Genomic DNA, 115,343 nt, shown 5'->3' with positions numbered 1-115,343 from the left:
ATGCCGAGAGAAAACAGATAACCGAACGTATAAGGGAAATTGTAAAACGGCACCCTCGTGATATGAAAGTGGAGCTTCGACGCCCAAAAGAGCGGATGATACTCTCCTAACGCATTGCAGAATGCCTCTTTTTGCGCCTCCTCCATCAGCTCATTCAGACGGTCTGCCGGTACTGCTCCCCGCTTTCGTTCTTCGTGAAACCTCGTTTCGAATAGGAATCTGGCATGGATATTCATGAAGAAAGCAACGCTTCTTTGCACTTTATCCTCGAGAAGGACAAGCTTTTCTTCCTTCGTCTCCGCCTGCTGAACAGTCGCGTCTGCCACAATCATCTCGGCAAACGTTGAAGCCGTTTCCGCGACGTTCATGGCATAGGATCGGTTTAACGGCCTGACGTTGAGCATCGCTTCCTGATGGAACGCGTGCCCGAGCTCATGGGCAAGCGTTGATACATTTGAGGCGCTTCCCGAAAATGTCATGAAAATCCGCGATTCCCCGCTGTCCGGAAAGCTCGTGCAAAAGCCGCCGACTCTTTTTCCGCTTCTGTCTTCCGCTTCTATCCAGCGGTCCCGAAACGCTTTTTCTGTGAAAGCGGACAGTTTTTTGCCAAACGTGGAAAATTGGCTGACAATGACATTTGCGGCTTCATCATATGAATAAACCTTTCCATCAGACCCAATTGGGGCCTCAACATCGTACCAGCTGAGCTTTTCAAGACCGAGCATGGACGCTTTCCGGTTCAGAAACTGAACGAACGGCTGCTTGTTTTCGGTGATGACCTGCCACATCGTATCCAGTGTTTCTTTTTTCATCCTGTTGATTTGCAGCGGCTCCTTCAGGACATCCTCCCAGCCGCGCGCGTGATAGGTTTCAAGCCGGAATCCCGCCAAATGATTCAGCGTGCTGCTAAAAATATCCTGCTTGCTTTTCCACGCTTGATGCAAACGTTCATATATTGTTTTTCTGACAGCACGGTCTTGATGAGCCAGCATATTTTCAGCCTGACCGACAGACAATGGCTTGTTCCCGCCATTTTCCTCATACGGGATCGTCATTTTCCCAACAACCATATTGTATAAGTCACTCCAAGCGTGATATCCGTCCACCGCAAGGTTTCCAATCAGTTTTTCTTTACCGGGGCCGAGCTTTTCGGCAACCCTCTGTCTTCTTTCATTTAATATGTACGATACATCGCATAATCCGGGTTTTGTTAACAATTCATTCCACACGTCTTGTTCAATGTCCACAAGCTTATGATCTAATGTGACGAGAGAGGACTGAAAATCTGCAGAAAGCTGATGCATCAGCGATTTATACTCATTAGCCTTGTGATCACTGATATTTTGAGCCTGAAGACAAGCGACAAAAGCGCCGGCCTGCTGAAGCTTGACGGATACCTGTTCGAATACATCTAGTATTGCCGTCAGCGCTTCAGCCTCTTCAGACGATTCGGGCACCTGGAACGCATCAGTCATGTCTTGAAATGCACGCAGGCTTTGTGACAGTTTTTCGATATATCCCTTGAATTCTTCTGACTGGCTCCCGCCCTTAAAAAATGAATCAAGATCCCATCTTTGGTCTACCCCTTGCAGCGCCATAACATAAAACCCCTTTCCTTCTTTCGTTTTATTATAGAATAATTCTGATTTATTGTATAAAAATTCTTTTATAAGCGTCATTTTCCGTTCATGATTGTACAATAGCTGTAGCAGTTACATGAGGAGGTTTATGATGAATAAAAAAATCGCAATCGTAACAGGAGCGTCAAAAGGCTTTGGCCAGCTGGCAGCCGTAAAGCTCGCCAAGTCATTTTTCGTGATTGCCACAACAAGACAGCCTGAGAAAGCAGAAGAGCTTCGGGAATTGGCCGCAGCACACAATGTGGCTGATTCTATTCATATTACCGCTCTCGATGTCACAGATGAGCAATCCATCGCCTCATTTGGAAAAGCCGTTAGCGCTTACGCCCCCATTGATCTTCTCGTCAACAACGCAGGAACGGCTTACGGGGGATTTGTCGAGGATGTCCCGATGGAACATTTCAAACAACAATTTGAAACGAATGTCTTCGGAGTAATTCATGTGACAAAAACCGTTCTGCCTTACATAAGAAAGCATAGCGGAGCAAAGATTATAAACATGAGCAGCATCAGCGGTCTGACCGGATTCCCCGCGCTGTCGCCTTATGCCTCTTCCAAGCATGCATTGGAGGGTTTTTCTGAGAGCCTGCGTGCGGAGCTGCTTCCGTTCGGTATCCACACCGCATTGGTCGAGCCTGGCTCATACAAGACATCGATCTGGTCAACCTCTTTATCACATTATATGTCGGTGCCTGCTGACGATTCAGCCTATCATCAATACTACAAAAAGATCCTTTCCTACGTTGAAAAAAACGCAGATGAAAGCGGAGATCCTCAAGAGGTTGCCGACCTCATATATCAATTGGCGACAAAACAGCATCTAAAGAAATTGCGATACCCGATCGGAAAAGGCATCAAGCTCACCTTGTTATTCCGATCGCTTTTTCCTTGGTCTGCATGGGAGTCTATCCTAAAGAAAAAACTATTCAGTTCATCTAAATTATAATTATTATAATTTAGTATTGATTTTTAATTAATACGTGGTATAATTAAATTAACAGATCACAAGGAGGACGTTATCTTATGAAAACTGAAAACGCAAAAACAAATCACACGTTAGTTGAGAATTCAATGAACACACAATTATCAAACTGGTTTCTTTTATACTCTAAGCTCCACCGTTTCCATTGGTATGTGAAAGGGCCGCATTTCTTTACATTACATGAAAAATTTGAAGAACTGTATGACCATGCGGCGGAAACACTCGATACCATTGCTGAACGCCTGCTGGCGATCGGCGGCCAGCCTGTTGCCACATTGAAAGAGTACACTGAGCATGCGTCTATCACAGACGGCGGGAACGAAACATCAGCGTCAGACATGGTACAAGCCTTGGTAAAAGACTACAAACAAATCAGCAGCGAATCTAAATTCGTGATCGGCCTGGCTGAAGAGAATCAAGACAATGCGACAGCGGACTTATTTGTCGGATTAATTGATGAAGTTGAAAAACAAGTGTGGATGCTTTCCGCTTACTTAGGATAAAAAAAGCTGAACCCTTTTCGGGTTCAGCTTTTTGATTACTCCTAGCTTGAGCTGCTTTCTGTCTGCTTGGTCAGTGTCACGTTCAAGGTTTTCGTTTTTCCGTTTCGCAGCACTTGAATTGTCGTTTTATCTCCGACTTTCAAGTCTTTGTAAAGGATCTGACGGATATCCGCGCTGCTTTCCACGTCTTTACCGTTTAGTTTGACAATGACATCCTCAGATTTAATACCTGCTTTTGCCGCTGGTGAATTTGCCTGAACTTCTTTTACATAAACACCTTTGCCCAATTGATCTCCAAACAGGCCGAGCGTATTTTCCTGATACGTTTCCGGTACTTGTGACATGTCAATCATTTGCACGCCTAAAAACGGACGATCTACCTTTCCATTTTCCAGCAGACTGTCAACAATCGGCTCGACATCATTGCTCGGGATCGCAAATCCAAGTGACTCTACGCCGCTTTCGCTCACCTTCAAACTGTTGATGCCAATGACCTGGCCGCTTGCATTGATTAATGGGCCTCCGCTGTTCCCCGGATTGATCGCTGCGTCAGTTTGCAGCACGTTCATTTCCACCGTGCCTTGTGTGGTATCCACATCAATCGTCCGGTTCAATCCGCTGATGATGCCTTGTGTCACCGTACCGGAAAACTGCTGTCCGAGCGGATTTCCGATGGCGATTACTTTTTCTCCCGTACGAAGCTGTGAAGAGTCACCGAAGCTCGCCACTTTTTTGATGTTTTTGCCGCTGATTTCCAGAACAGCCAAATCAGTAATGGCGTCGCTGCCGACAAGCTTGGCAGTCTCTGTTTCTCCGTTGTATAACGTGACAGTCAGCTTATTCGCGCCTTCAACGACATGGTTATTTGTAATGATATACGCTTTATTGCTGTCTTTTTTGAAAATAACACCTGACCCGGTTCCGCTTTCACTTTCTGAGCTGGAACCGCCTCCCGTGCCGAAAGTGTTATTTTGCGAGGTTTGGATATTTGAGATTCCGACAATCGTCGGCTCTAAATCCTCTACCATATCCGCGACGTTTGAAGCGTTCGTGATTGGTGTCGTTGTAAAATTATCTGACTGCACCTGTTTATTGGCGGAAGCGGTCTCGGTCGTCTGATCTTGATCCGACGGCAGATAAGGCGCGATCCCGAGCATCAGGCCCCCGCCGATAATCCCGCCTAAAATCGGGCTCAGCCATGCGGCTCTTCGTTTCTTTTCTTTTTTCACAGCCGTTTCTGTCTTTTCCATTTCTAAAGCGGAAGCCGTTTCTTGCCGTCCCGCTTCATACGGAACAGGCGCGTCAAGCAATTCCTGTTCAGGATGGTTAATCTGCTGCCGGTTTTCTGTATCCTGATGTTCTGTATGTGAAGATTCTGTTTGATGTTGATCGTTTTGGTCATCACGTCGATAATCCATGTTCTTACACTCCTTTAACGGTTTTTCATTTATCGTTACATATTCATCGCATGTACAAGTTCAATTGTCCCAATGATGAGGAGAAAAGCAAAGCACCAAAATAGAATATGTTTGATCATCCTGCATCTTCCTCGCTCTTTTTCTTCCTTTCTTCCCTTATACATATCATAAACAAACATTGTGGGATAAAAATGAAAAGAATATGTGAAATTATGAAAATCGCCTGCCGTATGTTAAAACTAGTTTATAATGACGTTGAAAGGATGTGAAGAGCCTTGTCATACACCATTTATCTAGTTGAAGATGAGGATAACCTCAATGAACTGCTGACGAAGTATTTAGAGAATGAGGGCTGGAACATTACATCTTTTACGAAAGGTGAAGACGCCAGAAAGAAAATGACGCCGTCTCCCCATCTGTGGATTCTCGATATCATGCTGCCGGATACCGACGGCTATACATTAATAAAAGAAATCAAAGCGAAAGACCCTGACGTGCCTGTTATTTTTATTTCCGCCCGAGATGCAGATATTGACAGAGTGCTTGGCTTAGAGCTTGGCAGCAACGACTATATTTCAAAGCCATTCCTGCCGCGGGAGCTGATTATACGTGTACAAAAGCTGCTGGAGCTCGTTTATAAGGACGCTCCGCCTATACAAAAACATGAAATCGCCGTCTCCTCGTATCGGGTCTCAGAAGACGCCCGCGAGGTTTATGATGAAAACGGAAATATCATCAATTTGACGGCGAAGGAATTTGATCTGCTGCTGTTATTTATCCATCATAAAGGACACCCATACTCTCGTGAGGATATTCTCGTTAAAGTATGGGGATATGACTACTTTGGAACAGACCGGGTCGTTGATGACCTCGTCCGGAGACTGCGCAAAAAGATGCCTGAATTGAAGGTGGAGACGATTTACGGGTTCGGCTACAGGATGATGACATCATGAAAAACAAGCCGCTCTCGTTTCAAATATGGGTTGTCATATCCGGCATCCTGTTAGCGATATCCATTTTGCTGCTTGTTTTATTTTCAAACACGCTGCGCGATTTCTTCACCAATGAAACGTATACGACGATTGAAAATGAGCAGCATGTTCTGACGGAGTACCGTCTTCCTGGTTCAATTGAAAGACGCTATTACAGCGAGGAAGCCACGGCGCCGACAACCGTCCGCTCCGTGCAGCACGTGCTTTTGCCTGAAAATGAAAAATCTTCTTCAGACAAGGATTTAAGCATTCTGTCGTCTTCGTTTATCCATAAGGTGTACAAGCTGGCCGATAAACAGAAGGACGAAAAGAAACGGTACAGCGCAGACGTCAATGGAGAGAAAGTATTTTTTGTCATCAAAAAGGGGCTTTCCGTCAATGGACAATCAGCTATGATGCTCTCTTACGCGCTTGATTCTTATCGGGACGATTTGGCCTATACCCTATTCAAACAGCTTCTGTTTATTATAGCTGTTGTCATTTTATTAAGCTGGATTCCGGCCATTTGGCTTGCGAAGTATTTATCAAGGCCTCTCGTGTCATTTGAAAAGCACGTCAAACGGATTTCCGAACAGGATTGGGATGACCCAGTGAAAGTGGATCGGAAAGATGAGATCGGCAAATTGGGCCATACCATTGAAGAGATGCGCCAAAAGCTTGTGCAAAAGGACGAAACAGAAAGAACCCTATTGCAAAATATCTCTCACGATTTAAAGACGCCGGTTATGGTCATCAGAGGCTATACGCAATCGATTAAAGATGGGATTTTTCCTAAAGGAGACCTTGAAAATACAGTAGATGTCATTGAAGGCGAAGCCCTTAAGCTGGAGAAAAAAATAAAGGATTTATTATATTTAACGAAGCTGGATTATTTAGCGAAGCAAAAAGTGCAATACGATATGTTCAGTATCGTGGAAGTGACAGAAGAAGTCATTGAAAGACTCAAGTGGGCGCGAAAAGAATTATCGTGGGAAATTAATGTAGCGGAAGACATTCTGATGCCGGGCGATCCGGAGCAATGGAATAAACTTCTCGAGAATATTCTGGAAAATCAAATCCGTTATGCTTCGGCAAAAATAGAAATCAGCATGAAACAAGATGATCGGAATATCGTGATCACCATTAAAAATGACGGTCCGCATATTGAAGATGAGATGCTCTCCAGCCTCTATGAGCCTTTTAATAAGGGGAAGAAAGGCGAATTCGGCATTGGTCTCAGCATCGTAAAACGAATTTTAACTCTTCATCAGGCGTCTATCTCAATTGAAAATGACAAAACGGGTGTAACATACCGAATAGCAGTGCCTAAATAGACTGTAAATGTTTTTTGCAGTCTATTTTTTCATGTGAAAGAATAGCCGTTAAAATCTCTGTACTTTGTTTTGAGCGGCTGTTTACATTGATGAACCCATTTTTTCTCTGACAAAGTTTGCTTTGGATATTTGACTTTTTCCACTTTAATTCCTCTGTTTCGCAAGCGGCTGATCATTTCGTCCAATTCTCTCATTTTAGATTCACCCTTTCGCTTGAGCTTTGACCGTTTGGTCATCTCAATTTATAATATAAATAATACATGATAAAAAAACAAGTTACAATAAGGTTAATTTTATAACAGAAGATGTGACTATATGGTCATATCCTATGCAAGCCTCCGGGCTCCGAAAGGGTGGAACCATTGAAGGAAAAAGAAAAGCTGATTATTGAAACAGCCTTAAAACTATTTGCCCAAAAAGGATACAACTCAACATCAGTTCAGGAAATCGCAAAAGCATGCAAAATATCTAAAGGCGCTTTTTATATTTATTTTCCTTCGAAAGAAGCGCTTCTTCTGTCTATGCTGAATTACTATTACGATAAAACGTTTACCCGAATTTTAAATATACAAACGAAGGGTGACAGCCCCAGAACAGCTTACCGCAAACAGCTGACCGTGCTCTATGAAAACATCCTTGAACACAAGGATTTTATAGGCATGCAGATGAAGGAGGGTTCTCTGCCTTACACAGCAGAAGTGGAGCAATGCGCAAAAAAAGTCCGCCAGTCCTCACTTCAATTTCATATCGACAGCCTGCTGAACATTTACGGAAAAAAGGCAGAACCGTATACTGCAGAGCTTTGTTTCTTAATAGAGGGCATCAGCCAGATTTATCTGGAATGCATGATCCTGCTCGGCCACACTGTGAAGCCTGACCAATTAGCTGATATCATGATGAATAGAATTGATGATATGGTACAAGGCATGTCTGAACGAAACGATAAGCCTTTCGTCACATTGGAAGAGGCAAGCTCTTTATTTGGGCCTCTTACGCACGGACGGCCTGACCCGCTGACTGAATCGATTGTGAAAAGCCTTCGTGACAAAATTAACAGCTTAAACACAAACTCCTCTCTTGAATTATCGGAGAGCTTGGACATACTTGAAGCAGAAATGAAGAAAAAAACACCGAAGCTGGTGATCATAAAAGGGATGATCCATAATCTGACGGAGTCTGAAACCCTCGCCAAAGATGCGGAGCAGCTTAAATATCTATTAAAACAGCAGTATATTTAGAAGAACGGCTGCTTAAACAGCAGCCGTTTTTTTCTTTCTATTACGCCTTTGGTTTTACCATATCTTCCGGCTTAACCATTTCGTTAAATTGCTCCTCTGTCAGCAATTCAAGCTTCAAAGCCGCTTCTTTCAGCGTCAATCCCTCTTTATGGGCGAGCTTGGCGATTTTCGCCGCGTTTTCATATCCGATATGCGGATTCAGCGCCGTAACGAGCATTAATGAATTTGACAGGTTTTCCTGAATGGTTTCTTTGTCAGGCTCAATACCGACAGCACATTTATCATGGAAGGAATTCATGCCGTCACTCAGCAGCTGCACAGACTGCAGGAAGTTGTAAATAATCACAGGCTTAAACACGTTCAGTTCAAAGTTCCCCTGACTCGCCGCAAAGCCGATTGTCGCATCGTTCCCCATGATTTGCGCTGCGATCATTGTCAATGCTTCACTTTGTGTCGGGTTGACTTTACCAGGCATAATGGAGCTGCCCGGTTCATTTTCAGGGATGACAATCTCCCCGATGCCGCAGCGAGGTCCGCTCGCAAGCCATCTGACATCGTTCGCGATTTTCATTAAGTCAGCCGCAAGCGCTTTTAATGCGCCATGTGCATAAGTGATTTCGTCATGGCTTGTCAGCGCGTGGAATTTATTCGGCGAGCTGGTGAACGTTTGGCCGGTCAGTTTTGTGATCTCTTCTGAGACAAGCTCTCCAAACTCTGGGTGAGCGTTGATTCCCGTTCCAACAGCCGTTCCCCCGATTGCAAGCGCACGCATTTTTTCTGTCGCTTCCAACATCATTTCCTTCGAACGATCCAGCATGTAAACCCATCCGCTGATTTCCTGTCCGAGCGTCAGAGGCGTAGCATCCTGAAGGTGCGTGCGCCCGATTTTGACAATATCGTTGTATGCTGTCGCTTTTTCATTCAATGTATTGCGAAGCTGGTCAAGCGCAGGCACAAGCTGCTCGTAAACAGCCAAAACAGCGGCCACATGCATCGCTGTCGGGAATGTGTCGTTGGAGCTTTGGCTGCGGTTCACATCATCATTTGGATGAATCATTTGATCTGAATTCTTTTCTTTTAATAGAGCAGTCGCACGGTTGGCTACCACTTCATTCATGTTCATATTGCTTTGTGTGCCGCTTCCTGTCTGCCATACGACAAGCGGGAAGTTGTCATCATATTTGCCTTTGAGCACATCATCACAAACCGCTGCAATCGCTTCCGCTTTTTCCGCATCCAGATTGCCGAGGCGTTTATTCGCGAGCGCTGTGCTTCGTTTTAATATTGCAAACGCCTTCACAACACGCATCGGCATTTTTTCAAAACCGATCTTGAAGTTCTCCTTGCTTCGCTGTGTTTGGGCGCCCCAGAATTTATCAGCAGGAACTTTTACTTCTCCCATGGTGTCTCGTTCAATTCTGTATTCCATTTATGTATCCCTCCATAACGGTTGCTTCAATAGATGATAATTCGCCAGTGACACAAAAAATCCTTTTTATTTTTCGATCTTGGCTGATTTTAATTTTAATTCAAGATATACACGGGAATCCTTTGAATATTTGTACTTTGGATTCGTCCTGCCGTACTCCTTTGATGTATAGGAGACATCATAATTCTTTTCAAAAGATTTGATGAGCTGTTCGATTTCTTCTTGTTTTCCTGCGAGTCTTACCTGCGCCACTTCGTATCCTCCGCTTTCATAAAAAAACTTCTTCCATGAAATACTGTAACACAGTATATCATTTATTTAACAGGAAAAGATAACCTCTACTAAGGTTTTAGACAAGAGGTGACCTCGTTGGAACAAACAGAGTTTAAGGAATATATACACGATAATTTAGCATTGGTGCTTCCTAAATTAAAAGAAAACGATGATCTCGTAAAAAACAAAAAAATGCTCTCCAACGGGCTTGTTTTTTACTATCTCTATTTTAGTGAACTGAATGATCAGCAGCAGGTTTCAGAATCGATGCAAACCTTAATCAAAGATGAAGAGACCCTCACGCTTGATCAGGTCAAAAAACGTCTTGACCAACTTGACGCAAGACCGGTTAAAACCGCGGAAAAAACGGTCAAGTCTATTCTTAGCGGCAATTGTGCTGTATTTATTAACGGATTGGATCATGTCTATATTCTATCTACAGGAAAGAAAAAAACAAGAAGCCTGGCAGAGCCGACAACTGAAAAAGTGGTTCGCGGACCAAAAGTTGCGTTTGTGGAAGATCTCAATACAAATCTCGCTTTGATCAGACAAAGAACCTCTCATCCGAAATTAACCACTAAAAAAATCATGATCGGCAAAAACGAGATGAAGCCTGCGGCCATTATGTACATTGAAGGCAGAGCAAAAAAGTCCGTCATCAAAGAAGTAAAAGCGCGGCTTAAAAATGTCCAGCTGGAGGATATCCAGGACAGCGGAACGCTTGAGGAGATCATAGAAGATAATAAATATTCGCCGTTTCCGCAGATTCAAAATACGGAAAGACCTGACAAGGTATCGTCTGCCCTATATAACGGCCGGGTGGCCATTTTGGTCGACAGTTCACCATTTGTGCTGCTGGTCCCGGTTTCTCTCGGTGTACTGATGCAATCTCCGGATGACTACTATGAGCGTTGGATCTCAGCATCTCTTATCCGATTGCTGCGTTTCGCTTCTATCTTCATCACCTTGTTTTTGTCATCGATTTATATCGCACTCGTGTCCTTCCACCAAGGGCTGCTGCCGACAGCGCTTGCTGTCACGATTTCGGCAAACAGGGAGAACGTGCCGTTTCCGCCGATATTCGAAGCCCTGCTGATGGAAGTGACGATCGAGCTTCTGAGAGAAGCCGGGCTGCGCCTCCCGAATCCGCTTGGCCAAACGATCGGTCTTGTCGGGGGTGTTGTCATCGGACAGGCGGCTGTAGAGGCGAATCTCGTCAGTTCGATTATGGTCATCGTTGTCAGCGTCATTGCCCTTTCATCATTTACCGTTCCCCAATACGGAATGGGGCTTTCTTTCCGGGTGCTGCGTTTTATTTCGATGTTTTCCGCCGCTATGCTCGGGCTGTACGGGATTATTTTATTTATGCTTGTGATTTATACGCACCTAACGAGACAAACGAGCTTTGGATCTCCGTATTTTTCTCCAAACGGATTCTTCAGTTTGAAAAATACGGATGATTCCATTATCCGTCTCCCAATTAAAAACAAACCAAAAGAGGCGAATAATCCAAATGAGCCAAAAACAGACTCCACTGAAACTTAATACTTTCCAGGGAATTTCAATTATAGCGAATACGATGCTCGGGGCCGGTCTTTTAACATTGCCGCGAGCGCTGACCACTAAGGCGAATACTCCTGACGGCTGGATCGTGCTGATATTAGAAGGTGCCTTTTTTATCTTTTTTATTTATTTAAATACGCTCATTCAAAAAAAACATCATTACCCTTCTCTGTTTGAGTATTTACGGGAAGGATTTGGGAAATGGATTGGCAGCATCATCGGCCTTTTGATTTGCTGTTATTTTATTGGTGTGGCCAGCTTTGAAGCCCGGGCAATGGCCGAAATCGTTAAATTTTTCTTGTTAGAGAGAACGCCGATTCAAATTATTATTATTACGTTTATCTGCTGCGGGGTTTATTTAATGATCGGCGGCCTGAGTGATGTATCACGGCTGTTTCCGTTTTATTTAATGGTTACGATCATTATTTTGCTGATTGTATTCGGTATCAGCTTTAAAATTTTTGATATCAATAATTTGCGTCCTGTACTAGGCGAGGGCTTCGCTCCGATAGCCAATTCACTTACTATCGTTTCCATCTCCTTTTTAGGGGTGGAAATTATGCTTTTTCTTCCTGAGCATATGAAGAAAAGGAAATATACATTCAGATACGCGACGATTGGATTTCTCATTCCGATTACTTTATATATCATTACGTACATCATTGTTGTCGGAGCTTTGACTGTGCCTGAGGTTAAAACGTTAATCTGGCCCACCATTTCTCTCTTTCAGTCCTTTGAGCTAAAAGGCATATTCATTGAACGGTTTGAATCATTTTTACTGATCGTTTGGATCATTCAATTTTTCGCAACCTTCGTCATTTACGGTTATTTCGCTGCAAGCGGGTTAAAAAAGACGTTTGGCTTATCTATCAAAAAAGGATTGATTCTTGTCGGTGCGGTTACCTATTATTTTTCCCTGTGGCCGCGCGACACCAATCAGGTCATGATGTATAGCGATTACCTCGGATACACTTTCGTCTTTCTGTTTTTACTGCCCTTTATACTGTTTTTGATCGTTGCGCTCAAAAGGAGGCTAACAGAAAAATGATAAAAAGCGTTCTAATTGTTTTCGTGTGCACCCTTCTGCTTACCGGCTGCTGGGACAGCAGGAACATTGAGGAATTGAGCCTTATCGTCGGTGAAGGTCTGGACAAACCGAAAGATAAGAATTTGGAGCTGACACAGCAAATTCTTGTTCCTAAAAAAATCAGCACGAAAGAAGGCTCATCCTCAGATCCGACTAAACTCGTATCAACAAAGGGGGAAACCGTTCATCAAATACTGAGGACTTCCGCATTGAAAAACTACCCTACTTTTTCTCAGCATTTGCGTGTTATTCTGCTGTCAAAAGAGTTGCTTGACGGTCATACAGGAATGGACGCGCTCATTAATCAATTTGTCAGAGATAATGGTACAAGAAGGAGCTCGTATATGTTTGTCGCTGACGGCAAAACGAAAGATCTGCTGAAGATGACTGATGAGGGAAATCCAGCATCCAATGTCATTTATGAGCTGACAGAGAATAACAGTGTGACGATCAGAATGATGGATCCCGTTACATTAGGAGAGGTCTCAGCACACTTGACCTCTGACGATACTTTTGCTATTCCTCATGTCGGCAAAGAAAACGGCAAACTTGCGATTACCGGGGCATCCATCATCAAAGATCGATTATGGCATGCGGACCTAACACCGGGCCAGGTGCAAAACATGAACTTATTTACCGGTACAGTCAAAGGCGGTGTCATCGACTTGAAGCATGACGGCTACTTTTTTTCTTACGAGGTCTATTCAAGCAATCGAAAGATCAAGACAGCGTACAAAGATGGAACGTTCAAATTCACTGTCACCCGCAACATCGAAGGCCGGCTGTCTGAAGATTGGAACCCGAAAGAAGATTCATTTAAGGATTCATATATTAAAGAAATTGAAAACATCCTCGCTAAAAGGTTACACAAAACAATCACGGGATTTGTAAACACACTCCAAAAGGATATAAAAGCCGATCCTACCGACTTAGGAAACGAAGTCAGAATCCATTATCCGCACAAGTGGAAAAAGATTTCAACCAAATGGGATGACTATTTTGCAAAGGCTGAAATCGAGTACAAGGTCAATGTGGTGATCAGAGACTTCGGGACAAAAGGAGCGAGCAAATAACAAATGACCTATTTTACGAGGTGATGACGATGCGCGTAAACGGCCGCTTGCGTCCTGTCGCTGACATCGAGCTTTGATAACATATTGGTGATATGGGTTTTGACTGTTTTAATGGTGATAAACAGTTCCTCGCCAATTTCTTTGTTTGTTTTTCCTTCTGCGACCAGGCAGAGAATTTCAAGCTCCCGTTTTGTCAGTGATTCATGCGGGAGCGCGTGTTCACCTGAGTGGCGCAGCCGGGATAATACTTTCCCCGCCACTTTTGATTCCAGCATCGGCTCTCCCTTGTTTGCGGCGCGGATGGCATCGGCGATTTCCGCCGCTTTTGAGGTTTTCAATAGATAGCTGAGCGCGCCCGCTTCAATGACCGGGTACACTTTGTCATCATCAATGAAGCTCGTGAGCACAATAATTTTCGGATCTGGGAGCTCCCGGCAAATTCGCTTTGTGGCTTCAATGCCATCCATGCCCTCCATGACAAGATCCATTAAAATGACATCTGGCGACAGTTCAGCAGCAAGCCGCACGCCTTCGCTGCCATCAGCCGCTTCGCCGATGACTTCAATATCGGGCTGCGCCTCCAAAAAAGCCGCGAGCCCCATTCTGACCATTTCATGATCATCAATCAATAATACTCGAATCACGTTCGTTCTCTCCTTTTTCTTCCGGGAAAATCGGAACCTTCACTTCGATTTGTGTGCCTTTTCCTTCGACTGAGATCACTTCGGCGACCCCGCCGATTTCACTTGCACGTTCTTTCATAGAGTTTAAGCCGTATGAGGATGCTTTCACCTGATTCATTTTAAAGCCTTGTCCATTATCAATGACCTTGAGCCGGAGCTGATTGTTCTTTAAGCCGAGAATCACGGAAACTTTTGAGGCTTTTGAATGCCTAAATACATTTGAAAGAGCCTCCTGCACGATTCTGAACAAATGGTCTTCAACACCCTTGGATATCGGGGTGTCCTGAATATCCCACTCAATATCAAGCGTCTGTTTCTTCCGGAACTCGTCCAAAAGCTCCGTAAGCCCCTCCTTCAGCCCTTTCCCTTCTAAGGTAACAGGCCTTAAATGGAGCAGCAGGGCCCTCATTTCATTTTGGGCTTCCCCCGCCATATGCTCGACCATTTTGATCCGCTTGACTGTTTTACCGTCAGCATCTTTGACGTGTTCCAACACAGCCGATGTCATCATCGATATGGCAAAAAGCTGCTGGCTGACTGCGTCATGAAGATCTCTTGCCAATCGCTGTCGTTCTTCTGAGATGACTGACTTCTTCATTTGCGCCTGCCATTCCGCACGTTCATTGGAAAGTTTCTGCAAGGAAGCGACTTGAAGCTCCACGCGCTTCGCCATTTCATTCAGCTGATCGGCGGCCAGGCCGATTTCATCATCTCCCAGCGGCGGTATTCGATAAGCGAAATTGCCGTTTTCAAAGGTTAAAATCGATTCGACCAAGGTATCAACCCTTGTCTTCATCCGGTTGCCGTACATATACCCTGAGGCAAAGCCAACCGTCACACTGATCAGCAGCAATATCAGGATAAACGGAATTCCAAACCAGCTTGACGACAGTAAAACAAGCGGATCGAGCCGATAATAAACCATCATAAAGGAGATCATGCAGGCAAAAAGGAACAGACTGATACCCGTAGTCATACGGATGGCACGCCACTGGAGACTGGCAAGCAGTTTTTTTCTCATACGTACTTCACATCCACATCACCGATAAATAAGGAAACGGACACTTTGATCCGGCGCTTTGACTCGCTGAAATCGGATGACGCGGCATATACCTTCGTGCTTAATCCGCTTTTCTTCGAGCCGATCAGATTGATATCACCGATAAAAACGACCGAGCTGACAGCCACTTCAAGGTCTGATGGCACATAAATATCAACGTTTCCAATGACTCCGCTAATGACAATTGTACTTTCTCCCTCGGGAATCATCGCTTTAGACAAGTCGATTTTAATATCACCGATAAAACCAGAGATATTGAGATCATTCAGGTCAAACGGCTGCTTCATCATTTGCAGCTCTCCGATAAAAAAGCTGCGCATGTCGGGATGTTTATCATCTTTTGCCGGCTTATGCCGTTCTTTTTTATTGAGATCGACCCGTTTCTCATTCGGTTCGAATATCGGCTTTCCTTTGACAAGCCTGTACCCGGCGTAAATCAGAAATGCGGCAAACGCATAACCGAATAAATTAAAGGTGATGCTAAAGAGGTTTTTCAAAAATAAAAACGCGGCAAAGATGTACATGACGGAGCCGAGCCAATCACGGGAATATTTTTTCAAAAAATAGCCGGCAATCAGAAAAAAGAGCGGCCAAAACAGCAGATCGCCTATTCCGATAATTTGTAAAAACATACTGATGCCGAATAAAGCAATGATCAATCCGAGAAGCTGTTTTTTTGTCATTCCTGGTGTCCGCCTCCTTTCTTCTGCCTGGTGCTACCGTATCACTAGATCCCCGCTGTCCGTTTTGATATCAATTGGATGCCGGCCGCTTCCTTGCGAGCCTGTAATGTGATGATGATCTTTATGTGCTGTATCAGCAAATGAATACGGCGAACTGACGCTCCCGCTCGCTGATTTAGCCTTGACTGTAAAGCTGCCGTTTTCGGGAAGGCTCAGATCAGCATCACCGCTTGTCAGCGTGACAGATACAGGACCTGATACCTTTTTCAGTGCGGCATCTAAGTTTCCTGAAGTCAGCTTCACATCAAGAGAGCCTGATACATCAGCCAGATTCGCGTCTCCTGAAGCTAAATCAATGCCGGCTGTTTTGGAGACCGTATTGGAAATGGTGACATCGCCGGACGATCCATTTACTTTCATGTCTTGAAGGCGGACGTCCGTCACTCTCATATCTCCGCTCGCAGATGCTGCGTTCAGCTCAGTAAGCGCAAGACGCTGATTCCCGTCCACAGATATGTCCCCGCTTGAGGTCCGCACCGTCAGATCACCTTTATAATCATATGGAATCCGGACGACAAGGAAAGAACGGTTAAACCCATTCAAAAATTGAAATTCTTTTTCCTTTGCGGTCAGCTCCAGTTTCCTTTTGCTTTCAGTGACAAATAACTTTCCCGATTTTCCTGAGATACCTGCCGATATGTCATTTCGTTCTTCCGCTATGATCCGGACATTCTTGTGATCCGACTGAATGACCACGCTGTCGATATCCCCCGGCAATGCGCTGGCTGAATCGGCTTCAGTGCCGCTTACGAACCCCAAGCCCGCTGCAAACACGTCTTTTACCACGACGCCGAAAAATATAAGAATACCAGCCATGATCAACAGTTTGCCCAGCATTTTTTTCATTCGATTTCATCCTTCTCATTCATTCTATTATAAAAGAAAAGCCTGTGAATTGATACATGCGGAAGGGAAGGACTTGTCCGCAAATCCTTCCCCGTCACGCTTATTCATTTGCTGCTTGTGATGTCTGATCTTGTTTTTGCAGCGAGAGCGCCCGCATGTTTTCAATCTCCGCTTCCACATCATCTGCGAATTCTTTTCGTGTGAGTTCTGTGCCGGCTTCTGCTGACTTTGAATAATTCGCGCGGATTTCCATTTCCTCAATACGATTTTCAATGCGTAAAAATTCACGATACGCGCTTTCGCTGTCAATCTTGTCAAATGTCGTATTCATATGCTCTTTTGCTTTCGCGGCATTGGCTCGGGCAATCAGCGCTTGTTTTTTATCCTTTACGTCCTGAAGCTTTGTTTCAAGTGCAGCCAGCTGTTCTTTCAGATCCGTCAGCTGACTGTTGGCTTGTTCATAGGACACTTTATGCTCAGCCGCCTTCCCTTCTAAATATTTCATTTCAGTCAGTGCCTTTTTCGCAAGTTCTTCTTCACCTGCGTCAAATGCGAGCTGTGCCTGATTTTTGCGTTTTCCAGCCACCTCAGCTGCTTCTTCATATTTTTTCTTAAATTGATAGGCAATCGTGTGCTGTTTTACAATTGTTTGTTTTGCTTTTGCGATGTCACTTTCCATATCACGGACATATTGATTGAGCATCACCTTTGGGTTCTCCATTTTATCAAGACCTTCATGAACTGACGCAACAAACATGTCTCTGATTCTTTTTAATACCATACCTGATTCCTCCTCATATGCTGATATTATTTTTTCTTCAAAAATTCTTCCCATTCGTCATCAAAGTGAGATTGATAGGCAGCCGAAGCCGGTTCCGGATCAAAAGATGATACACCGTTATCAGCTGATCCGTTTTTCATCAGCTTCCAGCCGTAATACACCATAGCTGCCGCCAGCGCCAGTCCGACGACAAACGGAAGTGAGCAGATGAGCATGATCGCTCCGATACCGCCTACGATCATTCCTGTGATGGTTTTTCCTGCAGCAAACCTTTTGATTCCCGCGTATGTCATCAAGCTCCCGATGGCGAGCGGGATAATAAAGCCGAAGCTTCCTCCTCCAAAAAAGACGGAGATCCCAAATACAATTAATAAGAATCCGCCTATTGTTCTCTTGTTTATCTTCATGCAGATCCTCCTTTCGTTTTCCTTGTCTTCATCTTAAACAAATTAGCATTTGCGCAAAACGAATCAGAGATTGATTTTGATATAAGACCGGAGTCGTATCTCGTGCCAGACCTATGGACACAAAAAAACGCCATGCACGAGGCATGGCGTTTCAAAACCCTTTACAGATGAACACTTGCTTCCCTTTCTTTGACCAGGTCGGCCTGTTCTGCTTTGGCCAGCTTTGTAAAAAGCAAAATGCCGATACCCGCAATAATTTCAACAACCCCTCCAACAGCGATTACAGGTCCTGAACCAAAGGCGTTTGCAGCATACCCGCAAATGACAGCTCCGGCAGGTATGGAAATATTTGAGATCATATGTATAACGGCGTAGACCTGCGGCTGATCCTCACTATCCACAGATGTCTGGATAATCGTGTACTCAGGAACATTTACAGCACTGACTGCGGCGCCAAAGGTAAACGCAGCGAGAAAGACGAGCGGCAAAAAGGTATTCATCCCGGTAATAAAGAAAGCAAATCCTTCAATAATGCCGGCAGTTACGAATAGCAGACCGTACCTGTTTACTTTGACTTTCGCCAGCACAAATCCCAATAAAAACGCGCCTGCGGCGGTAGTGGCCTTTAAAAGCGAGTAAACGATCGGCTGACCGTTTAAATCTTCCGCAACGTAAACGGCTGAGAGCGCTTCCCAAGGGGCAGCCGCGAAATTCATAAAGATACAGTAAATGGCGAGCGGATATAAAATCTGATGTTTTCTGACGAGTGTAAACCCGCGTTTCAGCCTGCCCATATATGTGCCTCTCTGCGTAACGGCAGCAGACTCTGATTGAGATTCAACCGCAGTATATTTAATGAAAAGGACGAGAAAGCCAGAAACCAAATAGAGAACAAGTGCGATAAGCATTGTATAAGAAGGGCTGATAAATGTAAGAAAAGCGCCGCATAACGTGACAGCTCCGAGCCGGACAATTTGAGCCGAGGACTGCAGCACAGCGTTTGCTTTTTGAATGCCCTGTTCATTTACAATTTGGGGAATTAAAGCTATGGAGGCGGGATTGTAGGCAGCCCCTGTAGCAGAATGCACAATCATAAGCGACATGACAAACCACAGCGGAGAAAAGCCCGCAAAATGACAAAGAGGAATAATCAAGACAACCACTGCCCTAGTCAGGTCTGAAAAGTACATCCAAAATTTCAGCGTGTTCTGCTTCATGAAAGGGCCCGTCACAGGCGCCAGCACAGCTTCCGGCAAAAAAGTGACAGCAATCAATAATGCAGTGCCGATCGCGCCTTTGCCGTCATAAATTAAAAACCATAATATCGAATTAAATGCGAACATATCGCCGGATATCTTGACTATTCTTGAGAAAAAAAGATAATTAAAATTTCTCTTCCAGATGCTATCACTTTCAATTAAATTCACCATCTATCAGAGCCCCCTACTGCCTATTTTTTACATCTATTTGTTTCAATATCTCACTTTTCCATTTTTCAGTCAATAATTCATAAGGTTCATTTTTTGTCGTAAAATGGGTAATTGACAGAATGAAAAACAAAAAAGCCGGCATGTATGGAAACACGCCGGCTTTCATTTTCTCTTTTTATGATTCGCTGCTGTTTCGGTCCCGAAACACAATAGCACTTCTTTCATATTCTACATCGGCAATGCCGCTTCTCACATTCACTACCCGTGCGGCGGCAAAAAAATAATCAGACAGACGATTGAGATAACGCAGCACTGTTTCATGGATCTCCTCCGATTTCATCAGCGCCGCCACTCTGCGTTCCGCCCGCCTTGTAATGGTGCGCGCCGCATGGAGAAGCGAAGCGCCCTTCGATCCGCCCGGAAGAATAAATTTCTTCAATTCTGGCGCTTCTGCTGTATAGGCATCAATGCGCGTTTCTAAAAAGGAAACGGATTCTTCCTTTAGTGTATAGTCTTTTCTTTTTGTGACGATTGCCAAATCGCCTCCGCAGTCAAACAGCTCATGCTGGATGGTGAGCAGCTCGGCTGTCACATCTTCAAAGCCGGGCTGCCCGGAAAGCTCTGCCAAAGTAAGACCGACAAAGCTGTTCAGTTCGTCAATCGTGCCGTAGCTTTCGACGCGAAGGCTGTCCTTGTCCGTTCTGCCTCCGACTAGGCTCGTTTGTCCCTTATCGCCTGTTTTTGTATATAGTTTCATGCAATATGTCTCCTTTACAGACTTATTCAAACAGCTCTGCCGCTTCTTTTACACATTCAGCTGTTCCGATCTGTATCAATTGGTCGAGCCGCTTATCTATGTTTTCAGATTGACGAGCTTGTGTCGCAGCGATGAGAATATCCCCCTCTGCCCGTCTGTCCCCTAACACTTTCACCCGTTCTGCTTCGGCAGCCATAAGAGCTTTGACAAAGAATTGATCTGCCGCATAGCCGTTGATCAAAATCCATATCGAAAAGCCGGACATGACGCATATCGTAATGGAAAGTTCTCTATCTTCATACGTTCGATACACGAAACGGTCAAGCCTTCCCGAAGAAGCCATCGCACAAGTTTCCGCCAGCTGAAAACCGCTTTCTGCTAGGTAGGCCGTAAGCCCTTCTATATGGTCTGTCTGAACCGGCAGCAGTTTATGGATCAGCGTCCTGCTCCATGAAAACCCTGCACCGACAGGCGCGGAGGACAGGGTACGAAGCGGAATTTCTGTCTGCAGAAGAATGTCATCGCACCCCGCTTGGAGCAAAGCTTCAAATGGGATAGGTTTATGATTCACGCTGTTTTGTTCAGGCTGAATCGCAATCATCGGTTTAGGTGAGCTGTGATGGACCAATGTGGTGACATCTGTATTGTACACGGCCTTTATGTGATGTTCTGTGACAGCATATTCCGGTTTTTGCTTAGGTACGGCTGTACCGTTTTTCATAAACAAGAGCTCATCACAGTACAGGCTCGCGGTGTTCAGATCATGAAAAACGCTGACAGCCGCCAATCCATTTTCTCTTGTCAGGCGTTTGATGAGATCAAGCAGGTCTTTTTGATAAGCCAGGTCGAGAAAATTTGTCGGCTCGTCCAGAAATAAAATGCGCGGCTGCTGCGCCAAAGCTTGGGCCAAATACACCCGCTGCTGTTCCCCTCCGCTTAGATCACGGATCGATTTTTGTGCAAAAGCGGCCACTCCTGTTTGCTCCATTGCTTCCTGTACAATGGCTTCATCCTTGTCAGTCTGCTGTCTGAACAGCCCTGTTTGAAATGGATATCTGCCGAAGGCTACAGTTTCTTTGACGGTAAAGGTAAAGGCTTGATCCGTTTTTTGCGGCAGGACGGCCATCATTTGCGCCAGTTCCTTCGGTTTATAGTCAGCCAGCGGTTTGCCAGCCAGATAAACGCTGCCCTCCTTGGCCCGCAGCGTACCTGTCAGCAAGTTCAAAAGCGTAGTTTTTCCGCTTCCATTAGGGCCGAGAATACCGAGAAATTCACCCTTCTCCACTGTTAAGCTGACATTGTCGATCAGCTCGGTGTCTCCATAGCCCCCCGACAGCCCTTCTGCTTTTATCATAAGCTCCTCCCCCCGCGGTGCTGCCGAATTAAAATAAGGGCGAAAACAGGCGCCCCCGCCAGGGACGTAATGATCCCAATCGGCAGTTCAACCGGCTCGATGATCGTTCTGGAAAGCAGATCGGCCAAAACGAGAAAACCTGCTCCGAGCAAAGCGGACAGCGGCAGTAAATGCCGATGGTCCGTGCCCCACAAAAGCCTTGTGATATGCGGAATGACAAGACCGACAAAGCCGATCGTGCCGGATACAGCCACAGCGCTTCCCGTCAAAAAAGAGCCCGCTATTAAAATCAGCATTTTTCTCCGCTGAACACTGACCCCGAGAAGCTTTGCTTTGTCTTCTCCATATGTCATCACGTTCAGCTCTCTTCCGTTAATGATCAGTAAAATGGTTCCCAAAAGAAAAAACGGGAGGAACAGAACAACATAGCCCCAGCCTCTCATCGAGACGCTGCCTAGCAGCCAATGCACAATCGGCAGCAGGTTGTCTCCTGTCAGGGCAATGATAAGAGAAATAAACGCGCCCAAAAATGAGTTGATGATGACACCGGTCAAAATGAGGGTGGAGACAGACATCGAAGCATGAACGAGGCGGCTGAAGGAAAGAACCGCCGCAATCGTGGCAAGTGCCGCGGCCACACTCACAACCGGGAGTGTAAACCCTCCGATGACAGGCAGCTGCAGGCCGAAGAACAGGGTCACAACCGCTCCGACTGAAGCACCGGATGAAACACCGAGCGTGTAGGGATCAGCAAGCGGATTTTTCAACAACCCCTGAAAAGCAGCCCCCGCGATAGAAAGAGCCGCCCCCACAAGGGCGGCCAGCACAACTCTCGGCAGTCTGATATTCATCATAATATTTGTGTACATCGGGTCATCAGGGCCGATAGAGCCGCCGAAGCCTTCATGCCAGAAGACACGAAGGATAGCGGGAATAGGGATTTGCAGGCTGCCGCAAGAAATTCCCAAGATGATGCTCAGGGCTAAAAATGAAAAACCGATGACATATGCGGCAAAACGATTATTCCTTAAACGTATCCGGATAAATGCTTTCCGCAAGTTCTTCGACCCCTTCGATCAGACGGGGACCGGAACGTGTCACGAGATCAGGATCCACATCATACACGCGATGATGTTTCACAGCATTGATTTCGCTCCAGCCAGTGCGTTTTTCCACTGCTTTCGCTTTCACTCCGTCTGTTGTAACGATAGCATCAGGATTGAGTTTTACGATCGCCTCGTCTGTCATTTGCACCCAGCCTGTTTGGTCTGCTGCTGCGTTTTTAGCATGGATGACATTGAGCATTTCATTCATAAACGTGTCTTTTCCGGTTGTGTAAATGTCGGGAGCAGGAGAAACCTCGATAAATACGCTTTTCTCCTCGTCTTTTGAAATGGTTTTCGCTTTTTCTTGAATATCCTGCAAATCTGATTTCATGCTTTTCACGAGCTGGTCAGCTTTTTTCTCTGTCCCGGCAGCTTCTCCGATCATTTCAATTGATTTGTAGACCTCGGAAAATGATTGCGCATCATTGACAGTCAGCACGGTTATGCCCGCGTCCTTCAGCTGTTTAATGGCATCCGCTGACGCTGACATGGAAGACTCATGGGCAAGAACGAGATCTGGCTTTAGAGAAATGACTTTCTCAACGTTCACATTCATATCTCCGACCTTCTCAACCTTTTTGACTTCCTTTGGATATGTATCGTTTGTGGTGACACCGACCACTTTTTCACCAAGACCGAGAGCGTATGTGATTTCTGTGTTGCTCGGCATTAATGAAACAATCGTTTCCGGCTCCTTTTTGATGGTCACATCTTGCTTTGACGCATCATCAATGGTGACAGGAAACGCTTCCGTCTTTTGTTTTGCCTTGGAATCCTTCTGATCTGCCGTATTGCCGCAGCCTGCTATCATAACGGCAGCCAGCAGAAGCGCAGTCCATATTCCGGCTAGTTTTTTCATCATCTTTCCTCCTAAGTGAACTAAAAAAAGCATCTCTACGATGGTAAAGATGCTGTAAACAACACAAAAAAGCCTATTGTTTACACATCATCTGTCCTCGCAGATTTCGTGCTGATCAAACAGGCAGGTATCCTGGCTCTTGGCGCTATGGCCAATTACAGTGGCGGGACCGCACCGGCTTTTACCGGTTTCCCTATTAAGCCGGCTGTTGTTCACGGACCGGCACCTATTTGACATTCGTATCCTTTTTTCGGAGTAATTATACTATATGACTGATAGGCTTGTATATGTGTCCTGAATGACTTTTCCCCGCTATGTGTATGGGAGCAAAATCCTCGTAAACACTAAATTTGTTCTTGTATACTTTATACCATCATCAATGAAAAGGAATGATCTTATGGATTTACAGCTAAAAGACAAACTTGTCATCATCACCGGCTCGACGTCCGGCATCGGGAAAGCCGCGGCAAAAAGCTTTCTGCAAGAGGGTGCGGCAGTCATTGTCAACGGACGCAAACAGGAGACTGTCAATCGCACGGTTGAAGAGCTTTCTGGCTACGGAACGGTGCATGGCGCGGCTGCTGATTTGTCAAAAACAGATGAAGCAGCGGCTTTTATTGAAAAAGTAAATGAAATCGGTGATGTCGATATCCTTGTCAACAACCTTGGTTTCTTCGAAGTAAAAGACTTTGCGGATGTGACAGATGAAGAGTGGAATCAATATTTTGAAGTGAACGTGATGAGCGCGGTTCGGACAAGCCGCCACTTCCTTCCAAAAATGCTTGCCAAAAACAGCGGCCGCATTTTAAATATCGCAAGTGAAGCAGGCATCAAACCGCTTCCAACGATGATTCCGTACTCAATGACAAAAACGGCGCTGATCAGCCTTTCAAGAGGAATGGCTGAAATGACCAAAGGCACGAATGTGACGGTCAACTCAGTGCTTCCGGGACCTACTTGGACAGAGGGCGTAGCATCCTACATGGAGGGCGCCGCACAGGCAGCCGGCCAGGATACAGATACATTCATCAAAGACTATTTCAAAGTCAATGAGCCGACTTCTCTTATTCAGCGATACGCGACAGCAGAAGAAGTCGCCAACACGATCGTATTTCTTGCATCTGGCGCCGCATCCGCCATTAACGGTACGGCACAGCGTGTAGAAGGCGGCATTATCCGTTCTCTCTAATATGCAAAAAACGCATCCATGTTTCGGATGCGTTTTTTTATACGTCTCCAGCGAATGGAACGGACTGGTATCCGCCTGTTTCCAGTTTTGCTGAAAACAGTCCTCCCGCGTGAGGCTGCTCGTATCTTTCTGTTTCTGTCATTTGTTCCGTTGCCGTTGTGATGTAAAGGGTTTTTAAGTCTCTGCCGCCGAACGCGCAGCACGTGACATATTTAGCCGGAACGGTGATTGAACCGATTTCTTTCTTCTGAAACGGGTCAATGTGAACAACGCGGCTGCCGCCAAACAGCGCCACCCACAGCATGCCGTTTTGGTCGATTGTCATGCCGTCCGGCAATCCTTCTGATTGATCAAAACGATAGACAGGTTCTGGATTCGAGACATTTCCGCTTTCAGGATCAAACCTGTAGCGAACAATTTCCTGAGTCGGCGTGTCGATGTAATACATTAAATTCCGCTCGCGGTCCCAATCCAAACCGTTCGAGGTGGAGACTTGATCTTTGATTTTGACGAGACTGCCGTCTTGATCCAAACGGTATAGCGAGGCCCGTTTTTGTTCGCCTTCCATGCTCGTCGTCCCCGCCCAAAGCCTTCCGCACGGATCACATTTCGCGTCATTAAAACGCAGGCTCTCATCCATATCGTTCGGCTGTTTGATCTTTTCCAAGCTGTCATCCTGAAGATGATACAGGTAAAATCCATCTTTCATCGTCATCATCAGTTCATCCTTGGAATATTTCGCAAGCGCCGTCACAAAGGACTTGAATTTGATCGACCGGTTGATTTTTTCTTCAGAGTCGAAGATGTGGAGCTCGCTCCCTAAGATATCAACCCAATATAAACGGCCGTTTTCTTCATCCCATAGCGGGCCTTCACCAATGACTGCCCGAGTGTCCGCTTCCAATACTGCATCCATGTGTTACACCTCTTTAGCTTAAGACTATATATTGTTATTCCCGTCAAAGAGGCGGCCAAACCACATGTTTATTGCTTTTTAAAAAGGATGGTAATGACCGTTCCAATGTTCATTCTGCTGTTCACGTGAATCGTCCCGTGATGCAGATGGACAAGCTCCTTGGCAATGGCGAGTCCGAGGCCCGTTCCGGCAGATGAATCTTTTGTGTTCGTCCCTCTGTAGTAACGGTTAAACAAATGGGTGATCGTTTCTTCATCCATTCCCTTCCCGTTGTCCTTAACCTTCAACGAAATATGATTTTTAGTTCGTTCCAGAATGACCTGAATCTCTGTTCCTTTGTCGTTGTGTTTCACCGCATTTCCAAGGAGGTTTTCTAATATACGCCTGAACCACCCTTCATCAAGCGCAAATTCAATATGCTCTTCTTTAGATACAAAGGAGATATCATACCCTTCAGAAAACGGATTTTTCTTAAAATCCTCAATAACGTTTTTAAAAAACGGGATCAGGCTTGTCAGATTTCTCTCAATTGGAAGGGCATCATTTTTCAGCCGATACGTTAAATTTAAGTCTTCAATCAGCTTGGACATGTATTCAGATTTTTCCCTGACAACCTGCCCCATTTCTTTCACTTCCTCCGGCGACCAATCATACTGCTTAGACTCAAGCATCATGCTGTAGCCGTAAATGCTGCTGAGCGGTGTTTTTAAATCGTGCGACAAACCGGCAATCCATTCTTCCCTTGTCGCCTGGATTTTTTCTCTATTTCTCTTATCCCGTCTCAGCGTTTCAGTCAGCTGATCCATGGATTCAAAAATCTCACCGAAGAAGCGATACGGCTGTTTGATTTTCCCCTTTTTGTTTTTGCTGACAGGAAGGCCGCTCCGGTTTTTCGGTTCCTCGAGCTTCCCTTTTGATAGGTTGACCAGCCATTTAATCGTGTGAAAAATCGGCAGCCCGAATCGGAACATATACCAAACTGTCATCCAAATGATATACAGGAACAGAACACCCATGATCAGAAACATCGCCTTTAGAACAACCTTCAGAAATGATTTGTTAAACTCCTGATCGGTGACGTAGACAGGGTTCGGCACCGTAGCGACCATCCATCTGTCTTGATCAAGGATCTTAACGGAAATTTCCCGCTTATAGTTCCAAGGTTTGGAGCTGTATTTGAGCAGCTCCAGCTGGTTCATCGTTTTTCTTTCACTTTTTGTGCTGTTGACGCTGTCAAGGATGTTTCCATTGCTGTCTAATAGGTAAATGGAGCCTTTTTCCTTTTTAATATAGTCGATGGTACTCGGCTTATAATGTGCTGGAACGTCTATTTTTTGTTCACGTTTTCCAATGGAAGCCAGCAGCTGTTCGCTCTTTAATTTCCAGCCTGATAACAAAAGGTATGACTTGTCTTCAATATTGATGGCCCAATAATTCACCTTATACTGATTAAGCTTTTTGGTTTTATAAATAGATAGAAGCTCTTTTTTGGTATGGGTGTTTGGCACGTCTTTAGGCACACTGTAGGAATAAGCGGTTTTCCCTTTGGAATCAATGATTTGCATCCATCCGTCCTGTTTATCGACAGATTTCTTCAGAAAATTATCCACTTCCCATGCCCCGTCTTCGTTTACATCGAGATATGCCTCAAGTGTGTCGGTCGTTGCCTTCGTCAGCCCTGAATTGGATTCCGCATCGCTAAAGCGCGAATCTAAATAGAAAAACGATGCAACCAGCATAACCGTGAGCAGCAGGATCACAATCAGCATCTGCCCGAAAAAATGAAACAAAAATTTCCATCTCAACCTCATGACCGCTTGCCTTCAGGATTCGGGATAAAACGGTATCCTAGACCGCGAACCGTTACAATATACTCCGGATTGCTCGGATCGCGCTCAATTTTTTCCCTGAGCTTGCGAATATGAACCATGACGGTATTGTTGTCGCCATAGGAAGGATAGCCCCACACTTTTTCATAAATTTGATCCTTGGAAAGCACCACATTAGGGTGTTCACAAAAATACTGCAAAAGCTGCAAAAGCTGGGCTGAACAAGCGACGGCACTCCCGCCTACAATCAGCTCGGCATTTTGCGGAGAAAATGTAAAATAATCATATGTATAGGTTTGATTTGAACTTGTTTCTTTCGACTGATATGTGCGCTTGAGGTGGGCTCTGATTCGCGCCGCTAATTCCAGCGGATTAAATGGTTTTGTGATATAGTCATCAGCCCCAACCGCAAAGCCCGACAATTTGTCCGCGTCGGATGATCTTGCCGTCAGGAAAAAAATCGGAGCCTCTGAATACTCTCTGATCAGCGTGCAGGCTTCAAAACCGGACATCCCGCCCATCATGACATCCAGCACGATCAAATCTACCTTATTGGCCTTCACAACCGGAATCGCTGCTTCTGCGCTTGCCGCATCCAGTAAATTTCGATAACCTTCTTTTTCGAGAACGCGTTTGATCATATCCACAATCGCTTTCTCATCGTCTACGATTAAAATTGACGCATTTTCCACTTCTATGTTCCTTTCTGTCACTGTTTTTTCCATCTTATCATTATATCGATTATTTTTGGTGCATTTTTGAATAGGAGTCGTCTTCCCCTGACAGGACAAATAAAAAACGGGAACGTGGCAGTTCCCGTTTCTCGTATTTTCAGATGATAAATGGTTATGAGTTCTCGTCTACCATATACAAAATAAACTCCCAAAACCCCGGAACATCCTGGCACAAAAGCATATCAGCCTTTTCAAACATTTTGATCTTCAGCTCTTGCTCTAAATCTTCTCTTTCTTGAAAGGACGTATTGCTGAGTTTTTTTCTGATCATCGGTGAAAAGCATTCAATCAGATGTTCAATGTCAAATTTATCGTCTTTTTGGTTCTTTTGTTCAAACTCGCCGTTCACAGCTTACTTTCCCCCTTTTTTTGAGCCGCTAGCTGTTTTCTGATATTCTCAAGCCCTTTTTTATGAATGTTGGAGATGTTTTGCCGTGACTCCCCTAATGAATCGGCAATCTCTTGCATCGTGGCACCGTGAAGATAGACTTTCGTCAGCACGCTTTTTTGTTTGTCAGTCAGCTTCTGGATCGCTTGGTAGAGCTGATAATCATGAACATGCTGGCTCAAGTCATCCTGCATATCTAAAAATGCTTCAAACGCATCGCTTCCTGTTTCGGAAGGAAGCCGATCTCCCGTTTCCGGATGATCGACCGTCAGCGGATACCGTTTTTGGTTTTTGCGAACCCGCTTATCAAAATCAATAGAAAAGATGCGAATCATTGAATTCATATACTTGACGATGCGGATTTCCTTATAAAATTGTTTAAATTGCTCGTCCAATGATTTTGCATCTTTTTCGTTCGGGCTTTCCATTACGTTTTTGAACAAACGGTAATGCTGAGGATTGCTCAAAAAATGCTTCACGATGGGATGCTTCATTATCTCCTTACATTTTGATCGCAAAAGACCTTGATAGTCCATCAAACCGCCTCCCTACTAAATTAAATGAAGGAAAGCAAAAAAAAGTAAACTACTACTTTCTGACTGGCGCTTGTCTTAAATACGCCAGCCGCGAGTTTACGTTTTCTTGGATTTCCTTCACTTACATACATGACTTCAAAAAAAGAAGGGAGGTATTTTCCATGGATCAGGTTTTTATAGAGGAAGTCGTAAAACAGATCGGCAATCTGGGATTCCCTGCACTGATTGCAATGTATCTGCTGACCCGATTTGAGAAAAAGTTTGATCAGCTTATCGAACTGATGACAGAACTAAAAGATCAGAAAGCAAAAAATTAATTTTCAATCGAAGTTGACTTTTCACTGGTTTTTTTCACTTAACAAGACAGAAGGGAAAACGAAAGGCCTTTCACCTTCTCTTTCTGCTATCGCATTTAAATTAAGGGAGGAACATTTCATGAAAAAACAAAACGACATTCCGCAGCCAATCAGAGGAGACAAAGGAGCAACAGTAAAAATCCCGCGCAATATTGAAAGAGACCGCCAAAATCCTGATATGCTCGTTCCGCCGGAGACTGATCATGGTACCGTAAGCAATATGAAGTTTTCGTTCTCTGATACTCACAACCGATTAGAAAAAGGCGGATATGCCCGTGAAGTCACCGTACGTGAGCTGCCGATTTCAGAAAACCTCGCATCTGTCAATATGCGGCTGAAACCTGGCGCCATTCGCGAGCTGCATTGGCATAAGGAAGCAGAATGGGCTTATATGATTTACGGACGTGCAAGAGTCACGATTGTGGATGAGCAAGGGCGCAGCTTTATTGATGATATAGGCGAAGGAGATCTTTGGTACTTCCCGTCAGGCCTGCCGCACTCTATTCAAGCGCTGGATGAAGGAGCTGAGTTCCTGCTCGTGTTTGACGATGGATCATTCTCTGAAAACAGCACGTTCCAGCTGACAGATTGGCTTGCCCATACACCTATGGAAGTCATTGCTGCGAACTTTGGCGTAACAAAAGAAGATATTGCCAATTTGCCAGGCGAAGAGAAATATATATTTGAAGAGCCTGTCCCAGGAAATTTGAAAGATGACATTGTAGAAGGGCCGAACGGTGAAGCGCCTTATCCGTTTACCCATCGTCTTCTTGAGCAAGAGCCAATTGAATCAGAGGGAGGAAAAGTATACATTGCAGATTCAACAAACTTCAAAGTGTCTAAAACGATCGCATCCGCTCTCGTAACAGTGGAACCCGGCGCCATGAGAGAGCTGCACTGGCATCCGAATACGCACGAATGGCAATACTACATCTCCGGCCAAGCAAGAATGACCGTTTTTGCATCTGACGGCCATGCGAGAACGTTCGACTACCAAGCCGGTGATGTTGGATATGTTCCGTTTGCAATGGGGCATTACGTTGAAAACACTGGAGATGAACCGCTAGTCTTTTTAGAGATCTTCAAAGACGACCATTATGCCGATATATCTTTAAACCAATGGCTTGCCATGCTTCCTGAGACACTTGTTCAACAGCATCTTGAATTAGGCAAAGACTTTACCGATATCCTTTCAAAAGAAAAACATCCGGTTGTGAAAAAGAAATGCAGTAAATAAAAAACTGCCGGCCTGCAGAGAGCGCTCGTTCTCTGCAGGCCTTTATAAGGAGATGAACCAGTGAAACATCAAATGTCTTCAAATCGATTATTGCGGCTCTCTATAAAATACTTTTTGGCCGCGGCGGCAGTGGTGTTGACCTATTTTGCCGTCATCTATATATTGTTTTCCATAGCAGGAACGAGCTACCGCTCAGCGGCTCACGTCCTGCTTTTTGCCCTGTTATTTCTTGTCCTCGGCCTATTCTTAGAACCATTTGAACGCCTGATGATACATAGCTTTACATTTTTCAAGACAGACAAACACTTATTCATTCTTCTAGCCGGCATCGTACAGCTGCTGTTTTTGTGGATGACTGCTCATACGACAGACGAAATGATCAGCGACATCTGGCTGTCCACCACAGAAGAAATGATTGTCGCAGCCGTTTTTCTGATTTTAGACAAATGCAATTCGGCCCTTCCCACCTAAAAAAAGAACGCATTCCAAATGGATGCGTTCTTTTTATTCATAGCGCAGCGCGTCTACAGGCTGAAGCTTAGATGCCTTGATGGAAGGAAGCAAGCCGAAGATAATGCCGACTGCCATTGAAAAGATGAGTGCCCCGACAACAGCCGGAACGGAGACGATAAAAGGCATTGGAAAAACGACCGTCAGCAGCTTAGCGATGCCGAAGCCCGCCAGCACACCAAGTATTCCGCCAATGCTTGTCAGCACGACCGCCTCAGTTAAAAATTGAAATAAAATCACACGCCGCTTAGCACCGAGCGCTTTCTTAATCCCGATTTCCCTCGTGCGCTCCGTGACGGAAACGAGCATGATGTTCATGACGCCGATACCGCCGACCAAAAGTGAAATACTGGCGATTCCGCCAAGCAGCAATGCAAATGACTGATTAAAGGACTCCACTTCCTGCGCGATCTCCTGAAGATCCATCACACTATACTCTGCTTTTTCCAACTCAGCATCTGACAGTCCTTGGTTTAAAAGATCAGCAGCCATTACGCCGGCTTCTTGGATATGCTCAGAAGAATCAGCCTGCACAGCAATCTGTGTCGGCGCGTCAAATCCTTCAATGAGCGGCCACACTTTTTTCGGAATGTACAAAACCGGGTTCGCATAGTCGCCTTCAAACATGCTTTCCTGCTGTTTTTTTTCTGTGAAAACACCGGCGACCTTAAACGGCACACCATTCATCTCAATGCTTTTATGCAGAGCGTCTCCGTCTGTAAACAGTTCATCTCTGGCAGCTTCATTGATCATCGCCACTTGGTGTGTGCTGTTCAATTCGTTTTCCGCCAGCTTTCTCCCTTCGGTTATACGGATTGGGAACATATCAAAGTAGTCACCGTCAACTCCGTATACCTGAGGGTACGAAACGTTTGTCAAATGAAAGACGCTCGCGCCTTCAGACAAGTAATATAAGGATAATCCTTTGACCATAGGATCAGATTTAATCGCCTTTACTGTTTCGTCAGCTACAGGCGGTGCAGTCGTATACGAAACCTGATAGCCGCCGCCCTCCTCTTCTCCGCCCGACGGCTGGTAGACAACATTGATCGCGTTATTTCCCATGCCGATCATGCTTTGCTTTAATTGTTCGCTTTGCCCCTTCAGCATCGATACAATCGCGATAATTGCCGCTATGCCGATAATGACACCGAGCATTGTCAGAATGGATCTAAGTTTATGAGAGAAAATCGATTGAAAGGAGATTCGAATATGTTCAAGCATGGCTGATATCCCCTCTCTCATCTAATACCAATTCTCCATCTCTGATAAAAACGGTTCTGTCAGCTTTTTTTGCAACGTCCGGGTCATGGGTAATCATAATAATGGTCTTGCCTTCTTGATGCAATTCAGAAAACAGCGACAAAATTTGTTCGCTTGATTTGGTATCAAGCGCCCCGGTCGGTTCATCAGCTAAAATAAACCTCGGCTGATTGACTAGGGCTCTCGCTATCGCCACCCGCTGCTTTTGCCCGCCGGACAGCTTCGGAGGCTTGTAGGAGACCCTGTTTTTCAGCCCGACCTTTTCCAGCGCTTCATAGGCTCTCTGCCTTCTCTCTTTTTTCTTCACTTTATTGTAGATCATCGGCAGCTCGACATTTTGCAGTGCGGTGAGACGCGGCAGCAAATGAAAGGTTTGAAACACAAACCCGATTGACTCGTTGCGGATTTCGGCTAAGGCACCGTCTTTCCCTTTCAATATATCTATCTGATCAAGCGTATAGGTTCCGGAGGTTGGCCTATCCAAACAGCCGATGATATTCATTAGCGTTGACTTTCCAGAACCGGAAGGCCCCATAATAGCTAGAAACTCACCAGCTTGGACCGTCAGATTAATATGTTTTAAGATCGGAACTTCTTCTTTTCCCAGCTTGTACGATTTCGAAATATTATTCAATGTCAGCATTGACTGTAACCTGCTTTCCTTCCTTGACCGCGGGATCAGGATAGATCACATAATCTTCCGGCGTCAAGCCGCTCTTAATTTCCACCATGTCATTTTCATCAGTCTCTCCGATTTCAACAGGCTGCTTGACCGCTTTCTGCTTCTCATCCGCTTTCCACACGTACGGTTCTCCGTCATCCTGAATGACCATGTCGGAAGGCAGCTTAATCGTGTCCGCGTCAGCCTCATCACTCATCACTTCGATGTTGACATGATAGCCGACTTCGAGACCTTTATGGCTGTCTAATAAAACGGTGAAAGGATAGTTAGAGGATTGAGGGTTCATTTCTTCTTCAGCAAAACTTTCTGATTCCTCACCCTCGCCTGTTCCCGCTGGAAGCTTGCCGATCGAAGTGACCTTTCCTTTCCACTCGCCTTCACCGCCTGTTTTCAGCGTGACTCTGACTTTGCTGCCTTTTTTGATTGTGTCCATTAACAGCTCGTTGATTTGGCTTTTGACTAGGTATTTGCCCGTCGAAACAATCTGGATATACGGTCCTGCTGCCTGGTCGCCCGTTGCTCCGGCGGCGATATCCTGATTGACGCTTTGAACGATCCCGTCATGCTTGCTTGTTATGACATTGGAACCTTTGTTTTTCGTCAGGGCAGCCAGCTCTTTTTGATGCTGCTTCAGCTCAAGCTGGCTTGTTTTCAAATCGAAATTGGCCTGATCAAGCTCATCTTGAAGCTGTGATTTCTCTTCTTTTCCAGCCGTTTTCAGCTGTTTTTCCGTTTCCGTTATTGATTTTTGCAAGCGGCTGATTTGCAGGTTTGTCATTTCGATTTGCAAATTGGCTTGTTCAACTTCGTCAGAATGATCCTCGCCCTCATACTCAAAAAGCTTATCGCCCTTTTTGACCTGATCGCCTTCTTTGACGTATGTTTTTTTAATGCTGCCTTTTTCAGAATCGATATATACTTTCTGCTGCTTCTCAGGTTCAACCTTTCCAGAAAACGTTTGGCCTGATTCTGATTCTCCTCCCATGTATACCGCTACCGATTCTGCATAGGGCTCCGACGATACGGCAACTTGGTTGATGTGGGTAAAAAAGTAAACACCGCCGGCGCCGATCCCAGCTAATACAAGCACACCGGCACATATCGCACCGCCAATAAGCCATTTTTTCTTCTTGGACACACCGATCTCCTCTTTCTGTAAACTATGTAATATTTTCGAAACATTATAACCAATATTATCTATTAATTCAAAAAGACTTGCAATCTTTTTATTGAAATGAAGGAATCAAATAGAAAAATTGTATTTTCACGGCCGAAAATAAAAAATCCCGGCTCTGAACCGGGATTTTTCTTACACAGAAATAAGCGCTTTTTCATTTTTAATCAGGTCATAGGTCAAGCATACAGGTTTATTTGTACGGGGATCGGTCACGATTTCGGCATCAATCTGAAATACCTGCTTCAAAATGTCCGGTGTCATGACCTCCAGTGCGCCGCCCTCCTTGATAACCGTGCCGTTTTTGAGCGCGATCATATAATGAGAAAAACGGGCCGCGTGGTTCAGATCATGAATGACCATTAAAATCGTCCGCCCCTGTTCTTTGTTGAGCCTGTCAAGCAGCTGCAGAATTTCAAGCTGGTGTGCGAGATCAAGGTACGTTGTAGGTTCATCCAGCAGCAGCAGTTCCGTCCCTTGCGCAAGCGCCATGGCTATCCACACCCGCTGACGCTGTCCGCCTGACAGTGCCTCAATCGGCCGTTCAGCGTATTCAGCCATGCCTGTTTCTTCAAGCGCCCATTTGATAATCCGGCGATCTTCATCATGTAATCGGCCGAATCCTGATTGATGCGGAAACCTGCCGTACGACACCAATTCATACACCGTTAAACCGCTTGGCGCTTCAGGTGTCTGCGGCAGAATCGCCATATCTTTCGCAATGTCTTTTGTAGACATTTTATGAATGGCTTTGCCGTTTAAATAGACGGCACCTTTATGTGAACGCATAATTCTGGACATTGTTTTTAATATTGTTGATTTCCCGCAGCCATTCGGGCCAATTAAGGTGGTGATTTTCCCTTTAGGAATCGAGATATTTAAATCTTCTACAATCACCGTGTCACCATAACCGATTCCAAGCTGTTCCGTTGATAATGAATTCATATTCGGCCCCCTCCTCTAATTCGCTTTCATCAATAAATAAATAAAGTAAGGCGCGCCTAGCACGGAAATGACAAGTCCGACCGGAATTTCCGAAGGTGCCAATACATTTCTCGCCAGCGTATCAGCGAGCAAAAACAGAAATGCGCCGATGAAGGCGGAGACCGGTATCAGCGTCTGGTGACGCGGACCGGTAAGCCTTCTTGCCACGTGGGGCGCGATCAATCCGAGAAACGCGATGCCCCCTGCAGCTGCCACGCATGAAGCGGCAAGAGTGACCGCCGCCAGAAGGAGAATCCGTCTTTCCCTTTCAACAGCAGTGCCCAGCCCCGTCGCTAATTGGTCTCCGAGCTGCAAAATGTTCAAATAACGTGCCTTATATAAAGTAAACGGAAGCAAGATCACAATCCAAGGAAGGATCGCCCAAATCATATTCCAGTTCGCCCCCCATATCGAGCCGGATATCCAAACCGCGGCCTGCATAAAATCATGAGGGTCCATCTTGAGCTGAAAAATCAGCAACAGAGCGTTAAAACCAGCATTCACGCCAATACCTACTAAAATCAGCCGAATCGGTGTCACGCCTTTTTTCCAAGCCAGAAGATAAATGAGAAGCGCGGCGAGAAATGCGCCAGCCAAAGCACTGAACGGCAGCATAAATGTTCCGAAAAAGCTGAGATCTGAAGCTGACCCTTGAAAAAAGTATATAAAAAGCACAACAGCAAGCGAGCCGCCGGCGTTAATTCCAAGAATGCCGGGCTCAGCCAGATCATTTTGAGAAACGCTTTGCAAAATGGCGCCGGCAACAGCGATTCCTGCCCCAACGAGCAAAGAAAGGATGATCCGGGGCAGCCTGAACTCAAATAAGACAAGTTCATCACGCGCCGTTCCTTGACCGAAAAAGACTTGAAGCGTTTTAAGCGGTGCAATTTTGATGACGCCCAAATTTAAACTGATAAAAAAGACCAGCACGATGAGCAGAAAGGTCACAACCATCACAGCGAGCGGTTTTTTCGTTTTTGTTTTCATTACAGCCCTCTCCTTTCCCGACGTGCCAAATAAAAGAAAAAGGGAACACCGATAAGAGAGGTCAGCGCGCCGACAGGCGTTTCAAAGGGCGCGTTGACGAGTCTTGCCGCAATGTCAGCAAAAACTAGCAAAACGGCGCCAAGCACCGCCGAGCAAGGAATAATCCACCGATAATCCACACCCACCAAAAACCGGGTAATATGCGGAATGATCAGCCCGATAAATGCGATGGTGCCGGCAATGGAAACCGCAGCTCCCGTCAAAATCACAACGACAAGCATGCCAACCAGTTTCACCGCTGATGTATATTGTCCAAGCCCTTTCGCCAGCTCGTCTCCGAGACTTAACACTGTCACAGACCGGGCGATGATAAACGCAAGCGTTAAACCGACCGCCCCTGCGAGAAGCAAGAGATGAACACCTGACCATTTCACACCCGCTACCCCGCCTGCATACCAAAAACTGATATCCTGAGCGACATCAAAGCGGATTGCAACGGCGGTTGAAATGCCTGTAAAGAAATAAGAAACTGCCGATCCAGCCAGAGCAAACTTTACTGGCGTAAGTCCGCCCCTTGAAAACATGCCAATCCCCATTACTGTTGATGCCCCCAGCCCCGCTCCTGCAAAGGACCATAGCACAAGCCCCATCGTCGAAAGCCCGGGGAAAAAGGCAAATGCAATTGAAATGGCAAACGCAGAGCCTGATGTAACTCCCATAATCGAAGGCTCTGCCAAAGGGTTTCTCGTCATCCCCTGCATGATCGCTCCCGACACTGCTAACAAGGCACCGACAAGCGCGGCGGCAGCCGTTCTCGGCAGTCGAAGATCGTGTATGATTTGGTGGGACGTCTCTGTCGGCTGAAAATGAAAGATGGCGTCCCACACCGTGCGCAAATGAATATCCGCAGCACCGAGAGATATGGATAAAAGCGCGCCAAGGCATAGTAAACACATCCCTGCAATAAGGACAATGACCGCGCCAAATGACCTTGACGTCCATTGGTTTTCTTCTGATATCGTCTGTATATTTTTACTTTGACTCAACAGCCGTACTTCCTTTCCCATAATGATAATGATTATCAATTACTGATCAAGTATATCATTTTTTTCCGCTGTTGTAATAGAGCGTTTTGAACAAAAATGAGCATATAATTGCAAAATTACCGTGTAAACTGGCTCTTGCGATGGTATAATCACATTGATAATGATTCTCTTTATCACCCATTTTTCGGAAAGAAGGTATGAGATATGACCCTTATATATAAGAAACTCGGAGCCGCGTTTTTTGCCGTGTTATTGATTGCAGCATTGGCAGCCTGCGGGAATAACACAGAAAGCAAAGGCTCTTCCTCTGATTCCAAAGACGAAGAAACCGTTACATACAAGGCTGAAAACGGAAATGTGAAAATCCCTAAGCATCCTAAACGGGTGGTTGTCATGGCTGACGGCTACTACGGCTACTTCAAAACACTCGGCATCAACGTCGTCGGTGCGCCTGAGAATGTATTTAAAAACCCTTATTACAAAGGAAAAACCGACGGCGTTACAAGCATCGGAGACGGTACTTCCGTTGAAAAAGTCATTGATTTGAATCCTGACTTGATTATCGTCTGGACAACGCAAGGCGCTGATATTAAAAAGCTTCAAAAAATCGCGCCGACTGTCGCGGTAACATACGATAAGCTTGACAATATCGAGCAGCTGAAAGAATTCGCAAAAATGACAGGAACTGAAGATAAAGCAGAAAAATGGCTGACTGAGTGGGATAAAAAAGTTGCGGCGGCTAAAACAAAAATCAAAAAAGCTGTGGGTGACAAAACAGTCTCCATTATGCAAACGAATGGAAAAGACATCTACGTATTCGGTAAAGATTTCGGAAGAGGCGGAAGCATCATTTACAAAGATCTTGGCTTGCAGGCTACAAAGCTGACAAAGGAAAAAGCCATTGATCAGGGTCCCGGATATACAAGTATTTCATTAGAGAAGCTCCCTGACTTCGCGGGAGATTATATTTTCGCGGGTCCATGGCAAGCAGGCGGCGACGATGGCGGCGTATTTGACAGCTCCATTTGGAAGAACCTAGACGCCGTTAAACACGACCGTGTCTACAAGATTGACCCTATTGGCTTCTATTTCTCTGATCCGATTTCATTAGAAGGCCAGCTGAAGTTTATTACGGAAAGCTTAACAAAATAAACAAAAGAGCCGCCTGCCCGCGGCTCTTTTGCACATCTATAAGGAGCGGCTCATTTTGAACCACATCGGATATTTTCTTGCGCAATTCATATTTAGCTGCATCATCATCGCGATCAGTTTTTTTAACGGGCTCTATATCGGAAAACCTTTTTCTAGTGTGCTTCTTGTATTTATCTTAGTGCTCGTTCTGTTTGGTTTGCTGGAAAGGCTGAAAAAACGCTTTTTGCATATTCGATTATCCGTGAAGGTTTTTCTTTCTATTTCTGCTTTCCTTTCAGCTGTTTTAACGATCGGATTGCTAACACGGCAAATTGTGATTTTATAAAAAAGACACCTGATGGAAACTAATCAGGTGTCTTTTGTTTATGCTTTCCGGAACTTTTTAACAACAAATGGATAAACGATCAAGCCGACAAAGAATAAACCGATGCCGAGAGTAAATGTCGTTAAATCCGCTGTGCCTGTTATGATGACAAACAATGAGTATGCGCACGCTAATATCGCGATTAATCCGTCTTTTACACGGGAACCTCTCAGCTGGTCATACGTTTCACCTTTGATGACAAGCTTCAAGCTGTAAATCGCAGATACCAAATACGGAATTAAATACGCAAGTGTTGCCGCTGTCGTTAAAAACGTAAATGCGTCACTTATTGTCCGGGAAATAACCGAGAAGATGAAGACCTGTGACATGACGTTTGTAATCATTAATGCGATAATCGGACTTCCCTTTTTATTCGTTTTTGCAAAGAATGCCGGAAAATCTCCCGCTTTAGCGGCTTGATATGGAACCTCAGAGCCAAGCAAAATCCAGCCGAGCATCGTTCCGAATAAACAAAGGATAGCCAATAGCGCCATAATCACGCTTCCCGCGTTTCCGACAATCGCATACAGCACATCAACGAACGGCTTTTCAGAGCCGACAAGCTTATCATGCGGCAGAACACCCATCGTAATTAAAGTCACGATAATATAAATGCTCAAAGCAATCAGCAATCCGGTAATTGTCGCGCGTTTCACATCACGCTGAGAGCGCGCACGGCCGGATAGGATAACTGCTGATTCAATTCCGACAAACGCCCACAGTGTAGAAATCGCCGCGTTATGCACCTGGCCGCCAATTCCAATGCTTGTGCCGTTTTCTCCTTGAACCGGAAAATAAAAATGATCGAATAATGCCGTTTGAAACACAAACAATCCGGCAACGATAAAGAAAACAAAACCTAGTACTTTAGAAAGCGTCGTGACAAAGTTCAATTTACTTGCACCGTTAATGCTAGTAACGAGAATCGTGTGCGTGCCCCATAACAAGATCGTACATACTGCAAACGTCAGCAATTGGCCGAGTGTCACCTCTTGCCCGCCGAGCGAAAACATTTCACGTTTATCAACCAAGATCGGGAAAAACGAAGTCAAGTAACCGGCGAGGCTTGTGATAATCGCCACGTTACTGATCCAGCTCGCCACCCAGTAGCCCCACACCATTGTGAAACCGGCAGCGTTCCCTTTCTTCGGATCAGAGAACAGCGCCCTTGCATAACTTTGCGGTCCCGCCTTCAGTTCAGGCTTGCGGATGGACAAATGCCCGAAGACAAGTGCAATCATCAGCACGCCGGCACCTGTCAAAAGCCAAGCGGACGTGGCGCCAAGCGGACTCGCGATTGAAGCAAGCGAGCTTGGCAAGGAGAAAATTCCCGATCCTACCATATTTCCAACGACAAACGCCGTTAATAACCAAAAACCCCATTTTTTCGTCTGTTCCATTCCAGTACCTCCATGATTCTTTGTACGGACCAGACCCCGAGATCATGTAAACGCAAAAAAGCCTGAACAAAAGTCCATGCTTAAAGAAACACACACCCTTGATCTCCGGATAGCCCTCCGCGAAAAAGCACGCGGCAGTCCTGCACTTATTCAGATACAGTCCCAGCATAGAGAAGGATCGGCTTTCTCCACACTTCGGCGCTGATGCCTTTTACACATGTTAAACAGCCCCTGTCAGCCTGTCATGTGCTACTCATCATCCGCGCAACCTCTACCTCACTGAGAAAGAGTGAGGATTTAATAATTCAGTTACTCCCAGAAGGTTATCAAAGAAAGGATGATCTGTCAAAGGGAACAGATGGAAATACGGATAGAGCCAAGCCCTATCCGCATGGGTTATCGATTGTTTTTCTTTTTTTGCACAGCTTCTTGAAGCGGATCATCTTTTAGAGCTGAACCGGCATCTTCAAGAGCTCCCTGGATTACGTTTTTTTCTTTTTCAGAACGTTTTCCTTTATCTTTATTAAAGAAATCCATTCGTATCACCTCTTTTAGAAAATAGGTACACGATTAAGATGCCTTTTTCCTTGAAAAATTATGCGGAAAATTTTTTATCGTCCAAAGTCCTGTTGATCAAACATACATTCTCTTGATATATTTGTAATTCAGACATTTTTGCAAAAGATAAAAGGAGAAGCGGGAAATGACAGGAAAAACACACATCATGGGAGGCATCGCTTCTTGTACGGCAGCAGCTTATTATTATGGATTTGATCCAGTGCTTATGGCTGCGTCCGGCGCGGTTGGGGCATTGATTCCCGATATCTGCCACACGCAAAGCAAAATCGGGAGAAGATTTCCTATCCTATCGAAAACGGTCAGCTCCGTTTTTGGCCATCGAACGTTTACGCACAGCCTGCTGTTTCTGCTCATCATGTTTTTTATCACAGCCACATATATTCCAGATAAAAACATATCAACCGGACTGATGATCGGAATGGTGAGTCACTTGATTCTTGACGCTTGGACGGTGAATGGAATTAAATTATTATTCCCTTCAACGATTCGCGTAAGGCTCCCATTTTATATGAAGACAGGCAGTTTTTCTGAGCAGCTTGTGTTAGCCGGCCTGACAATTGCATCATGTTACTACTTTTATATGCTGTTTCATGGACGCATGTTTTAAACGTGAGTGCTGACACTTGTCTTAACGGGCTGTTTTTAGTAGGTTTTACATAAGAAGCATTTCATGCAGATGATCAAGAAAACGTGAGGAGTCATATTAATGAAAGGAACCTTTTTTCACAATCAGCGGTTTTTATGTATTTCGATCGTATTCATGTGGATCAAAACGTATGTAATCTATAAACTCGGGTTTGATTTGCAGATTGATTCTCTGTCGGAGGAGCTGATATTGCTGATCAATCCGCTCAGCTTTATCCTTCCTTTATTCGGGATTGGCCTGTTTCTAAAAGATAACAAGCAGCGGGTCTTTTTGCTGATTGCCAATTTGGTTCTGACTATTATCTTGATCTCCAATACGATTTTTTACGGCTTTTATATCGATTTTATTACCATCCCGGTTTTGTTTCAGGCCAGTAACATGAGCGATATGGGCAGCAGTGTAAAAGAACTGTTCAACCCTCTGTTTATCGCCCTGTTTGCGGATTTGGTTTGTCTGCTGCTGATTGCCCGTAAAGAGAAGAACCCGCAGACAAAAGCCGCCCCCCGTACGATTAAACGGTACTATGCAGCTTCCTGCGGCATGATTCTATGTACTCTGGCACTTGCAGAAGTACAGCAGCCGAAGCTTTTGGCACATTCCTTTGACCGGGAAATGCTCGTCAAAAGCATCGGTCTGTTTCAGTTCCATATATACGATACGATTTCTCAGACTGTGAATATAAGCGCGAAGGCATTTGCCGATGAAGACAGCATGACTGCGATTAAAAACTATACAGAGGCTGATTACAGCAAGCCTGATCAAAGCAAGTTCGGGCTGGCAAAGGGGCGCAACGTCATCTTTGTAACGCTTGAATCGACCCAAAGCTTTGTTCTGAATGAAAAGGTAAATGGAAAAGAAATCACCCCGTTTATGAATGATTTCATCAAAAAAAGCTATTCTTTCGATCATTTCTATCAGCAAACAGAACAAGGCAAAACATCTGACTCAGAATTCATCGTCGCCAACTCACTGTATCCTTCCCTTAGCGGGGCCGTCTTTTTTACGAAAAGCGATCATCAATTTCATACGATGTACAAATCGCTGAAACAACATGATTATTATTCAGCCGTCTTTCACGCCAACCATAAAACATTTTGGAACCGAGATGTGATGTACAATACATTTGGGATTGACCGCTTTTTTGATGTTGATGATTTCCACGTCACTCCCGGGACATCGACAAGCTGGGGCCTAAAGGATAAGGAATTTTTAGAGCAGTCCGCCGGCAAGCTCAATAGCCTGCCGCAGCCGTTTTACAGCAATTTCATCACGTTAACGAACCATTTTCCGTTTGAAATTGATGAAAAGGATCAGCTGATTGATGAATACGATTCAAGCAGCGGTCTGTTAAATCGCTATGTGACTACGGTGCGCTATGAAGATGAGGCATTGAAGCGTTTTATCAAAAAGCTGAAGGACGAAGGCTTATACGAAAATTCGATGATTGTATTCATGGGAGATCATTATGGCATTTCTGAAGCCCATAACGAGGCGATGGCCGAGTTTTTAGGAAAAGATGAAATCACGCCGTATGACAACGTTCAGCTCCAGCGAGTGCCGTTTATCATACATATTCCGGGAATCACAGATCAAAAGCCGGAAACCATCCCTGATGCCGGAGGGCAGGTCGACGTCAAGCCGACACTGATGCATCTGCTCGGCATTGAGACAAAAGGCGATATCCAATTTGGAAATGATTTACTGTCAAACGACCGCACACCATTCACCGTGCTGCGAAACGGCAGTTTTATTACGAACGACTATGTCTACACGAAAAACACGTGCTACAGCCAAAAAACAGGGGACGTGCTGGAAGATCAGGATGCGTGCCTCCCATATAAAGAAAAAGCAACCGAAGAGCTGTCTCTCTCTGATAAAATTTTAAACGGAGACCTGCTCAGGTTTACTCAATAAAAAATCCCTCTTTGAGGGATTTTTTACGTTTCCAACATCACTTTGCCGGTGAGTTTTGTTTGATAGCCGTTCAAATGAGACAGATTCGCCTTGTATTCCTCAGCATTCAAGATGTCTTTCACGGCCTTCAGCAGCTGCTCATGTTTTTTCAAAACGACGATATCATATTGTTCGTCGATGAGCGGGATAAAATCAACACTGCCCATATGTGCCGCGTGCTGCGCCCCGATTCCCGCGTCAGCCTGTCCGCTTGAGACTTGTGAAGCGACAGCGTAATGATCGGTCACGATATCGCCGTATCCTTTTACATCAGCCGGTTTCACACCGAGCAAGCCAAGCTGTTCATCAAGCAGCACTCTTGCGCCAGAACCCTTTTCTCTGTTGATGATCCGGATATCTGCCCTTCTTAAGTCATCCCAGCCTTGAATGTTTTTCGGATTCCCTTTTTGAACATACAGTCCGGCTTTGCGGAGAACGACATTGATCAGACAAAACGGTTCACCTGACAAAATCCGTTTTACATAAGGCGCATTATACTGGCTGGTTTCCGCATCATACAAATGCAAGCTGACAATGTCACACTTGCCTTGATACATATCAATCAAGCTGTTTAAGCTTCCTTTGTATTTACGGAGCGGCGTCTCCTGAATCACATTCTCCAAATGCTTGCTGAGCAGATCCATCGAAATGTCCTGTCCGCTGATCATGACATTTTTTCTGCAGTCCGGCTCAGCCTCCTGCATCTGATTCGGCTCTTCGGCAGCAGAAATGGGCTGCGACATTCTCATATTCATCTTATATTGCTTTAAATCTTCTTCATCCACACGCATCTGCCTTCCGACACGGTAAGCAGGCAGCACGCCTTTTTTAATCAAATCATAAACGGTCAGCTTTGATACCTTCAGCAGACCTGCAACTTCTTCTATCGTATAGGAAGAGGTTTCATTCATCATCATCACTCTCCTATTTTATTATACCTTTTCGTCGAATGTAAAAAAACCCACATAAGCCAAACATAATCAGTTATAATTAGATATAACTAATTATAAGGGGTGCAATCATGTTTAAAAAGTATTCCATGTTAACAGCAGCCTTAACCGCTATTCTGCTTACAGCAGGCTGCTCCGCAAACCAGTCTTCATCGGATAGCGAGAAAAATGTAACGTTAACCATCTCAGCTGCCGCCAGTGCACAGGATGCGCTTGAGGAAATCCAACAAAACTATGAAAAAGAACATCAAAACATTAAAATCCAAGATAACTATGGCTCATCCGGCGCCTTGCAAAAACAGATTTCTCAAGGAGCGGGGGCAGATCTTTTCTTCTCAGCTGCTGAGGATAAATTTCAAAAGCTGGTAGATGATGGGGATATCGCCAAAAAAGACAGCACCGATTTAGTCGGCAATGAAATCGTGTTGGCCGTGCCGAAAAACGGCGATTCACCTGTGACAAGCTTCAGCAATCTGGCGGATTCAGAAAAAATCGCCCTCGGAACGCCGGAATCCGTGCCGGCGGGAGCTTACGGGAAAGAATCACTGACAAAGCTTTCTCTATGGGACAATGTGAAGGATAAGATCGTTTACGGAAAAGACGTTCGCCAAGTCCTTTCTTATGTAGAAACAGGCAATGTGGACGCAGGCGTTGTTTATAAAACTGATGCTCTGATCTCGAAAAAGGTCAAAATCATTGACGAGGCAAAAGCAAATACACACAGCCCGATTGTCTATCCATTAGGAATTGTAAACGATACAAAACACCGTAAGGAAGCGAAGGAATTTTACGATTACCTGCAATCTGATGAAGCAATGAAAGTATTTGAAAAATATGGTTTTACTGCCGAGTAGTATAAGCGTTTCAGCGTTTTTTACACCTGTTGTGCTTTCCTTTCAGGTGGCGGCAGTTGCCGGAATTGTTGTCATTATTCTCGGAACACTGGCTGGAGCACGGATGTCGCGAGCATCATTTTTCGGAAAAACGGCGCTCGAAACATGTTTTATGCTTCCGCTCGTTCTTCCGCCCACTGTTGTCGGTTTTATCTTGATCGTCATTTTCGGAAAGCACAGTTTCATCGGACAAGCCATCGAGTGGATCTTTCATCAGCCTGTCATTTTCACCTGGTGGGCCGCTGTGATCGCCTCGGCTGTCGTGGCCTTTCCGCTTATGTATCAATCCGCCAAAACTGGATTTGGTGACATTGATCCCGATATACAGGGGGCTGCAATGGTAGACGGCGCCAGCAGATGGAAGGTGTTTATCCATATTTCCATCCCGCTCGCCTATCCTTCATTGCTGACCGGAAGCATCCTCAGCCTTGCACGGGCGCTCGGAGAATTCGGCGCAACACTGATGTTTGCAGGAAACATTCCCAGTGTTACGCAAACACTGCCGACGGCCATTTATGTCGCATTGGATTCCGGGAACAACACCCTTGCCTGGGCCTGGGTCGTCTGTATTGTTGTCATTTCCTTTTTGATGCTGTTTTTCATTCAACAGAAAAAACCACACTAAAAAACTCCCCGTCACGGGGAGTTTTTTATTAAAACAGAAGCTCATCAGGATTTGGACCGACGCGCTCATCTTTGTTTAACGCGTCAATTTTGTCCATGTCTTCTTGAGACAATTCGAAATCAAAAATATCAGCGTTTTCGATGATACGGTGTTCTTTAATGGATTTTGGAATCGTGACAACCTCATTCTGCAGATCCCAGCGCAAAATCACTTGAGCCACAGATTTATTGTGTTTTTCAGCAATCTGTGCGAGCACTTCGTTATCCAGCAGCTGTCCCTGCATGAGGGGAGACCATGCTTCCAGCTGGATGCCTTGTTTTTTACAATAGTCTCTTAATTCTTTTTGCGTCAAACGAGGGTGATATTCCACTTGGTTGATCATCGGTTTGATTTCAGCATCTTTCAACAGCTCTTCTAAATGATGAACTTGGAAGTTGCTGACGCCGATTGCGCGGATTTTGCCGTCTTTGTACAGCTTTTCAAGCGCGCGCCATGTATCTTTATATTTATCCTTGCCAGGCCAGTGGATCAAATATAAATCTAAGTAATCAAGCTGAAGTCTTTCCAAGCTTTTTTCAAAGGCAGCAAGGGTTGTTTCGTAGCCTTGATCTTCATTCCATACTTTGGAGGTAATGAAGAGCTCTTCTCTTGCCACACCGGATTCTTCAATCCCGATGCCAACGCCTTCTTCATTTTTGTAGATTGCTGCTGTATCAATGCTGCGATAGCCGTTTTTAATGGCAGCTTTCACAGATTCAGTCGCTTCACTTCCGTTTTCTACTTTAAAAACACCAAGACCGAACCAAGGCATTTCAACTCCGTTATGTAGTTTTACAGTATCTTTTAAACTTGTTGGCACTTGAACATCCACCCTTTCACTGAAATGTAAGCGTCTATATTATCTCACACTCCTCTTAGGCGATACCAATAATACGCTTAAGAGCCGCTTTTTGCTTCTTTTTTCACAGCAGGGCAAAGCGTGACACTATTATTTTCCTATTTTAACAATATTGAGATTATAAATGGAATAAGCAGGGTATGCGATTAGTGTCACCAAATCAAAACAAAGGAGGAACCAAATTGAAACGTATGCGTATCCCGATGACACTTGCGTTAGGTGCCGCTTTGACCATTGCCCCTTTGTCCTTTGCTTCGGCTGAAGAAAATCCCGGTGCGCAGATTTCCCAGGCAACAACAGCCGGAACATCTGCCGCTGAGGTAGGTTTAAACGTCAACCTGGATGTACTTGGAATTGCCAACCAAATCGCCGATGCCATTAAATCCGCACAGAACCGAGATGGATTTGTGAAAAACCTCATGGAGTCTTCCTTCTACGCGTCCGGCCAAAAATACAACGTCATGGTATTTAATTTAAGCCAGGAATATGAAGATCACTTAAACGGTGTGCAATTTTACGGCTCAGCCGTTTACGACGGCATTACGTACGGCATTTGGGTATTTGAAGATGGAACCTTTACAAACAAAGGTGATGGCGGCTGGATCAACTGGGCCTTTAGAGGCTGGTTTGATCGGGATGGCATCACTGTCGAATTCCATCGTCCTTAATATAGAAAAAAGCTGACGCTCTAGCGCCAGCTTTTTTGCTTCATCTATTCGCCGCCTTCAAGCATGGCGGCTTCCACATCATTAATGTATTGGCGAAGCTCGTGGGAGATGTCCCGGGAAATTTCCCGCTTCTCGAAGAGTGTTTGAATTTCATTTCTGATCGCCTGCACAGCCTTCAACTTCACTTCCAGCTTTTGAGCTTCAAATTGGGCGCTAGATTTCAGGTCGTGATGGCTGTGTTCCAGCCTGAAAATTAACTGTTTATAAAACGCAATGACAGATAAAAGCACTTCTTTATGTTCTTCCGTCTTATGTTTTTCAAGATATGCAATTGCTGCCTTCGCCGTTTTCACTCTCGTTGCCTGTATCAGTCCCGCTTCATTTAAAATCGACATCTCCGGCTTTTTATGTTCACCAAAGAAAATCCAATACATCAGCCGCTTGAGCCTTGTTTTTGATAATCCGACTTTAAATGGGTTGCCATACAAAATTTCTAATTCATTAAACCGTTCTTGCAGCACGTTTACTGTTTCTTCCGGGATGTCTCCCCGTTCCAGCATTTTCATCAATGCCTCTTGCTCAGCGATAATGGCTTGCGCCCGGACTTTTCGCTCTTGTTTTTTGATACGATTAGATGAAGTATATTGCTGAAAACGAAGGTTTTTCATCTTTTCGTTGTATTCGCCTATCACCGCAAGAGAGGCTGTTTTGTTTGTATCGTTCATGTCCTCTTTAATCGTTTGGAGAGCTGTTTTAATCAATTTGCGTCTCGCCGTCAGCAGCTTTTTATTTCGTTTTTCGTCTTCTTCTTCTTTTTCAGTCAGAAGCGGCAGCACAACGGCGGCAATGACAAGTGTGCATAAAATGACGCCGGCTGCCAAAAAGAGAATTAGATTTCTTTCCGGAAACGGTGTGCCATCCTCCAGAAAATACGGAATGGAGAAAGAGCCCGCAAGCGTTACAGCTCCGCGCACACCGGAAATCGAAAGTAACAGCGTCGAACGAAGACCCGGTTTATAAATGTTCTGGTCCTTATTAAAGAACCATTTTCCGTTCCAGAAGAACAGCACCCATAGAAATCTGAGGAGCATTAGCGTAAATGTGATCACAAGGATATAACTGATTACCTTCATGTTGCTAACTGCGGTGTCATTAAAGATAACGGAAATGACGTCCGGAATCTGTGCTCCGAGAATAACGAATACCAGACCGTTCAAAATAAATAAAATAATGTTCCATGTACTCGAGGAGACGATTTGCAGTTTGGCCATCGTTGATTCCAGACGATCCTGTTCAACCGCATGGGTGATTCCACCCGCCACAACGGCTAAAATGCCGGAAACGCCGATTTCTTCCGCTGCCAAATAAATCACAAACGGCGTCAGAATTTGAATCAGCATATGCATTGTGACATCCTGCATGCCGAGACGGCGCAGGAAGAGGCGAAATCGAATAATGACGAACGAAATGACAACCCCGCACAGCAAGCCTCCAAGAGAAATAAAGACAAAGCTGACAGCCGCTTGTGCTAATGAAAATGCACCGGTCACTGCTGCCGCAATCGCAAACTTAAAGGCCACCAGACCTGATGCGTCATTCATCAGCCCCTCGCCTTCAAGCAGGCGAAGAATGCCTTTTGGCATCTTCACTCTTCCTGATAATGCGCTGACAGCGACGACATCAGTCGGTGAAAGAATGGCCGCAAGTCCAAAAGCCGCTGCCAGCGGAATAGCAGGAATCATCCAGTGAATCGTGTATCCGCCTACAATCACAGTCGCAAATACAAGGCCGAGTGCGAGCAATAAAATCGGAGCGCGTAAATTCCAAAGCTCCGCCCGCGGCGTTCTCTTCCCATCATTAAATAGAAGAGGCGCGATAAACAGAACAAAAAACAATTCGGTGTTTAATTCAAAATGAAGCCCCTGTGGAAATGAGGCCGCAAAAATCCCAAGCGCCACCTGAATCAGAGGCACGGGAATAAACGGAATAAACCGGTTCACGATATTGGATATCGCAATAATCGTTAATAAAACGAGAACAACTAAAAATATGTCCAAATACATGACCTCCTTCGTCTGAGATAGTCGATGGATCTGCTTGTCTAAAAGAGGCTGAGGCTGGGACGGCCTTGCATCCGATATGTGATGTCGGCAGGAGTTCCCTCCACACTTGTCTTCTTTTATAGTACCCTTTTTAGGGTATTATTTCTCACGATATGCTCATAGTGAACTTTTTTGTAGCAGGGCATATTTCAGGCAAAAAGAGACAGGGAGCTCCCCCCTGTCTCTCGTCTTTCTTTATCAGTTATGAAAATTCGTGCCGTCAGTTGTTGCTTTAATGATGCCTGCGCGAATGACAAAGTCACCGAAGTGCTCGCCTTCCTCGCGTTCTTTCGCATAACGCGAAAGAAGGACGCGCAGCTCGCTTAAAATGTCTTCTTCACCGATGTTTTCACGGTACATTTTGCTTAAACGGCTACCATCAAATGCAGCACCAAGATACATATTGTATTTGCCCGGCGCCTTTCCGATAAACCCGATCTCACCGAGTGCATGGCGTGCACAGCCGTTCGGGCACCCTGTCATGCGAATGGTGATTTCCTGATCACGAAGGCCGTTTTCGTCAATGATCTTTTCAACCTTATCTAAAAGGGTCGGCAAATAACGCTCTGCTTCAGCCATTGCCAATCCGCAGGTCGGAAGCGACACACACGCCATAGAGCTGCGGCGGAGCGCTGAATGGTGCTTGCCGTCAGTTAATCCGTATTGCTCAATTAATGCACTGATTTCATCTTTTTTATCGCTTGAAACGTTCGCAATAATCAAGTTCTGATTGGATGTCAGACGGAACTCGCCTGTATGAACTTTGGCGATTTCCCGCAAGCCTGTCATCAGTTTATAATGATCGTAATCCGTCACACGGCCGCCTTCGACAAACAGCGTAAAATGCCATTTATCCTCAATGCCTTCCACCCAGCCGTAGCGGTCGCCGTTATGATCGAAATGATACGCCTTTGCTTCTTCCAAGCTCCAGCCGAGACGGTTTTCCAATTCTTCTTTCACAGTTTTTAAACCGAGGCGGTCAACGGTGTATTTGAACCGCGCATTTTTGCGGACAGAACGGTTTCCGTAATCACGCTGAATCGTAATCGTTTTTTCAGCAACGTCATACATTTGCTCAGGACGGCAGAACCCGATCACCTTGGCTAATTGCGGATATGTCGCTGTGTCGCCATGCGTCATTCCCATTCCGCCGCCGATTGCCACGTTAAAACCGATCAGTTCGCCATCTTCGACAATCGCAATGAATCCGAGATCTTGTGAAAAGACGTCTATATCATTAGATGGCGGGACGGCAATACCGATTTTAAATTTCCGCGGCAGATAGAGCGGGCCGTACATTGGCTCGACTTCTTCCTCAGGCGTGCCGGCCACTTTTTCCTCATCAAGCCAGATTTCATGATAAGCTCTCGTCCGCGGCAGCAGATCGTCACTTAATTTTTTAGACCACTCGTATACCTCTGAGTGGATTTCAGACTGATAAGGGTTCGATGCGCACATCACGTTGCGGTTTACGTCTCCGCAGGCTGCGATCGTATCCAAAAGAGCTGAGTGGATCGTCTGAATGGTTTTCTTCATGTTCCATTTCAGAATTCCGTGCATTTGGAATGTTTCACGTGTCGTCAGTTTTAATGTGCCGTTCCCGTATTTCTGGGAAAGGTCATCCATGACAAGCCATTGTTCAGGTGTTGAGACGCCTCCTGGCATACGTACGCGCAGCATGAACTGATAGGCCGGTTCAAGTTTTTGCTTTTGGCGTTCATTGCGGAGGTCACGGTCATCCTGCAAATAACTGCCGTGGTGTTTCATCAGGCGGTTGTCATCATCCGGAATTCCGGCACTGATCCGGTCCAGCATCACTTCTTTCAGTGTGCCGCGCAAATAATCACTTTCTTCTTTAATGCGTTCAACATCACTTGGAGAGCCGTCCGGTGCTTTTAAGATTTTGGTCACCATGTTGAAAAACTCCTTTCAAGTCAAATCAGTATACATCACGCTGATAGCGTTTTTGCTGCTGCATATCGGCAAGATAAGCTTCTGCTTCTTCGCGGCTCATATTGCCTTCTTTCTCGATAATGTCAAGTAATGTGTGATGGACGTCATGCGCCATGTGTTTTTCATCACCGCAAATGTAAACAGCCGCGCCTTCTTGAAGCCATTCGAACAATTCTGCACTCTGTTCAAGCATGCGGTGCTGCACATATACTTTTTCTTCCGTATCACGTGAGAACGCCACATCCATTTTTGTCAGCACACCGTCTTTGATCCAATTCTGCCACTCTGTCTGATAAAGGAAATCCGTGACAAAATGCTGATCGCCAAAGAACATCCATGCTTTGCCTTCCACTCCCGTCTCCTCACGCTCCTGCATAAAGGAACGGAACGGCGCGACGCCTGTCCCAGGGCCGACCATGATAATCGGTGTTTCAGGATCTTTCGGAAGCTTAAAGTTTTGATTATGCTGAACATAAACAGGTAGTGTGTCTCCCGGTTGCAGACGCTCCGCGCATAAAATCGAGCAGACGCCTTTTCGTTCACGGCCGTGCGCATCGTAGCGGACTGCGCCGATCGTTACATGTACTTCATCCGGATTAGCGGATAAACTGCTCGCGATTGAATAGAGTCGGGCCGGCATTTTTCGCAGAATCGAAACAAACTCCTGCGCCGATACGCTGAACGGGCCATAATCACGAACGAGATCAAGCAAATCGCGTCCTTCAAGATATGCTTTTACGTTCCCCTCATTTCCCGGGGCTAAAAGCTCTCTAAGCTCATCGCTCCCTGACAGCTGGGCAGCCTGTTCAAGAAGCGGTTTTGTGAGAACAGTGATTTCATAGTGAGAAATCAGCGCTTCTTTAAGCGGGCGTACATCACCTTGCTTATTAAGGGTCACAATTTCTTCGGGGTCCCAATTCATTTCCTTAAGCAGCAGCTCAACAAGCTCCGGATCGTTTTCCGGATAGACGCCGAGGCTGTCACCAGGCTCATAAGTCAGGCCAGATCCTTCCAGAGACAGCTCGACATGGCGTGTTTCTTTATTTGATCCTCGGCCGTTCAAATTTAAATTTTCTAACACTTCAGCCCGAAACGGGTTTGTTCTGGAGTAAGAAGACTCACCGATTTGAGGCGAAGCTGCTCCTTGCGCAGGTGCGGCGCTTCCGCCCCCGGCTTCACTTAAGCCCTCAAATACACCCTCAAGCCATTCAGCTGCCGGCTCATCATAGTCAAGGTCGCAATCAACGCGCGGAGAAATTCGTTTGCCGCCGATTTCTTCTAAGCGCTGATCAAATTCCTTCCCTGTCTGGCAGAAAAATTCGTACGAGCTGTCACCAAGCGCCAAAACTGAAAAACGAAGGTCTTCAAGCTTAGGCGCCCGTCTTCCATGCAAAAATTCATGAAACGACAGCGCGTTATCAGGCGGCTCGCCTTCACCGTGCGTGCTGACGACGATCAAAAGATTGTTGATTTTCTTCAGCTGATTCGGCTTAAAATCGCTCATGGATGAGACAGTGACTTGAAAACCGCGCTCCTCAAGCTGCTTGCCGGCATTTTCTGCAAGCCCCTGTGCGTTTCCCGTCTGTGAACCATAAAGAACGGTCACTTCTTTTGAAACGGCCGGTGCCGCCGCTTCTGCAGACACAGCAGCCGCAGGGGCCCCCGCGGTTTCTTGGGCGGAAACGGATTGCGCGGATAAATATCCGCTCAGCCAGATTTTCTGAGATTCGGTCAAAGTTGGCAGAAGGCGGTTAAGGAGCTCTGCCTGCTCCTGATTAAACGGACTGTTCATTACTTGAAGTTGCAACGTATCCACCTCACAAAGTTATAAACTGATCGAAAATTGCATCTAATTGAACTTTACCGGAATACTAGGTTTAAGTAAAATATATTTACATGATGATAACTATTAAGATTCCTAATGATAAAACCGCTTTGTTTCTTTCATTTAAATAGAAAAAGAGAAGGACGTCCTTCTCTACACAAATAAACGTAGCTTTAGGGTTTTATCATCTTTAACCCTTGAATTCTAGGAAGGACGAGCATTGGGGCAGACTTCCGCAGGATGGGGTGACAGCGGCGTTTGGGCAAGATCTCGAGCATTTAGCCGCTGAGTTTTTTTCAAGTGAGCACCAATACGCATGCTTGACAACAAATGCGAAGGTTTGTCGGCACGCTAAAAAGAGAAGGCTCCCCTTCTCTTCACTCAGCATTCTGATATAAGTGAGGCGGCACGGCCGTTACAAACGGACTTGCCTTACCTGTATATAACACCGCCAGCATATGCATCGCCCGGGTGCAGGCAGTGTATAAGAGCCTGCGGTCGTGCTCTGTTTGATAATGTTCTTCCGATGCATCATAGACAAGGACTGCGTCAAACTCAATTCCCTTCGCTAAATAAACCGGAATGACACAAACTCCCTTTTGAAATGTTTGATTTTCTTTATGAATCAGCCGGATATCTATATATTCGCTTATGTAAGCGTGCGCCTGTATGCATTGCTGGGCAGTCTTACAAATGACGGCGATCGTTTCATGCCCTTGCTTCTTGAGTCGTTCTATTTCTTTCGTGAGCTTTTGACAAAGGTCCTCACGCCCTTCGGTTTTGAAAACGAGAGGCATTTCCCCGTTTCTGTTAAAAGGCTCAATATCCGCTCCGTCCTGAAGCATCGCTTTTGTTAGATCGACAATCTGCCTTGTCGATCTGTACGTTCTCTTTAAACGAACATATTCAGCCGGCTCACCTTCAAAGCACGCATCCATATGCTTTGCGCCATGTATGGCATGGGCGTAGATGAACTGATTGATATCACCGAGCACTGTCATGCTGGCGGCCGGAAAAATGCTTCTCATGTAAGCCATCTGAAACGGTGAATAGTCCTGAGCTTCGTCGATAAAAAGATGTTTGATCTTCGTATTTTTCTTTCTGCCTTCGATCAAATCCTGCATATAAAGAAACGGCGCCGCATCCTCATAGAGTAATTTATTTTCCGCAAATGCCGATCGGGTCAGCGCTCCTATCGCTCCCATCTCCGCATGCTGAAATTTCCCTCGCCAGCTGGAAAACAAATGCAAATACAGCTGTTTGACATCCAGAAACGCAAAGAGCCTGACCGCCTGTTTGAGCGGGTTGAACGCCTTTTTCACAATGATGGCGGCAAGCAGTTGCTGCTCTCTTTGATAATCGTTAAACGTGCTCTCACTGAACTGTTTCCTTTCCTGGAGTTTTTTGTACACGTCCAGGTAATCCTCTTTGTCGAGCAGCTCAGCTTCCTGAACGACCCAATCCTTACGCCGTTCCTTTTTCTCAAATGTATGAAGCTCACTCAGCAGCCACTTTGCCGTTTGCTCTATCCGGTTCGGAATGGACTGTCGTTGATCCAGTGAGTAAAAATAGGACTGAATGTGTTCCTTTGTAATCAGTTTTTGTCCGCGGAAGACGATATTTTTAAAGATCATTCCTTCGGAGGACAGCCGGCTGACGTATTCATCAATGAATTGCTGAAAAGATAAGCCCGCCTTCCATGTGATTGCCGTAAGCCTTGACGGAAAACCGCCTTTCTTTGATTCGGTCAGGCAATATTCGAGCTGATCAAAGGGGCTTTCACATAGGAACTTGCGGCCAAGCCGGTGCTCGATATATTCCTGAAACGTCGCCTGTTCCATATTCTCTTCCCCTAACTCAGGCAAAACAGAGGAGACATAGCTGTTAAATAAAAAGTTTGGAGAAAATAAAACGATTTGTCCGGCATCAATAACGCCGCGGTACCTGTATAACAAATAAGCGACGCGCTGGAGTGCTGCCGATGTTTTCCCGCTGCCAGCTGCCCCCTGCACGATCAGAAATTTGCTTTTTTCATTACGGATAATCTGATTTTGTTCTTTCTGAATTGTAGACACGATGTTTTTCATTTGGGTATCAGATTGATGGCTCAAGACCTCTTGCAGCATTTCATCACCGATCGTCATATCAGTATTAAACATCGCCTTGAGATCGCCGTTTTTAATGATAAACTGGCGTTTCAGCTCCATTTCGCCTTCTATCGTTTCGCCGGGCACTTCGTACTCCGCTTTTCCTGGGGAATAATTGTAGTACATACTGGATATCGGCGCCCTCCAGTCATAGATCAGAAAGTGTTCCTCCTTCTCATCCATGCAAGAAGCTAAGCCGATATAAATTCGCTCTGCCTGTTCCTCGCCGTTTTCAATAAAATCAACCCGGCCGAAATAAGGCGATGCTTTTAATCGATGAATTCGTTTGAGCTGCTGATCCATACGCCGATGATTTCGTTCCCGATCAGACAGCAGCTCCGCCTGCTGCTTAATGCTTGCCATCGTTTCAACCGCTTCATGGGTATCATCAAGATTGACCGTAACATCCTCCCAAAAGCTTTTTCTTAATCCGATAATATCATGCTTTAACCCGCCTGCAGACGTTTCCAGAAACCGCTCTTTTCGGCCGAGCTCCTGCAGTACCTCATCTATTCTTGACTGTTCTTCCTTCCATTCCTTATCCTGCTGATTCATGGACGGCACCTCCAGAAAATAGTTGACAAATTCAGATGAAATACTGTAAAATAAAATTGGATATATATTATAAATATGATAAAAATAAGCAAATACAATTTATCTTAGCACATTTACCCAATATCAATCAAGGTTTGGGTTATTTATATGCAAAAAAACCGATTTCAAATTGAAATCGGTTTTTTTATGATGTTAGTTATCTAAGCGAAAAGAACGGTTTGGCAGCTTCCAATTAAACATATAGGAACAAACGCGGCAAACAACGAGCACGAAAAACAGAACGTACAAGCCAAATGAGTTTCCCAGCCAGCCCAAGCCGACGATTAAACCGCCGAGAGCCGCCCAGACCGCATAGATTTCCGCTTTCAGCACAAGCGGTTTGCGTCCGGCAAGAAGATCGCGAATGATTCCGCCGCCGCTTCCCGTCAGGACCGCAGCCACGATAACGGCACTAAGCGGATGACCCATTTTGACGGCATACAGTGCGCCTTGGATGGCGAAGGCCGCGAGACCGATCGCATCTGATAAGTTGCCCCATTTGTTCCAATGCCTCAGCAGCAGCTTCGGAAACAGAAACACAATCGTAATGGAGAGGAGGGCGATTTGAAAGTACGCGCCCTGCTCCCATAATGCTGACACCGGAACACCGATCAGCAAATTGCGGATCGCTCCTCCTCCAAAAGCTGTGACAATCCCTAATATATAAACTCCTAAAATATCATATTCCTCTTCCATCGCAACAATTGCGCCGCTGACTGCAAACGCAATGATGCCAATCACACTGAGCAGCTCCCAAGCCATTCTGATGACTCCCTTTATGTTTGTTAAATTTTCTGACGACCTCTAGATTTTATAATCGCTCAAGCGTAAAATCAATAACATTTTCACGATAAAAAAAGATAAATTTAGAGGGAGTACACCAAACGCTATTGAGCTGTCATTTACAGATGAAAAAACGCCCGGCATAAGCGGACGCTTTTTGGTTATTCAGATTTTTCGACTTTCAGCAGACACATAAAAACAATAATCAGGATAAAAGCAATCAGGGCCAGAAATGGAATGGTCATAAAACCGAACCAGTTAATATATTGGCCTGAGCACGGCACGCCGCTTACACACGGCTTAATGCCGGAAAAGCCCGGCACTTTCTGCTCTAAGTAATGCATAATCGAAATAAATGCCCCGATAATCGCCATCGGAAGCGCATATTTTTTCACGCGTGTGTCCCCTTGAAAGGTGGCGATTCCTAAAATCAGGACGAGCGGATACATGAGGATACGCTGGTACCAGCACAGTTCACATGGAGTGAACTTTTTGATTTCACTGAAATACAGGCTGCCGAGCATAGCGGTAAGAGCGACAACCCAGGAAGCATATAAACATACAATTCTATTTTTCATATGATTTACTTCCCTTTCAGCTCTTTTTCTATCGTTTCTTTGATTTCATCATAATCTGAGAAATCGCTAATCACTTTATCATTAACGTAAATCGTCGGGGTGGCGTTTATGTTCATTTTTTGATTAAGTTCGGAATCTCTTTCCACTTGGGAAGCGAATGTTTCCTTATCAAGATTGTCCTTGAGCGTCTCAGGATTGACCTTCGTGGTGCTTTTGGCAACATCACCGAGAACGGCCGGGGTCACCCATTCCTGTTCTGTGTCCGGCTGTTTGTCGAACAGCTTTTCATGGAATGCCCAGAAAGAGTCAGGATCTTCTTTCCATACTTCTTCTGATGCAAGAGCCGCTAATATTGAACCTTTTCCATGGAACATGACGTTCACGAATGAAAATTTCACATCGCCCTTATCAATAAAGTCTTTCTGTATTTTTGGGAAGATGTCACTGTTAAACATTTTACAAGACGGACATTTATAATCTCCGAATTCAACTACAGTTACCGGTGCATCATCCTTGCCGAGCACAGGCTGGCCTTTGATAGACGGCTGTCCGGAAACCGCTTCATTGCCTTGTTCCGTTTTGTTATTAATAATGACAATGGCTGCTAACAAGACAACAACCACAACCGTAAGGATGACCGCGAATTTCGCAGAAGACTGCTGTTTCTTTTTCACTCCGACACCTCATCGTTTTAAAATTATAAAAAAGAAGCGGATCGCAATTGACCCGCTTCTTTATTTTAACAAGACAAGCGCCGATAAGAAAAGCCCGAAAAAATGAATTCTCTCCGACAATTTACCTGTTTTTGAGACGCATAACGCGCATGGCGTTTGCCACAGCGAGCAGCGTAACGCCGACATCTGAGAAAACCGCTTCCCACATAGTTGCAATTCCGAATGCTCCGAGAATGAGAAAGATCGCTTTCACGCCTAAAGCAAAGCCGATGTTTTGCCACACGATTCGCCGTGTCCGTTTGGCAATCCGAATCGCTTTCGCTATTTTTGAAGGCTGATCTGTCATCAGCACGACGTCTGCTGCTTCTACCGCGGCGTCTGAGCCAAGGCCGCCCATGGCCGCTCCGATATCCGCGCGCGCAAGCACCGGCGTATCATTGATGCCGTCACCGACAAAAATGAGTTTTTCATTTGGCGAAAGCTTGGCTTCTAATGCTTCAACCCGCGCGACTTTATCCTGCGGCAGCAGCTCCGCATATACCTCGTCGATGCCAAGCTGTTTTCCGACGGCTTCTCCCGTTTGTTTTGAATCACCTGTCAGCATAATTGTCTGTTTGATTCCAAGCGACTTCAGATCAGCAATCGCCTGTGCCGCGTCTTCTTTTGCTTCATCCGCTATGATGATTGCTCCGGCATAATGTTGATCAACAGCAATGTGTACGATTGTTCCTGCTTTTTGATCCGGGACGCCTTTAATCTGTTCTCTTTCCATGAGCTTCTGATTCCCAGCAAGGATTTCTGTTCCGTTTACTTTTGCAAAAATGCCGTGGCCGGATATTTCCTCATATGACTCTATCGCGTCAGAGGAAAGCGTCTTTCCGTAAGCTTTACGCACAGATTCAGCAATAGGATGCTGGGAATGAAGCTCAGCATATGCCGCCGCTTCAAGTAATTTTTCCTTTGTAAATCCTTCTGCGGGTTTAATTTCTGTCACTTCAAAACTGCCTTTTGTTAATGTTCCTGTCTTATCAAACACCGCGTATTTAACTTGATTCAAGGCTTCTAAATAATTGCTTCCCTTCACAAGCACTCCGGTCTTAGAGGCTGCGCCGATTCCGCCGAAGAAACCGAGCGGTATAGAGACAACAAGCGCACATGGACAAGAAATCACTAAGAAAATAAGCGCGCGGTACACCCAATCGGAAAGTGCGGCGCCGGGAATAACCAGCGGCGGGACAAAGGCCAGCAATACCGCGATGATCACGACAGCAGGTGTATAATACTTGGCAAACTTCGTGATAAAGTTTTCTGTCCGGGCTTTACGGCTGCTCGCATTTTGAACCAAATCTAATATTTTTGATACTGCAGATTCCTGATAGCCCTTTGTGACTTCAATATGCAGAACGCCGTTTTGATTGATAAAGCCTGACATCACATCTTGTCCTTCTGTAGCTTTTCTTGGAACAGACTCACCTGTCAATGCAGACGTATCAACCATCGCTGATCCTTGTACGACCTTACCGTCAAGGGGTATGCTTTCTCCGGGATTGACCACAATGATGTCTCCTATCTTTACGTCCTCCGGAGAAACCAGTTCGATGCCGTTCTTTGTTTTGACATTGGCGTAATCAGGCCGTATGTCCATTAACGCACTGATTGATTTTCTGGAACGGCTGACCGCGGCTCCTTGAAAAAGCTCACCGGTTTGGTAAAACAGCATAACGGCAACGCCTTCAGGGTATTGCTTAATCAGAAAAGCGCCGATTGTGGCAAGGGCCATTAAGAAATGCTCATCAAACACCTGACCGCGGCTGATGTTTTTGATTGCCCGGATGACAATATCACCGCCGATGATCAAATAGGCAGCGAGGAAAAGGAAAAATTCGATTGTTCCGGAATGAACGACATATGCCGCTGCTCCTAAAATGACAGCAACCGCCATTCTGATCAGCATATTGATCATTCGATTGCGATAGCCGTCTTCAGCTGATTTCTTTTTATGCTTTTGGCGAACTGTTACATGCGGATCGATTGATTTTACTTTTTTCTCTACCTTATTGGCGACCCATTGCTCTTCTTTCCCACCGGCTGAGACAGTCAAGGTGCTTGCCGCAAAATTTACCGCGCATCCGTCAATGCCTTTTATGCCTTTAACTCCGTTTTCAATTTTTTGGGCACAATTGCTGCAATCCAAACCGTCCAGAACGTATTCCTGTTTCACTAGTCTCACCTTGCCTTCCGATTTAGGGTTCCCTCTTCAAGCGTATCAATGAGTGTCGGCAACGAAATTATATATATGAGCATATAATCATATAGTTGATTACATTTATTATATGGCTTTTACCAAGAAAGTGTCAATGATAAACAAAAACCGGCATATCGCCGGTTTTTCGGTTGTTGACAACATGATTGAACACCCTTGAAATCTAGAAAGGACGAGCATTGGAGCAGCCTTTCACAGGATGTGATGACGGCGGCCTTTAGACAGCACGTCTGAAATTTAGCCGCCGTTCCATTCTTTCATTGAGCACCAACGCGCAGGCCTGACAACGAATGCGAGGGTTTGTCGATAAGCTGAAAAACCGGCATATTTATTTTACTTTTTGCAGACGCAACGCATTCAGAACAACGGAAACGGAGCTGAATGCCATTGCTGCTCCCGCTATCCATGGCGCTAAAAATCCGAGCGCTGCGATCGGGATTCCCAGGCTGTTATAGCCAAGCGCCCAGAATAAGTTTTGTTTAATGTTTTTCATCGTTAATCTGCTCATGCGGATTGCATCGGCAATGCTATTCAAATCGCCGCGTATAAGCGTAATGTCCGCTGTTTCCATGGCAATATCCGTACCTGTTCCAATCGCCATGCCGATATCGGCTGTAGCTAGCGCCGGCGCATCGTTAATTCCATCGCCTACCATGGCCGTCTGGCGCCCTTCTTTTTGCAGGCGGGAAATTTCTGCCGCCTTTTGTTCAGGAAAGACTTCCGCAATGACACTCGTAATTCCCGCTTCCTTCGCGATGGCTTCTGCAGTTCTGCGATTGTCACCTGTCATCATGATGACATCCAAGCCTAACGCTTTCAGACGGGCCACTGCCTCTCGTGACGTATCTTTTATCGTATCGGCAACCGCTACAAGCCCCGCGGCTTCACCATCAATCGAGACAAGCATAACCGTTTTCCCTTCTGCCTCAAGTTCTTCCATTTGGGCAAGAAGATCCCCATGTTCGATCTGTTCGCTCTCCATTAACTTTCTTGTGCCGACGAGAATGGTTTTGCCTCCGGCTTCAGCCAAAACGCCTGCTCCTACCTTTGCTTCAAAGCTGTTCAGCTTCGGTATTTCAAGCCCTTTTCCTTTCACGCCGGCAACAATCGCTTCGCCGAGCGGATGCTCCGATCCCGTTTCAGCTGCCGCCGTAAACTGAAGCAGTTCTGTTTCTTTAAAATGGCCGAATGGAATGGCATCTGTCAATCGCGGCTTCCCGTTTGTCACAGTTCCGGTTTTATCGAGAACAATCGTATCGAGACGATGTGTTTTTTCTAAATGTTCGCCGCCTTTAAAGAGAATCCCGAATTCAGCCGCGCGGCCAGATCCAGCCATAATGCTCGTCGGAGTGGCAAGGCCTAGCGCACAAGGGCAGGCGATGACGAGCACTGCAATAACCTTACTGATCGCTGCTGCAAAATCACCGGGAGCCGCCCAGATATACCAAATGAGGAAAGTGAGAACGGCAATCCCCAATACAATGGGGACAAAAATGCCAGATATCTGATCAGCGAGACGCTGGATCGGCGCTTTTGACCCTTGTGCTTCCTCGACGATTTTAATGATATGAGAAAGCGCGGTATCCTTTCCGACATTGATAGCTTTGATTTTCAGAAATCCATTTGAGTTAACGGTTGCGCCTGTCACGCTGTCACCCGAATTTTTATCAACTGGAAGGCTTTCTCCTGTAATCATCGATTCATCTACAGCCGAGCGGCCTTCAATCACTTCTCCATCGACAGGAATTCGTTCGCCCGGTTTGACGTAAACAATGTCGTTTACCAGCACTTCTTCTATGGGTATGATTTGCTCCTGTCCGTCTCTTACGACAGTCGCTGTTTTCGCTTGAAGCTTCATCAGCTTTTTAATGGCATCCGAAGAACGGCCCTTTGCTTTTGTTTCAAACAGCTTCCCTAACAAAATCAGCGTCAGCAATATCGCGCTTGTTTCATAGTAAAGGCCGGCTGTATGGCCATGGGAACCGAGGCTTTGGATCGTAATAAAAAGGCTATAAGCATAAGCAGCCGTCGTTCCTAGCGCGACCAACACATCCATATTGGCGCTTTTGTTTCTGAGCGCCTTATACGCACCCGCATAAAACGGCCAGCCGATCAGAAACTGGACTGGAGTCGCCAGCGCAAACTGCATCCACGGATTAAGGAATATATCCGGCACCCAAATGAACGAGGTAAATGTAAAATGGCTCACCATCGCCCAAAGTAGCGGAAATGATAGAACCGCTGAAAAGATCAGTCTCGCCGTTTGCTTCCGTTCTTCTTTCTTTTTAGAAGCTGCGGAATCCCGTTGTTCATCGCCTTTCAGCTTAAGCTTATATCCCAGTTTATCTATCGCTTCTTTCAACTCGCTGACAGACGCTTCTTTTGGATTGTACTCGACCGCAACCGTTTCTAAAGCGAAGTTTACAGGAGCATTTGTGACGCCTTCTATTTTGTTAAGCCGCTTTTCAATCCGATTGGCGCAAGCCGCACACGTCATGCCTTCAATATCGAATTCAGCTTTTTCTGTTATGACGTGATAGCCCAGCTTTTCAATTTTTTCCTGAATCGCTGCAGCTCCTGTTTCAGCAGGATCGTAGGTGACATTTGAGGTTTCCGTTGCCATATTGACATTGGCATCCGTGACACCCGGCATCCGCTTGAGGCCTTTTTCAATTCTGGAGGCACATGCCGCACAGGTCATACCAGATACCTGCATCGCAATTTCCTTTTGTTCACTCAACATACTCACTCCTTTATATACACCAGGGGGGTATATAAAAATGAAAGAAATACCGCGCCTTCATAAAGGCGCGATACCTTGAATCAATCGGCTACATCATAGCCCTGATCTTCTATCGCATCCGCAATGTCTTTGACTGATACTTTGTCAGCATCAAACGAAATATCGACTTTTCCCGCTTCCAGATTGACATGCACAGCACTTACCCCATCCAGTTCTCCCACGCTCGTTTCTACTGCTTTGACGCAGTGCTGACATGACATTCCTTCAACTTGCAATGTTTTTTGGTCCATATGAATTCCTCCTGTTTGTTCTTTCTATTTTTATGCTACCATACCCCCGTAGGGTATTACAATATAAAAAGACTTTATGATTTTGTGAACTTTTTAAATACGTCCAATAGCTCAGAAATGGCTTGGTCCCCGTCTCCGCTTTTGATGGCATCCGCTACACAATGATGGGTGTGGTCCTCAAGCAAGTGGAGAGCCACCTTTTGCATCGCCGCTTGAACAGCAGATATCTGCACAAGAATATCTACACAATACCTATCGTTTTCCACCATGTTTTGAATACCTCTGACTTGGCCTTCTATCCGCTTCAGCCGGTTTGTAATTTGATCCTTTTCTTTTGAGCTTTTATGGTTTAATGTTTTATGTTCGTTATGCTCCATGTGCACACCCCTGTTTCTTATATTCATTCCCATTATACTGATTGTCCAAACTGTTGTCTAAGCTTGACGCGGCAAAAAAATGAATCAGTTAGGTTTTACCATTTGATCAGAAGGGTATATACCTTTTATGAAAGCGCTTTTAAAGGAGAGAAGAAAAGTGGATACGATAAAGGTTGGGGTATTAGGGTACGGGCTGTCTGGTTCGGTTTTTCACGCGCCGCTGCTTGCTGTTCTGGATGAGTATCACATCAGTAAAGTCATGACATCGCGGACAGAAGAAGTGAAACAGGATTTTCCGGATGCAGAAGTTGTGCATGAGCTTGAGGAAATGACAAATGATCCGGCCATTGAACTTGTCATTGTCACCACCCCGAGCGGCCTTCATTATGAGCATGCCATGGCATGCATTCAGGCCGGAAAACACGTTGTAATGGAAAAACCGATGACAGCGACAGCTGAAGAAGGGGAAAAATTAAAGCAGGCTGCCGTTGAAAAAGGCGTATTGTTAAGTGTCTATCATAATCGGCGCTGGGATAACGACTTTTTAACGATAAAAAAACTGATCGCTGATGGATCCCTTGAAGATATCAATACATATCAAGTCTCCTATGATCGCTACAGTCCTGAGGTTCAAGCACGGTGGCGGGAAAAAGAAGGCGTTGCCACTGGTACGCTGTATGATCTCGGCTCTCACATCATAGACCAGGCCCTCCATTTGTTCGGAATGCCGAAAGCTGTTACGGCAAACATGATGACCCAGCGTGAAAACGCCGGAGCCGTTGACTATTTTCATTTGATAATGGATTACGGCAAGCTCCAAGCCATTCTTTACGGAGGATCGATCATTCCGGCAAACGGCCCCCGTTATCAAATCCACGGACAGCATTCCAGCTTTATCAAATACGGAATCGATGCACAGGAAGACGCACTCAGAGCGGGAAGCAAACCGGAGGATGACAGCTGGGGTGCGGATGACCCCGCTTTATACGGACAGCTGACAACCATTCATGGCGAGAACAAAAAAACAGAAACCATTCCATCGGTAAATGGCTCTTACCTTACCTATTACCGCAAAATAGCGGAAAGCATACGGGAAGGCGCCGTGCTGCCTGTCACTGCTGAAGAAGGTATTGATGTCATCCGCATCATTGAAGCCGCGATGAAAAGCAGCGATGAAAAACGGACCATTATGCTGGAGCAATAAACAAAAGCCTCCCCCTTTTATCAGGGGAGGCTTTTTCATTAGAATGTTTTTCCTGCTTCTTTCGCACGCGCGATCGCATCTTCTTTAATTTGCTGTGCTTTATCAGGCTCGGCATTATGTCCCTCTACAAAAATACCATCGAAGGATGGAACGCCGAAGAAATTCATCATGATGCCGATGTAACGGTGGCCCATTTCCATTTCAGCCGCAGGGCCCTCTGAATAGTAGCCGCCGCGCGCTTGAATATGAATCGCTTTTTTATCAGTTAACAAGCCGATAGGTCCTTGTTCAGTGTATTTGAATGATTTTCCTGCAACCGCTACAGAATCAAGATACGCTTTCATCACTGGCGGGAATGAGAAGTTCCATAAAGGAGTCACGAATACGTACTTATCAGCAGATGCAAATTGATCGCTAAGCTCTCCCAGACGGCCGACTTTCGCTTTTTCACTTTCAGAAAGCTCTTCAAAGCCTGTGCCTGACTGAAGCTTTCCCCAGCCGCTGAATACATCCGCGTCAATGTGCGGGATATTTTCTTTGTACAAATCGATATGTACAACTTCATCATTTGGGTTCGCTTCTTTGTAAGATTCGATGAACGCTTTACCTGTTGCCATACTGTAAGAAGTTGCTTCATCATGCGGGTGAGCAGTGATATATAATACTTTTGCCATATTTACCAGCCCTTTCGTTTTTAAAAATCACACATCAATTATTATCATACAGATGCATTATGATTATTCTGTCTCTCTTAGTCTTTATTATAGAGATAGTGAAAATTACTTTCAAGTAAAACATCTTGAATTAAAGATTATTTAACCCTTTTAAACAGCTTACTTTTCAAAAGCTGTCCGCAAGCTGAAATACAGGCGGAGAGCTCTTTGCTGATCTTCGGGTAATAAGAACATGCGGCACTTGTTGTCCGCCGGCATCCTTTTCATCAAAGCGGATTTCTCAACTTGTTTAAAAAACGTCCTCATATAAATTAATGACAAAACCCCCGATGCTTGCAGTTAAACCATAATCCGTATGATCCGCCAATGCGCCGATCAGCACAGGAAACCCCGAAGAGATGCGATGCTTGGCATGGTTCTTTGATTGTCCCCAGCAGTTTAAAATCTTTTTCTATGAATGTACGGAACTCTTCTCGTTTATCTGCTATAGCATGCCCCAAAAACGTAAAGCAGGCAGAGACCGTACCGTCTCTGCCTGCTTTACCTCAATTTATCCGCAATATCCTGAATCGGCTTGATCCAGTTGCTGTATGTCAGCTCGGCCGCTTTTTTCCGATCCTTCTCTTTACACGCCTGAATCATTTGTTCATGTTCTTCAATCGAATTTTGCGGCGATTTGAAAAAAAGATATTCGAGTCGAAGAATATGCATATGAAGAACAGATGTGAAATTGCGGATATATTCATTATCGGCCGCATCAATCATGACATCATGGAACGCTTTATCAAGCTCAAGCGCTTCATAGATTTCATTTCGGTCAATCGCCGTCTTCATTTGTTGATTGATCGCTGCCATCTCCTCCAAGTGCGATGACTGAATGTTTTCGATAGCCAGTTCGGCAGCGGTGGATTGCAGAGCCGCCATTGGCGGATACACCTTGAAAACATCGTTTTTTTCAATTTGAGAGATTCTTGTTTCTCTTCCCGGTGACATTTCAACAAAACCTTGCACCGCCAATAATTGCAGAGCTTCTCTGACTGGCGTTCTGCTGACGCCAAGCGCTTTCGCTAACTCGTCGTCGTTGATTTTTTCTCCGGGAGCAAGAATGCCTTCCACAATCCACTTTTGAATTTGTTCCAACGCAATCGTTTTAGCAGTTTGTCTGACAGGCTTCGAGATATTTGACGGGATGGGCATAAAAGAATCACCTCTGAATATTGGTTTGTTTTTTTAACGCCGCTGGTTTGCCGGCACTCTTTTTTTGCGATAAAACAAAAATCATCACCAAAATACACGCCGCCCCTAGCGCTTGGTATAAACCGAAGGACACACCGAGCCACAGAATAGAGGATGCCACTGCGGCAACCGGCTCAGTACACCCAAGCATGCTCGCTTCTTGCGGAAATAAATATTTCAAACTGGTCAAATACATATAAAAACCCAATAGCGTTCCGAAGATCACAATAAAACCGACTAATAAGCTCGCAGACACTGTCCATCCCTGCATATCAACGTCCCATGGGGGATGGATAAAGCTCATGCCAATGCCTCCGATCAGCATTCCCCAGCCAATCACGAGAGCAGATCCCCAGTTTTTCAAAAGAGAGCTGGAGTAAAGCGTATAAAAGGCCAAAGCCGCGGCAGAAAGCAGCCCCCATATAATAGACAAGGACGAAACGGTTAAATGATTGACGCTGCCATTGGTCAGCAGTAAAAAAGTGCCTCCCAAAGCCAGCACAAGCGCGCAAATATCCGCTAACTGAAAGGAATTCTTTCTGGTCACAAGCAAAAACATCATAATCAAAACGGGCGCCAAATACTGTAGCAGCGTAGCCACAGCAGCATTTCCGGTTCCGATTGAAGCTAAAAATGTATACTGAACGCCCAGCATGCCTGCAATCCCGAAAACAATCAGCTGGATAGCCGATTTTTGATCCTTCCATATCGCCCACACCGCACGTCTGTTGTTACCGGCAGATATGATGATCAGCAGAAGCAGACCTGATAAAAGCAAACGTACGGTGACAAGCCACTCCACCGACACATCACTTGTTTCAAACAAATGCTGGGCAGCCGTTCCCGACAATCCCCAAAAGGCAGCTCCGACAATGACCATAAAAAAACCGTACATCCGTTGTTTTTGAGTCGCCAACGTCCATCCTCCTGACAGGTAATTGATATGCAATATATTATATATTATATCGTTTCACTTTTCTGAAAACAATGGTTTTGCAAAATAAAAACAGCGCCTGTCAGCACTGCTTTGTTGTATGACCCTCCTTTAAGAGAAGATGAATAAAAAATAAAGGATAAATCAATAGATATCCATTAAACACCCACCAAACAAGATCGAAGTCCAGGCTGAAAGTCCAGAATGAAATCGCCTGCAGGCCTGAACAACAGGTCAGCACAAGAGAAATCAGCGCCATCAACTTCCAGTCAGTACTGTTCTTCCGTTGCAAGTACAAGCTGTACAATCCTGTGAAAGAGATTAGAATATCCAGCGGAAAAAAGGACCAGTTCCAGGCGATCATAAACGGATTTTCATGATGTTTAAAAGCCAAGCTTTCCGGTATCAGCGCAAACCCTGCTGACAGCCAGTACAAGATAAAACCGATATCAGTCACGAGAAAAAACAGTTTCATATATCTCATTTGCACTGCCCGCTTTTATGTATCGGCTCAGACTTGGCACTTTGCTCGATCAGGTTTAAAGACACCACACCGGCAATAATCAATCCGATTGAAATGAGTTTCATGACGCTAACATTCTCTTGAAAAAACAAAAAACCAACGACTGTAATCAGGACAATTCCCATCCCTGACCATACAGCATAAGCAACAGATACATCAATGGATTTTAGCGTAAGCGTCAGAAAGAAAAGACTGCCGCCATAAAAGAAAATCAACAGCACACTGGGAGTAAGCTTTGTAAATCCCGACGATAGCTTCATGCTGACCGTCCCGGCAACTTCAAACAGAATCGCTAAGCATAGAAACACCCAATTCACGTAGCATCAGCCTCCCCATCAGCTGTTATGCCGTTAAACAATACATCTACAATCGATTCAAGAACCTCTCCTGTCGAAAATTGGTGTTTGAGCGGATATTCGGGGTCATACACTTGATTGATACTCCCTATATACATGTGAACAAACAAGTCCGGATTGATGTTACTGATTCTTTTTTGCTGTTTGCACTCATTTAATAATTCAAGAACAACCGTCCATTCTTCCTTAATAAACGTGTCTAATGTAAGCCACGCATCGTAATGATATTTCTTCAGTTCACTTAATAATCCCATATTCAGCATTTCCATCCCCTGCGGAAGACCGATCAGCATTTTTTTCACTTTTTGAAGCACGTCTAAACTTTCATTTTCATAGATTTCTCTTTCCATTTGCTTCATCTCTGCGATAAATTGCTCGACAACCGCTTCCGCAAGCTTGTCTTTTGATGAAAAATGAGCATAGAGCGTCCGCTTGCTCGTTCCCAGCATTGTTGCCAAATCATTCATCGTAAATGAAAATCCTTTCTGCCTGATCAGCCGGATGGTTTCCTCAAGAATCCTTTTTTCCACATTAATCCCCTCGCCTTCGGTACCAAAAAAACTTTATCGGTACCGAAATTATACGTCAGAAACTTATGGAAATCAATCATATATAAAAAACCTCTCCTTTTGGGGAGAGGTTCTGCTTTATTGTCAGTATGTATGGAGACGGTGGCAGTCTATCGCCTTGATATGGTTATGTTTTAAAATCATTACAAAACGTTGATATAGAAGTTTTTTCAGTATGGTGAAAATTTTTTATGATTTTGTTACCAAAGTGTTACCACAAACCAATACATCTTAGTCTCTACTTACATTATAACCCTATCTAAGGATTATTTATAGACTGTTTTTTCGCTCTTGTCCTGCCTTATACTGTTATACGCAAGTCTAAAAGTATAAGGGATGTGGCTATATGAATGACAAAAAAAATGTCTTAGATCCTGGTCCGTTTTTTCATGGCACTAAAGCAGAACTGAAAATTGGAGACCTGCTCGAACCGTTGTATTTATCCAATTATCAGGATAAAAAATCTAACCATATCTATTTTACTGGAACATTAAACGCTGCTAAATGGGGGGCTGAATTAGCAAGATCTAATTCAAAAGAGAGAATTTATATTGTAGAACCATTAGGCGATTTTGAAAATGATCCGAATTTAACTGACAAAAAATTCCCTGGAAACCCAACACGTTCTTATAGATCTAAATCTCCTTTGAAAATAGTAGCTGAATTAGGTTCATGGGAAAGGCATTCCGATGAAGAAATAAATCATATGCTTACATCTTTACAAAAGTTAAGTGAAGAAGGAAAAAATATAATATACGATTGATTATCACATTATTAAAACTCCTGCTGAATGCCCGTTAAAGACTTAACTAATTTGTCATTATAAGCAAGATTTTAAAAAGTGTCTGGGCAAACCGAGATGATTTCAGATCCGGGGCTGGGAGAGTTTGTATGATGGGGTTAAGGAGAAGAGTTCCCCTTACAGGTGGTGGACGGCGTCCACGGTCTTCAAGAAAAAGGGCATCCGCGAAGGATGGCTTTTTTCTTTTTAGCAAAGCCAAACACAGGGAATAAGTTTGAGTTTGTTTCGGAATTTAGGATATTTGTGGTTACTCCTGATCACGGAGTGCCCAGTTATACGCACCAAATTTTTTGAAGCGTTTCATGATAAAACTCCTGCTAGGGTTTTTGGTTCTTTTTAGCATAACGACCAGTATAATTGACTGAATGTACGAAAAAACCGCAGTGCCCTCGAAAGCTTTAAAAGCCTTGATAGCACTGCGGTTTCAAAGTATGTATGGAGACGGTGGGAGTCGAACCCACGTCCAGAAACATCGATTACTTAAGCGTCTACGAGCGTAGCCTGCATATTTATGGTTTCACTCATCTTCTTGCCTGCGGGCGGGCCTTCCGAGAGCTAGTCTGTTCATCTCTTCTTACGTTCTCAGACAGGAACGCAAGCGTAGCCTACTTGGATGTGCTCTTCACAGACACATAGGCAATGTCAGGAAGAGCTCGCTGCGCTTATTAGGCAGCTAATGCTACGTTTTGGTTAAAACTGTTAGTTTTGCCAGTTATATTTAGGTGCGTGTTTACGAGATCGCCTCTCGGCTCGCAGCTCAAGCTCGATCCATCCCTGTCGAATCCGTAACGTCCCCTTGGTATAAGGGAAATACGGGAGAAAATAATCAAGCTCTCACTCAAACTGGCTACAGTCTTATTATAACATGATCACGGCTCTTTTCAATTGTCAAATCCTTCAAATGAATAGCGCTGTGATCTGATCGTGTACACAGTATAGCACAGGCCTGATTTTTGAATCAAGCACGATGCCTTTAGAAGCCTTTTTGACTGTCTCTGAACGCTCTTTCGATTTCCCGCTTCGCGTCCTTCCGCTTCAGGTCTTCCCGTTTGTCATAGTTCTTCTTCCCTTTTCCAAGGCCGAGAAGCACTTTGGCAAAGCCGTTTTTTAAATACAGCTTCAGCGGAACGAGAGAATAGCCTTTTTCCTTTGTTAGCCCGATCAGCTTATTAATCTCCTTGCGGTGCATTAACAGCTTTCTCGTCCGAAGCGGATCGTGGTTATAACGGTTTCCCTGCTCATACGGGCTTACGTGCATATTGTGGAGAAACACTTCTCCCCGTTCGATTTTGGCGAAGGAATCCTTAAGGTTTACGCGGCCGGCGCGAATCGATTTGATTTCGGTTCCTTGCAATGCGATACCTGTTTCATAGGTTTCTTCTATAAAATAATCGTGATTGGCTTTCTTATTTTGAGATAATACTTTTCCTGACCCTTTTGGCATGCCAGAACCTCCTCTCTCTAAGGAAAAACTGTTCACCTTTTGCGATACGCTCTATTTTACCAAATGTCACGTACCTCTACAATGAAAAGCTGTTTCCGAAAGAAAGCAAATAGAGCGCAGCGGCCCTATTTGCTGGTTGAGCTGTTATTTCTTCTTTTTCCGTTTCTGTTTCGGCGCGTTTTGAAAGCCGCGTTTTTTCTTTTTCGGCTTCGGCTTCGTGAACCATTCCCCTTTTTCCTCAGATGGAGCTGGAGAAACAGGTGAATTGGTGCTTTGGACGCGTTTTCTGGCAGGCTTTCCGCGTTTTCTGCTCTGGCTGCTGTCCAGTTCCCTTGGACGACGCGGAGAGCCTTTCATGCCGACGATTTCAAAATCAATATTGCGCTCGTCTTTATTGACGTCAACAACCTTGACTGTAATTTCATCCCCGATGCGGAAGACGTTGCCTGTCCGCTCGCCGATCATTGCAAAATGCTGCTCGTCAAAGCGGTAGTAGTCATCTGTCATAAAGCTGACATGCACGAGTCCTTCGATTGTATTCGGCAGCTCGACGAACATTCCGAAGTTTGTTACAGAGCTGATCATGCCGTCAAACTCTTCACCGATTTTATCCAGCATGTATTCCGCTTTTTTCAGATCATCCGTTTCACGCTCGGCGTCAACAGCCCGGCGCTCCATTGTTGATGTATGTTCGGCGATATCCGGCAGGCGTTCAGCCCACTTTTCCTGTGTCGCTTCATCGACTTTGCCGTTGATTAAGTACGTTCTGATCAGACGGTGGACGATTAAGTCCGGGTAACGGCGGATCGGCGATGTGAAATGTGTATAGAATTCCGTTGACAGACCGAAGTGCCCTAAGCTTTGCGGGTCGTATTTCGCCTGTTTCATCGAACGGAGCATGACAGTGGATATCACTGTTTCTTCAGGTTTGTCACGCACAGCGTCCAGAACGCTTTGCAGCGCACGCGGATGAATATCTCCCGCCGTTCCTTTCACGACATAGCCAAATGTCGTCACGAATTCCAAAAACTTTTGCAGCTTTTCAGCGTTCGGCTCTTCGTGGATCCGATATATAAACGGTACGTTCATCCAATGGAAATGCTCCGCTACCGTTTCGTTCGCCACAAGCATAAATTCTTCAATCAGCTTCTCCGCGACAGAGCGCTCTCTGATGACAACGTCTTTAACCGCTCCTTCGTCATCGACAAGCACCTTTGCTTCTTTGAAATCAAAATCAACGGCGCCGCGGTTCATCCGCTTATCGCGCAGAATTTGAGCAAGGCGCTCCATGTCTTTAAACATTGGAACAAGAGGCTCGTATTTTTGTTTCAGCTCTTCATCATCGTCAACAAGAATTTGATTCACATCTGAATACGTCATTCTTTCCGTTGTTTTGATGACACTTTGGAAGATCTCATGCTCCGTGACCTGCCCTTGGCTGTTAATGGTCATTTCACAAGAAAGTGACAAGCGGTCAACCTTTGGATTTAAGGAACAGATGCCGTTTGACAGTCTGTGCGGAATCATCGGGATGACACGGTCAACCAAATACACACTCGTCCCTCTTTCAATCGCTTCTTTGTCAATCGGCGAGTTTTCGGTTACGTAATGGCTGACATCGGCAATGTGAACACCAAGCTTATAGCTTCCGTCATCAAGCTTCGTCACGGTAACCGCATCATCCAAATCCTTCGCGTCCGCCCCGTCAATGGTGACAATCACCTGGTCACGAAGATCACGACGATCTTTCAGATCTTTTTCGTCAATGGTGTCAGGCGTACTTGATGCCTGTTCCATGGCGTCGGCAGGAAATTCTCCCGGCAGGCCGTGCTTATGAATGACCGATAAAATATCAATGCCCGGATCATTTTTATGGCCGAGAATGGTTTCAACCTCGCCCTCTGCGTTCATGCGGCCTTCTGGATAGCTTGTCAGCTTGACAACAACCTTATGCCCCTCCGCTGCTCCGTTTTTCCCATTTTTCGGGATAAAGATGTCACTCGTGATTTTTTTGTCGTCCGGAATGACAAAGCCGAAGTTTCTTGTTTCTGTATACGTACCGACAACCCGCTGAATCGCTCTTTCTAAAATGCGGATGACGGTTCCTTCCTGTCTGGAGCCGTTTGACTGTGAATTCAGCCGAACCATGACGATATCGCCGTTCATTGCTGTATTCAGCTCATTAGGCGGAATAAACACATCGCTTAACGATGTATCCTCAGGCAGCAAAAAGGCGAATCCTTTTGCATGCGCTGAAATCTTTCCTTTTATTAAATTCATCTTCTCCGGAATGCCGTAGCGGTCGCTTCTCGTTCGTACGATAAGCCCTTTGTCTTCCAAGGCGACTAACGCTTTAACGAGCTCTTTAAACTCCTCGGCTTCCGTAATATTTAACATCTCCTCAAGTTCTTGAACGGTCAGAGGCTTGTACGCCTCTTCCTTCATAAACGAGAGAAGCTTATCCATAAATGCTTCTTTTCCCATTATCCAACCTCCTGTTCATTACCAATCGATCTTCTCTAAAAATTCATACACATCCTGATGGACGAGGTCACGTTCTTTGTCCAGCGTAATGACATGGCCTGATTCCTCGTACCATTTCAGCTGTTTATCATCGGTTTCCACTTCGTTGTAAATCATATTGGCGCTATCTGTATTAATCATGTGATCATGTCGGGCCTGTACCACAAATGTCGGTGAATAAATCATATCGACATTGTTCCGTACATCGGCAATTAATTCTTGCAACGCCTTGAGCGTGTTCATCGGCGTTTTTTCGAATTCCTGCATTTCCTCTTCAATTTGCTCCGGGCTTTTCCCCTCGAATTTTTTGTAATTGCGAGCGTATGAAAGGACGCCCTGGTACATGACCTCTTCACTCTTAATATGCATTGGCGCGCACATTGGGACAATTCCCTTTATGGGTACAGTGTAACCCAATTTCAGCGAAAAAACCCCGCCAAGCGACAGTCCGCAGGCAGCAATGCTCTCATAGCCTTCAGATTTTAAGTATTCATAGCCGTCCATGACGTTTTTCCACCAGTCTTCAGGCCCCGTATGTACAAGTTCTTCAGGAGGTACGCCATGTCCTTCATATTGAGGCGCGTGGCACGTATAGCCCCGTTCATTCAAGTAACGTCCCAGCATTCTGACATCCGCTGTATTTCCTGTAAAGCCATGCAGCAACAGCACCGCTTTGTCTCCGCCTTTAAATGTAAATGGTTTTGGTGTCACAACTTTCATGCTCATGTCTCCCTTTCTATCTGCACGATCATTTTAGTTTTCCACAGTTTGATCAGAAAAAAACGCTCTGAATTTATCAGCCAGAAACGTGAAAAAGGCCTGACTTCACATCAGACCTTATACAAACATTGCCCTATAGGATATAAGCAAGCGCAATCGTTAACACGAAAAACAAGACTGCCAGCACAACCGTGATGCGGTGCAAAATCAAATCAAGACCTCTTGCTTTTTGTTTCCCGAAGAGCTGCTCCGCTCCGCCTGAAATCGCACCAGACAATCCGGCGCTTTTACTGGATTGAAGCAAAACGACAATAATAAGTGCAATGCTGACGATAACCAATAAGGTAATCAAAACCGCGTGCATCCCATACACCTCCAGACTCACTGGCCTACATTACTTCTATTTTACATGAAAAGGGTTGGCATGTCACGCTGTATCAGACGCCAAAAGACGGGATAAGGCGTTTTATCTTGGTTACCCTATTCATATAAAAAGTCAAAAGGAGAAAAATAATGCCCCTTATCAGCATAGCCAGCAGAAAACATCTTTATTATGAGGAATATGGACAGGGAATTCCGATCATTTTTATCCACCCGCCAGGCATGGGACGCAAGGTTTTTTATTATCAGCGCCTTCTCTCCGAGCATTTCAGGGTGATTTTTCCCGATTTAAGCGGCCACGGTGACAGCGATCATGCGAATCAGCCAGCTTCTATTTCTTATTACGCAAACGAGATCGTGCAATTCATGGATGCTCTGCACATTGATAAGGCTGTGTTATTCGGGTATTCCGCCGGCGGCTTAATCGCGCAGCACATCGGCTTTACCCGCCCGGACAAAGTGTCGCATCTTGTTCTGTCCGGCGCTTATCCTGCTGTTCATAACGTAATCGGGGAGAAAATTCACAAGACTGGGATGTATCTGCTCGAGAAAAACGCCGGTTTACTCATTCGCATCCTCGCCGCAAGCCACACAAAAAACAAAGAGCTTCGAGCCATATTGACAGGCCATATGAAAAAAGCAGACCTGGCTCATTGGCATCAATATTATCAGGATTCACTCCGTTACAACTGCATTGAACAGCTGCCTCATTTACACATGCCGATGCTGTTTATGTATGGCGGCCTGCGGGACTGGACCTTCCCCGCCTCAGGCTATTACCGCAAAGCTTGCAGCCATGCCGAATTTTTCAGATTGGAATATCAGGGGCATCAGCTGCCGACAAAACAATGGAAAACATGCAACGAACTGGTGACAGGGTTTGTGCTGACACATCATTCTTAGGATAGAAAACGCTCGGTATCTCCTTGTGTTTCCTACCTTCTATTGACTTTTGTCAACAAAATCATAGTAAAAAAGATCCTCGAATTTCAAATTAAAATAGTGAAGCATTTTACCGATCACTAGCTGTCCCGGCCGTCTTTCTCCATTCAGCACGCGACTCAGTGTGGCGGGTGAGACTCCGATTTCCAGCGCAAGCTGGTTAAGGGAATAATCGTTATTGACCATATACTGCAAGACATAATCACGTCTAATCTGTATCTTTTCTACTGGCACTTTCCTCACCTTCCGTTCTTGAAAATACTTTTTCTATACTTTTACATTACGGCTTATGTTAACTTTTGTCAATACATTTCCAGCCTACCTATTCCCTTTAGTCAATAAACATACTAAAATATGAGTAACAGTGAGGGACGGGGTGAGACATATGGAAAACTTTGGCGAACAATTGCGGGCATTGCGTGAAGAGAGAAAATTAACAGTCAACCAGCTGGCAACTTATTCAGGCGTAAGCGCGGCCGGCATCTCCAGAATCGAAAACGGCAAACGGGGCGTTCCAAAACCCGCCACTATCAAAAAGCTGGCGGAGGCTTTAAAAATTCCTTATGAAGGGCTTATGTATAAGGCTGGTTACATCGAAGAAGCACATGAAGCAAGGGCTCCTTATGAAACGAAGTGCAAGCTGCTTGAAAAAGCAGAGGCCTATGACTTGAAAAACCTTGCTCTTCTTGAGACTGAAAAGTGGCAGTATCTCAATAAAGAAGACCTGCTCATGCTGGATCATTATTTTTCGTTTATTTCAGACGAAGCCAAAAAACGGTCAGCTGATGACTAACTCTTGATAGAAATGCGAGGCGATCACCATGTCACCATTCGGACAGCAATTACGGGAGCTGCGCCGCGCCCGCAAACTGACAGTGAATCAGCTTGCGGTGTACTCAGGCATCAGCTCGGCCACCATTTCAAAAATTGAAAACGGCAAGCGGGGCACGCCAAAACCTGCAACCATAAAAAAACTGGCGGCCGTACTGAAAGTGCCCTACGAAAACCTGATGGCTGCCGCAGGCCATATACGGGCCTTTCCAGAAGAAATCCGCGAAGCTTCGGAAAGCTATCAGTCCGTTTATGACATTTACCAGACGGCTGTCACTCGCGGAGCGGAGCACCTCCCGATTTTCAACAGCAAAAAATGGGAACTTCTCTCAAAGCAGGATATTGAAAATCTCAGCAAGTACTTTGATTTTTTAGCTTCGGAAGCGAAAAAGCGCGCCTCCTCTTCAATAATCCCCTGTTTCTCTCTTCATGCATTTTATCAATCACGCTTGCATACCTTCCCTCGTTATTTGCGTTATAATAGTGACAGACGAGGTGAAAAGTATGAACCAATCAGAAATGTGTCCTAGATTTGAAAAAGCAGTCGACATCTTGAGTAAACGCTGGGTCGCTTTGATCGTATTTCAGCTCTTGAACGGGTCGCAGCGATTTAGCGAAATTGAAGCAGCACTTCCAAATCTAAGCGGCAGAGTTCTGTCAGAACGGCTGAAAGAACTTGAGCTTGAAGGAGTAGTGAAGCGGGATGTCATCCCGGAAACTCCGGTTCGCATCGAATATTCATTGACCGATAAAGGAAAGGCGTTAGCCCCCATTTTGGGTGAGATTTCAAAATGGGCGACGGATTGGATTGACCCTTCCTTTCTTGACTAATTGCTAAAACGGTTCTGATCTCAAAGACGAGAGAAGGACCGTTTTTTTATTTTTCATTTTCAGGTGAAAAAACGATTTCTCAGCCGATATATAGTACAACCACACATTACGTTTTTAAAGGAGACCACTATATGCGACTGACGATTTCCCGCAAATTCAGCCTGGTATTTTTGACACTGATCCTGATCAACTTACTTGTAGGCGGAATAGGCGCTTTTAATATGCAGCATATCATTCAAAAGACAGATGAAATCAACACAAAATGGATTGACGGCATCAAGGAAATTACATCGGTTAATTATTTGACCGAACACCTATCTTCTAAAGAAAAGGATTTTCTGATTTACACAGAAAAAAGCAAAATGGATACGCTTGATCAAGAAATGAATCAGATTCTTGAAGACATCAAACATAAGCTAGACAGCTACGAAAAAACGATTTCAAATGATAAAGAGCAAAAGCTGTTCGAGCAGCTTCAAACTGAAGTGAACACCTATACTGATATTCATGCGCAAATTATAGAAAGCGGCCGCACGAATGATATGGACAAAGCAAGAGGTTTATTGGTTCAGACTGAAGCCAGCTTTGAGGAGATGAAAAAATCACTCACTCAGCTTGTTGACTTTAATAAAGAAGGCAGCAACACAGCTGTAAAAGAAACGAAGGACGTCTATCATAAAGGACTTATTTACACTGCTTTGCTTCTGGCAGCTTCGATTATTATCAGTATTGTCATCTGGCTTTATATCACTCGAAACATTGTAAAGCCTATCATTCGCATGAAGGAGTCTGCCAATCATATTGCCGAGGGAGATCTGTCGAATGACATGGAGCCGCTCAACTCAAAAGACGAGCTGGGCGATCTGAACGAAGCGCTGCAAAAAATGGTCGTTAATCTGAGAGATATTGTCGGATACTCCAAAGAAATCTCAAGCCGGGTTCTTTCTTCTTCACAAGTACTGGCAAACGCAACAAATGAAACGAGATCCGGCAGCAAACATATTACCGAAACGATGAACGAAATGGCTGAGGGCTCTGAACAGCAGGCCCAAGACGCCGTGACGATTGCCGAGTCGATGAATGAATTCACCGAAAGCATTGATAAAGCCTATAATCATGGCATGACCATCAGCGATACGTCTCAAAACGTTCTCGAACTCGCGGTAAGCGGAAACACAAATATGGATACGTCATTGCAGCAAATGAAAACCATCCATCATATCGTTCAGGAAGCCGTTCATAAAGTGAAGTCGCTGGAGCAGCATTCTCAGGATATCAACAAGCTCGTTCAGGTCATCAACGGCATTGCCGAGCAAACGAATTTGCTTTCACTTAACGCCGCCATTGAAGCTGCCCGCGCGGGAGAAAGCGGCAAAGGCTTCGCCGTTGTGGCAGAAGAGGTCAGAAAGCTGGCTGACGGCGTTTCTGATTCCGTGCAGGATATTACCCGGATTGTAGGCGGCACACAGCAGGAAATCCACATCGTCATTGAATACTTAGAAAGCAGCTTTACAGAAGTCGAAAGAGGAACAGCGAACCTGACAGACACCGGCCAGGCTATGCAGCATATCAAACAATCCGTCACTCACGTTGCAGACAGCATTAAAGAAGTAACAGATGGCCTGAAGCAGTTAACAAACCAATCAATTACCATCAACCAATCGATTGAAAATATCGCTTCTGTATCTGAAGAGTCGGCCGCAGGGATTGAAGAAACATTTTCGATTACCGAGCAATCCGCCCACTCCATGGATCAAGTGCTCCAGAATGCCGAAGAGCTTGAGCAGCTGGCGAAGAAGCTTAATGAGAAAATGGATCAGTTTACAATTTAAATAAAAAAAGAGGCTGGAGTCATCCAAGCCTCTTTTTCTATTCTATGCCGCTGTTTGAACGCGTTTCGCTCTGGTTCTTTTTTTCTTGACCGGACTTAATGCCCGCTCCAGCCAGGCCATTATCAAATCTGCTCCTACCGCCATCACCGCAGTCGGGATCGCGCCGGCGAGAATAATCGCAGTTCCGTTTGTCGCGTTTGATCCGCGGACGATCATATCCCCGAGACCCCCGGCGCCGACAAATGTGCCGATCGCTGTAATCCCGATGGCAATGACGAGAGCCGTGCGCAAGCCTGCCATAATGACAGAAAGCGCCAGCGGGAGCTCAACCATCCGGAGAACCTGAAATTTCGTCATGCCCATCGCTTTTCCCGATTCTAAGTAGGCGTGTTCAATGCTGACAATGCCTGTGTACGTGTTTCGGATAATCGGCAGGAGGGAATACAGAAATAATGATACAATCACGGTGTTTGCGCCGAGCCCCATAACAAGCATCAAGACGGCCAGCATGGCAAGCGCCGGGATTGTCTGAATAACGTTTGTTACGGCAAACACCCAAGCTGACAAGCGGCGAAAATGCGCAATAAGGATTCCGGCCGGAACTCCGACGGCAGCGGCAAACAAGACGCCGTAAGCCGACATGAGAAAGTGTCGGCCGAATTCTTCCATGACGTAGCTGCCGTTTTGCGCATAGTACGTCATTAACTGTTCAAGCACGTTCATTGGCTTCGTCCCCCTTTCACGATTCGAAGTAGTGATGCTTTTCTAAATATTCCTTGGCAACAACAGACGGTTCTTTTAGATTGCCGTCGACTTCGTAGTTAAGCTCCTGCATCGTGGCTGTGCCGATTTTCCCGATCATTTTCTGGATGATGCCTTCTAGTTCAGGATGTTCTTTCAGGACATGTTCCGGAACAACCGGAGAGCAGTCGTACGGAGGGAAAAATTGTTTATCATCCTTTAGCATTTTGAGCCCATAGGACTTGATTCTTCCGTCCGTGGAATATGCAAGCACAATGTCCATTTTTCCGTTTTTCGCCGCATCATACACAAGCCCGATCTGCATGGGATACGTGCCGCCGAATGCCATGCCGTAGGTTTTTGTAAAATCCTTATAGCCGTTCCCCTTCAGCTTCATCCAATAGTTATCAACGCCCAGCTTTAATTGCGGCGCCCATTTTTTAACGTCTGATACGGTTTCTAAGTGATATTGATCCGCAAGCTGTTGGCTGACCGTAAAGACGTACGTATTATCAAACCCGTAGGAATCATACCATTTTAAATCGTATCTTTTTTTAAACTCCCGCTGTGTCAGCGCCAGCGCTTTGTCCGGATCTTTTTCCGGTTCCATTCTCAGCGTGCCTGTCAGCGCGTCTCCGGTATATCTTGTGGCCGCGATGTCAATTTCCCCGTTCATTAAGGCCTGCTGCTGCACCGCGTTGGAACCGAGATTTTTAATGGTTGTTGTTTTCAGATCAGTATAGTGTTCGATCATCTGGCCAAGCATGCTGGCGATGATTTCTGATTCGCTCATGCTTTGCGCGCCGATCTTAATGGTCTGGTCTGAAGCGGCGCTGAGGCCCGGAAGCGAACAGCCGCTCAACGTCATCATTGCTGCGAGCGTTAAACCGATCATCCATTTAAGATATTTTCTTTTCATGAGCCGCCTCCTTATGAAACTTCCTTCAATCTCTGCATGCCGGCAGGTGTCAGTTTTCGTTCAGCCACCGCCAGCACATAATCTATCACAATCGCCAATATTGTGACGGGCACCGCGCCGCCAATGATATATTCCGGCTGATATAAATTCAGTCCGATAAAAATGTAATCCCCCAATCCGCCGCCTCCGATAAAGGAAGCAAGCGTAGCCCAGCCGATTAAGTAAATCGTCGATGTTCTGATTCCCGCCATGATGACAGGTGCGGCAAGCGGCAGTTCCACCAAACGGACTTGTTCAGCCGGCGTCATTCCGATGCCTTTACCAGACTCGAGCAGATTTTTGTTGACGCCGCGAATGCCGGTATACGTGTTGCGCAGAATCGGCAGAACGGAATAGAAAAACAAGGCCACAATAGCCGGAACTTTCCCGACACCTAAGAGCGGAATAAAAAAAGCGAGAATCGCCAGACTCGGCAGCGTTTGAATGATATTGACAATACCGATAATCGCGCCGGCCCCCTTCTTCATTCTGGTAAGCACAACCCCGAGGGGTACGGCAACGATTACGCCTAAGATGACAGCAATGAGCGATATCGTGATATGCTCATATGTTTTATAAAGGAGCTCTCCCCCGTTGGTTTGCAAAAATTGAACAATATGATGCATGACTTATCGCCTCCCTATGACAACACCGTGAGCTGCTTTTCTTCTCCCCAAAGGGAGTCATACACAATGTCGACCAGACTCGCTCTCGTCACAATTCCGATTAAGCGCCGGTCTTCATCCACAACAGGGACATATTTGACACCCCGTTTTAAAATTTTGCGGACCGTGTCGCGCAGCAATGTGCCGCCCAATACGGTGTAAAGGTCTTCATGTAAAACCTCTCCTACAAGATTGGCTTTTTTCCGGCATTGATCAATGATTTCAACATCCACATAGCCTTGGAGAACATGCCCGTCATCGACGACAAGCAAAGAATCGACACGCTTCTGCCTCATCAGCTGAATCGATTCAGAAAGCGTTTTATCCGCGGTGATCGTCACGGGCTGCGTGTTCATAATCTGGTCAACCCGTTCAACATCAGGGCTGGATGACTGGATCAGCCGCTCCTTGCCGATAAATTCTTCAACAAATTCATCAGCCGGATTTCTCAAAATGTCATCGGGCGTTCCAACTTGAACGATTTCTCCCGCTCTCAAAATCACAATCCGGTCTGCCAGTTTAATCGCTTCATCCATATCGTGGGTAACAAATACGATGGTTTTATGTAAGGTTTTTTGCAGTTTTTTAAATTCTTCCTGAAGGGAATCCCTCGTAATCGGGTCGAGCGCCCCAAACGGTTCATCCATTAAGATAAGCGGCGGCTCCGCGGCAAGTGCCCGTAATACACCAATTCGCTGCTGCTGTCCCCCGCTTAATTCATGAGGGTAACGGTCCAAATATTCCGGTCCCATATCGACCAATTTCAGAAGTTCACGCGCCCGCTCTTTCCGCTGCTGTTCAGGCCATTTCAGCAGTTTAGGAACAAGTGAGATGTTCTGCTGAATGGTCATATGCGGAAACAGGCCGATCTGCTGAATGACATAGCCGATCTTACGCCTAAGCTCGACAGGGTCCTGTTCCATGATGTTTTCGCCGTCAATGAAAATCTTGCCGGCGGAAGGCTCAATTAATCGGTTAATCATTTTCATTGTTGTCGTTTTTCCGCAGCCGCTCGGGCCGATGAAACAGATAAATTCGCCTTTTGCAATCTTAAGATTCACGTTATTCACGGCTTTTTTGCCGCCCTTGTATGTTTTCGAGACATTTTCTAATGTCAGCAAACATCGCACCTCCAAAATTAAATTTATTCAATTCGTTCAGTTTATATTTAATTTTTCAGACAATTGAATGCTTCCCATTATAGAATAAAGTTTATAAAATAAAAAGTTTACAATTTGTTCATATTGTTTATAAAGTATGTATAAATGCTGATTTACCCCCATTGACCTACGATGATCTCCTTATTGCTCCAATTTCCTGCCAAATTCTCTTGTTACAGCATTTCCGCCGTATCAAAAATGTGGTATATTGACATCGGAATTGTTAGCTGAAAGGATTGAAACCGTTGGAGAAAGATCCGTTAACGATCATTGAACAAGCTGAAGACCATTTAGTAGAAAGAATCGCGGAAAACATGCATGCATTTGGAATGCCCTCTACGGTCGGACGTGTGCTGGGCATTATTTATATGAATCGAAAACCGATGACGCTGACCGAATTGTCTGAAGCGACCGGCATGAGCAAAACTCGCATGAGCCAGGTTGTGCGGGAAATGCTTGATGCCAACATTGCCGAGAAGGTATTTGAAAAGGGCGTGCGAAAAGATTTATATGAGGTGGAGCAGGATTACTACCAAACGTTTATCACGCTGTTTACAGCCACTTGGAGTAAAGTCGTCAGCAAAAACAAAATGATGCATAAAAAACTCAATCGGGAGCTGCTCAGCGTCTTGGATGAAGAGCTTGCTCCTGAAGCGGAAGAAAAAGTGAATGAGCTGCTGAAGGAATTAAAGGAATGGCTCGATTATTATCATTGGCTCGGCCGTTTGATTGAGTTTTTTGAGAGCGAAGAGATTTTTAAATATGTGCCGAAGCCGTAAAAAACGCCCTGTTTTCCACAAGGCGTTTTTTCTTATGCGGCGCCGGCCAGGTTTTTCTTCTTTTTAATCGGGCTTAACGCGCGTTCAAGCCAGCCCATGACCAAATCGGCAATCACCGCCATCAGAGCCGTGGGGATCGCGCCCGCCAATATAATCGCGGTACCGTTTGTTGCGTTTGATCCCCTGACGATGATGTCCCCGAGTCCGCCTGCACCGACAAATGTCCCGATGGCCGTAATGCCGATGGCGATGACAAGCGCGGTGCGGAGGCCGGCCATAATGACAGAAAGCGCAAGCGGAAGCTCGACCATCCGCAGCACTTGAAATTTCGTCATTCCCATCGCTTTTCCGGATTCAAGATAGGCGTGTTCAATGCTGATAATCCCTGTATACGTATTTCTGATAATCGGCAAAAGAGAATACAGAAATAATGACAATATCACCGTATTAGCGCCCAGCCCCATGACAAGCATCAGCACGGCCAGCATGGCGAGGGCCGGGATCGTCTGAATGACGTTCGTCACCGCAAAAATCCACCCGCTTAACATTCTGTATCTGGCGATCAGGATGCCGAGCGGAATTCCAACAATGGCCGCAAACAAAACGCCGTACACCGACATCAGAAAATGGCGGTAAAACTCCCGCAGCACGTAACCGCCGTTTTGCGAATAGTAGGTGCCAAGCTGCTGTAGTACTTCCATATGATCCGCCTCTTTTCTTATTCAAAATAATGATGTTTCTCTAAAAATTCCTTTGCTACGACAGACGGCTCCTTCAGCTTGCCATCCACTTCATAGTTAAGCTCCTGCATCGTTTCCGTATCGATTTGCCCAATCAGCTTATTGATCACACCTTCAAGCTCCGGATGCTCCTTGAGCACCTTTTCCGGAATCACCGGTGAACAGTCATACGGCGGGAAAAACCGCTTATCGTCTGTTAAGATTTTCAGGTCATAGGCTTTAATCCGTCCATCCGTTGAATAGGCAAGAACAGCATCCATTTTCCCGTTTTTCACCGCGTCATAGACAAGCCCGATCTGCATCGGATAGGTTGTGCCGAATTCAAAGCCATACGTGCTGACAAAGCCTTTATATCCGTCGCCTTTTCGTTTCAGCCAGGCATTGTCGACGCCCAGTTTATATTGGGAAGCATTTTTTTTCAGGTCAGACACGGTGTTGAGATGCTCCTTTTCCGCAAACGTTTTTGTCACGGTAAAAGCATATGTGTTTTCAAACCCATAGGAATCAAACCATTTATAGGAAAAGCGCTTTTCAAATTCGTTCTGCACGATGTTCAGCGCTTTTTCCGGGTCTTTCTCCGCTTCCTTGCCGAGGGTGCTTGTTAAATCCGTCCCGGAATAGCGCGTGGCAGAAATATCAACATCACCGCCGAGCATCGCTTGGTGCTGAACATAGTTGGACCCGAGGTTTTTCACTAAAGCGGTATTCAAATCGGTATCATGTTCAATAAGCTGCGCGATCATATTCGCTAAAATTTCTGATTCTGTCATGCTTTGCGCCCCGATTTTGATCGTATCGTCTGAAGCGCCGCCAAGTCCCGGCAGAGAACAGCCGCCAAGCAGCAGGACAAAGGCGAGAGCGAACGCGCCTAGCCATTTGATTTTTTTCGTTTTCAACAGAGCCAACTCCTTACGAAACTTCCTTCATCCCTTGCAGTCCTTTCGGCGTCACCTTCCGTTCTGTCACAGCCAGCACATAATCAATGATAATCGCCAGGATCGTGACCGGGACGGCGCCGCCAATGATATATTCAGGCTGATACAGGTTCAGGCCGATAAAAATGTAGTCACCGAGACCGCCGCCCCCGATAAACGACGCAAGTGTCGCCCAGCCGATTAAGTAGATCGTTGACGTACGGATTCCCGCCATAATGATCGGAATCGCCAGCGGGATTTCGACGAGCCGAATCTGCTCCCAGCCGGTCATGCCGATCCCCTTTCCCGATTCCAGCAGATTTTTGTTTACACCTTTGATGCCTGTATACGTATTGCGCAGGATCGGCAGCACCGAATAGAAAAATAAAGCGACAATCGCAGGCACTTTCCCTACACCGAGAAGCGGAATAAAAAAGGCTAAAATCGCCAAACTCGGCAGGGTTTGCACAATGTTGACGACACCTATAATCGCGCCTGCGCCTTTTTTCATTCTAGTAAGTGCAACGCCGAGCGGCACCGCAACGATAATTCCCAATACAACAGCAATGAGTGAAATATATATATGCTCTCCTGTTTTATACAGCAGCTCTCCGCCATTCGTTTGCAAAAAAGTCATCATTTGATTCATCTTAAAAGAGCTCCTTCCCTGGTCAGATCGTCATGAGCTGGTCTTCCTCGCCCCATATGGAATCGTACACGATATCAACAAGGCTCGCTCTTGTCACAATGCCAGCTAAATGGTTCTGTTCATCCACCACCGGAACATATTTAATTCCCTGCTTCAGGATCTTACGGACCGTATCGCGCAGAAGCGCCCCTTTTTGTACGGTATACATATCCGAGCGGTATACTTCGCCAACGACGCTCGCTTTTTTGCGGTTTTGATCAATCATTTCCACATCAACATAGCCCTTCAGCACATTTTGTTTGTCTACAACAAGCAGCGAATCGACACGTTTTTCTCTCATCAGCTGAATCGCCTGGGAAAGCGTTTTGTCAGCTGATATCGTCACAGGCGTTCTGTTCATCATTTGCTCCACCCGCTCGATATCCGGCCTTGACTGGATCAGGCGTTCTTTCCCGATAAACTCTTCAACAAATTCATTGGCCGGGTTTCGGAGAATCTCATCAGGCGTACCGACTTGAACGATTTCGCCCGCTTTTAAAATCACGATCCTGTCAGCAAGCTTAATCGCTTCATCCATATCGTGTGTGACAAACACAATCGTTTTGTTTAAGGTTCTCTGCAGTTTTTTGAATTCTTCCTGAAGGGAATCACGTGTAATCGGATCAAGCGCTCCGAACGGTTCATCCATTAAAATGAGAGGGGGTTCCGCAGCCAGTGCGCGCAGCACTCCGATTCTTTGCTGCTGTCCGCCGCTGAGCTCATGGGGATAACGGTCTAAATATTCCGGGCCCATATCCACAAGCTTTAACAGCTCTCTCGCCCGTTCTTTCCGTTTTTCTTCAGGCCATTTCAGCAGTTTCGGCACGAGTGAGATATTCTGCTGGATGGTCATGTGAGGGAACAAACCAATCTGCTGAATGACATAGCCGATTTTTCTCCTCAGTTCTACCGGGTCCTGTTCCATCATATTTTCTCCATCGATAAAGATCTTTCCTGACGATGGCTCTATCAATCTGTTGATCATTTTCATCGTCGTCGTTTTTCCGCAGCCGCTCGGGCCGATAAAACAGACAAACTCACCTTTGGCAATATCTAAATCAACGCAGTTCACAGCTTTTTTGCCGCCCTTATATACTTTTGACACTTGTTCCAATTTCAGCAATCCGTGCACCTCCGCAGGTTCCTTATAAATTTTCTGAAAAGTATAACCTTTATTATAGTTTGAACTTTATAAAATAAAAAGTTTATAATGTGTTGAAATTATATGTTATTTACAGATTATTTATTGTTATGACCAAGGCGTAAAGGGAGTTCTTACAATTACGCCGGATACCTCCCTCTTTCTCTGCATTCAGCTATTTTCAACAACTGGCAGAAATATGATATATTGACTCCATCAATTGCCATTTGAAGGGATGATCAGCTGTGGAAAAAACTGCTCTCGACATCATTGAACATGCTGAAGAGCATCTCATTGAGAAGATTGCCGAAAATATGCAGACGTTTGGCATGCCTTCCACTGTCGGACGTGTGCTTGGGATTATTTATATGAATCGAAAACCGATGACGTTAAGCGAGCTGTCAGAGGCAACAGGCATGAGCAAAACACGGATGAGCCAAGTGGTCCGTGAAATGATTGATGCCAATATTGCCGAAAAGGTGTTTGAAAAAGGGGTAAGAAAAGATCTTTACGACGTTGAGCAGGATTATTATCAAACCTTCATTTCTTTATTTGCGGCGAACTGGACTAAGGTCGTGAGTAAAAACAAAGTACTGTATAAAAAATTAAACCGGGAGCTGACTGATCTTTTGCAAAAGGACGGGCTTACCCCTGAGACTGAGGAGAAAGTCAACCAGCTATTACATGAATTAAGAGAATGGCTCAATTACTATGACTGGGTGAGCCGCTTAATTGATTTTTTTGAAAGTGAAGAAGTGTTTCAATACGTGCCGAAAGCAATAGAAAGCAGCTCCCGCAAGTAAGGGAACTGCTTTTTGAATGTATCGAAAACATGTCTTTCAGCCCTGCACCGATCATCACTTCCGCTAAGATGAATCCCATCAGTCTGGTAATGACATTCATCTCTATTTTCCCGAGTTTGCTATTCAATGAAAGAAGAATAGTGAAAAAAGGGGCTATGCCGACCATCACAACGAGATCAAGAATAACGTTGCTAAGCCTGGCGCTATGGATCATGACGCACACTCGTGACGGCATCTGCGATAATCGGATTAGATAGAGGCACGACTGACCTATCCGCTTTTCCCTTGCTTTCCTTATGTTTATCATGAGGAGAGACATTCAATAGATAATTAATGAAATATGCCGCCCGTTACGTATAAAACGTTTGTAGCCTGCCAGAAACACTCCATGCTACAATGAAGTGACAAATTGACTAGGAAGGACGTATACAGATGTTCAAAAAAATTGCAGCAGATGCACTGGGCTTATCTGATATCGGAAAAATTATCGAACCTCAGGATTATGACAAGACAGATGCTGATGACTATGTCATGCATGAAGACAATGAAAAAATATATTTCTTGATTAAAACGAAAGCAGACGAATACTGCTTTACGAATCTAGCTCTGATCCATGTAGACGGCGAACGCGCCACTTCCTCAAAACGAACGTTAAAACGCTATCCTTACTCTCAATTCAAAATTTCTGATGTCTTTCTGGAAACCGCGGGAAAAGTCGATCTAGATGTTGAGATTAAATTTAAACTGGGCGCGGAAAAATTCGACATCGATGTGCACAAAGACCAAATTGAAAAGTTAAAAGATCTATATAAAGCACTGCTTCGGATTGCTGAAACAACTTATGAAAATGATATTTTAATCAATCAGGCGGAACAAAGCTTGGATAAAGCCGTGACAATTCTTCACCACACCCGCCCCGAACACGTCAATCTTGAAACGCAATATAAAGAGCTGACCGAATTCGGTTTCACTTGGCTGACATCCGTTCGCTCGCAGTATCATATTAAGGATTTTGGAGATGTATTTGAGAAATATATTAATAACTAGCATAAAAAAGACACGGCTTCTATTAGGCTCGTGTCTTTTTTGTGGCATTTTTGTATGAATACTGGTTACTTTACTACATTTTTCTTTTATAATAAAACTATTAGTCTATTTTCCCTATATTACAGGTAAAGGAGTTATTTTATGTATTGTCCTCAATGCGGCCATCAAACAGATGGCGGAAAGTTTTGTGAGAAATGCGGATCACCGCTCCCCGGTCAGTCAGGCCAGCAGCAGGCAGCTCAAACTGGAGCCGCTGCAAAGCAAGCGGCAAAACAGTTCGGTTCATTTGTTTTGGCCGTCCTGAAACGCCCTTATCAGGAATGTAAAACAACGGGCGGCGAACAGCTGGTCAGCGCGATTATTACGATGGTTCTGTTCAGTTTGCTGACCCCTTTGATGTTTTATATTCTTTTTTCAGACGGTCCCGGCAGCGTAAGCTTTACAGCAATCTTTTTAGAGCCAACCATTTATTTTGCCCTGTTTCTTTTCTTTTTGCATGCATTGATCTTTTTCGCCTTGAAAATCGCGGGAAACCAAGTATCTTTCAAAGATTCATTTTCCAGATTTGGCGCGTTTCTCATTCCGTTTACAGCTATTTTGGTTCTTGCCCTTTTATTCTTTTTATTGCATACAGACATTTGCTTTACCATATTAGCCGTTGGTTTAATTGGCGCATTCTTCGCCATTCCTCCTGCGATGCTGAGCAGTTACCAGCATTCATATAAAGGAAAGATTGATATCATTTACTCAACGATTGTGATTTATCTGATCACCTGCGTTACATTCCAGCTTATGATCGAACACTATATGAAAGAGATTTTCCGTTACATATTCTTTTAAAAAACAACCCCATCACCTGCTGGTGATGGGGGTTGTTTTTATTGAATAGACGTTAAGTAAATTCTTCCGTTCTTCACTGTGCCTGTGTAGGTCCAGTTATAGGTTCTCAGTTTGGGACTGCCGCCTGATTTTGTGATATAGAATTCTTCATATGTCTTAATCGTGATCGCGGATCCATTTTGACTCCAGCTTTTCACTTCATAGTTATTAAAGTCTTCCGTTGTCCCCTCTTTATTTAATTTTGTTACGAGATGCTGCTGGTCGGAATAAAGAGAACTGCCTTTTTCAAGGCTGTCTTCCATCAGCGAGAATTGATTTTGATTTACCGCATCTGCCTGGCTTTGCAAATAACTGCCCATAAATAATGTCACTTGTTCATCTGTCACATTACCGCTTGCAGAGCTTTCACTGTCTTTGTTTTTCGAGCCTTCCCAGGCGGACGCGTACGTCTCCGGCTTATCATTTTTGATTTTCTTTATATTTGTTCCGGCCGATTCGAATGTTGATTCTGCTTCTTCAAAAATCCACTTTTTCTGTTTTTTATCATATGAAAGGAGATATTCGTAACTCGGACTGTCATCAGTCATTTCGGATTTTGTATAGTCGTTATACGAAGAAGACTGGTGCAGTTCTTTTCCTTTTACTGATACCTGCCACGTCCCGTCGTTTTTCTGAGAAAGAGCGAATGTATCCAGATTAAAATCAGTTTCTAAATATTTATCTTTTAAGTAAGAATTCGTGTATTTCATAGAATCGACGGTATCCTTCGCCTGTGCCTTCCATTTGGCGCTCGCCTCTGTCATCTGGGCTGTATTCCCATCTGATAGCGCTTTGGAATACTGTTTAGTTGTTTTGACAATCGTGTTCATAATCGTTTCCTGTGTGTCTTGATCAGGAATTAACGTGATCTCCATTTCTTTATGGTCGATTGGCACGCCCGCTGTTTTGGTTTTTCCCCACGGAAACTCTGCTTCGACCGCAGCCGTCATGGACCCGTCTGTCAGAAGAGGGCCGTATGTGACGGATTTGAACGGGTCTTTATGAATCGACTTGCCGTTAATCAGCAAGTCTCCCTTCCCGCTCTTGATGTCATCCGCTAAGCTGAATGTCACATCGTCTGCTTCCAATGAGAGATCAACACGAAAGCTGTTATCGCCAACAGCCTGAATGTCTTCCTTTTTCACGAGATCGACGACATCGTTTTTCAGTTTGGCAGAGACGGTATATTCGCCGGGAATGTACGGCCCGAGGGTTTGTGCTTGATCCGCTTTCTTTACCGTTCCGGCATCCTCTTTATTCACATATAGATCGGCATTTTTATAATTGCTGGTCACTTCAAAGTAAACAGGTGCTATCTTTAAATCATAATGGTCAAATACGAGCAAGCTTCTCCCGTCTTTCTCCGCGTATACGATATCTTTTTGAACTGTTTCAGCACGCAGCGATGCAAAAAGCTCATCTTTTTTGTCAGGATGGTCCTTCAAATACGCAAGAAACGGTTCTACATTCTTTTTAGTCAGTTTAAGCTTGTCATTTACCGGCGTAAGGAGGGACGCGATTTGATCTTGATCCTCATCCTTTACAGCCTGTTCAAACTTGTCGACTAATCTATCCTTTGAAGTAAAGTACGCTCCGGTTTTATAGGCGGCGAATAATATAACGCACGCAGCGGCAATGCTGCTCCATAACACGATGGTTTTCTTAGGGATTGGTTTTCGCGGAGCCTGCCTCGTTTCAGCAGCGCTTGCTGTTTCTTTATGTGCCTGTCTGCTGCTCCCTCCGATCGGGGTGCCGCATTCTTTACAATACTTGGCTCCTTCTTTATTTTTTTGACCGCATTCCTTACAAAACATGTGACGTTCCTCCTATTTATGATCCACTATTTTGTACATATTTCCTATGTTACATATTTTATAATAGAATGGTATGAAATTGGAGGAAATCATGAAAATATCTCTATAAACATGTGAAAAGGTGGAATGATGATGCAACAGCTCACCATTCAAAAAGCGAAAAACTATGATCATGCGCTGTACGAGCTTCTGCTGCTCGCCGATCCGTCAAAAGAAATTGTTGATGAATACCTAGCCAGAGGAGAATGCTACACCGCTTATATATCGGGTAAATTAGCTGGTGTATACGTGATGATCACAACTAGACCGCAAACCGTAGAAATCGTTAACATCGCAGTAAAACAATCAATGCAAAAACAGGGCATTGGCAAGCAGCTTATCCGCGATGCCATCGAAAAAGCAAAACATATGGGGGCAAAGGTGATTGAGATTGGCACGGGAAATTCCAGCATCCATCAGCTTTCTCTTTATCAAAAATGCGGATTTCGCCTGCAGGCGATCGACCATGATTTTTTTATCAGACATTATGATGAGGAGATCTTTGAAAACGGCATTCAATGCCGTGATATGGTGAGGCTTTATTTGGATCTCTAAAAGCACAAAAAAGCCGCCGAGAGATATCTCGGCGGTCATTTTATTACTTGTTCAAGTTGTAGAAAGTGTTAATACCGTGATATTGAGCAGTTTCAGCCAACTGATCTTCGATGCGAAGAAGCTGGTTGTATTTCGCAACACGGTCCGTACGAGACGGAGCACCTGTTTTGATTTGTCCTGCATTTGTTGCCACAGCGATGTCAGCGATTGTGCTGTCTTCTGTTTCACCAGAACGGTGAGAGATAACAGCTGTGTAGCCTGCGCGTTTCGCCATTTCGATCGCATCGAATGTTTCAGTCAATGTACCGATTTGGTTTACTTTGATCAGGATAGAGTTGCCTACGCCGTTTTTGATGCCTTCAGCCAATTTTTTCGTGTTTGTAACGAAGAGATCGTCACCAACAAGCTGAACTTTTTTGCCAAGACGCTCAGTAAGAAGCTTGTGGCCTTCCCAGTCGTTTTCGTCAAGTCCGTCTTCGATAGAGATGATTGGGTATTTAGAAACCATTTCTTCGTACCAGTCAACCATTTCAGCAGATGTTTTCACAACGCCTTCGCCAGACAGATGGTATTTGCCGTCTTCTTTGTTGTAGAACTCAGAAGATGCAGCATCCATTGCAAGTTTCACTTCTTCGCCAGGTTTGAAGCCGGCTTTTTCGATTGCTTCAACGATTGTTTGAAGCGCTTCTTCGTTAGAACCAAGGTTTGGAGCAAATCCGCCTTCATCACCTACAGCTGTGTTCATTCCTTTAGCAGAAAGAACTGATTTCAGGCTGTGGAAGATTTGAGCGCCCATGCGAAGTGCTTCACGGAAGTTAGGAGCACCTACAGGCATGATCATGAATTCTTGAATATCAACGTTGTTGTCAGCATGCTCTCCGCCGTTGACGATGTTCATCATCGGTACAGGAAGCGTTTTTGAGTTGAATCCTCCAAGGTATTGGTAAAGAGGAATCTGCAAGAAATCAGCAGCTGCGCGCGCACAAGCCATAGATACGCCAAGGATTGCGTTCGCACCAAGTTTGCCTTTGTTTTCAGTACCGTCAAGCTCGATTAAAAGCTGATCGATTGCGTTTTGTTCAGTTACATCAAAGCCAAGAAGCTCTGGAGAAATGATTTCGTTTACGTTGTTAACAGCTGTTAACACGCCTTTTCCAAGGTAACGGTCTTTGTCGCCGTCACGAAGCTCAACTGCTTCGTATTCACCTGTAGAAGCTCCGCTTGGCACTAATGCGCGGCCGAAAGCTCCTGTTTCTGTATATACTTCAACTTCAACTGTTGGGTTGCCGCGAGAGTCTAATACTTCGCGTGCATAAACATCAACAATGTATGGCATGAGTTTTGTCTCTCCTTTTGATTTCAAATTATTTTTGAATTAACGATGTTCCTGTCATTTCTGTCGGTTTTTCAACATTGAGAAGGTCTAATAACGTTGGTGCAAGGTCGCCTAGGATTCCGCCTTCACGCAGCGTGATGCCTTCTTTCGTCACAATGACAGGGACTGGGTTTGTCGTATGCGCAGTGTGCGGATCGCCTGATTCTGTAATCAGAATGTCAGCATTACCGTGATCAGCGGTAATGATCGCGTGTCCGCCTTTAGCGATAATCGCGTCAACGACTTCGCCTAAGCATTCGTCCACTGCTTCAATTGCTTTAATTGTTGGTTCAACCATTCCGGAGTGGCCGACCATATCAGGGTTTGCGAAGTTAAGGATAATCGCGTCATGCTTGTCATCTTCAATTTCTTTGACAAGCGCGTCCTTCACTTCATACGCACTCATTTCTGGCTTTAAGTCATATGTGGCAACTTTCGGCGAGTTGATGAGAATGCGCTCTTCACCCGGGAATTCAGCTTCACGGCCGCCGCTCATAAAGAACGTGACATGCGGATACTTTTCAGTCTCTGCAATTCGAAGCTGTTTTAATCCATGTTGAGATAATACTTCTCCGACTGTGTTATCAAGATTTATCGGTTTAAACGCTACATATCCGTCAACTGTTTCACTGAAGTGAGTCAGGCAGACGAAATGCAGGTTCTTCGGATAATTCTCGCCGCGATCGAAGTCACGGAAGTCTTTGTTTGTGAACGTGTTGGAAATCTGGATGGCGCGGTCCGGTCTGAAATTATAGAAAATCACAGAATCGCCGTCTTGGATTGTCGCAACAGGCTCACCGTTTTCTTTTGTGATAACGGATGGAATCACGAATTCATCATAGATTCCGTTCGCATATGAATCATCAACAACATCCATTGCACTGCGGTAGGTCGGGCCTTCGCCGTACGCCATTACGCGGTACGCTTTTTCTACACGGTCCCAGCGTTTGTCGCGGTCCATTGAGTAGTAGCGCCCGGAAATGCTGGCGATTTCTCCGACACCGATTTCCTCGATTTGTTCGTTCAGCTGCTTAATGTACGTCTTCGCTGTTTGCGGACCAACATCACGGCCGTCAAGGAAACCATGGATGTAAACCTTTGTCAGCCCTTCATTTTTCGCAAGCTTTAACAATGCGAACAAATGATTAATGTGGCTGTGCACGCCGCCGTCTGATAAAAGGCCGAACAGGTGCAGGGCTTTGTTGTTTTCTTTCGCGTTGTTAATCGCGTCAAGGAATGTTTGGTTGCGTTCGAACTCTCCCTCACGAATGGCAACATTTACGCGTGTTAAGCTTTGATACACAATACGGCCCGCGCCGATATTTAAGTGACCCACTTCGGAGTTCCCCATCTGTCCTTCAGGAAGGCCTACAGCCTCGCCTGAAGCAGTCAATGTTTGATGAGGATACTGATTCCAGTAGCGGTCAAAATTCGGTTTTTTCGCTAAAGCGACTGCGTTCCCTACTGTTTCGTTTCGTAATCCGAACCCATCAAGAATGATGAGTGCAGCTGGTTTTTTACTCATATTGACCTTCCTCCAATAATTGAACGAATGACTGTGGCTCAAGGCTCGCGCCGCCGACCAAAGCACCGTCAATATCGGACTCTGCCATATATTCTTTAATGTTTGCAGGCTTTACGCTTCCGCCATATTGGATGCGAAGCTGGTCTGCAATTTCTTGGCTGAAGCTTTCAGCGATGGTTTTACGGATGTGCGCACACACGTCGTTCGCATCTTTCGCTGTAGAAGATTTGCCTGTTCCGATTGCCCAGATTGGCTCATACGCAATAACAGAAGCAGCAACTTGTTCTTCAGAAAGACCAGCAAGGCCTTTTTTCACTTGGTCAGCAACAAGATCATTTGTTTTGCCGGCTTCGCGCTCTTCAAGCGTTTCACCCACACAGATGATCGGCACAATACCGTGTTTGAAAGCAGCGTGTGCTTTTTTGTTAACTGTTTCATCAGTTTCAGCGAACATTTCACGGCGCTCAGAGTGGCCGATGACGCAGTAGTCAACGCCAAGGTCTTTTAGAGCAACCGGGCTGATTTCGCCTGTGAACGCACCGCTTTCCTCGAAGTGCATGTTTTGAGCGCCGACTTTAAGGTCAGTGCCTTTAACAGCAGAAGTAAGCTTTTCTAAGAAAAGAGCTGGCGCGCAAACAACAGCTTCCGCTTTGTCTGCTGCTGGAATGGAAGATTTTACTTCTTCAACGAAGCTGACAGCTTCGCCGAGTGTTTTGTTCATTTTCCAGTTACCGGCGATAATTGGTTTTCTCATCTGTTCCACTTCCTTATAGCAGTTTTAAGATTATTTATCGTTCAGTGCAGCTACCCCTGGAAGCTCTTTGCCTTCCATAAACTCAAGGGACGCGCCGCCGCCTGTTGAGATGTGGCTCATTTTGTCAGCAAGGCCGAATTTTTCAACCGCTGCCGCTGAGTCTCCTCCGCCGATGACAGAGTATGTATCTTTCGCCTCTGCCAATGCTTCCGCAACCGCTTTTGTTCCTTGTGCGAACAAGTCGATTTCGAATACGCCCATCGGTCCGTTCCACACGACAAGTTTGCTGTTTTTAATGACGTCAGCATACGTTTCGCGTGTTTTCGTACCGATGTCGATTGCTTCTAAATCACTAGGGATTTCAGAGATCGGCACCATTTTCACGTTTGCATCGTTAGAGAAATCATCTGCAACGAGTACATCTTCAGGCATGTAGAAGTTCACGCCTTTTTCTTTCGCGCGGTCCATAAATGACTTCGCAAGCTCGATTTTATCCTCTTCAAGAAGAGAATTACCGACTTCATAGCCAAGCGCTTTTACGAATGTATAAGCAAGACCTCCGCCGATGATCAGGTTGTCCACTTTATCAAGAAGACTTTCGATCACTCCGATTTTGTCTTTTACTTTCGCTCCGCCGATGATCGCCGTGAACGGGCGGTCAGGGTTAGAAACCGCTTTTCCGAGGACATCAAGCTCTTTTTCCATTAAGAAACCTGCAACTGCTGGCAGATGCTCGGCAATTCCAGCTGTAGATGCGTGAGCACGGTGGGCAGCACCAAATGCGTCATTTACATATACATCTGCAAGCTCAGCAAATGCTTTTGCAAGCTCAGGATCATTTTTCTCTTCACCAGGGTAGAAGCGTACGTTTTCCAATACAAGAACGTCTCCGTCCGTCATGTCGGAAACTTGTGCTTTTACAGCATCGCCGTAAGCTTCATCCGCTTTTTTCACTTCTTTGCCAAGCAGTTCGCCGAGACGTGCAGCGACAGGAGTTAAACGAAGCTCCTCAACCACTTCGCCTTTCGGGCGGCCTAAGTGGCTCGCGAGAAGGACTTTCGCGCCTTGGTCTGCAAGGTGTTTGATTGTTGGAAGCGCAGCACGGATACGTGTATCGTCTGTTACTTCCCCGTCTTTCATTGGAACGTTAAAGTCAACGCGGCAGAATACAACTTTGCCTTTTACGTCGATGTCTTTGAGAGTTTTCTTATTCATGCCTAGGAGATCCTCCTTCAAAGTGGTTTGCATACAGCACGAAAAACGTGAAACCGTCTGGTCAAGCGATAACGCCGCTAGGGCAGATCACAGTCTTTTTCGGCACAGGGCAGTTCGTCTAAAAGCCAGGGCAGCGGCCTTAGGCGAAAGCGCCGGCAAAGCTGCAAAAAACGCGGCCGTTTCTCTGTCACAGAGCGTTTTCTGAAAGCCGGTCTTCATGGAAAAAGGGAAAGGGAGTCCGTCCCCTTCCCTTGTCCGCTTTCATTATAGCGCTTCTATTCAAAAGAACCAAGTCAGGTCCTTTTTTCAGCTATAAATTAAAGACCTTTTTTTGCGATGTAAGCTGCAAGGTCAACAACGCGGTTAGAGTAGCCGCTTTCGTTATCGTACCAAGAGATTACTTTTACCATGCTGCCTTCCATAACCATTGTAGAAAGGGCATCGATTGTAGAAGAGTTTTTGTTTCCGTTGTAGTCGCCAGAAACTAATGGCTCTTCGCTGTAGCCAAGGATTCCTTTAAGATCTCCTTCAGCCGCTTCTTTAAGAGCTGCGTTTACATCTTCAGCTGTTACTTCTTGGTTCAGTTCAGCAACCAAGTCAACTAGAGAAACGTTTGGAGTTGGAACACGCATTGCTCCACCGTTCAGTTTGCCTTTTAGTTCAGGAAGAACTAGAGAAACTGCTTTAGCAGCACCAGTTGATGTTGGGATGATGTTTTCAGCTGCTGCACGCGCACGACGGTAGTCTTTGTGCGGAAGATCAAGGATTTGCTGATCGTTCGTGTAAGAGTGAACAGTTGTCATCATACCGCGTTTGATGCCGAATTTATCGTTAAGTACTTTTGCAAACGGCGCTAGGCAGTTTGTTGTGCAAGATGCGTTAGAGATAACATCGTGGTTAGCCGCATCGTATTTATCTTCGTTAACACCCATAACGATTGTGATATCTTCTTCGTTAGCAGGAGCAGAGATGATTACTTTTTTCGCTCCAGCTTCTAAGTGTTTCGCAGCGTCTGCGCGTTTTGTGAAGAAACCAGTAGATTCAACTACGATTTCAACGCCTTGTTTGCCCCAGCTAAGTTTAGCAGGATCGCGTTCTGCAGAAACTTCAATTGTTTTGCCGTTAACAACAAGGTTGTTACCGTCAACTGAAACTTCAGCGTCTAATTTTCCGTGTACAGAATCATATTGTAAAAGGTGAGCCAGCATGTTAGCATCTGTTAAATCGTTAACCGCTACTACCTCAACTTCAGGATTTTTTAATGCTGCGCGGAATACGTTACGTCCAATACGACCAAAACCGTTAATACCGACTTTTACTGCCATGATTTGTTTCCTCCTTTAAATAAGTGAGAGATATTTATATTGAGGGATTATTCATCCCTTAATAACTTCTTTGCGGCCCCTTCGTCTGTGACGAGAACCGTGTCGCGGGGCTTTTTAAAGTAAGCCTCGATCGCCCCGGCTTTTGATGATCCGCCCGCTACCGCAATAATATCGGGGATGGCGTCTATGTCATCCAGCTGCATTCCGACAGAATGCACTTTGTGGACCACTTCTCCGTCCGCGTTAAAATAGTAGCCAAACGCTTCTGTGACAGCGTCATTATCATCTATTTTCTTTAAGTCTTCTAAAGGTGTGTTTCTCCGCTGAGCCATCGTTTTAGCTTCACCGATTCCGTGAACCAGCATACTCGCCGATTTGATCGTGTTCAGCACCTCTTTGACAGAAGGCTCTTCAATAATAGATGAATAGGCGCCTTGTGACAGCTGTCCCGGAACAAACAAAAGCCGGTAAGTGCCTGAAGCCTTTTCCGCCATATGCGCGCATATGGTGTTCGCCTGATTTTTCACGTCTTCGCCTAAACCGCCTCTTGCAGGCACAAACAAAAGCTCGCGGTTTTTAGAATCCGGCGTCATCATTTCAGCCACAGCTTCAATTGTCGTACCGCCAGTTACAGCGACGATATTTTTGCCTGAAAATCTTTTTTTCATACATGCGACAGCTGCTCTTCCCATTTCTTTTTTGACCCATGGGGATTGATCACTGTCTCCGGACACGATAATGGCATCCTTTAGATTTAAACGTTCTTTTAATGTCTTTTCCAAAAGAGTCAAACCTAAAACATCTTTCATCGTATCTTCCAAAACCGAAAGCAGTTCATAGCCCTCTTCTGTCAAGGTCATGCCGTTTGTTTTAATATCGACCAGGTTCTGTTCCTTTAAAAACTGAACCTCGCCCCTCAACACACGCTCGCTGATCTCGAGACTGGCAGACAGGCTTCTTCGCCCGATGGGTTCCGTCAGCCTGATATACTGCAAGATTTCAAACCTCTTTTGCATAACGAGCAGAAGATCAGGCAATAATTTTTTTTGAGCTTGTATTAACTGGTTCATGACTCAAACGTTCCTTCCTTTTTTTGCTGGACATTATATGTCCCGCTATGACAAAAAACGTCCCATCATAGCCAAAAAAAATTACTTCTGCTTTCTTTAATTATTTTAACAGGGTGAAATTGTTTATTCAACTGTTAAGAGCTAATTCATCGACAATATTCGCAGAGTTTTCATGCAGCGGTGTTTATCCAGCTATATTTTTTCCTATATATCTTTATCTTATACAGAAAACGCCAAAAGGTGCATCCCAACATAAACAGCCCTTCCAATCGAAAGGGCCTGATCCTTTAAAGCGTTTTCATTTTATCCAGAGCTTTTCAATTTCTTCGAGCGATTTGTTCTTCGTTTCCGGGCAGATCGTAACGACAAACAGGAAGCAAAGGATGTTAATCACCGCAAAAATCCAGAATGTATAGGCGAGTCCGAATGAGTCGATCATCATCGGTACAAACTGTCCGATCGCCCAGTTTGCTCCCCATAAAAAGATGGTCGCAATGCCTGCGGCCCGCGCACGCAGATGGTTCGGGAAGATTTCAGAAATCATAATCCATGTGATCGGCCCTACAGATACACAAAATGCCGCCACAAAACCTAAAATAAAGAAGATCAGCATAAGTCCGCTTGTTAACTGAAAGTAGAACGACGTTCCGATTAAGATCATAAAAATAGCCATAAAAGCAGATCCGATGGACATCAATTTTTTTCGTCCGACTTTATCAATCAACAACACCGCAATAACGGTAAAAATAACTTCTACAACACCGACGATACAGGTTGCCACAAATCCGGCGTTTTGACCGTATCCCATCATTTTAAAGATTTCCGGCCCGTAGTAAGTAATCGCGTTCATGCCGATGACTTGGTTAAACAACGCCAGCAGGATTCCAATGACAAGCGCCTTTCTGAGACCCGGCTTGAACAGCTGGGACAGCGACCCCATTTGTTCTATTTTTAAAGAGTTCTCAATGTTCTTTAATTCTTCTTTTGCGACTGTTTCTCCATTAATACGTGTCAGTATCTTTAACGCTTCTGTTGTTTTGCCCGCTTTCGCCAGCCATCTCGGGCTTTCCGGCACGACGAGCAATACGAGGAAAAAGATCACGGACGGCACCATTCCATAAGCGAGCATCCATCTCCAACCGGTGTGCACGCCCCATTCGTATGTTCCGGACCGCTGCACAGCGAGATTAATAAAGTACGTAGCGGATATACCCAATATCGTAAAGAGCTGATATAAGGAAGAAAGGCTTCCGCGTATGGCAGGCGGCGCCGCTTCTGTAATATACGTAACAGAGAGTGATGAGCCCATCCCTATTCCGAGGCCTCCGATAACCCTTGCAATGATTAAGGTCGATACGTCTTGTGATAACGCTGAAACGATGGCTGATATCGCAAATAACAAAGCAGCTGTCATTAAAATTTTTCTTCGGCCGAACCTGTCGCTTAAAAATCCGGATATCCCGACGCCCGCAACTCCTCCGATCATAATGCTGGAAATCACGAGTCCTTCCATAAACGGAGTGAGGCTGTATAAATCTTTCAGAAAACCGATGGCGCCTGAAATCACTGCCGTGTCATAGCCGTACAGTAAGCCGCCAAGTCCCGCCGCGCATGAGATTAAAATGACAAATCCCATTGAATGGCCTCTTGTTACAGGAGCATTTGGTTCTAATTGAGTTGGAGTATTCTTCATTTCCCTGCCCTCCCGAATGTTAAGTAAAGCGTTTACATTTACTTCTGTAATTGTACGTACTTATATTAAAATTTAACGAAAATTTCATTTAATTAGTACGTACAAATATAGAATAATCCTGTTTGTATTTTCTGTCAATGTTTTATTACAAAGAACGCTGTGATATACTAAAATTTGTCCGTATACATTTTGGAGGAATAGATATGTTACCAAAATACGCCCAAGTAAAAGAAGAAATCAGTTCATGGATTAATCAAGGCAAAATTCTGCCCGATGAAAAGATCCCTACCGAAAACGAATTAATGCAGCAATTCGGCGTCAGCCGGCACACCATTCGCAAAGCGATCGGAGACCTCGTATCACAAGGTCTGCTGTACAGCGTGCAAGGCGGAGGAACCTTTGTCGCTTCACGCTCTGCTAAGTCAGCGCTGCATTCCAATAAAACGATTGGCGTTCTGACAACCTACATATCAGACTATATTTTCCCGAGCATCATTAGAGGAATCGAGTCTTATTTAAGCGAGCAAGGATATTCTATGCTTTTGACAAGCACAAACAACAATCCGGACAATGAACGAAGAGGATTAGAAAATCTGCTGTCACAGCATATTGACGGACTTATTGTGGAACCGACAAAAAGCGCCCTGCAAACCCCCAATATCGGCTACTATCTGAATTTAGAGAAAAACGGCATTCCTTTTGCGATGATTAACGCATCATACGCCGAGCTTGCCGCACCGAGTTTTACCTTGGATGATGTGAAAGGCGGCATGATGGCGGCGGAGCACTTGCTTTCTCTCGGCCACACGCATATGATGGGTATTTTCAAAGCTGATGACACACAAGGTGTGAAGCGGATGAACGGGTTTATACAGGCGCACCGGGAGCGTGAGTTATTCCCTTCACCGGATATGATCGTGACATTTACGACCGAGGAAAAGGAATCGAAGCTGCTGGAGAAAGTAAAAGAGACGCTGGAGAAAAACAGCAAAAACATGCCGACTGCTATTCTTTGCTATAATGATGAAATTGCACTGAAAGTGATTGATATGCTTCGGGAAATGGATATCAAGGTGCCGGAGGACATGTCCATCGTCGGATATGATGATTCCCATTTCGCGCAAATCTCCGAGGTGAAATTAACCTCTGTGAAGCATCCAAAATCCGTGCTAGGAAAAGCGGCTGCGAAATATGTCATTGACTGCTTAGAGCATAAAAAGCCGAAGCAAGAGGATGTCATATTTGAGCCTGAGCTGGTCATTCGCCAGTCGGCCAGAAAACGGAATGAATAAAAAAGCAATGTACGGGTCTCCCCGCTGCATTGCTTTTTTTATGGCTGTTATCTGTTTTTCCAAACGTCTGCAATGATTTCAAACGAACGCATTCTGTCTGCGTGTTCATAGGTTTCTGAGTTGACCATTATTTCGTCCGCCTGTGTCGTTCTGACAAAGTCTTCAAGCTTCGCCTTCACTTCTTCCGGACCGCCGACAATCGTCGAGCTCAGCTGTTCATTGACCATCGCTTTTTCATACGGACTCCAGATTTGATCCATGTCTTCTACAGGCGGCTTCAACTGGTTCGGCGTGCCGCGGACGAGATCAAGAAATCTTTGATAATGTGAAGTCGCAAGGTGCTGCGCTTTCTCGTTTGTATCTGCCGCGATAATGGTGACGCCTACCATTGCATACGGTTCATCAAGCACTTCTGACGGCGTAAACGAATTGCGGTACAGCTCTAAAGCTGGAACTGTATTCGCCGGCGAAAAATGAGCGGCGAATGCAAATGGAAGGCCTAGTTCGCCTGCGAGACGGGCGCTGAAGCCGCTTGAGCCTAGCAGCCAAATCGGCACATCTATGCCCTCTCCCGGAATGGCGCGGACTTGATTCCGCACATTTCCTGATGGTTTAAAGTAATTGCGCAGTTCCTCTAATTGTTCTGGAAAATCTTCACCGCTGTTAATGTTTCTGCGAAGCGCTCTTGCTGTCAATTGGTCAGTTCCCGGAGCACGTCCGAGCCCCAGATCAATCCGCCCGGGATACAGCGTTTCCAGTGTGCCGAATTGCTCGGCAATCACTAGAGAAGAGTGGTTCGGCAGCATAATGCCGCCGGAACCGACACGGATTTTCTTTGTGCCGCCGGCAATATGGCCGATCAGAACCGCGGTGGCAGAGCTTGCGACACCTTCTATATTATGATGCTCAGCGAGCCAGTAGCGTTGATAGCCCCATTCCTCCGCACGGCGCGCCAAGTCCATGCTGTTTCGGAATGATTCAGCAACCGTTCCTCCCTGAACAACCGGAGATAAATTCAAGACAGAAAGCAAGGTATCTTTGCGTTGGTTGTTAGACATATTGTTCTCCTTTGCAAATGTGTTATCAGTAAACAGCCTCAAGCTGTCAAGTATGAATGAAAGGACTTCTCTCACACCATAACACAACTGCTTTCAGGAATAAAAGAATTTGATTCGATGAAATTCGAACAATTTAAAACGAACGGTTTGCCCCGTTATTCTGCCCCAAACAGGTTCTGGGCCATATCAATGAATAGTTTAGCCGCTAGAGAAGCGTCCTTTAGCGACGGAACAGCTAGCTGCACATCACGGTACACCTGCGGGTCCAGATCCCGCGTCACCACATGCTCCGGCAGCGGCATGCCCGACATGGACATTTCTGATAAAATCGCCAGGCCCAGTCCCTCTCTGACCATACTGATCGAGGTGTTCATGTTATAGACTGTGAAAGCGGCGTTCAGCGTAGCACCCGCCTGCCTGAACATATGGTTAAAAGGCGATTCATAGCCGCCGTCACAGACGATCATCGGTGCATGATCAAGATCTTTCAGCGTAATGGCTAGACGGCTGCAAAGCGGGTGATCATCCCTGAGCACGACGGCCATTTTGTCTTTTTTCAGATGAATGTACTCCATCTCCTCCGTTGGATACAGAAGAATGCCGACATCTATCATTCGCGTGTGAAGCCACTCCTTGACTTCATTTACAGTTCCTTCGTGCAGCACGAGTTCCAGTTTCGGGTATTTTTGTTTAAACTCACTGATCAGCTTCGGCATAAAATAAGCCGAGGCAGTTGAGAATGTGCCGATATGGACCGTTCCCAGTTCTAGCCCTTTTTCCGCGGCTGCGACTTGCTCAACTTTTTCAACGCCTTTCAAGACTTCTCTGATGTGGACTAAGATCTTTTTACCTGTCTCGGTCAGCATCAGGCCATTCCGGCGGTCACGGATGATCAGCTTTACGTCAAGTTCAGCTTCAATCGCAGAAATCGCATGGCTGACAGCCGGCTGTGTCATGTTCAGCGCCTGCCCCGCTTTTGTAAAGCTTCCCGTTTCAGCTATTTTCACGAAAACCCTTAATTGTGTAATAGTCATAACAATTTACTTATGCTCCTTATAAAAAAGATTCATTTTATTTATCTTATATTCTACAGTATCATAATGGAAAAGTTCTACAAGGAGTGATTGAAATAGTGAAACAGCTCTCAAAAACGCGGACAGCGCTCCTGCTCGCCTTTCTCGTCATCATGTGGGGCATCAATTGGCCGCTGTCCAAAGCAGCGCTCGCCTATTCGCCGCCGCTATTGTTCGCGGGCATCCGGACGCTGATTGGCGGGATTTTATTAGTCATTGTCGCACTGCCGCGTATTCATAAATTGCGTTTTAAAGAAACGTGGCCGATTTATCTTGTTTCTGCACTTTTAAATATTACGTTATTCTATGGGCTGCAAACGATCGGGCTGAATTACCTTCCGGCCGGCCTGTTTTCCGCAATCGTCTTCTTTCAGCCGGTGCTGATGGGCGTGTTTTCTTGGCTGTGGCTCGGTGAATCGATGTTTGCAATGAAAGTGATCGGGCTGATCCTCGGTTTTGCGGGAGTAGCTGTCATCAGCGCCGCGGGTTTTGGCGGGCATATTTCTGTCATTGGGGTTCTGCTGGCCCTCGGCTCCGCACTCAGCTGGGCGTTAGGAACAGTATTTATGAAAAAAACAGGCAGCCGCGTCGATTCCATCTGGATGGTCGCTTTGCAGCTGACGATCGGAAGCGTGTTTCTGCTTTTATCCGGATTTTCGACAGAAAGCTTTTCGGCGATACAATGGACAGTTCCGTTTATCACCAGCCTGCTGTTCATCTCTGTCTTCGTTATCGCACTCGGCTGGCTTGTCTTTTTTACGCTTGTCGGTTCAGGGGAAGCAAGCAAGGTCGCTTCCTACACTTTTTTGATTCCGCTCATTTCGATCGTGGCCAGCTCCATTTTCCTGCATGAACCGCTGACCTTAAGCCTCTTGGCAGGGCTGCTGCTGATTGTAACGAGTATCTGCCTCGTGAATTCAAAATCAAAAGCACAGAAAGCGGCGGCGATTGGTGTAAAAGAGAAGGCTGCACAATAGTAAAAACCTCTTGTCGGATGTGACAAGAGGTTTCTTATTTACTGATGCTTACGTCCTTTGATCAAATACACAATCGTAATCAAAAGATAGATCGCCGCAGTAATGCTGGTCATCACAATTGACGTTGTCATAATGACTCCAATCAGAATAGCGAGTAATGCCAGAATCGCAAACCATGTCGTGTATGGGAACAACTTTACATAATAAGCCGGTGTTTCTGTTTGGTATTTTCTTGATTTCAAATGGGCGAATCCGATGATCAGCCAGATGAATAATACGGTATATCCCAATGACCCCATTAAGTAATTAAACGTTTGGCTTCCCGCGAACAGAGAAATCAATACGCCAATATATAGGGAGGAAGTGCACATCAGAATCGCAAACATCGGTACGTTTTTCGATGAAAGTTTCGAAAAGATTTTCGGGAGCCTTCCGTCACTTGCCTGTGTATACAAAATGCGGGACGACCCGTATAAACCTGAATTCATTGAAGAAATGATCGCAAGCAGGATGACTGCGTTCATGATATGATCCGCACCCGGAATGCCTACCATTTTAAAGACCATGACGAAAGGACTTTCCGGAACGGAGTTGACTTGATTCCATGGAATCAGGCTGACAATGATAAAAAACGGCAGCAGATAGAACGTGACAATCCGTGTTAGAGTGCTGCGGACAGCTTTCGGGACAACCTTTTCAGGATTTTTTGTCTCAGCAAGCGTTACACCAATAATTTCTGTACCGCCGTAAGAGTAGATCACGACTAGCATCGCCGTAATCAGCCCTGTGCCTCCGTTCGGGAAAAATCCGCCGTGCTCTGTCAGGTTTGAGAACCCGGCAGCTGTATGATCACCGAATGATACAAATAAGAGCAACAATCCTAATATAATAAAAATAATAATAACGGTAATCTTGATCATCGCCAGCCAATATTCGGTTTCGGCGAAGATTTTAACAGAAAGCAAATTCACAACCGTGACAATAAGAGATATCCCTAATGCCAGGACCCAAATCGGGCAGCCCGGCAGCCAATATTGAATAAAGATCGCAGCGACAACAGCTTCAGCCGCAATGTTGAGCACCCACATTTTCCAGTATATCCAGTCCAAGAAATAAGCAGCGTAATTTCCTAATACCTGCTGGACAAGATCCCGGAAGGTTCTTGCGTTTCGGTTGCGCACAGCCATTTCCGCGAGCCCCTGCATAATAAACAGCAAAATAATACCGCCGAGCAGGTATGCGATAATGACAGATGGCCCCGCCACATCGATCGCCGAACTGCTCCCTTTAAATAAACCTGCGCCGATTGCTCCGCCCAGCGCCATCATCATAATATGGCGGGACGTCATCGTGCGCTTTAACGTCTGATTGTCTTTTTTCATCCTCTACTACCTCTCCTTCTCGTTTTCAAAAACAAAAAAGCCCGCCGCCTCTTATCTAATAGATAAAGAGACGACGAGCCTTAGGCTGACCGCGGTACCACTCTTGTTGATTCTTATGAAGAATCCAGCTTTTGACCTGTAACGAAGGTTAGCCGTTAAAACATGGGGAATATTCAATCTATTCCGTTTCGTCTTACCACTCCCGGGCGAGTTCAAAGAAAAATCAGGCTGCGTCACACCGCCCCGCAGCTCTCTTTTCTGATTACTTCTTTTACTGCTCCCAATCTATGTGTTTTCGTTTTCTGAAAAACTGAAATTTTATGTTCTGAATATACTAACATAATATACGTGCTTCTTTTTTCCCTGTCAATAACCTCAGAGAAAAAAGAAATGGTTATTTTACCCCTTTTTGAATGGCTTTCCAAAAGGATTCTGACTCGTTTCCTAATGCATAGACTGAGACACCTGCTATTTTGTATTGCTTTGCCAGATGGCTTTTCGTTTGGACGGTTTTTTCATTTTCATACCACACGACATGTTTATGCTGCTTTTTGTCAACGTAAGAAAACGTCATCGAACCTGATTTTTTGTTGAATATCGGCTTTACTTTCTGCTTTTTGATCAGGGGCTTGAGTTCATTCCATGCTCTCATTGTGCTGCCGCTTCCGTCTTTCACATCCCAGTCATAGCCGTACGCAGGGATTCCCATGATGACTTTATTGGCTTTGATCTTTTTAACTGAAAACTGCAGGGAGCTTTTGATCCAGCCTGTGCTCGCCACCGATCCCGGCTCGCCCCAAATGCCGTGTTCGTCGTAAGTCATGACTTGCACATAATCGGCATATTGACCGATTTTCGCATAATCATACGGCCAGCTCCAGTCATCGTTTTGATCATCGGCGCTTTTGGCCGGAACGGAAACCATTGTTTTGATCTGTTTCTTTTTCAGCGCCTGTGAGACATCTTGAATGAAGCGTGAATATTTGGACCGGTCTTCTGGATTCACCGCTTCAAAATCGATATTGATACCGTAGTATAAGTGCTTTTTAGCCAGTGCTATCAGCTGATCTGTGAATCGTTTTTTCGCTGTTTTATTACTCATGACCCGGCTCGCTAAATCACCGTCAAAATCATAAATGGCGTCATTATAATTTGAAATCACAGCCCATGTCTTGATTTTATTCTTTTTCGCATAAGTCAGCTGCTTGCTTGGGGCATCGCCAATGATGTGTCCGTTTTTTTCAAACGCAAACGTATCTGTGGCGATCGAATTCATGTATGTATGATATTTCACAAGAGAATTGTATGAGTCCGTATCCCGAGTTGTGTAGCCTACTGTCATGCCAGCGGCTTTCGCTTCTGCGTTTGAATACATAAACAGAATGATCGCAATCGCCAGTGAAACAGCTGCGATCAGCCATTTTTTCATCGCATTTCCTCCTTTTTCAAGTCATACTCTTCTCATCGGCCAAACAATTGGAAGTTGAAGTTTTTTCAGCGTGATTGAAAACCTTTGAAGTCTAGGAAGAATGAGCATTGAATCAGACTTCCGCAGGATGCGGTGACAGAGGCGTTTGAGCAGGACGCTGCCTGACAACGAATGCGAGGGTTTGTCGACACGCTGAAAGCCCGGCATATGCCGGGCTTTTGAGGTTAGCGGTCAGAGACGAGAATGTATGCTGCTTTTACAGGTCCGTGCACCCCGACGACCAAATCCATTTCGATATCGGCTGAGTTGCTCGGTCCGGTAATGTAGTTGATGCAGGAGGGAACAGTAACGCCGTCCGCAATATTTTGGCGGATGATATCACTGGCTTGCGTCATTCTCGGCACAATGCTTGACTTTGGCATAATCGCAATATAGGTCGTCGGCAGAAGGCTGACAGACCGGCCGATATCTTTTGAGGAGAAGAGGACAACCGTCCCCGACTCGGCCAGTGTGATTTCACTGAATGTAATTCCTACATTGGCTTGCTCCGCTTTTTTGATATTTTCTTCGCCTTTGTCAGCATCCCACTCCCAGACCGGCGTTCCATCGCTCGGCCAGTCTTTGGTGAGCAAGCTTTTTAGCCCGTATGCTTCAAAGCGGGGGTCCTTTGGAAGGATAACAGGACCTCCGGAAAACCGGCTGACTTGCTCGCGCAGGGCATCGCAGAGACCGGTTGAATCGGTTTCAATCAGCTCTGTATGGATTTTGACGCAATGGTTTTTGAGCACTGTGACCAAGTCATCCGCTGAGTATCCTTCAAGTGTTTGATATTGCGGCTGATGCGCCCACTCTGGGACTGCCACGCCTCCTGTTCTTCTTTCACGGCCAAGGCGTGATGCGATCCGGTTTAAAAAGCTCTCCTGATTCTGAACGGTTCCCTTCGTCATCACTGTTCCTCCTTCGTGCGTTCACTTGTTTCTCTGTCTGTAAACCAGTCTCTGAATCTCGATTTATGCGGTGCCGGGAAATCGCGGATCTGTGTCCAGCTTTTGAGCGGGCCGGGTCCTTTCGACATTTTTTCACCCTCTGTAAAAGGCGTCATCGCGGCCGGCGCCCATTTTGAGCCCATTTTATAAAGCGGCAAAGAGGATGCGCCAAGCCCAAATGCTTTCATCGCAAGCTTTTCACTGATCGGCGCCCTGCCTTCTTTTTCGACGATGTTCTGGCGATGCTTGAGGAGCAGCTCATGAAGCGGAATTTTGACCGGGCAGGCTTCTGAACAAGCCGCGCAAAGTGTAGATGCGTACGGCAGCTCCTTATAATCGTCATAACCGCCAAGCAGCGGCGATAAAACCGCTCCGATCGGCCCCGAATAGATTGAGCCGTAAGAGTGTCCGCCGACATGGCGGTACACGGGGCAGACATTGATACAGGCGGCACAGCGGATACATTGCAGCACAGACTGGAATTCCGTTCCGAGAATGTTGGACCGGCCATTATCAACAATGACAAGATGGAATTCCTCCGGCCCGTCCACCTCCCCTTCCAGCTTCGGGCCTGTCAGTGCTGTAATATAACTTGTCAGCCGCTGCCCGACAGCACTTCTTGTCAGCATGCTGACAAGCACTTCAAATTCAGAAAATGACGGGACAATCCGCTCCATTCCCATCACGGTGATTTGTGTTTTCGGCAAGGTGCTCACAAGCCGTCCATTTCCTTCATTGGTCACGAGGCTGACAGAACCCGAGTCAGCGATGGCGAAGTTACAGCCGGTAATGCCGATATCGGCTTCCAGAAACTTTTCCCGGAGGATGGCGCGCGCATGCATCACAAGCTCTTCCGGTTTTTCTGTATGTTGATAATCCAGCCTTTCTTTAAACACATCGCGTATTTGCTCTTTATTTTTATGAAGGGCGGGCGCTACGATATGTGACGGCGGATCGTGATCATCAATCTGTAAAATATATTCGCCGAGGTCGGTTTCGACGACTTCACAGCCTTCCTGTTCCAGCACCTCATTCAGATTGATTTCCTCTGTAACCATTGATTTTGATTTAACGATTTTCTTCCCGTTCTTCTTTTGAATGACATCGCGGATATAAGAAGACGCCTCTTCCGATGTTTCCGCGAAATAAACATGCCCGCCTCGTTTCGCCACATTTTCGGCAAGCTGTCCGAGATAGAAATCGAGGTTTTCAAGGACATGCTTCCTGATTTCCTCTGACAACGAGCGCCAGTCTTCCCAGTTTCCCAGCTCTTCGGCTGCTTCAAGGCGCCGTGTCCGCAGACGTTCCTGCGCTCCTGAAACAGCGCCCCTCATAAATTCATTATCGATCCCCTGTGATACCCGCTCATTGAAAGCGTCAGTACCGATTTTCATCGCCATGATCCTTTCCCCCTCTGAATCCAGTTTTATCTGCTGTTGAGCACTTCGGCGATGTGCATCACTTTGACATTCTTGTCTTTTCGGTCAAGCCGCCCCCCGATATTCATCAAACAGCCGCAGTCAGCGCCGATCAGCACCTCTGCTCCCGTATCCTCCACGCATGCGACTTTTTCATCGACCATCTGCTCAGAGATCTGCGCCATTTTGACGGAGAACGTTCCTCCGAATCCGCAGCAGTTGTGTTTCCCCGGAAGCGCTGTGAACTCTAAGCCCTTCACATGGCTGAGAAGCTTCATCGGCTCCTCCCGAACTCCGAGCAGCCTTGTCATATGGCACGACGTATGTAAGGTCGCTCTAGTATGAAGGCTTGCGCCGACATCTTCGATCCCAAGGACGTTCACGATAAAATCAGTCAGTTCATACGTTTTATCCGCGAGCTTTTGCGCTTTGTCGGCCCATTTCGGATCATTCTGAAACAGGTGCGGATACTCCCTGAACATCGTGGTGCAGGAACCGGAAGGGCTGACGACATATTCTGAATCCTGAAACGTTTCGATCATCCGTTTCATTGCTTTTTTGGCGTCATTCACATAGCCGCTGTTATAAGCCGGCTGCCCGCAGCAGATCTGCCCCTCCGGAAAATCCACCTCACATCCAAGGCGCTCCAGCAGTTCCACCGTTGCTTTTCCGACATTTGTTTGAAACATATCAACAAGACAAGTGACAAAAAGTGAGACTTTCATGATGAACCCCTCTTTCATCCCCAATATGTGATCTGGTCATCTGATGACCTGAACATAACAACTTCTATCAATATCGTACACTATTCTGACAAAGGAAGGAAAGGGTTTTCTGGGTATAATTTCATTTGCAGGCTTATAAAAACACCCCTGATCCCTCAGGAGTGCCATGATGCTGAAAACATATGGTTAAATCCAGCCCTTTTCCTCAGCGATGCTGGCGGCTTCTGTCCGATTTTTCGCATTGAGCTTTTGGATGATTTCTGAAATGTAATTTCGGACTGTGCCTTGTGATAAATAGAGTTCGAGCGTAATATCTTTTGTTGTCTTGCCTAAAGCCGCCAGCCGCAGAATTTCTTGTTCTCTTACGGTGAGCGGATTTTCGTCTCGCATCATATTAAACGTCAGCTCCGGGCTGAAGACCCGTTTTCCCTTTACACACTTTCGGATGGCGTCGGCCAAATCGTCAATTTCGCCGTCTTTCAGCAGATAGCCATGTACGCCGGCTTTGACGGCGCGTTCAAAATATCCGGGACGGGCAAAAGTGGTTAAAATAATGACCTTGCTGCCGCAGCCTTTTTGCATTAATTCCTCTGCCACATCCAGCCCGCTTCGAACCGGCATTTCAATGTCCATGATGCATACATCCGGTTCCAGCTTCAGAATGGCTTTTAACGCTTCTTCCCCGTTTAGTGCTTGTCCGATGACTTCCATATCCTCTTCTAAATCCAGCAGAGATCCCAGAGCGCCTAAAAGCATTCGCTGGTCCTCAGCAATAAACAGACGAATCATTCTTTTCGTCCTCCTATCAATCTGCTTTTTTAATAAGCGGAATCGTCAGTGTCAAAACCGTTCCGTTCTGTGCTGAAAGCGTTAATCCTCCTTCAATGAGCATCAGCCGTTCTTCCATTCCCCGCAGGCCATTCCCAAACGTATTCTCCTTTGCCGCTCCCTTTCCGTCATCCCGTATCACAACTCTCATTTTGTCAGCAAACCGAGAAATGGTGATGGCGCAGTGGGTTGCTTTGCTGTGCTTGATGATATTGGTCACTGCTTCCCGCATACACATGCTGATAATATTTTGCGTGACGGGAGATATTGCTGAAAAGTCTTCGTCACCTTCATATTGAAAGGTAATGTTCCCCGTTCTTAATATGTGCTGAATGTTGGCGAGTTCCTCCGCCATCGTGGCCGTTCTCATATCAGAAACAAGCTCACGAACCTGCTTGAGTGCGGCGCGTGAACTGATTTCCATTTCTTTTGCTTCAAGCCGGGTCCGTTCTGAATCAGATGTTGCCAGCCGCTGAATCAGCTGGCTTTTTAACGTAAGGAGCGACAGGGTATGGCCGAGGGTATCGTGAAGATCACGGGCGATTCGAACACGCTCCTCCCTTTTGGAGAGTTCTTTTATCTGTTCGTTGGCTTGGGCAAGTTGGGTTTCAAGTTCAATTCTCCGAAACATAGAACGGATGCCGAATGGAGAAATGAGCATGATGACGAGAAACGGGAGAACAGAAAAAAGCTCCCGGAGCGAAACCGAATTCGCGAGAAATTGATAAAAACACGGAAAAAGCAACATAAAGATTAAACCGCAGAACGCACGGTTAAACTTTGTTTTCTCTTTGTAATAACCAACAAAGTTTGCCGGAAAAAAACCTAAATAGATATAGGTGATATTGTAAAACACACTATAGATGAAAATAACCGCCATTTGCACGAGAAGCCAATACGTAAATGAATCTCTGCCCGCGCTGCAGAACAACTGGCGATATGCCATGACAAAAAAGAGCAGCATGCCATATCCAATCACCTGTTTGACGCCTGTTTCTCTCAATAAAGAAAGAAACGGCATGATGGTATACACCAGAAAGATATAAGGGAAAAACCCGAATTGCTTAGGGAATATAGTTCTTAAGATTTTCATGTATTACACCGCTTCTTGTTTTCTTCTTATATACTTAGATAGTAGCATGAAGAGCATCAAATAAGCGATTAGTATCAGAATATTTTCCCATGATGGGCCCCCGCCCCGGACAAGTTCCCACGCTCCGTTCCCGAAATGATAAGACGGAAGCCACCGGCCAATATTCTGCATCATGTCAGGCATAACCTCAAACGGCATCCACATGCCTCCGCCTAAAGCCAGCAGCATGTAAAGCACATTACTGATTCCAGCTGCTGTTTCTACTTTTCTCATAAGGCCGATTAGTGTGCCTAATGCTAAAAACGGCAATGCGCCAAACAAAATCCACAGTCCGCTCATGATCCATTCAAACGGGGACAAGTCGATGTCATTGATAATTGCGCCGCAAAGAAAAATGACGGTAATAGATAAGATGTGAATCACACTTTGACCGATCATCTGAGCTGATAAATAGATATGATCCGGAAGAGGCGTAATGCGGATAAAGGCAGTCCAGCCTTGCGACCGTTCTTGAACCATACGGATTCCAAGCGTCATGATAGAGGATCCCATTACGCTGAAGACTGTCATTGACATTAAGTAATGAGCGTCCCATGCACGTTGATCAGAGGCGCCCGTATTCACTACATTAGTAAAGAGATAATAAAAGGCAATCGGCATCATCAGAGACCAAAACACAAAATACTTATTCCGAAGCACCCTTTTCATTTCGGCTGCGCTTTGCTTTTGCAGCATATTCACTCACATCGCCTCCCTATTTCCGTCAGCCAGCTGGCGAAATGCCTCATCGAGCGTTCCTTGCTCAATTCGAATATCGCATGCTTGTATGTTTTCTTGAAAAATCAGTGCTAACACTTTGTCTGTATTTGATGTTTGGATGATGGTTCTCTGTTGCTTTTGGATCACTCGCTCTACGATCGGATGACGAGACAGCTTTTCCAATGATTCATCTGAATGCAGCGTAAAGGAAACAGACTGTTTTTGGATCCTTGAGCGGATTTGCATTGGCGAGTCGTCCGCCACAAGCCGTCCGTCAGCAAAAAATAAGATTCGCCGCGCGGCATCATCTGCTTCCTGTAAATAATGGGTTGAAAAAATAATTGTTTTTCCTTGGTCCGCGAGCCCATGAATGGTCTGCCAGAATCGATGTCTTGATGATGTGTCCATTCCGACTGTCGGTTCATCGAATATGAGCAGCTCGGGGTTCCCGGCAAGAGCCAAAGCAAAGCTCAAACGGCGTTTTTGTCCGCCGGATAATTTTTCTGCCCTCGTTTTCAAGTCTTCTTTTGTGAGTGCTGTTAACGAAACGAGTTCTTTCATAGATAATGGATTTGGATAATAGCTTCGGAAGAGCTCGAGGATTTCATACACCTTCAGTCCAGGCATGACGCTCACTTCCTGCAGCATCACCCCTATTTTTTCCCGCACCTGTTGATCACCGGGAACCCGGTTAAATAGTTTGATGTCTCCCTCGCTTGGTTTCAGCAATCCTAATATCATGGAGATAACGGTCGTCTTCCCTGCCCCATTCGGCCCGAGAATGGCTGCAATTTCTCCTTTTTTAATGCTGAAGCT

Annotated in this window: 112 protein-coding genes, 1 other RNA gene, 3 pseudogenes, 2 riboswitches and 1 other annotated feature (2 of these 119 running past the window's edge); of the genes and pseudogenes, 33 read left to right on the top strand and 83 right to left on the bottom strand. The window is 45.4% G+C overall.

The genetic code is table 11. From position 1 onward, the window contains the following. Positions 1 to 1,598: the 5' portion of a M3 family oligoendopeptidase gene (locus JMN17_RS10970; protein WP_202328062.1), read on the bottom strand. The gene continues 199 nt to the left of window position 1, outside the view; only the first 1,598 of its 1,797 coding nucleotides appear in the window; its start codon is at positions 1,596 to 1,598; the stop codon falls past the left edge of the window. 133 nt (positions 1,599 to 1,731) lie between these two features. On the opposite strand from JMN17_RS10970, the gene JMN17_RS10965 reads away from it, so the two are divergent. Both JMN17_RS10965 and mrgA read left to right on the top strand, forming a co-directional pair. Then, positions 1,732 to 2,586: an oxidoreductase gene (locus JMN17_RS10965; RefSeq protein WP_202328061.1), complete on the top strand. Its 855-nt coding sequence runs from the start codon at positions 1,732 to 1,734 to the stop codon at positions 2,584 to 2,586. A 77-nt stretch (positions 2,587 to 2,663) separates the two neighbouring features. Further along, complete coding sequence (mrgA, locus tag JMN17_RS10960; RefSeq protein ID WP_202328060.1) at positions 2,664 to 3,125, top strand: metalloregulation DNA-binding stress protein MgrA; 462 nt, start codon at positions 2,664 to 2,666, stop codon at positions 3,123 to 3,125. Positions 3,126 to 3,166: 41 nt separating this feature from the next. Here the strand turns inward: mrgA and htrB are convergent, their stop codons facing one another. Further along, positions 3,167 to 4,543 (bottom strand): serine protease Do-like protein HtrB, encoded by a 1,377-nt coding sequence (gene htrB, locus JMN17_RS10955; protein ID WP_087991092.1) that lies wholly within the window; start codon positions 4,541 to 4,543, stop codon positions 3,167 to 3,169. A gap of 275 nt (positions 4,544 to 4,818) precedes the next feature. Between htrB and cssR the strand changes: the two genes are divergently transcribed. Continuing rightward, entirely contained in the window at positions 4,819 to 5,496 is a 678-nt protein-coding gene (gene cssR / locus JMN17_RS10950) for a secretion stress-responsive two-component system response regulator CssR (protein WP_087991093.1), read from the top strand. Then, entirely contained in the window at positions 5,493 to 6,848 is a 1,356-nt protein-coding gene (cssS, locus tag JMN17_RS10945; protein ID WP_202328059.1) for a secretion stress-responsive two-component system sensor histidine kinase CssS, read from the top strand. The genes cssR and cssS overlap by 4 nt, the downstream gene beginning before the upstream one ends. Positions 6,849 to 6,877: 29 nt before the next feature. On the opposite strand, the gene spxO is transcribed toward cssS, so the two are convergent. Next, the gene (spxO, locus tag JMN17_RS10940; RefSeq protein ID WP_087991095.1) at positions 6,878 to 7,042 is read right to left on the bottom strand and encodes an anti-adapter protein SpxO; all 165 of its coding nucleotides are present in this window, start codon (positions 7,040 to 7,042) and stop codon (positions 6,878 to 6,880) included. 168 nt (positions 7,043 to 7,210) lie between these two features. Between spxO and JMN17_RS10935 the strand changes: the two genes are divergently transcribed. Further along, positions 7,211 to 8,086 (top strand): TetR/AcrR family transcriptional regulator, encoded by an 876-nt coding sequence (locus tag JMN17_RS10935; RefSeq protein WP_087991096.1) that lies wholly within the window; start codon positions 7,211 to 7,213, stop codon positions 8,084 to 8,086. 40 nt (positions 8,087 to 8,126) lie between these two features. On the opposite strand, the gene fumC is transcribed toward JMN17_RS10935, so the two are convergent. Both fumC and JMN17_RS10925 read right to left on the bottom strand, forming a co-directional pair. Next, a complete protein-coding gene (gene fumC / locus JMN17_RS10930; protein WP_202328058.1) occupies positions 8,127 to 9,515 on the bottom strand; it encodes a class II fumarate hydratase in 1,389 nt (462 codons plus the stop codon). A gap of 66 nt (positions 9,516 to 9,581) precedes the next feature. Then, positions 9,582 to 9,767 carry a YvzF family protein gene (locus JMN17_RS10925; RefSeq protein WP_087991098.1) on the bottom strand — a complete coding sequence of 62 codons (186 nt, stop codon included), beginning with the start codon at positions 9,765 to 9,767 and terminating at the stop codon, positions 9,582 to 9,584. Between the two features lie 117 nt (positions 9,768 to 9,884). Between JMN17_RS10925 and JMN17_RS10920 the strand changes: the two genes are divergently transcribed. Genes JMN17_RS10920 through JMN17_RS10910 form a run of 3 tightly spaced genes read left to right on the top strand, consistent with a single transcriptional unit; the run spans position 9,885 to position 13,511 of the window. Further along, the gene (locus tag JMN17_RS10920) at positions 9,885 to 11,333 is read left to right on the top strand and encodes a spore germination protein (protein ID WP_087991099.1); all 1,449 of its coding nucleotides are present in this window, start codon (positions 9,885 to 9,887) and stop codon (positions 11,331 to 11,333) included. Beyond that, positions 11,302 to 12,399 (top strand): spore germination protein, encoded by a 1,098-nt coding sequence (locus JMN17_RS10915; protein WP_202328057.1) that lies wholly within the window; start codon positions 11,302 to 11,304, stop codon positions 12,397 to 12,399. The genes JMN17_RS10920 and JMN17_RS10915 overlap by 32 nt, the downstream gene beginning before the upstream one ends. Continuing rightward, on the top strand, positions 12,396 to 13,511 hold the full coding sequence (locus tag JMN17_RS10910; protein ID WP_202328056.1) for a Ger(x)C family spore germination protein: 1,116 nt from the start codon (positions 12,396 to 12,398) through the stop codon (positions 13,509 to 13,511). Before JMN17_RS10915 ends, JMN17_RS10910 begins: the two co-directional genes overlap by 4 nt. 8 nt (positions 13,512 to 13,519) lie before the next feature. Here the strand turns inward: JMN17_RS10910 and liaR are convergent, their stop codons facing one another. The 11 genes from liaR to JMN17_RS10855 form a co-directional block, all read right to left on the bottom strand. Beyond that, positions 13,520 to 14,155, bottom strand: coding sequence for a two-component system response regulator LiaR (liaR, locus tag JMN17_RS10905; RefSeq protein WP_202328055.1), 636 nt, complete (start codon positions 14,153 to 14,155; stop codon positions 13,520 to 13,522). Further along, positions 14,133 to 15,215: a two-component system sensor histidine kinase LiaS gene (gene liaS, locus JMN17_RS10900; protein ID WP_202328054.1), complete on the bottom strand. Its 1,083-nt coding sequence runs from the start codon at positions 15,213 to 15,215 to the stop codon at positions 14,133 to 14,135. The genes liaR and liaS overlap by 23 nt, the downstream gene beginning before the upstream one ends. Next, the gene (gene liaF, locus JMN17_RS10895; RefSeq protein WP_202328053.1) at positions 15,212 to 15,937 is read right to left on the bottom strand and encodes a LiaRS two-component regulatory system accessory protein LiaF; all 726 of its coding nucleotides are present in this window, start codon (positions 15,935 to 15,937) and stop codon (positions 15,212 to 15,214) included. Before liaF ends, liaS begins: the two co-directional genes overlap by 4 nt. Before the next feature lie 33 nt (positions 15,938 to 15,970). Further along, positions 15,971 to 16,843: a LiaG family protein gene (liaG, locus tag JMN17_RS10890; protein WP_202328052.1), complete on the bottom strand. Its 873-nt coding sequence runs from the start codon at positions 16,841 to 16,843 to the stop codon at positions 15,971 to 15,973. A gap of 100 nt (positions 16,844 to 16,943) precedes the next feature. After that, the gene (gene liaH / locus JMN17_RS10885; protein ID WP_087991106.1) at positions 16,944 to 17,624 is read right to left on the bottom strand and encodes a stress responsive protein LiaH; all 681 of its coding nucleotides are present in this window, start codon (positions 17,622 to 17,624) and stop codon (positions 16,944 to 16,946) included. A gap of 26 nt (positions 17,625 to 17,650) precedes the next feature. Further along, the gene (gene liaI, locus JMN17_RS10880; protein WP_202328051.1) at positions 17,651 to 18,031 is read right to left on the bottom strand and encodes a cell envelope stress-induced membrane anchor protein LiaI; all 381 of its coding nucleotides are present in this window, start codon (positions 18,029 to 18,031) and stop codon (positions 17,651 to 17,653) included. Between the two features lie 161 nt (positions 18,032 to 18,192). Then, positions 18,193 to 19,461, bottom strand: a complete 1,269-nt coding sequence (locus JMN17_RS10875) for an MFS transporter (RefSeq protein ID WP_202328050.1) — start codon at positions 19,459 to 19,461, stop codon at positions 18,193 to 18,195. A gap of 175 nt (positions 19,462 to 19,636) precedes the next feature. Further along, positions 19,637 to 20,218, bottom strand: a complete 582-nt coding sequence (locus JMN17_RS10870) for a cob(I)yrinic acid a,c-diamide adenosyltransferase (RefSeq protein ID WP_202328049.1) — start codon at positions 20,216 to 20,218, stop codon at positions 19,637 to 19,639. A 22-nt stretch (positions 20,219 to 20,240) separates the two neighbouring features. After that, positions 20,241 to 21,569 (bottom strand): ABC transporter ATP-binding protein, encoded by a 1,329-nt coding sequence (locus JMN17_RS10865; RefSeq protein WP_202328235.1) that lies wholly within the window; start codon positions 21,567 to 21,569, stop codon positions 20,241 to 20,243. Further along, positions 21,569 to 22,630 carry a FecCD family ABC transporter permease gene (locus tag JMN17_RS10860; RefSeq protein ID WP_202328048.1) on the bottom strand — a complete coding sequence of 354 codons (1,062 nt, stop codon included), beginning with the start codon at positions 22,628 to 22,630 and terminating at the stop codon, positions 21,569 to 21,571. Before JMN17_RS10860 ends, JMN17_RS10865 begins: the two co-directional genes overlap by 1 nt. Further along, on the bottom strand, positions 22,593 to 23,537 hold the full coding sequence (locus JMN17_RS10855) for an ABC transporter substrate-binding protein (RefSeq protein ID WP_202328047.1): 945 nt from the start codon (positions 23,535 to 23,537) through the stop codon (positions 22,593 to 22,595). The genes JMN17_RS10860 and JMN17_RS10855 overlap by 38 nt, the downstream gene beginning before the upstream one ends. 105 nt (positions 23,538 to 23,642) lie before the next feature. Next, a riboswitch (cobalamin riboswitch) is annotated at positions 23,643 to 23,782 on the bottom strand. A 152-nt stretch (positions 23,783 to 23,934) separates the two neighbouring features. On the opposite strand from JMN17_RS10855, the gene JMN17_RS10850 reads away from it, so the two are divergent. Beyond that, positions 23,935 to 24,726, top strand: coding sequence for an SDR family NAD(P)-dependent oxidoreductase (locus tag JMN17_RS10850; protein ID WP_087991112.1), 792 nt, complete (start codon positions 23,935 to 23,937; stop codon positions 24,724 to 24,726). A 37-nt stretch (positions 24,727 to 24,763) separates the two neighbouring features. Here the strand turns inward: JMN17_RS10850 and JMN17_RS10845 are convergent, their stop codons facing one another. The 5 genes from JMN17_RS10845 to sigO all read right to left on the bottom strand — a co-directional run bounded on the left by JMN17_RS10845 (position 24,764) and on the right by sigO (position 29,087). Beyond that, positions 24,764 to 25,642 (bottom strand): SMP-30/gluconolactonase/LRE family protein, encoded by an 879-nt coding sequence (locus JMN17_RS10845; protein WP_202328046.1) that lies wholly within the window; start codon positions 25,640 to 25,642, stop codon positions 24,764 to 24,766. 68 nt (positions 25,643 to 25,710) lie between these two features. Further along, positions 25,711 to 27,453: an ATP-binding response regulator gene (locus tag JMN17_RS10840; RefSeq protein WP_202328045.1), complete on the bottom strand. Its 1,743-nt coding sequence runs from the start codon at positions 27,451 to 27,453 to the stop codon at positions 25,711 to 25,713. Beyond that, on the bottom strand, positions 27,450 to 28,163 hold the full coding sequence (gene yvrH / locus JMN17_RS10835; protein ID WP_087991174.1) for a two-component system response regulator YvrH: 714 nt from the start codon (positions 28,161 to 28,163) through the stop codon (positions 27,450 to 27,452). Before yvrH ends, JMN17_RS10840 begins: the two co-directional genes overlap by 4 nt. Before the next feature lie 154 nt (positions 28,164 to 28,317). Further along, positions 28,318 to 28,554, bottom strand: coding sequence for a sigma-O factor regulator RsoA (gene rsoA / locus JMN17_RS10830; protein WP_087991115.1), 237 nt, complete (start codon positions 28,552 to 28,554; stop codon positions 28,318 to 28,320). Next, positions 28,551 to 29,087, bottom strand: coding sequence for an RNA polymerase sigma factor SigO (gene sigO / locus JMN17_RS10825; protein ID WP_202328044.1), 537 nt, complete (start codon positions 29,085 to 29,087; stop codon positions 28,551 to 28,553). The genes rsoA and sigO overlap by 4 nt, the downstream gene beginning before the upstream one ends. Before the next feature lie 203 nt (positions 29,088 to 29,290). Between sigO and JMN17_RS10820 the strand changes: the two genes are divergently transcribed. The 3 genes from JMN17_RS10820 (at position 29,291) to JMN17_RS10810 (ending at position 31,193) form a co-directional block, all read left to right on the top strand. Beyond that, complete coding sequence (locus tag JMN17_RS10820; protein WP_003221632.1) at positions 29,291 to 29,446, top strand: YvrJ family protein; 156 nt, start codon at positions 29,291 to 29,293, stop codon at positions 29,444 to 29,446. Between the two features lie 118 nt (positions 29,447 to 29,564). Then, positions 29,565 to 30,722 carry an oxalate decarboxylase gene (gene oxdC, locus JMN17_RS10815; protein ID WP_087991116.1) on the top strand — a complete coding sequence of 386 codons (1,158 nt, stop codon included), beginning with the start codon at positions 29,565 to 29,567 and terminating at the stop codon, positions 30,720 to 30,722. Between the two features lie 60 nt (positions 30,723 to 30,782). Next, positions 30,783 to 31,193, top strand: coding sequence for a regulatory YrvL family protein (locus tag JMN17_RS10810; protein ID WP_087991117.1), 411 nt, complete (start codon positions 30,783 to 30,785; stop codon positions 31,191 to 31,193). Positions 31,194 to 31,226: 33 nt separating this feature from the next. Here the strand turns inward: JMN17_RS10810 and JMN17_RS10805 are convergent, their stop codons facing one another. The 6 genes from JMN17_RS10805 to JMN17_RS10780 all read right to left on the bottom strand — a co-directional run bounded on the left by JMN17_RS10805 (position 31,227) and on the right by JMN17_RS10780 (position 37,368). Further along, complete coding sequence (locus JMN17_RS10805) at positions 31,227 to 32,456, bottom strand: ABC transporter permease (RefSeq protein ID WP_202328043.1); 1,230 nt, start codon at positions 32,454 to 32,456, stop codon at positions 31,227 to 31,229. Next, complete coding sequence (locus JMN17_RS10800) at positions 32,449 to 33,138, bottom strand: ABC transporter ATP-binding protein (RefSeq protein WP_087991119.1); 690 nt, start codon at positions 33,136 to 33,138, stop codon at positions 32,449 to 32,451. The genes JMN17_RS10805 and JMN17_RS10800 overlap by 8 nt, the downstream gene beginning before the upstream one ends. Further along, positions 33,122 to 34,315, bottom strand: coding sequence for an efflux RND transporter periplasmic adaptor subunit (locus JMN17_RS10795; RefSeq protein ID WP_087991120.1), 1,194 nt, complete (start codon positions 34,313 to 34,315; stop codon positions 33,122 to 33,124). The genes JMN17_RS10800 and JMN17_RS10795 overlap by 17 nt, the downstream gene beginning before the upstream one ends. A gap of 171 nt (positions 34,316 to 34,486) precedes the next feature. Next, positions 34,487 to 35,296 carry an ABC transporter ATP-binding protein gene (locus JMN17_RS10790; RefSeq protein WP_202328042.1) on the bottom strand — a complete coding sequence of 270 codons (810 nt, stop codon included), beginning with the start codon at positions 35,294 to 35,296 and terminating at the stop codon, positions 34,487 to 34,489. A 15-nt stretch (positions 35,297 to 35,311) separates the two neighbouring features. Then, positions 35,312 to 36,322 (bottom strand): FecCD family ABC transporter permease, encoded by a 1,011-nt coding sequence (locus JMN17_RS10785; RefSeq protein ID WP_087991121.1) that lies wholly within the window; start codon positions 36,320 to 36,322, stop codon positions 35,312 to 35,314. Continuing rightward, positions 36,322 to 37,368, bottom strand: a complete 1,047-nt coding sequence (locus JMN17_RS10780; RefSeq protein WP_087991122.1) for a FecCD family ABC transporter permease — start codon at positions 37,366 to 37,368, stop codon at positions 36,322 to 36,324. Before JMN17_RS10780 ends, JMN17_RS10785 begins: the two co-directional genes overlap by 1 nt. Before the next feature lie 204 nt (positions 37,369 to 37,572). Between JMN17_RS10780 and JMN17_RS10775 the strand changes: the two genes are divergently transcribed. After that, entirely contained in the window at positions 37,573 to 38,520 is a 948-nt protein-coding gene (locus tag JMN17_RS10775) for an iron-hydroxamate ABC transporter substrate-binding protein (RefSeq protein ID WP_202328041.1), read from the top strand. Positions 38,521 to 38,575: 55 nt separating this feature from the next. Next, the gene (locus JMN17_RS10770; RefSeq protein ID WP_176365275.1) at positions 38,576 to 38,845 is read left to right on the top strand and encodes a hypothetical protein; all 270 of its coding nucleotides are present in this window, start codon (positions 38,576 to 38,578) and stop codon (positions 38,843 to 38,845) included. Positions 38,846 to 38,883: 38 nt separating this feature from the next. On the opposite strand, the gene JMN17_RS10765 is transcribed toward JMN17_RS10770, so the two are convergent. Both JMN17_RS10765 and sspJ read right to left on the bottom strand, forming a co-directional pair. Beyond that, a complete protein-coding gene (locus tag JMN17_RS10765) occupies positions 38,884 to 40,284 on the bottom strand; it encodes an amino acid permease (protein WP_202328040.1) in 1,401 nt (466 codons plus the stop codon). Between the two features lie 102 nt (positions 40,285 to 40,386). Next, positions 40,387 to 40,566, bottom strand: a riboswitch (Lysine riboswitch). 114 nt (positions 40,567 to 40,680) lie between these two features. Beyond that, entirely contained in the window at positions 40,681 to 40,821 is a 141-nt protein-coding gene (gene sspJ / locus JMN17_RS10760) for a small acid-soluble spore protein SspJ (RefSeq protein WP_010330072.1), read from the bottom strand. Between the two features lie 166 nt (positions 40,822 to 40,987). Here sspJ and JMN17_RS10755 point away from each other — a divergent pair, with 166 nt between their 5' ends. Together JMN17_RS10755 and JMN17_RS10750 are read left to right on the top strand one after the other, a co-directional pair. Then, positions 40,988 to 41,470 (top strand): metal-dependent hydrolase, encoded by a 483-nt coding sequence (locus tag JMN17_RS10755; protein WP_202328039.1) that lies wholly within the window; start codon positions 40,988 to 40,990, stop codon positions 41,468 to 41,470. A gap of 99 nt (positions 41,471 to 41,569) precedes the next feature. Continuing rightward, a complete protein-coding gene (locus JMN17_RS10750) occupies positions 41,570 to 43,423 on the top strand; it encodes an LTA synthase family protein (RefSeq protein WP_202328038.1) in 1,854 nt (617 codons plus the stop codon). 23 nt (positions 43,424 to 43,446) lie between these two features. Here JMN17_RS10750 and JMN17_RS10745 read toward each other — a convergent pair whose 3' ends face one another. Next, positions 43,447 to 44,373 (bottom strand): substrate-binding domain-containing protein, encoded by a 927-nt coding sequence (locus JMN17_RS10745; RefSeq protein WP_087991175.1) that lies wholly within the window; start codon positions 44,371 to 44,373, stop codon positions 43,447 to 43,449. 110 nt (positions 44,374 to 44,483) lie between these two features. Between JMN17_RS10745 and modA the strand changes: the two genes are divergently transcribed. Together modA and modB are read left to right on the top strand one after the other, a co-directional pair. Continuing rightward, the gene (modA, locus tag JMN17_RS10740; RefSeq protein WP_087991126.1) at positions 44,484 to 45,266 is read left to right on the top strand and encodes a molybdate ABC transporter substrate-binding protein; all 783 of its coding nucleotides are present in this window, start codon (positions 44,484 to 44,486) and stop codon (positions 45,264 to 45,266) included. Further along, positions 45,238 to 45,930 carry a molybdate ABC transporter permease subunit gene (gene modB, locus JMN17_RS10735; protein WP_141113386.1) on the top strand — a complete coding sequence of 231 codons (693 nt, stop codon included), beginning with the start codon at positions 45,238 to 45,240 and terminating at the stop codon, positions 45,928 to 45,930. The genes modA and modB overlap by 29 nt, the downstream gene beginning before the upstream one ends. A 28-nt stretch (positions 45,931 to 45,958) precedes the next feature. Here the strand turns inward: modB and pgoN are convergent, their stop codons facing one another. After that, complete coding sequence (gene pgoN, locus JMN17_RS10730; RefSeq protein ID WP_202328037.1) at positions 45,959 to 46,789, bottom strand: glyoxal/methylglyoxal reductase; 831 nt, start codon at positions 46,787 to 46,789, stop codon at positions 45,959 to 45,961. Between the two features lie 221 nt (positions 46,790 to 47,010). Here pgoN and yvgO point away from each other — a divergent pair, with 221 nt between their 5' ends. After that, on the top strand, positions 47,011 to 47,496 hold the full coding sequence (gene yvgO, locus JMN17_RS10725; RefSeq protein WP_202328036.1) for a stress response protein YvgO: 486 nt from the start codon (positions 47,011 to 47,013) through the stop codon (positions 47,494 to 47,496). Positions 47,497 to 47,540: 44 nt separating this feature from the next. Here yvgO and JMN17_RS10720 read toward each other — a convergent pair whose 3' ends face one another. From JMN17_RS10720 to csoR, 11 genes are all read right to left on the bottom strand, one after another. After that, complete coding sequence (locus tag JMN17_RS10720; protein WP_202328035.1) at positions 47,541 to 49,553, bottom strand: Na+/H+ antiporter; 2,013 nt, start codon at positions 49,551 to 49,553, stop codon at positions 47,541 to 47,543. A gap of 243 nt (positions 49,554 to 49,796) precedes the next feature. Beyond that, a complete protein-coding gene (cysI, locus tag JMN17_RS10715; protein ID WP_202328034.1) occupies positions 49,797 to 51,512 on the bottom strand; it encodes an assimilatory sulfite reductase (NADPH) hemoprotein subunit in 1,716 nt (571 codons plus the stop codon). 25 nt (positions 51,513 to 51,537) lie between these two features. Continuing rightward, positions 51,538 to 53,358, bottom strand: a complete 1,821-nt coding sequence (locus JMN17_RS10710) for an assimilatory sulfite reductase (NADPH) flavoprotein subunit (RefSeq protein ID WP_202328033.1) — start codon at positions 53,356 to 53,358, stop codon at positions 51,538 to 51,540. A gap of 395 nt (positions 53,359 to 53,753) precedes the next feature. After that, positions 53,754 to 56,078, bottom strand: a complete 2,325-nt coding sequence (gene helD, locus JMN17_RS10705) for an RNA polymerase recycling motor HelD (RefSeq protein WP_202328032.1) — start codon at positions 56,076 to 56,078, stop codon at positions 53,754 to 53,756. A 192-nt stretch (positions 56,079 to 56,270) separates the two neighbouring features. Continuing rightward, positions 56,271 to 56,879 (bottom strand): trimeric intracellular cation channel family protein, encoded by a 609-nt coding sequence (locus JMN17_RS10700; RefSeq protein WP_087991133.1) that lies wholly within the window; start codon positions 56,877 to 56,879, stop codon positions 56,271 to 56,273. A 182-nt stretch (positions 56,880 to 57,061) separates the two neighbouring features. Beyond that, on the bottom strand, positions 57,062 to 57,478 hold the full coding sequence (locus JMN17_RS10695; RefSeq protein WP_202328031.1) for a disulfide oxidoreductase: 417 nt from the start codon (positions 57,476 to 57,478) through the stop codon (positions 57,062 to 57,064). Between the two features lie 5 nt (positions 57,479 to 57,483). After that, positions 57,484 to 58,152, bottom strand: coding sequence for a DsbA family protein (locus JMN17_RS10690; protein ID WP_202328030.1), 669 nt, complete (start codon positions 58,150 to 58,152; stop codon positions 57,484 to 57,486). Positions 58,153 to 58,273: 121 nt separating this feature from the next. Next, entirely contained in the window at positions 58,274 to 60,382 is a 2,109-nt protein-coding gene (locus JMN17_RS10685) for a heavy metal translocating P-type ATPase (protein WP_202328029.1), read from the bottom strand. Positions 60,383 to 60,743: 361 nt separating this feature from the next. After that, a complete protein-coding gene (gene copA / locus JMN17_RS10680) occupies positions 60,744 to 63,155 on the bottom strand; it encodes a copper-exporting P-type ATPase CopA (RefSeq protein WP_202328028.1) in 2,412 nt (803 codons plus the stop codon). A gap of 83 nt (positions 63,156 to 63,238) precedes the next feature. Further along, positions 63,239 to 63,448 carry a copper chaperone CopZ gene (gene copZ / locus JMN17_RS10675; protein WP_087991138.1) on the bottom strand — a complete coding sequence of 70 codons (210 nt, stop codon included), beginning with the start codon at positions 63,446 to 63,448 and terminating at the stop codon, positions 63,239 to 63,241. Positions 63,449 to 63,522: 74 nt separating this feature from the next. Next, positions 63,523 to 63,825 (bottom strand): copper-sensing transcriptional repressor CsoR, encoded by a 303-nt coding sequence (gene csoR / locus JMN17_RS10670; RefSeq protein ID WP_087991139.1) that lies wholly within the window; start codon positions 63,823 to 63,825, stop codon positions 63,523 to 63,525. Between the two features lie 127 nt (positions 63,826 to 63,952). On the opposite strand from csoR, the gene JMN17_RS10665 reads away from it, so the two are divergent. Beyond that, positions 63,953 to 65,029, top strand: coding sequence for an oxidoreductase (locus JMN17_RS10665; protein ID WP_202328027.1), 1,077 nt, complete (start codon positions 63,953 to 63,955; stop codon positions 65,027 to 65,029). A gap of 38 nt (positions 65,030 to 65,067) precedes the next feature. Here JMN17_RS10665 and azoRB read toward each other — a convergent pair whose 3' ends face one another. The 7 genes and pseudogenes from azoRB to JMN17_RS10635 form a co-directional block, all read right to left on the bottom strand. Further along, positions 65,068 to 65,703, bottom strand: a complete 636-nt coding sequence (azoRB, locus tag JMN17_RS10660; RefSeq protein WP_003235159.1) for an FMN-dependent NADH-azoreductase AzoRB — start codon at positions 65,701 to 65,703, stop codon at positions 65,068 to 65,070. 159 nt (positions 65,704 to 65,862) lie between these two features. Beyond that, positions 65,863 to 66,009: pseudogene (locus tag JMN17_RS22125) on the bottom strand (hypothetical protein); the annotation flags it as partial. A 234-nt stretch (positions 66,010 to 66,243) separates the two neighbouring features. Then, the gene (locus tag JMN17_RS10655; protein WP_087991141.1) at positions 66,244 to 66,900 is read right to left on the bottom strand and encodes a GntR family transcriptional regulator; all 657 of its coding nucleotides are present in this window, start codon (positions 66,898 to 66,900) and stop codon (positions 66,244 to 66,246) included. 7 nt (positions 66,901 to 66,907) lie between these two features. Then, positions 66,908 to 67,855: an EamA family transporter gene (locus JMN17_RS10650; protein ID WP_087991142.1), complete on the bottom strand. Its 948-nt coding sequence runs from the start codon at positions 67,853 to 67,855 to the stop codon at positions 66,908 to 66,910. 100 nt (positions 67,856 to 67,955) lie between these two features. Further along, positions 67,956 to 68,357 (bottom strand): YvaD family protein, encoded by a 402-nt coding sequence (locus tag JMN17_RS10645; RefSeq protein ID WP_202328026.1) that lies wholly within the window; start codon positions 68,355 to 68,357, stop codon positions 67,956 to 67,958. After that, positions 68,354 to 68,713: a DMT family transporter gene (locus JMN17_RS10640; RefSeq protein WP_202328025.1), complete on the bottom strand. Its 360-nt coding sequence runs from the start codon at positions 68,711 to 68,713 to the stop codon at positions 68,354 to 68,356. Before JMN17_RS10640 ends, JMN17_RS10645 begins: the two co-directional genes overlap by 4 nt. Then, a complete protein-coding gene (locus JMN17_RS10635; protein ID WP_087991145.1) occupies positions 68,710 to 69,282 on the bottom strand; it encodes a TetR/AcrR family transcriptional regulator in 573 nt (190 codons plus the stop codon). The genes JMN17_RS10640 and JMN17_RS10635 overlap by 4 nt, the downstream gene beginning before the upstream one ends. Positions 69,283 to 69,667: 385 nt before the next feature. Here JMN17_RS10635 and arr point away from each other — a divergent pair, with 385 nt between their 5' ends. After that, positions 69,668 to 70,084 carry an NAD(+)--rifampin ADP-ribosyltransferase gene (gene arr / locus JMN17_RS10630; RefSeq protein ID WP_202328024.1) on the top strand — a complete coding sequence of 139 codons (417 nt, stop codon included), beginning with the start codon at positions 69,668 to 69,670 and terminating at the stop codon, positions 70,082 to 70,084. Positions 70,085 to 70,556: 472 nt separating this feature from the next. Here arr and ssrA read toward each other — a convergent pair. The 5 genes from ssrA to secG form a co-directional block, all read right to left on the bottom strand. Continuing rightward, positions 70,557 to 70,919: a transfer-messenger RNA gene (gene ssrA, locus JMN17_RS10625) on the bottom strand. 177 nt (positions 70,920 to 71,096) lie between these two features. Continuing rightward, a complete protein-coding gene (gene smpB, locus JMN17_RS10620) occupies positions 71,097 to 71,567 on the bottom strand; it encodes an SsrA-binding protein (RefSeq protein WP_087991147.1) in 471 nt (156 codons plus the stop codon). Positions 71,568 to 71,711: 144 nt separating this feature from the next. Next, positions 71,712 to 74,051 (bottom strand): ribonuclease R, encoded by a 2,340-nt coding sequence (rnr, locus tag JMN17_RS10615; RefSeq protein ID WP_202328023.1) that lies wholly within the window; start codon positions 74,049 to 74,051, stop codon positions 71,712 to 71,714. 18 nt (positions 74,052 to 74,069) lie between these two features. Further along, entirely contained in the window at positions 74,070 to 74,810 is a 741-nt protein-coding gene (locus tag JMN17_RS10610; protein WP_141113388.1) for an alpha/beta hydrolase, read from the bottom strand. A 133-nt stretch (positions 74,811 to 74,943) separates the two neighbouring features. Beyond that, positions 74,944 to 75,174 carry a preprotein translocase subunit SecG gene (secG, locus tag JMN17_RS10605; protein ID WP_003220028.1) on the bottom strand — a complete coding sequence of 77 codons (231 nt, stop codon included), beginning with the start codon at positions 75,172 to 75,174 and terminating at the stop codon, positions 74,944 to 74,946. A gap of 149 nt (positions 75,175 to 75,323) precedes the next feature. Here secG and JMN17_RS10600 point away from each other — a divergent pair, with 149 nt between their 5' ends. Then, positions 75,324 to 76,094, top strand: coding sequence for an alpha/beta fold hydrolase (locus tag JMN17_RS10600; protein ID WP_087991150.1), 771 nt, complete (start codon positions 75,324 to 75,326; stop codon positions 76,092 to 76,094). Between the two features lie 39 nt (positions 76,095 to 76,133). On the opposite strand, the gene JMN17_RS10595 is transcribed toward JMN17_RS10600, so the two are convergent. Next, positions 76,134 to 76,367, bottom strand: coding sequence for a helix-turn-helix domain-containing protein (locus JMN17_RS10595; protein WP_009968172.1), 234 nt, complete (start codon positions 76,365 to 76,367; stop codon positions 76,134 to 76,136). Positions 76,368 to 76,518: 151 nt separating this feature from the next. Between JMN17_RS10595 and rghR the strand changes: the two genes are divergently transcribed. The 4 genes and pseudogenes from rghR (at position 76,519) to JMN17_RS10575 (ending at position 79,627) form a co-directional block, all read left to right on the top strand. Further along, a complete protein-coding gene (gene rghR, locus JMN17_RS10590; RefSeq protein ID WP_087991152.1) occupies positions 76,519 to 76,926 on the top strand; it encodes a transcriptional repressor RghR in 408 nt (135 codons plus the stop codon). Positions 76,927 to 76,954: 28 nt separating this feature from the next. Then, positions 76,955 to 77,371, top strand: a pseudogene (locus JMN17_RS10585) (helix-turn-helix domain-containing protein); the annotation flags it as partial. Positions 77,372 to 77,468: 97 nt separating this feature from the next. Continuing rightward, entirely contained in the window at positions 77,469 to 77,795 is a 327-nt protein-coding gene (gene catR / locus JMN17_RS10580; protein ID WP_003220037.1) for a catDE operon transcriptional regulator CatR, read from the top strand. 131 nt (positions 77,796 to 77,926) lie between these two features. After that, the gene (locus JMN17_RS10575; protein ID WP_202328022.1) at positions 77,927 to 79,627 is read left to right on the top strand and encodes a methyl-accepting chemotaxis protein; all 1,701 of its coding nucleotides are present in this window, start codon (positions 77,927 to 77,929) and stop codon (positions 79,625 to 79,627) included. Positions 79,628 to 79,669: 42 nt separating this feature from the next. Here the strand turns inward: JMN17_RS10575 and opuBD are convergent, their stop codons facing one another. The 4 genes from opuBD to opuBA are packed head-to-tail and all read right to left on the bottom strand — an operon-like array spanning position 79,670 to position 83,112. Further along, positions 79,670 to 80,350, bottom strand: coding sequence for a choline ABC transporter permease OpuBD (gene opuBD, locus JMN17_RS10570; RefSeq protein WP_087991155.1), 681 nt, complete (start codon positions 80,348 to 80,350; stop codon positions 79,670 to 79,672). Between the two features lie 16 nt (positions 80,351 to 80,366). Continuing rightward, a complete protein-coding gene (opuBC, locus tag JMN17_RS10565) occupies positions 80,367 to 81,287 on the bottom strand; it encodes a choline ABC transporter substrate-binding lipoprotein OpuBC (RefSeq protein WP_087991156.1) in 921 nt (306 codons plus the stop codon). Between the two features lie 11 nt (positions 81,288 to 81,298). Beyond that, the gene (opuBB, locus tag JMN17_RS10560) at positions 81,299 to 81,952 is read right to left on the bottom strand and encodes a choline ABC transporter permease OpuBB (RefSeq protein WP_148962770.1); all 654 of its coding nucleotides are present in this window, start codon (positions 81,950 to 81,952) and stop codon (positions 81,299 to 81,301) included. A gap of 14 nt (positions 81,953 to 81,966) precedes the next feature. Then, a complete protein-coding gene (opuBA, locus tag JMN17_RS10555; protein ID WP_202328021.1) occupies positions 81,967 to 83,112 on the bottom strand; it encodes a choline ABC transporter ATP-binding protein OpuBA in 1,146 nt (381 codons plus the stop codon). A 284-nt stretch (positions 83,113 to 83,396) separates the two neighbouring features. On the opposite strand from opuBA, the gene JMN17_RS10550 reads away from it, so the two are divergent. Continuing rightward, positions 83,397 to 83,930 carry a GbsR/MarR family transcriptional regulator gene (locus JMN17_RS10550; protein WP_202328020.1) on the top strand — a complete coding sequence of 178 codons (534 nt, stop codon included), beginning with the start codon at positions 83,397 to 83,399 and terminating at the stop codon, positions 83,928 to 83,930. Positions 83,931 to 83,962: 32 nt separating this feature from the next. On the opposite strand, the gene opuCD is transcribed toward JMN17_RS10550, so the two are convergent. The 4 genes from opuCD to opuCA are packed head-to-tail and all read right to left on the bottom strand — an operon-like array spanning position 83,963 to position 87,395. Further along, positions 83,963 to 84,631: a glycine betaine/carnitine/choline/choline sulfate ABC transporter permease OpuCD gene (gene opuCD, locus JMN17_RS10545; protein ID WP_202328019.1), complete on the bottom strand. Its 669-nt coding sequence runs from the start codon at positions 84,629 to 84,631 to the stop codon at positions 83,963 to 83,965. Positions 84,632 to 84,648: 17 nt separating this feature from the next. Next, positions 84,649 to 85,566 carry an osmoprotectant ABC transporter substrate-binding lipoprotein OpuCC gene (gene opuCC / locus JMN17_RS10540; protein ID WP_202328018.1) on the bottom strand — a complete coding sequence of 306 codons (918 nt, stop codon included), beginning with the start codon at positions 85,564 to 85,566 and terminating at the stop codon, positions 84,649 to 84,651. Positions 85,567 to 85,579: 13 nt separating this feature from the next. Beyond that, a complete protein-coding gene (opuCB, locus tag JMN17_RS10535; protein ID WP_087991162.1) occupies positions 85,580 to 86,233 on the bottom strand; it encodes a glycine betaine/carnitine/choline/choline sulfate ABC transporter permease OpuCB in 654 nt (217 codons plus the stop codon). Between the two features lie 22 nt (positions 86,234 to 86,255). Then, positions 86,256 to 87,395 (bottom strand): osmoprotectant ABC transporter ATP-binding protein OpuCA, encoded by a 1,140-nt coding sequence (opuCA, locus tag JMN17_RS10530; RefSeq protein ID WP_202328017.1) that lies wholly within the window; start codon positions 87,393 to 87,395, stop codon positions 86,256 to 86,258. Positions 87,396 to 87,658: 263 nt separating this feature from the next. Between opuCA and JMN17_RS10525 the strand changes: the two genes are divergently transcribed. Beyond that, on the top strand, positions 87,659 to 88,216 hold the full coding sequence (locus JMN17_RS10525) for a GbsR/MarR family transcriptional regulator (protein ID WP_087991163.1): 558 nt from the start codon (positions 87,659 to 87,661) through the stop codon (positions 88,214 to 88,216). A gap of 19 nt (positions 88,217 to 88,235) precedes the next feature. On the opposite strand, the pseudogene JMN17_RS22120 reads toward JMN17_RS10525, so the two are convergent. Continuing rightward, positions 88,236 to 88,524, bottom strand: a pseudogene (locus tag JMN17_RS22120) (MarC family protein); the annotation flags it as partial. Between the two features lie 124 nt (positions 88,525 to 88,648). On the opposite strand from JMN17_RS22120, the gene JMN17_RS10520 reads away from it, so the two are divergent. Together JMN17_RS10520 and JMN17_RS10515 are read left to right on the top strand one after the other, a co-directional pair. Then, positions 88,649 to 89,263: a PH domain-containing protein gene (locus JMN17_RS10520; protein WP_087991164.1), complete on the top strand. Its 615-nt coding sequence runs from the start codon at positions 88,649 to 88,651 to the stop codon at positions 89,261 to 89,263. 141 nt (positions 89,264 to 89,404) lie between these two features. Next, positions 89,405 to 90,103, top strand: coding sequence for a zinc ribbon domain-containing protein (locus JMN17_RS10515; RefSeq protein ID WP_087991165.1), 699 nt, complete (start codon positions 89,405 to 89,407; stop codon positions 90,101 to 90,103). 38 nt (positions 90,104 to 90,141) lie between these two features. Here the strand turns inward: JMN17_RS10515 and JMN17_RS10510 are convergent, their stop codons facing one another. Continuing rightward, on the bottom strand, positions 90,142 to 91,956 hold the full coding sequence (locus JMN17_RS10510) for a zinc ribbon domain-containing protein (protein WP_202328016.1): 1,815 nt from the start codon (positions 91,954 to 91,956) through the stop codon (positions 90,142 to 90,144). A gap of 126 nt (positions 91,957 to 92,082) precedes the next feature. On the opposite strand from JMN17_RS10510, the gene JMN17_RS10505 reads away from it, so the two are divergent. Then, positions 92,083 to 92,550, top strand: coding sequence for a GNAT family N-acetyltransferase (locus tag JMN17_RS10505; RefSeq protein ID WP_202328015.1), 468 nt, complete (start codon positions 92,083 to 92,085; stop codon positions 92,548 to 92,550). A gap of 43 nt (positions 92,551 to 92,593) precedes the next feature. Here JMN17_RS10505 and eno read toward each other — a convergent pair whose 3' ends face one another. From eno to araE, 7 genes are all read right to left on the bottom strand, one after another. Continuing rightward, positions 92,594 to 93,886: a phosphopyruvate hydratase gene (gene eno / locus JMN17_RS10500; protein ID WP_010328641.1), complete on the bottom strand. Its 1,293-nt coding sequence runs from the start codon at positions 93,884 to 93,886 to the stop codon at positions 92,594 to 92,596. Between the two features lie 28 nt (positions 93,887 to 93,914). Then, a complete protein-coding gene (gpmI, locus tag JMN17_RS10495) occupies positions 93,915 to 95,450 on the bottom strand; it encodes a 2,3-bisphosphoglycerate-independent phosphoglycerate mutase (RefSeq protein WP_202328014.1) in 1,536 nt (511 codons plus the stop codon). Further along, positions 95,443 to 96,204, bottom strand: coding sequence for a triose-phosphate isomerase (gene tpiA / locus JMN17_RS10490; RefSeq protein WP_202328013.1), 762 nt, complete (start codon positions 96,202 to 96,204; stop codon positions 95,443 to 95,445). Before tpiA ends, gpmI begins: the two co-directional genes overlap by 8 nt. A 30-nt stretch (positions 96,205 to 96,234) precedes the next feature. After that, positions 96,235 to 97,419 (bottom strand): phosphoglycerate kinase, encoded by a 1,185-nt coding sequence (locus JMN17_RS10485; protein ID WP_148962756.1) that lies wholly within the window; start codon positions 97,417 to 97,419, stop codon positions 96,235 to 96,237. Positions 97,420 to 97,736: 317 nt separating this feature from the next. Continuing rightward, the gene (gap, locus tag JMN17_RS10480; protein WP_087993478.1) at positions 97,737 to 98,744 is read right to left on the bottom strand and encodes a type I glyceraldehyde-3-phosphate dehydrogenase; all 1,008 of its coding nucleotides are present in this window, start codon (positions 98,742 to 98,744) and stop codon (positions 97,737 to 97,739) included. A 47-nt stretch (positions 98,745 to 98,791) separates the two neighbouring features. After that, a complete protein-coding gene (gene cggR, locus JMN17_RS10475) occupies positions 98,792 to 99,814 on the bottom strand; it encodes a gapA transcriptional regulator CggR (RefSeq protein ID WP_202328012.1) in 1,023 nt (340 codons plus the stop codon). A 298-nt stretch (positions 99,815 to 100,112) separates the two neighbouring features. Next, on the bottom strand, positions 100,113 to 101,507 hold the full coding sequence (gene araE / locus JMN17_RS10470) for an arabinose-proton symporter AraE (protein WP_087993480.1): 1,395 nt from the start codon (positions 101,505 to 101,507) through the stop codon (positions 100,113 to 100,115). Positions 101,508 to 101,710: 203 nt separating this feature from the next. On the opposite strand from araE, the gene araR reads away from it, so the two are divergent. After that, positions 101,711 to 102,799, top strand: coding sequence for an arabinose utilization transcriptional regulator AraR (gene araR, locus JMN17_RS10465; RefSeq protein WP_141113428.1), 1,089 nt, complete (start codon positions 101,711 to 101,713; stop codon positions 102,797 to 102,799). 47 nt (positions 102,800 to 102,846) lie between these two features. Here the strand turns inward: araR and JMN17_RS10460 are convergent, their stop codons facing one another. Next, on the bottom strand, positions 102,847 to 103,857 hold the full coding sequence (locus tag JMN17_RS10460; RefSeq protein ID WP_202328011.1) for an LLM class flavin-dependent oxidoreductase: 1,011 nt from the start codon (positions 103,855 to 103,857) through the stop codon (positions 102,847 to 102,849). Between the two features lie 155 nt (positions 103,858 to 104,012). Further along, the gene (locus JMN17_RS10455; RefSeq protein ID WP_202328010.1) at positions 104,013 to 104,891 is read right to left on the bottom strand and encodes a LysR family transcriptional regulator; all 879 of its coding nucleotides are present in this window, start codon (positions 104,889 to 104,891) and stop codon (positions 104,013 to 104,015) included. A 98-nt stretch (positions 104,892 to 104,989) separates the two neighbouring features. On the opposite strand from JMN17_RS10455, the gene JMN17_RS10450 reads away from it, so the two are divergent. Beyond that, complete coding sequence (locus JMN17_RS10450) at positions 104,990 to 105,907, top strand: DMT family transporter (protein WP_087993483.1); 918 nt, start codon at positions 104,990 to 104,992, stop codon at positions 105,905 to 105,907. A gap of 38 nt (positions 105,908 to 105,945) precedes the next feature. Here JMN17_RS10450 and JMN17_RS10445 read toward each other — a convergent pair whose 3' ends face one another. The 9 genes from JMN17_RS10445 to JMN17_RS10405 all read right to left on the bottom strand — a co-directional run. Next, positions 105,946 to 107,289, bottom strand: a complete 1,344-nt coding sequence (locus tag JMN17_RS10445) for an amino acid permease (RefSeq protein ID WP_087993484.1) — start codon at positions 107,287 to 107,289, stop codon at positions 105,946 to 105,948. Positions 107,290 to 107,352: 63 nt separating this feature from the next. Then, positions 107,353 to 107,586: a binding site (T-box leader), on the bottom strand. A gap of 97 nt (positions 107,587 to 107,683) precedes the next feature. Then, positions 107,684 to 108,718: a glycosyl hydrolase family 18 protein gene (locus JMN17_RS10440; protein WP_202328009.1), complete on the bottom strand. Its 1,035-nt coding sequence runs from the start codon at positions 108,716 to 108,718 to the stop codon at positions 107,684 to 107,686. A 224-nt stretch (positions 108,719 to 108,942) separates the two neighbouring features. Further along, on the bottom strand, positions 108,943 to 109,665 hold the full coding sequence (lutC, locus tag JMN17_RS10435) for a lactate utilization protein LutC (protein WP_202328008.1): 723 nt from the start codon (positions 109,663 to 109,665) through the stop codon (positions 108,943 to 108,945). Further along, on the bottom strand, positions 109,665 to 111,104 hold the full coding sequence (lutB, locus tag JMN17_RS10430; protein ID WP_087993488.1) for a lactate utilization iron-sulfur protein LutB: 1,440 nt from the start codon (positions 111,102 to 111,104) through the stop codon (positions 109,665 to 109,667). The genes lutC and lutB overlap by 1 nt, the downstream gene beginning before the upstream one ends. A 26-nt stretch (positions 111,105 to 111,130) precedes the next feature. Then, positions 111,131 to 111,847, bottom strand: coding sequence for a lactate utilization iron-sulfur protein LutA (gene lutA, locus JMN17_RS10425; RefSeq protein ID WP_087993489.1), 717 nt, complete (start codon positions 111,845 to 111,847; stop codon positions 111,131 to 111,133). Between the two features lie 186 nt (positions 111,848 to 112,033). Continuing rightward, a complete protein-coding gene (yvfU, locus tag JMN17_RS10420; RefSeq protein WP_087993490.1) occupies positions 112,034 to 112,636 on the bottom strand; it encodes a two-component system response regulator YvfU in 603 nt (200 codons plus the stop codon). 16 nt (positions 112,637 to 112,652) lie between these two features. After that, a complete protein-coding gene (locus JMN17_RS10415) occupies positions 112,653 to 113,768 on the bottom strand; it encodes a sensor histidine kinase (protein WP_141113429.1) in 1,116 nt (371 codons plus the stop codon). Positions 113,769 to 113,771: 3 nt separating this feature from the next. Continuing rightward, positions 113,772 to 114,509, bottom strand: coding sequence for an ABC transporter permease (locus JMN17_RS10410; RefSeq protein ID WP_087993491.1), 738 nt, complete (start codon positions 114,507 to 114,509; stop codon positions 113,772 to 113,774). Next, positions 114,510 to 115,343: the 3' portion of an ABC transporter ATP-binding protein gene (locus tag JMN17_RS10405; RefSeq protein WP_087993492.1), read on the bottom strand. The gene runs 72 nt beyond the window's last position; 834 of the gene's 906 nt are visible here — the last part of the coding sequence; its start codon lies beyond the right edge, outside the window; it ends in the stop codon at positions 114,510 to 114,512.

Origin of the sequence: Bacillus sp. RHFS10, from assembly GCF_016757475.1 — a bacterium.
Lineage (GTDB): Bacteria > Bacillota > Bacilli > Bacillales > Bacillaceae > Bacillus > Bacillus subtilis_G.
Note: the sequence above shows the minus strand (reverse complement) of the source record. Positions and strands in the feature narration are given on the sequence as shown.

Excerpts from the sequence above, each read along its gene's own strand:
- JMN17_RS10965 (WP_202328061.1), top strand. The coding sequence starts at position 1,732 with ATGAATAAAAAAATCGCAATCGTAACAGGAGCGTCAAAAGGCTTTGGC.
- mrgA (WP_202328060.1), top strand. The coding sequence starts at position 2,664 with ATGAAAACTGAAAACGCAAAAACAAATCACACGTTAGTTGAGAATTCA.
- htrB (WP_087991092.1), bottom strand. The coding sequence starts at position 4,543 with ATGGATTATCGACGTGATGACCAAAACGATCAACATCAAACAGAATCT.
- cssS (WP_202328059.1), top strand. The coding sequence starts at position 5,493 with ATGAAAAACAAGCCGCTCTCGTTTCAAATATGGGTTGTCATATCCGGC.
- spxO (WP_087991095.1), bottom strand. The coding sequence starts at position 7,042 with ATGAGAGAATTGGACGAAATGATCAGCCGCTTGCGAAACAGAGGAATT.
- fumC (WP_202328058.1), bottom strand. The coding sequence starts at position 9,515 with ATGGAATACAGAATTGAACGAGACACCATGGGAGAAGTAAAAGTTCCT.
- JMN17_RS10915 (WP_202328057.1), top strand. The coding sequence starts at position 11,302 with ATGAGCCAAAAACAGACTCCACTGAAACTTAATACTTTCCAGGGAATT.
- JMN17_RS10910 (WP_202328056.1), top strand. The coding sequence starts at position 12,396 with ATGATAAAAAGCGTTCTAATTGTTTTCGTGTGCACCCTTCTGCTTACC.
- liaS (WP_202328054.1), bottom strand. The coding sequence starts at position 15,215 with ATGAGAAAAAAACTGCTTGCCAGTCTCCAGTGGCGTGCCATCCGTATG.
- liaF (WP_202328053.1), bottom strand. The coding sequence starts at position 15,937 with ATGACAAAAAAACAGCTTCTCGGATTGATCATTGCTTTATTCGGCATC.
- liaG (WP_202328052.1), bottom strand. The coding sequence starts at position 16,843 with ATGAAAAAAATGCTGGGCAAACTGTTGATCATGGCTGGTATTCTTATA.
- liaH (WP_087991106.1), bottom strand. The coding sequence starts at position 17,624 with ATGGTATTAAAAAGAATCAGAGACATGTTTGTTGCGTCAGTTCATGAA.
- liaI (WP_202328051.1), bottom strand. The coding sequence starts at position 18,031 with ATGAAGATAAACAAGAGAACAATAGGCGGATTCTTATTAATTGTATTT.
- JMN17_RS10875 (WP_202328050.1), bottom strand. The coding sequence starts at position 19,461 with ATGGTGAATTTAATTGAAAGTGATAGCATCTGGAAGAGAAATTTTAAT.
- JMN17_RS10870 (WP_202328049.1), bottom strand. The coding sequence starts at position 20,218 with ATGAAACTATATACAAAAACAGGCGATAAGGGACAAACGAGCCTAGTC.
- JMN17_RS10855 (WP_202328047.1), bottom strand. The coding sequence starts at position 23,537 with ATGAAAAAACTAGCCGGAATATGGACTGCGCTTCTGCTGGCTGCCGTT.
- JMN17_RS10850 (WP_087991112.1), top strand. The coding sequence starts at position 23,935 with ATGGATTTACAGCTAAAAGACAAACTTGTCATCATCACCGGCTCGACG.
- JMN17_RS10845 (WP_202328046.1), bottom strand. The coding sequence starts at position 25,642 with ATGGATGCAGTATTGGAAGCGGACACTCGGGCAGTCATTGGTGAAGGC.
- JMN17_RS10840 (WP_202328045.1), bottom strand. The coding sequence starts at position 27,453 with ATGAGGTTGAGATGGAAATTTTTGTTTCATTTTTTCGGGCAGATGCTG.
- sigO (WP_202328044.1), bottom strand. The coding sequence starts at position 29,087 with ATGAAGCATCCCATCGTGAAGCATTTTTTGAGCAATCCTCAGCATTAC.
- JMN17_RS10820 (WP_003221632.1), top strand. The coding sequence starts at position 29,291 with ATGGATCAGGTTTTTATAGAGGAAGTCGTAAAACAGATCGGCAATCTG.
- oxdC (WP_087991116.1), top strand. The coding sequence starts at position 29,565 with ATGAAAAAACAAAACGACATTCCGCAGCCAATCAGAGGAGACAAAGGA.
- JMN17_RS10805 (WP_202328043.1), bottom strand. The coding sequence starts at position 32,456 with ATGCTTGAACATATTCGAATCTCCTTTCAATCGATTTTCTCTCATAAA.
- JMN17_RS10800 (WP_087991119.1), bottom strand. The coding sequence starts at position 33,138 with ATGCTGACATTGAATAATATTTCGAAATCGTACAAGCTGGGAAAAGAA.
- JMN17_RS10790 (WP_202328042.1), bottom strand. The coding sequence starts at position 35,296 with ATGAATTCATTATCAACGGAACAGCTTGGAATCGGTTATGGTGACACG.
- JMN17_RS10785 (WP_087991121.1), bottom strand. The coding sequence starts at position 36,322 with ATGAAAACAAAAACGAAAAAACCGCTCGCTGTGATGGTTGTGACCTTT.
- JMN17_RS10775 (WP_202328041.1), top strand. The coding sequence starts at position 37,573 with ATGACCCTTATATATAAGAAACTCGGAGCCGCGTTTTTTGCCGTGTTA.
- JMN17_RS10765 (WP_202328040.1), bottom strand. The coding sequence starts at position 40,284 with ATGGAACAGACGAAAAAATGGGGTTTTTGGTTATTAACGGCGTTTGTC.
- sspJ (WP_010330072.1), bottom strand. The coding sequence starts at position 40,821 with ATGGATTTCTTTAATAAAGATAAAGGAAAACGTTCTGAAAAAGAAAAA.
- JMN17_RS10755 (WP_202328039.1), top strand. The coding sequence starts at position 40,988 with ATGACAGGAAAAACACACATCATGGGAGGCATCGCTTCTTGTACGGCA.
- JMN17_RS10750 (WP_202328038.1), top strand. The coding sequence starts at position 41,570 with ATGAAAGGAACCTTTTTTCACAATCAGCGGTTTTTATGTATTTCGATC.
- JMN17_RS10745 (WP_087991175.1), bottom strand. The coding sequence starts at position 44,373 with ATGAATGAAACCTCTTCCTATACGATAGAAGAAGTTGCAGGTCTGCTG.
- modA (WP_087991126.1), top strand. The coding sequence starts at position 44,484 with ATGTTTAAAAAGTATTCCATGTTAACAGCAGCCTTAACCGCTATTCTG.
- cysI (WP_202328034.1), bottom strand. The coding sequence starts at position 51,512 with ATGGTGACCAAAATCTTAAAAGCACCGGACGGCTCTCCAAGTGATGTT.
- helD (WP_202328032.1), bottom strand. The coding sequence starts at position 56,078 with ATGAATCAGCAGGATAAGGAATGGAAGGAAGAACAGTCAAGAATAGAT.
- JMN17_RS10700 (WP_087991133.1), bottom strand. The coding sequence starts at position 56,879 with ATGGCTTGGGAGCTGCTCAGTGTGATTGGCATCATTGCGTTTGCAGTC.
- JMN17_RS10695 (WP_202328031.1), bottom strand. The coding sequence starts at position 57,478 with ATGAAAAATAGAATTGTATGTTTATATGCTTCCTGGGTTGTCGCTCTT.
- copZ (WP_087991138.1), bottom strand. The coding sequence starts at position 63,448 with ATGGACCAAAAAACATTGCAAGTTGAAGGAATGTCATGTCAGCACTGC.
- csoR (WP_087991139.1), bottom strand. The coding sequence starts at position 63,825 with ATGGAGCATAACGAACATAAAACATTAAACCATAAAAGCTCAAAAGAA.
- JMN17_RS10665 (WP_202328027.1), top strand. The coding sequence starts at position 63,953 with ATGAAAGCGCTTTTAAAGGAGAGAAGAAAAGTGGATACGATAAAGGTT.
- azoRB (WP_003235159.1), bottom strand. The coding sequence starts at position 65,703 with ATGGCAAAAGTATTATATATCACTGCTCACCCGCATGATGAAGCAACT.
- JMN17_RS10655 (WP_087991141.1), bottom strand. The coding sequence starts at position 66,900 with ATGCCCATCCCGTCAAATATCTCGAAGCCTGTCAGACAAACTGCTAAA.
- JMN17_RS10645 (WP_202328026.1), bottom strand. The coding sequence starts at position 68,357 with ATGAGATATATGAAACTGTTTTTTCTCGTGACTGATATCGGTTTTATC.
- arr (WP_202328024.1), top strand. The coding sequence starts at position 69,668 with ATGAATGACAAAAAAAATGTCTTAGATCCTGGTCCGTTTTTTCATGGC.
- smpB (WP_087991147.1), bottom strand. The coding sequence starts at position 71,567 with ATGCCAAAAGGGTCAGGAAAAGTATTATCTCAAAATAAGAAAGCCAAT.
- rnr (WP_202328023.1), bottom strand. The coding sequence starts at position 74,051 with ATGGGAAAAGAAGCATTTATGGATAAGCTTCTCTCGTTTATGAAGGAA.
- JMN17_RS10610 (WP_141113388.1), bottom strand. The coding sequence starts at position 74,810 with ATGAAAGTTGTGACACCAAAACCATTTACATTTAAAGGCGGAGACAAA.
- secG (WP_003220028.1), bottom strand. The coding sequence starts at position 75,174 with ATGCACGCGGTTTTGATTACCTTATTGGTTATCGTCAGCATTGCACTT.
- JMN17_RS10600 (WP_087991150.1), top strand. The coding sequence starts at position 75,324 with ATGCCCCTTATCAGCATAGCCAGCAGAAAACATCTTTATTATGAGGAA.
- rghR (WP_087991152.1), top strand. The coding sequence starts at position 76,519 with ATGGAAAACTTTGGCGAACAATTGCGGGCATTGCGTGAAGAGAGAAAA.
- catR (WP_003220037.1), top strand. The coding sequence starts at position 77,469 with ATGAACCAATCAGAAATGTGTCCTAGATTTGAAAAAGCAGTCGACATC.
- JMN17_RS10575 (WP_202328022.1), top strand. The coding sequence starts at position 77,927 with ATGCGACTGACGATTTCCCGCAAATTCAGCCTGGTATTTTTGACACTG.
- opuBD (WP_087991155.1), bottom strand. The coding sequence starts at position 80,350 with ATGAACGTGCTTGAACAGTTAATGACGTACTATGCGCAAAACGGCAGC.
- opuBC (WP_087991156.1), bottom strand. The coding sequence starts at position 81,287 with ATGAAAAGAAAATATCTTAAATGGATGATCGGTTTAACGCTCGCAGCA.
- opuBB (WP_148962770.1), bottom strand. The coding sequence starts at position 81,952 with ATGCATCATATTGTTCAATTTTTGCAAACCAACGGGGGAGAGCTCCTT.
- opuCD (WP_202328019.1), bottom strand. The coding sequence starts at position 84,631 with ATGGAAGTACTACAGCAGCTTGGCACCTACTATTCGCAAAACGGCGGT.
- opuCB (WP_087991162.1), bottom strand. The coding sequence starts at position 86,233 with ATGAATCAAATGATGACTTTTTTGCAAACGAATGGCGGAGAGCTGCTG.
- JMN17_RS10520 (WP_087991164.1), top strand. The coding sequence starts at position 88,649 with ATGTTCAAAAAAATTGCAGCAGATGCACTGGGCTTATCTGATATCGGA.
- JMN17_RS10515 (WP_087991165.1), top strand. The coding sequence starts at position 89,405 with ATGTATTGTCCTCAATGCGGCCATCAAACAGATGGCGGAAAGTTTTGT.
- JMN17_RS10510 (WP_202328016.1), bottom strand. The coding sequence starts at position 91,956 with ATGTTTTGTAAGGAATGCGGTCAAAAAAATAAAGAAGGAGCCAAGTAT.
- JMN17_RS10505 (WP_202328015.1), top strand. The coding sequence starts at position 92,083 with ATGATGATGCAACAGCTCACCATTCAAAAAGCGAAAAACTATGATCAT.
- eno (WP_010328641.1), bottom strand. The coding sequence starts at position 93,886 with ATGCCATACATTGTTGATGTTTATGCACGCGAAGTATTAGACTCTCGC.
- gpmI (WP_202328014.1), bottom strand. The coding sequence starts at position 95,450 with ATGAGTAAAAAACCAGCTGCACTCATCATTCTTGATGGGTTCGGATTA.
- tpiA (WP_202328013.1), bottom strand. The coding sequence starts at position 96,204 with ATGAGAAAACCAATTATCGCCGGTAACTGGAAAATGAACAAAACACTC.
- JMN17_RS10485 (WP_148962756.1), bottom strand. The coding sequence starts at position 97,419 with ATGAATAAGAAAACTCTCAAAGACATCGACGTAAAAGGCAAAGTTGTA.
- gap (WP_087993478.1), bottom strand. The coding sequence starts at position 98,744 with ATGGCAGTAAAAGTCGGTATTAACGGTTTTGGTCGTATTGGACGTAAC.
- cggR (WP_202328012.1), bottom strand. The coding sequence starts at position 99,814 with ATGAACCAGTTAATACAAGCTCAAAAAAAATTATTGCCTGATCTTCTG.
- araE (WP_087993480.1), bottom strand. The coding sequence starts at position 101,507 with ATGAAGAATACTCCAACTCAATTAGAACCAAATGCTCCTGTAACAAGA.
- araR (WP_141113428.1), top strand. The coding sequence starts at position 101,711 with ATGTTACCAAAATACGCCCAAGTAAAAGAAGAAATCAGTTCATGGATT.
- JMN17_RS10460 (WP_202328011.1), bottom strand. The coding sequence starts at position 103,857 with ATGTCTAACAACCAACGCAAAGATACCTTGCTTTCTGTCTTGAATTTA.
- JMN17_RS10455 (WP_202328010.1), bottom strand. The coding sequence starts at position 104,891 with ATGACTATTACACAATTAAGGGTTTTCGTGAAAATAGCTGAAACGGGA.
- JMN17_RS10445 (WP_087993484.1), bottom strand. The coding sequence starts at position 107,289 with ATGAAAAAAGACAATCAGACGTTAAAGCGCACGATGACGTCCCGCCAT.
- JMN17_RS10440 (WP_202328009.1), bottom strand. The coding sequence starts at position 108,718 with ATGAAAAAATGGCTGATCGCAGCTGTTTCACTGGCGATTGCGATCATT.
- lutC (WP_202328008.1), bottom strand. The coding sequence starts at position 109,665 with ATGACGAAGGGAACCGTTCAGAATCAGGAGAGCTTTTTAAACCGGATC.
- lutB (WP_087993488.1), bottom strand. The coding sequence starts at position 111,104 with ATGGCGATGAAAATCGGTACTGACGCTTTCAATGAGCGGGTATCACAG.
- lutA (WP_087993489.1), bottom strand. The coding sequence starts at position 111,847 with ATGAAAGTCTCACTTTTTGTCACTTGTCTTGTTGATATGTTTCAAACA.
- yvfU (WP_087993490.1), bottom strand. The coding sequence starts at position 112,636 with ATGATTCGTCTGTTTATTGCTGAGGACCAGCGAATGCTTTTAGGCGCT.
- JMN17_RS10415 (WP_141113429.1), bottom strand. The coding sequence starts at position 113,768 with ATGAAAATCTTAAGAACTATATTCCCTAAGCAATTCGGGTTTTTCCCT.